Below are 115343 nucleotides of genomic sequence, written 5' to 3'. Positions count from 1 at the left end.
TACACGTCACATGTTTAGACAATTTCTAATAGGAAAGCAGGGATCATGATGGTAAAATTGGTGGCTGTTTATCGTAAACCGGAGGATGTCGAGGCATTTGACAAGCATTATTATGAAGTTCATGCCCCGCTGGCAGAAAAAATGCCAGGCCTGATCAAGATGGAAGTAAACAAAATTTACGGCACACCAATGGGCGAAAGCGACCTGCATCTGATCGCAAACATGTACTTTGAATCCAAAGAAGCTTTGTTGGAAGCGTTGTCATCTCCAGAAGGACGCGCTGCTGGTAAGGACCTGCGTGGCTTTGCAGGGTCAGTCGTAACGATGCACTTTGCAGAAGTGGTGTAAGCTATGCGCCAAACGATTGATGAAAGCAAGCTTCACCAAGAGAGATACAACGAGATATGTGAAAAGCTAACGCAAGATAAATATGCACAGTTCCTTGGAATTCGGTTGATCGAACTGGGAGAGGGAACGGCGACTGCCGAATTGACGGTGGAGGAGCATATGCTGAATGCCCATGGAACCGCCCATGGAGCAGTGATCTTCTCGCTGGCAGACTTCGTTTTTGCAGCTGCCTGTAATTCCTACGGAAAAACGTCCGTGGCCCTTTCGATGAACATCGGCTTTTTGGCAGCAGGCTTTAAAGGGAACCGCCTCGTTGCCACGGCCACCGAGGAAAAGAAAAACAACCGTACAGCGTGGTATCGCATTCGCGTAGAAAGCGACAGCGAGCTGATCGCGACATTGGATGCGCTAGCTTACCGCAAGAACGATTACTTCGTATCGATTGAGGATCACGAGGCAAAATAACCCCAGCAAAAGGATGCCCGAAGCTGATGCGAAAGGCTCCTTTCCCTGTTTTACGCGATACGAGGAAAAAAGGAGACGCAGCAATGTCAGAGCATATCCGCAATCGGTTTAATGACTATCTGGGGATCGAGGTTATTCATCGAGATGAAGAGGGCTGCAAGGTTGCTCTGAAAATACGCCCAGAGCTGTTCAATAGTATTGATGGAGTCGTTCATGGCGGTGTTACTTCCACACTGGCGGACGTTGCGATGGGGCATGGTGCCGCACCTCACGTCGATGGCGTTCAGCAATGCGTAACAGTAGAAAGCAAGATTCAGTATTTGTACCCTGCACGCGGAGAGCTTTTGGAAGCAGAGTCCCGTGTGCTGAAGAGCGGCAAGACCTTGATCATCATGGAAGCGCGCGTGACCTGTGACGGCAAGCTTGTCGCAGTGGCAACGGGTACCTACGCACGAGTTAAACAGGCATAATTTTTTGCAAATGGGCGAGGAGGACAATATGAATCAGGAAGCTGTGCGATTCGAACGAGACGGGCATATCGGCGTCATCACACTCAATCGTCCTGATGAGCTGAACGCACTCAATTATGATACGCTGGATCGCTTGGGTGAAATCATCGAAGAGATTCGGTTGGACTCCAAAGAAGTACGCGTCGTTTTGGTAAAAGCCGAGGGTCGCGCTTTTTGTGCAGGTGCAGACCTGAAAGAGCGTCGTACCTTGACAGAGCAGCAGGTTCGCCGCAACGTTCGCAAAATCAGAGATGTGTTTACAGCACTGGAAAGACTGCCGCAGCCGACCATAGCCCTGATCAACGGCTTTGCTTTTGGTGGAGGCTTTGAGCTGGCACTGGCCTGTGATTTCCGCTATGCAGTGGCTGAAGCCAAAATGGGTCTGACCGAAGTAAGCTTGGGAATCATCCCGGGAGCAGGAGGAACGCAGCGACTGTCTCGGCTGATTGGACCTTCCAAGGCGAAGGAGCTGATTTTGACGGCTCGCCGCATTACGGCTGCCGATGCCCTCGAACTTGGTTTTGTAAGCGGTCTCGCAAATGATACGACACAGCTGTACGAGCTGGGTGTAAGGCTGGCGCAAGAGATCCTGGCCAATGCACCACTCGCTGTCTATCAAGCCAAGCTGGCGATTGATCGCGGCTCCAGTGTCGATTTGCAGACGGGTCTGGATGTAGAAACGATGTGTTATGAAGGGATTATTCCGACGAAAGACCGGGTAGAAGCGCTTGAAGCGTTCCGCGAAAAACGCAAACCGGTGTTTAAAGGCGAATAACAACCAGAAAATAACAACAGGAATGTTGAGAAATGAGGGAGCGGTATGATTTTTAACGTGGAAATGGAAACGCTGCCAAGAGAGAAAATGGCAGAACTGCAATTGAAACGTCTGCAAGAAACCGTAAAACGTGTCTATGAACGAGTCCCTTTTCATCAAAATGCATTTGACGAAGCTGGTGTAAAACCAGAAGACATCCAGACCCTTGATGATATCCAGAAGCTTCCGTTTATGAAGAAAAAAGATTTGCGCGAGAATTATCCTTTCAATCTGTTTGCTGTCGATATGAAAGAAGTTTCTCGTATCCATGGCTCTTCCGGAACGAAAGGGAAGCCAACCGTTGTAGGCTACACCAAAAATGACATTGAAAACTGGTCAGAAATCGTGGCACGTGCGATCTGTAGCGCGGGCGGTGAGCCAGGCGATATCTTCCATAATGCGTACGGCTACGGCCTGTTCACTGGCGGTCTGGGGCTGCACTATGGCATCGAACGCATGGGCGCAGCCGTGGTTCCGATTTCTGGAGGGAACACCCCTCGTCAAATTACCTTGATCGAAGACTTCCAGCCGCGTGGACTTGCAGCTACTCCTTCGTACGTTCTCAACATCGTGGAAGAAATGAAAAAGCAAGGTATGAACCCACGCGAGACAAGTCTCAAATACGGCATTTTCGGTGCGGAGCCATGGTCCGAAGAAATGCGTGAACAGCTGGAAGAGGCACTCGACATTAAAGCGGTAGACATTTACGGATTGAGCGAAGTAATGGGGCCAGGCGTATCGATCGAGTGCCACGAAGCACAGGATGGCTTGCACATCGCAGAAGACCATTTCTTGGCGGAAATCGTAGATCCAAACACAGGAGAAGTGCTGCCATACGGACAAGAAGGTGAGCTCGTCTTTACCTCTTTGACAAAAGAAGCCTTCCCAGTGATTCGCTATCGTACAGGTGACATTGCTTCCCTGAATCCAGCTCCATGTAAATGCGGTCGTACTACGCTTCGCATGTCCCGCATCAAAGGACGCGTCGATGATATGCTCATCATCCGCGGTGTCAATGTATTCCCGACTGAGATTGAAGCGGTACTGCTGACTTTCAAACAACTGGCTCCTCATTATCAAGTCGTCATTGAGCGTGACGGAGCGCTTGATCGTTTTGAAGTTCACTGTGAATTGACACCTGAGTACATGAGCGAGATCGGCAGTATCGACAGCCCTGATCTTGTTCCCCTGAAGAAAGCAATTGGACATGATATCAAGTGTTCGCTGGGTGTAACGGTCGTGCTGCGTCTCTTGCCACCAAACTCTCTCGTGAGAAGCGAAAGCAAAGCGATGCGCATCGTAGACAACCGGAACAAAGCGTAAGTTTCCTTTGATCAACGGTTTGGCGAAGGAAAGGGAGGATGAGCCAAGTGTCTTATGAATACATCACCGTTGCTCGTGAGGATGGGGTTGGCATTGTTACGCTCAATCGACCGAAAATTCTCAATGCGTTGAACTTGAAGCTGATCGACGAGCTGGTCACAGAACTTACGAACCTAGACAAGGATTCTGAGATTCGGACGATTTTGCTCACGGGTAACGAAAAAGCCTTCGCAGCGGGTGCAGACATCAATGAAATGGCAGAGGCATCCGCCATTGAAATCATGAAACGGGACCAATTTGCCGTCTGGGACCGCATTTCGCTCATCTCCAAGCCGATTATCGGTGCAGTGAGTGGCTTTGCGCTCGGTGGTGGCTGCGAGCTCATGATGAACTGCGACATCGTGATTGCTTCGGAGACAGCGGTCATCGGTCAACCGGAAATCAAGCTTGGTGTCATGCCAGGTGCTGGTGGGACGCAGCGTCTAGTTCGGGCGGTTGGACTGCGAAAAGCCATGGAGATGCTGCTCACGGGAGATCCGATTACGGCGAAGGAGGCCTTGCAATACGGGCTGGTCAATCGCGTGGTTCCTGTCGAGGTCTACTACCAGGAAGCGCTCAAGCTGGCCAAGCAGATTGCTGGGCAGCCCCCACTCGCGGTGCAGGTCATCAAAAAAGCTGCGCACAAAGCCTCTGATTTGCCGCTTCAGGAAGGCATGGATTACGAAAGAAACGGCTTTTACCTGCTCCTCGCAAGTGAGGATCGGCAAGAAGGCATGCAGGCGTTTTTGGAAAAGCGCAAACCCCGTTTTACGGGAAACTAGGAGGCGGCCATGTACGAGACGATTCTATGCGAGGTATCGGAAGGCGTTGCAGTCGTTACTCTGAATCGACCGGATAAATTCAATGCTTTTACCGAGCGGATGAACAAGGAAATCACGGATGCGCTCAAGCAAGCGCAGAAGGATGAAAGCGTGCGCTGCATCCTTCTGACAGGCGCAGGTCGTGCTTTCAATGCAGGGCAGGATCTGGGCGATGTAGCCGGTGGCGGCGAAGTCGACTTCGGAGGATTTTTACGCGATCGCTACAACCCGATGATTCTCCAATTTCAAAAAACAGAGAAGCCGATTGTCGCAGCTGTCAACGGCGTGGCAGCAGGCGCGGGTATGAGTGTAGCGCTGGCGTGTGACATCCGCCTGGCTTCCGAGAAGGCTTCGTTCGTAAATGCCTTTGTCAATATCGGACTGGTACCGGATTCAGGAGGCTGCTACTTCCTGCCGCGTATCGTTGGACTCGGCAAAGCACTGGAGCTGGCGATGACAGGAGAAAAGGTTTCAGCAGCAGAAGCGCTGCGGATCGGAATGGTCAATCAGGTATATCCTGCAGATACGTTCCAAGAGGAAGCGCTGGCGTATGCTCGCAAGCTTGCAACTCTGCCCACCCGAGCGATCGGCCTGATCAAACGGACGATGAACAAAGGTCTGGATATGAGCTTGGAGGAGACACTCAATTACGAAGCGTATGCCCAAGGGATTGCAGGCAGCACAGAGGATCACAAAGAAGGGGTAACGGCCTTCATGGAAAAACGCGCACCGCGCTTTACAGGCAGATAGGTGCTAGGAGGTTGAGTAGAGTGGAGAGAAAGACAGTAGGCGTTATCGGGGCAGGGACGATGGGGGCAGGGATTGCTCTCGTTTGCGCCCGCCGGGAACATGGAGTGTTGCTACTGGACGCGAACCAGACTGTCTTGGAAAAAGCGAAGAGCTATCTCATTTCGATTTTGTCCAAGGATGTGGAAAAAGGAAAGATCAGCGAGCAGCAAAAACAAGAGACGTTGGAGCGTGTTCAATTCGTATCCGACATAGAAAAACTGGCGCCAGCTGATATCGTGATCGAGGCCGTACCAGAGAGACTCGATCTGAAAAAGAACATTTTTGGTGATCTTACCCGGATATGCAGAAGCGATGCCCTGCTTTTGACCAATACCTCTTCCATTTCCATCACGGAAATTGCAGGAGGACTGACTCATCCCGAACGAATTCTCGGATTCCACTTTTTCAATCCGGCGCCGGTGATGCCTCTGATCGAGGTGATCCGCGGGAAAAAGTCCAGCGAGGAAAATGTCCAGGCGGCTTATCAATTTGCCGTGGATTTGGGAAAAGTTCCTGTACTCGTGACGGACACCCCTGGATTTATCGTGAATCGCGTCGCGCGACCTTATTATAATGAAGCCCTGCGCATTCTCGGGGATAACGTAGCCAATGTGGAGCAAATTGACCGGATCATGAAGCAGGCAGGCGGTTTCAAAATGGGACCGTTCGAGCTGCAGGACATGATCGGAATCGATATCAATTTTGCGACGACCCAGTCCGTCTATACGGATTTCTTCCACGAAGGACGATTCAAGCCCAGCCGCATTCAGCAACGCATGGTTCAATCAGGCAGCTTGGGCAGAAAAACGGGGGATGGCTTCTATGACTACAGCAAATAAGACAGTTTTGCTCACGGGGGACAGCCCTCTTTATGCAGAGCTGCATCAAATAATGACAGACAGCGGCTATCGCGTTGTGACCCTTGCAGAAGGGGCAGCAGAGCCAGAATCCATTTTTCTGGCAGTAGAAGTAAACAATTTGGACCTGACAGCGAAACAGGAGCAGCTATGCGAGCTCGATCGCATGCTTTCGCCGTCCGTACCGATCCTTACGACTTCGCTGGCGATTACGGCCACAGAAGCAGCGTCCTGGACACAGTCTCCTGAGCGCATCTGCGGCTTTGGGACCTTGGTGCCTTTGGCAGAGCGCGCTTTGTTTGAAGTGGCTCCTGCGCTGCAAACAGAGTCAGATGTACTTGAGGTTGTCCAATCGTTCTTTCACTCGCTCGGCAAAGAGGTTGAGATCGTAGAAGATGAGGTCGGCCTGGTTTTCCCACGCATTTTGACACTGATTATAAATGAAGCAGCTTTCACAGTAATGGAGAAGGCTGCGACTCCAGAAGACATCGACACTGCGATGAAAAAGGGAACGAACTATCCGTACGGGCCGCTGGAATGGGCAGATCGCATCGGGCTGGATGAGATTTACGCTATCTCCCGTGGTTTGCATCGCGATTTGTCGGAGGAGCGCTATCGCACAGCTCCTTTGCTGCGCAAGCTGGTATTGGCAAAACGCTATGGTGTGCGCAGCGGTATCGGGTTTTACAGCTATCGAGAAGCCGGTGGAGGTGAAGGGTAATGCCAGCAAACAATGACGTATTTGTAGCGGCAGCAGTACGTACACCGATTGGCAAGCTGGGTGGCAGCTTGAAAAATACCCCGATCGACGATCTGACTGCACATGTCTTGAACGGGGCACTCAGCCAGGCTGGACAGTCAGGAGAAGCCGTCGATGGCGTAATTATGGGGAATGTCATCTCGGCAGGTCCCTTCATAAACATTGCCCGTGTCGGCTTGCTCAAGGCAGGATTGCCGGAGAGCGTACCAGGACTGACCGTAAACCGGGTATGTGCCTCTGGACTAGAAGCAGTCAATCTCGCAGCGCAGTCCATCCAGGCTGGACACAGCAGCGTCATGCTGGCTGGCGGCGTGGAGAACCTGACGCGCTCCCCGTACATCATGGAGAAATTTGAACAGCCATATCAACGCGGTGGCCAGACCCTGATCGAGTCCTTTGGCGGTCCGCGTTCAGCACCCATTTCTCTCTACGGCGAACTGACGATGGGGGATACTGCGGAAAACGTGGCCGAGCAATTCGGGATCAGCCGCGAGGATCAGGATCTTTTTGCCGCTGAGAGCCAGCGTCGTGCAATAGCGGCGATCGATGCCGGGCTGTTTCGCGAGGAAATTGTCCCTGTGACCCTGCGTGGCAAAAAAGGGGAAGAGACGATTTTTGACACGGACGAGTTCCCGCGCCGTGATTCCAGTGTGGAGTCACTCGCCAAGCTGAAACCGGCATTCCGTAAAAATGGCAGCGTCACCGCAGGAAATTCTTCCGGAATCAACGATGGTGCGGCTGCTTTGCTGCTCATGAACCAGGAAAAGCTGAAAGAGTCCGGTTTGGTACCATTGGGTCGAATCGTTCACTTTGTGAGTGCCGGTGTAGATCCGCGCATTATGGGCATCGGACCTGTCGCAGCCATCCGCAAGCTGCTGTCGGAAGTAAATATGACGGTTGATCAAATCGATCTGTTTGAGCTGAATGAAGCCTTTGCTTCCCAATCGCTGGCTTGCATGCGCGAGCTGGGTCTGCCTGCTGACCGAACCAACGTAAACGGGGGAGCCATTGCATTGGGACATCCACTAGGCTGCAGCGGCGCTCGTCTGGCGGGAACCATCCTGTATGAGCTGCGCCGTCGCAAAGGACGTTACGGGGTTGTTTCCCTGTGCATTGGCGGAGGTCAAGGACTGGCGACTTTGGTAGAAGCGCTATAGAGCTGTATAGGAGAAAACCTAGGACAGGATGGAGGAACCATAGATGAATACACCTGTAATTATCGATGCTGTACGGACACCGATTGGCCGCATTGGGGGAGCCCTCAAAGACGTGCGCCCGGACGATCTCGGAGCACATGTAATCAGCAAGCTATTGGAGCGTAACGCTATTGATTCTGCATCGATTGACGACGTCATTTTCGGCTGCGCCAATCAGGCGGGAGAGGACAACCGCAACGTAGCGCGTATGTCTCTGCTGCTGGCTGGCGTGCCAGTGGAAGTACCGGGTGTCACAGTAAACCGACTGTGCGGTTCCGGACTGGAAGCAGTCAACCAGAGTGCATTTGCGATCAAAGCAGGGGCAGGCAAGGTCTACATCGCGGGAGGCACAGAGAGCATGACTCGCTCCCCGCTGGTAATGATGAAGCCGAGCACTGCTTTTCAACGCGGCAATCAGCAATTGGTCGATACGACACTGGGCTGGCGTCTGGTAAACGATAAGATGAAAGAAATGTATCCGCCGATCAGCTTGGGTGAAACGGCTGAGAAGGTTGCTGAGCAATACGGAATCAGCCGTGAAGATCAGGATGCGTTTGCGCTGCGCAGCCAGCAAAACTATGCGAAAGCACTGGAGCAAGGCAAATGGGAAGCGGAGATCGTTCCCGTGGAAATCCGTGGACGCAAAGGCGATGTCACTGTGTTTGAGCGCGATGAGCATGCGCGTCCAGAGACGACCATCGAGCAGCTGCAAAAGCTGAAACCAGCTTTTCAGGCAGATGGTACCGTAACGGCTGGTAACTCCAGCGGACTTAATGACGGGGCCTGCGCGATGCTGATCATGGATCAGGAAGCTGCCCTGGAAGCTGGCTTGAAGCCGCGTGCACGTATCGTAGCTTCTGCCGTTGCAGGGGTTGATCCGTCCGTGATGGGAATCGGACCTGTGCCAGCTACTCGCAAGGCGCTGAAGCAGGCCGGGCTGACGATTGATCAGATCGATCTGTTTGAATTTAACGAAGCCTTTGCCGCTCAGGCAGTCGCTAGTGTACGTGAGCTTGGCGTGAATCCTGAGCTGGTAAACGTAAACGGCGGCGCGATTGCACTGGGGCACCCACTCGGCGCAAGCGGTGCGCGTATTCTTACCACCCTGCTGTATGAGATGGAGCGCCGCGATGCTCGCTACGGCTTAGCTGCGATGTGCATTGGTGTGGGCCAAGGGATCGCGACGATTATCGAGCGCGTGTAAGGATCGACCGGACAGGAGGTTGCTGCTTTGAAAAAGGAACTGCAGCCAGGGACGACAGCGGAATTCACTGTGACGGTCACAGAAGAAATGTTCCCTGTCTTTGACGGCGAAGTCATTCATCCCGTGTTGTCGACGGTCAGCATGATTTACTACATGGAGAAAGCGGGGCGCTACGTCCTGCTTCCCCATTTGGAAGAGCATGAGGAAGGCTCCGGCTTTGGCATCGAGGTCAAGCATGTCGGACCAGCTGTGGCAGGGCAAAAGGTTACCTTTCGCGCCGTTTGCGTGGAGGTGACGGAGAAGCGGGTTGTCTGCGAGGTAACGGCAGACACCTCCTGCAACTGCGTCGGAGTAGGACTGTTTACACAAGCGATTTTCAACAAGGAAGACATGCATCGTCGATTCCAGAAACTTCAAGCGGAAATCGACGAAAAAAATAACCAGAATTGATTGACTCTTCGTAAACGTTTTAATATAATGACGTGAGAAAAGCGTTATATAATTATTTCGTTATATAACCTGGATCGATTCACGCATATGCAAAGAATGTGATACAATTTCTCATCAGTGAGTGATGAATCGATCTGGGGGTAGAAGAAAAGTGAAGCCACAATCCATGCTGTTTACGATTTATGGGGAATACGTCCGCCATTACGGCAGTGAAATCTGGATCGGCAGTTTGACCAAACTCATGGGAGAGTTCGGTTTATCAGAGCCAGCTGTTCGCGCCGCGATATCTCGGATGCTTCGCCAGGGCTGGTTGGAGTCACGGAAGGTAGGAAATCGCAGCTTTTATTCCGTATCCGAACGCGGCAAGAAACGGCTGGAGGAGGCGGCAGCGAGGATCTACAAAGTAGAATCGAGCGCTTGGGACGGCAAGTGGTGCATGGTCAGCTACAACATTCCCGAAGAGCGCAGGGCACTGCGCGATCAACTGCGCAAGGAGCTTGGCTATATGGGCTTTGGCATGCTGACGACGAGCACATGGATCAGCCCGAACAATCTGCGCGAAGCGATTCAGGAGCTGACAGAGACCCAAGAGATTACCGAGTACGTGGAACTGTTTGCCGCTGAGCATGTTGGCTGGAGCGATCCCAAACAGCTGGTGCAGAAATGCTGGAATATCGATGAGATCAATGCGAAGTACAAAGAGTTCATCGACAGCTACCAAGCCGAATACGATGAGCTGGAAGAGAGAATTCGCCAAAAGAAGGAAGTTCCTGATAGCCTGTGCTTTGTGAACAAAACGAAGCTGGTCCATCAGTATCGCAAATTTTTGTTTATCGACCCTGATTTGCCACAGGAATTACTGCCAGAGCTATGGTTAGGCAAAGAAGCGGACAAGCTGTTCCAAAACTACTATCAGTTGTTAAATCCCGGGGCCGTTCGTTTCTTTGAGACCGTGTATGAAGCTGCGCCAGTATAAACAAGGCACAAGCTGTACACTAGAAACGCCCTAGTAGATGCTAGGGCGTTTCTAATTATTTGCTAGATTTCCATATTATAAAATGTAAGCGTTTCATATGGGTGATTGTAGAAAGTTTGAATTTTGAGGGGGTACATCACGACTATGACGGAGCTTTTGCAGTACGTCGCAAACGGTTTGGTTAGTGGCGGCATCTACGCCATCGTCGCTGTAGGTTTTATCACGATCTACAACGTCAGCAAAGTGATCAATCTGGCACAGGGAGAATTTTTGATGCTGGGAGGGATGGTCACCGTTGCTATGATCGGCATGAATGTCCCGTACGCTCTGGCGGCTTTTCTGGCGATCCTCATCGTCACATTGATCGGGGTGCTGATGCAGAAATATGTAATCGCTTACGTGAAAAAGGCAAGCCCGATCAGCTTGATCATTTTGACCATCGGGATATCCACCCTGATCCGCGGTTTGGCGAGCTTGATCTGGGGCAAGGATGCGTACTCTCTCGATCCGATTACCAGCAACCAGCCGCTTTCACTCGGGGGCGTCAATATCGCCCAGCAAAGCGTATGGATTCTCGCGGCTGTACTGATTGTGCTGTTCCTGCTGTGGTACTTGATGGACAAGACCATGCTCGGGAAAAAGATCAACGCCTGTTCGGTCAATCCGATGGCGGCTCGTCTGATGGGGATCAGCCCCGCGAAAATGAGCATGCTCGCCTTTGGGATCAGCGGGGCGACAGGAGCCATTGCCGGTATAGTAATTGCACCGCTCAGCGTAACCTCGTATGACATCGGCGTGCTGCTCGGAATCAAAGGCTTCTCTGCTGCTATTCTCGGAGGGCTGGGAAATCCACTCGGTGCAGCGGTAGCCGCTTTTATTCTCGGAATCGTCGAATCGCTCGGGGCAGGCTACATCAGCTCCGGTATGAAAGACGCCATAGCTTTTCTGGTGCTGATCGTGATGCTTTTGGTCAAGCCGTCCGGCATCTTTGGAGAACGTAGCGTAGGGAAAGGAGGGCTATGATGAAACAACTGACGAAGAAGTGGGGAAAAAGCTTAGGGATTTACTTGGCACTCATGATCATTTTTCCGTTTGTCATGCCGGATGAGTATTACCGCTCGGTTGGAATCATCATCGGTTTGCAAGCCATCGTCGCCATCGGACTTTGCCTGGTAATGGGACTTGCGGGCCAAATCTCGCTCGGACAAGCTTCCTTCTGGGGAATCGGTGCCTACACGTCGGCGGTTCTGACGACCAAGTTCGGGTTGACCCCGCTGGTAGGCTTGGTAGCCTCTGCGATTGTTCCAGCAGTGTTTGCCTTCATCCTGGGCAGGGCGATTGCCGGCTTGCAGGGGTACTACCTGGCGATGGCGACCCTCGCTTTCGGCTACATTGTCCAGATCGGTATACAAGAGTGGGAGCCGGTCACGGGCGGAGCAAGCGGCATGATCAGCATTCCGCAGGTTCCCTTTTTCGGAGGCAGCGAGCTTTCAATGTACTACCTGATCTGGGGAATCGTTACCTGCGTGCTGCTCTTCTCGCTGAATCTGATGCATTCCCGCATCGGACGGGCGTTCCGGGCGATTCATAAAAGCGAGGTTGCCGCTACTTCCATGGGTATCGATGTACGAAAATTCAAGCTGAATGCTTTCGTCGTCAGCGGTATGTTTGCCGGGATCTCCGGCGGTCTGTACGCGCACTACATGGGAATTCTCGATCCGCAGCCATTTGGCATGCATGAATCCATCAAGTTTTTGACGATGGTGGTCATCGGCGGTATGACGAGCATCTGGGGGGCGTTGATCGGAACCTTGGTCATCGGCTTCATCAGTGAAGGACTCGTGATGCTGAGCGAGGTAGTTCCAGGCTTGCAAGGGGACGTCGATACGATTGTGTTCGGGGGCATTTTGGTGCTGATCGTGATGTTCATGCCGGAGGGTCTGGTGCCGCGGATCCGCTCCCTGAATGAAAAAGCGCAGGCCAAAAAAGCCGCTGCCAATGCAGAACAGCGGGTGGAAAGGAAGGCTGCCATATGACGACACTGCTGACTGTACAAGACCTTTCTCGAGATTTCGGCGGAGTACGCGCTGTGAATCACGTCGATTTTGAGGTGAAGCAGGGAGAGATTCTGGCTCTGATTGGTCCAAACGGCGCAGGGAAGAGTACGGTTCTCAACATGGTGTCAGGTGTCATCCCACCGTCTGAGGGAGAAATTCGTTTTGCCAATCAGCTAATGACCCGCGTACCTGGATATGAATACGCCAAATTGGGAATTACGAGAACCTTCCAAAACCTGCAGACCTTTGACGATATGACGGTCCTGGAAAACGTGATGGTAGGAATGCACACCAAGACGCATTCGAGTTTGTTTTCTTGCGGAATGAGCTTGACGACTGCTAGACGGGAAGAGCGGACGATGCAGGAGCGGGCGCATACGTGGCTGGAAAAGGTAGGGCTCTCTTCGCTGGCCTCCTCGCATGCGGGCAGCTTGCCGTACGGGAAGCTTCGTCTGATGGAAATCGCCCGTGCGATGGTAGCGGAGCCGAAGCTGCTGCTGCTCGATGAACCGGCAGCCGGTCTCAATCATACCGAGACGGCAGAGATGAGCCGCATGTTCCAGGAGATTCGTGAAAATGGAACGGCAATTCTTCTCGTCGAGCACGACATGGACATGATTATGACCATCGCTGATCGCATCGTCGTTTTGGATCAGGGCAGCAAAATTGCGGAAGGAACCCCGCGTGAAATCCAGGAAAATCCGCGTGTGATTGCAGCATATCTCGGAACAGAAGAACAGGTAGAGAGTCGGGGGTGAAGAGATGGGAAAAGCGATACTGCAAGTGAGCAACATGAAGGCGCGATATGGACCCGTCGAAGTCCTGCACGGGATCGACCTGCAAGTAAACGAAGGTGAAATCGTATCGCTCCTCGGCTCAAATGGAGCGGGCAAAACGACACTGCTGAACTGTATCTGCGGACTGCACGATGCCAAAGAGGGAAGCGTACAATTCCGCGAGCAGGACATTACCCGCGTGCAGGCCGAGCTGGTTGTGGCGAGGGGAATGGCGCATGTGCCTGAGCGCAGACAGATATTCTCCACATTGACCGTCGAAGACAATCTGTGGCTGGGCGCCTCTCATCGAATGCCCAAGACAAGCAAGCGAGACATCGCCAAAGAAATGGAGACGGTGTACGAGCGTTTTCCGATCTTGGCGGAGCGCAAATGGCAGCTGGGAGGGACGTTGTCGGGAGGTCAGCAGCAAATGCTGGCAATTGGCAGAGCGCTGCTTTCCAGGCCGAAGCTGCTGCTGTTGGACGAGCCTTCCCTAGGTCTTGCACCGCTCATCGCCAAAGAAATTTTGACGATCGTGCAGGAGATTCGCTCCCAGTGGGGGACAACAGTTCTTTTGGTCGAGCAAAATGCCCGTGCTGCATTGGCGATTTCCGATCGAGCGTACGTGCTCTCTACGGGAGTCGTCATGCTGGAAGGCACAGCTGAGAAAATCAGCAACGATCCGCGTGTGCAATCAGCCTATCTGGGACATGCCCATGATGCGGTTGGACAATAGAAAAAGAAAAATGATAGGGGGATTATTCATGAAAAAAAATCAATCGAGGAAGTGGCTCTTTCCAATCGCACTCGCTTCCATGGTCTTGCTCAGCGCTTGTGGTGGCGGTGCAAAGCCGGCAGCAGAAGCAGGTGCAGCAGGCGGCAAAGAACCGATTAAGCTGGGTGCCGTGTTCTCATTGACGGGTCCAAACAGCCCGCTCGGTGTACCTGAGAAGCAGGCAGTAGAGATGCTGGTGAAAGAAATTAACGGCGCAGGCGGTGTAGATGGCCGTCCGGTCGAGGTCGTTTTTGAAGATGACAAATCCGACAATACAGAAGCGGTAAAAGCAGTCAAGAAGCTGGTTTCCAAGGAAAAAGTCGTGGCTTTGCTCGGTTCCTCGGGCAGCGGTCCTTCCCTGGGAATGGCGGAATTTTCCCAAGCGGAAAAAATTCCTCTGATCTCGATGGCAGCGGCTGATCAGATGACTAATCCGGTTCGTGCAGGCATCTTCAAAACCCCACACACGGACGTGCACGGAACGAAGCGCATCTATAAATACTTGAAAGAAAAAGGCATTACCAAAATCGCTTTGCTCAACGACAGCAACCCATACGGCAGCGGTTGGACTCAGCAGCTGCAAAAATACGCGCCTGAGTATGGAATCACGATCGTAGCCGAAGAAAAATACGGAACCAAAGATCCGTCCATGAGCTCCCAGCTGACGAAGATCAAAGGAACGGATGCACAAGCACTGATCGTGGCGGGAACGAATCCAGGACCTGCGACGATTGTAAAAGAAGCAAAGCAGCTGAACCTGAGCATTCCGATCATCAGCTCCCACGGTTCTGCTAACAGCAAATTCCTCGAGCTCGTCGGCGATGCTGGCGAAGGTGTCCTGATGGTAGCGGGCAAGCTGCTTGTTTCTGACCAAATCGCAGCGGACGATCCGCAGGCAGCCATCGTGAAAAAATTCGTAGACGGGTACAAGGCAGCTTACAATGTAGAGCCAGACGGTTTTGCAGGCTATGGCTACGACGGCTTGAACCTGATGGTCGAAGGACTGAAGCAGGCAGGCGGCGATGCGTCCAAGCTGAATGAGGTCCTGGAGAAAGTGAAGTACGTCGGGGTAACCGGTGAATTCGTGTTCTCTGCAGAAGATCACAACGGCCTCACGGAGGACAGCATGATCATGGTCGAAGTCAAGGATGGAAAATTTCAGATTCTGAAATAAAGAACGATAAGGCTGAAGGGTAAGACGGCTGTTCTTTCCGCAACGGACAGATGCGGGAAGAACGGCTGTTTTTGTCCACGCCTTCCTATCACATTCGCAGGAGGAATGAATATGTCCCTGTTAAATAGCATGCTGATGGCAGCTCCGATTTTGCAAAAAGCGTTCTTGTTCGATTGCATGGTAGGGGTAACGGACAGGGAGAAATTTTTGGCGTACTATCCCACATCAGATCTGAATCTAGGGATCAAGGTTGGAGATCAGCTCCGAGCGGGGAGTATCAATGCGACGGCGGTAGCAGAGAATCGCAGAGTCGTGCGTAAGATTGGAAAAGAGGTGTACGGGATTCCCTATATTGCGGTAGGGTATCCAATCGTTGAAAACGGCCAGGTGGTCGGTTGCTTGGCCACTGGCGTGACGACAGACCGAGAAGACCAGCTGCGCGCACTGGCTGAAAACTTGACGGGGGCGCTCGAAAATATTGCGGTGCACACAGAAAGTCTGGCAAAAGAGGCGAACGATTTGGCACAAGCAAGTCATATCTTGTCCGATACTGCCGTAACGATGGAAAAGAAGATTGCCGAAACCTCCCAAATCAATCAACTCATTCGCGACATCTCGACTCGCTCCAACGTGCTGGGGTTGAATGCGGTGCTGGAAGCAGCACGGGCAGGAGCAGCAGGAAGGGGTTTTTCCGTCGTGGCGGAAGAGATCCGTAGGCTTTCCCAGACGACTTCAACGTCGGCCAAGAGCATTTTTCGCATATTGGATGAAATGAACGAGCTTGTAGGTACCGTCACTGGTGAAATGGAGAAAACGATGAATCACAGCCTGCAGCAGTCCACTCGTATTCAAGAGCTGGATGCAGTCATGCAGCAGCTGCGGAAAATGGCGGAGCAACTGAGGGAAACCGCAATGTCTACAGGGAGAATGGAATAATTCGTCTGGCTTGAAAACGATTACACCTATTGCAGAATCGTATGACGTTATGTTATTATAACGTTATAAAAACGTATTATAAATTATATGCCATAGACAAGCGATGAACGTAAAGGAGGTCTTCACCATGAATACACAGTTGGAACATTCAGATCTGACAGAAGATGCCAAAATGGAAGCGTTTTTAGCGAAAATTGACCGCGGTGAAAAAATCGAAGCGGACGACTGGATGCCTGACGATTACCGTAACCAATTGATCAAACTGATTTCCATGCACGGCATCAGCGAGATCATGGGGGCATTGCCAGAAAAGGAATGGGTACCGAAAGCTCCCACCCTGCGCCGCAAGCTGGCGATCATGGCAAAGGTACAGGATGAGATGGGACACGGACAGCTGCTCTTGCGTGTCGCTGAGGACTTGATTGCTCCACTGGGTAAAACGCGTGAGGACATCATGCAAGATCTGTTCGCTGGCCGCTTGAAATTTCATAATGTGTTTCACATGGAAGCGCCTACATGGGCGGACGCGGGTGTAATCGGATGGCTCGTTGACGGAGCGGCGATCATTACGCAATCCATGTCGCTGGATACTTCCTACGCACCTTATGCACGTGCCCTGCACCGGATCTGTGCGGAGGAGAAATTCCATGCACAGCACGGGGAGAGTATCGTACTGGAGCTGGCGGAGGGTACAGAAGAGCAGCGCCAAATGCTGCAGGAATCGATCACTCGCTGGTGGCCATCCCTGTTGATGTTCTTCGGACCGCCTGAGAACGGCAACATCACCAGTAACCAAGCGTCGAACATGCGCTACAAAATCCGTTCGCAAACCAACGAGGAGCTGCGTCAAATCTTCCTGAAGAAGTATTTGCCACGCATCTTCCACCTTGGCTTTACCGTTCCGGATGAAACGATCTACTTTGATGAAGCAGAGGATAAATGGATTTACCAGCAGCCAGATTGGGAAGAATTCAAGCAGATTGTCAAAGGAAAAGGCCCACGTTCTGCCCACCGACTGCACTTGCGTGAAATGTCCTATGAAGAAACCAAATGGGTGCGCGATGCGATTCTGTCGTATGGCCGCCAGGTAGGGTAGGTGAGTGCGATGAGTAACCAAACCAACAACGAGAACTTTGTCATCTATGAAGTGTTTAGCCAAAAAACGGTAAGCGCCTCATTTGTACACCAATTTAGTCTCTTGGCACCAAATGCGGAAGTCGCGCTTTCCATGGCACGGGAAAACTTCTTGCGCCGCGAGCCTTGTTTTAACCTGTGGGTGGTCAAACGAGACGACATCCACGGACTGCCGCCAGAGGAGCGTCCTTTCCTGGAGCGTCTTGACAACAAGAGCTATCGGGAAACAAAAGGCTACGGCGATTTGCAAGGCAGATGGCGCCGTCATAAAGATGAGTACGAGGCACAGCACAACACCAAAAGTGGCAGCTAAGAAGGAGGAACATGATCATGGGCGAACTTCTACAGGTAGAAACTGCACAAGAAGCTTTGAAAAATCAGGAGTATACGCAAGCCTTGGTTGATCTTCTCTTCCAGCTTGCCGATGACGATTTTATTTTGGCTTACCGTGGGTCGGAATGGCTCGGCCTTGCACCGCATATTGAAGAAGATGTAGCGTTTTCCTCCATGGCTCAGGATATGATGGGACACGCGGTTATGTACTACGAAATGCTCGAGGAGCTCGGTGTAGGCAAAGCTGACGACCTGGCGCAGCTTCGCGAGGCATCTGCTTTCCGCAACGCCATTCTAGTCGAGCGCCAAAACGGTGCTGGCGGGTACAACGACGATCCGCATTACGACTGGGCTTACGCAATCGTGCGCAGCTATGTATACGGCTTGCACAAAAAGGTTCGCCTGGAATCGCTGCTCAAGTCCTCTTATGCTCCACTCACGCTGATCAGCCGCAAAATGCTGACGGAGCATCGCTACCACCTGATGCACTGGCAAGTATGGCTGAAGCAGCTGGCAAACAGCACACCGGATGCTCGCGCACGTCTGGAAGCAGCGATCGCAAAAGTATGGAGCGACGCAGGAGAGCTGAGCGATCTCGGTCCGAATGCAGCTTCGATCACGGGCTTTGGTCTGATTGAAGCGGAAGCAACTCTTCGCGAGGTTTGGCTCAAAGAAACCCAAGCTATTTTTGAAGCGGCGAATCTGAGCTGGCCGGGTGAGCCGGGAGCAGCTAAGGAGCGTGGCCGCGCCGGGGAGCACACCGCTGATCTGATACAAGCATTGGCTACTCTGTCCGAGGTATATCGCATCGATCCGGCAGCAAGCTGGTAAGAAAACGCGAGCGAGGACGATGGCAATAAAAAGGAGTGATCTGCATGGCGCAAGTAAATGAGCACGTTCATGAACATCAAGAGGCGACATGCTGGGAGCTGCTGCAGGAAGTGAAAGATCCAGAGATCCCAGTGATTAGCATGGTGGAAATGGGCATGATTCACAAGGTGAAGGTAGAATCCGGCGTCGCTTACGTAGAAGTTCTGCCTACCTTTGTCGGCTGTCCCGCTCTGGAAATTATGAAGAAGAACATCTCAGAGAAACTGGTGGAAGGGGAAGGGATTAACGAAGTACAGGTGCGTTTTGTCTACGACCCTGCCTGGACTTCCGATCGGATCGCCTTGGATGCCCGAGATAAATTGAAGAGCTTCGGCATCGCCCCGCCACCTGTTGGCTTTCAGCCCGGAGATACATGGGAAGTGACCTGTCCTTACTGTGATTCTCCGTATACAACGATTGAAAACTTGTTTGGACCCGCAGCCTGCCGCAGTATTTTGTATTGCAAGCACTGCAAAAATCCGTTTGAGGCTCTAAAACCAATCTATTAAGGGAATTGAGAGGAGCGAGTGTCATGGGAGAGAGCAAGCAAATGTATATCAATGGGGAATGGGTATCTGCTGAAAGCGGAGAATTCCTTCAGATCATCAACCCAGCAACAGGAGAATCCGTCGGGTCCGTTTCATTTGGGGACGGCCGCGAAGCCAAAAAGGCAATCGATGCAGCACATGAGGCATTTGGCACTTGGTCTCGCCTGACAGCACGTGAACGCTCCAAGTATCTGTACAACTTGTCTGAGCTCGTAAAAAGCCACCGCGATGAGCTGGCTGGTCTTATCTCCGCTGAGATGGGAAAACCGCTCGGTGAAGCCAAAGGGGAAGTGCTCGGCGCAGCTGACAACTTCGTCTGGTATGCTGAGGAAGCGAAGCGCGTATACGGCGAAACCATCCCATCTTCGGTAGCGAACAAACGCATCATGGTTCTGCGCCAGCCTGTCGGTGTGGTGGGTGCCATTACTCCTTGGAACTTCCCGGTGAACATGGTAGCGCGTAAAATCGCTCCAGCGCTTGCGGCAGGCTGCACAGTCGTACTGAAGCCAGCTGAAAGCACACCATTGTCTGCCATCCGCTTGTTTGAGCTGATCGAGCAAGCTGGCTTTCCAAAAGGTGTCGTAAACCTCGTCATCGGAAAACCGGAAGCAATCGGCGATGAGTTCATCAACAATCCGAAGCTCAGCAAAATCGGCTTCACTGGATCGACTCGCGTAGGGAAGCTCCTGATGGAAGGTGCAGCGAAGCAAGTGAAGCGCGTGAGCATGGAGCTTGGTGGTCATGCCCCGTTCATCGTATTTGCTGATGCGGATCTGGATGCAGCGGTAAAAGGTCTGTTTGAGAGCAAATTCCGCAACTCCGGTCAAATGTGCATTTGCACCAACCGTCTGTACGTGCATGCCGATGTAGCAGATGCCTTCACAGAGAAGCTGGTTGAGCGTCTGAAAAAGGCAAAGGTAGGCGACGGTCGTCAAAAAGAAACCGAAATCGGTCCACTCGTCAACGAACGTGCACTGAACAAGGTTCTGGAGCACATCGAAGACGCAAAAGGCAAAGGCGGTCAGATCGTATTCGGTGGAGCACGCATGACCGAGGGCGATTATGCAAAAGGCTTCTACTGCGAGCCAACTGTCATCACAGACGTAACCGATGAAATGAAAATCTCCTACGAAGAAACCTTTGGTCCGGTAGTGCCGATCGTTCGCTTTACCGATGAAGCAGAAGTGGTAAAACAGGCAAACGATACGCGCTATGGACTGGCAGCTTACGTGTACACGCGCGATAATTCCCGCTGCTTCCGTATGGCTGAGCTGCTGGAGTACGGCATCGTCGGCATCAACGACGGCTCGCCAACACAAACGCAAGCACCATTCGGCGGCTTTAAAGAGAGCGGAATCGGTCGTGAAGGCGGACACTTCGGAATGGATGAGTATTTGGAAACGAAGTTCGTATCTTTCGGAGTGTAATAAACGAAATACAAGAAAGGGGCAATCCCAGAGTAGCTGGTCTACTCGGGATTGCCCTTCTTTGTCGGTTATGAGAACTCTTTAACAAAAACACTCAGGCTCCGTGCTACCATTTCCCTCTATAGTTCGCAGGGGGTGAGGGCGGTTGAAGGCGATCAGGGCTTGTGTGGCATGACTGAGGACCGCGCCAGCTCTGGTAGTAGCTGCGACAAGCACGGCCTCCACGATTTCCTCTGGCGTACCTCCTAATTCCTTATACCTTTGAACATGCGTATCGATGCAATAGGGGCAACCCGTGACATGCGCAACGGCGACGGCTATAAGCTCCTTAGTCTTTAACGGAATCGCTCCCGTGGACGTATAGACCTCTTGTTCAAATGCCAAAAAGGATGAAGAAGCATGAGGGGCAAGCTGCACCAGCTCAGGAATCTTTTTCAGGTCATCTTGGTGGTAATAGTGACTCATTAGAAATACCTCCTTATCGAGTGTGAACTTCTAGCATGATCATTGTATCGATGTGAAAAGGAGGTTTCCGTGATAAAGTCACAGAGGCGATGTATAAGAAAGTAATTTGTTGGAGTCGGTTACAGCTATTCTTCCTCGCTGCACGATAATGGCGCCATCATGCACAAAATCTCTCAACAGTCGACTAACTACTTCACGGGCTGTGCCGAGTTCAATGGCCATTTGCTCGTGCGTAGTCTCAATCCATTCTGAGGGAGTTCGCAGCTCGTTTTGACGCAAGATGAGATAAGTCGCGATACGCTCACGGACGGAGCCAAAAGCAACCTGCTCAAGTAAGCTAGATACATGTGTAAACCTGTCCATGAACTGTCTGTAAACATACTGTCTAACCGGTTTGTAATCATTCATCCATTCTCTGAAAGACTCAACGGGAAAAAGCAGCACCTCGGTATCTGTCTCAATTTCTACGGAGGCTTCGTACTCCATTTCTCCCAAAATGCTTGCCATCATGAGCACACAGCATTCTCCCGACCGAACGCGATAGAGTGTCACTTCTCTTCCAGAAGAACCGATTTTATAGATTCGAATACAGCCTGACAGGATAAAGATTGCATGCGTCAAATAATGCCCTTTCGTTATGGGATGCAGGGTGGAGGGAGATACACGAACGGTTTCCGCCAGTGACCAATCCGTGGGAGAGAGTGACGAGAAGCAGGGGAAATAGCGAATGGCATCATTCACTTTCAGAGGATCCATCATAACCGCCCCTAAATGATCGTTTTGTCCAATTATAGTTTATCATAGGGAAGAGGTGTTCCTATCGGTCTTGAAGTTATTGCCACAGCTCGTCCTAGGTATTTGTCAACACTTTGTTCATTTTTAGTCGAGAAAGTACTTGGGTTCAACGGTATAATGGAGAATGTATAGAGGGACCCTTTCTAGTATGAAGGGAGGATATTCATGGATAATCAGCAGCACCTGCATGGTTTGCCATCAGGAGCAGGCGGCGCGACCTTTTCCGACTTATGGAGTCCGGATGTCATGTTGCTGACCTTGCTCTTTGCGGTTGCCTATTTTTTATTGACGGGTCCGTTTCGCCAAAAGTTTGCCCATGCCAAACCGGCATCAACGAGACAAAAAATCTTGTTTGTATTTGCGTTGATTCTGTTTTATGCGGCACAAGGGAGTCCCATCAGTTATTACGGCCATCATTACCTGTTTAGTCTTCACATGCTACAGCAATCGATTCTTTATTTTGCATTGCCACCGCTTGTTTTGTTGGCCATTCCAGAGTGGCTCCTGGCGAGGGTTTTTCAGCCGAAGGTCATGCGGACTATACTTAACCTCGTGACGCACCCGTTGGTGGCTGCCCTGTTGTTCAATACACTGTTCTCTTTCTACCATGTTCCATTCATTTTTGACGCTGCGTCCCAGAACCATGAATGGATGTCCGTCTACCATATTGTGCTGCTGCTAGCTGCCTTTGCGATGTGGTGGCCGATTGTCAGCCCGCTTTCCGATAGTAAAAAGCAACTGGCGGGATTGAAAAAGCTCACGTACATCTTCGCCAATGGCGTATTGATCACGCCAGCCTGTGCGCTGATTATTTTCGCAGAGAACCCGCTGTATACTACGTACATGCAGGCACCTCAACTGTTTGAAAGCCTGACGACCTTCAGTGATCAGCGACTGGGCGGAATCATCATGAAGCTTGTCCAAGAGCTTGTTTACGGATCTGTGCTTGCCTACGTCTTCTACAACTGGTATAAACAGGAGAAGCAGGACGATCTTCCTATGGAACAGCAGTCTGCCTCCCTTATAATGAAATCGCCTGCTGCAGAAGATGGCAGCGTTTGAAAAAGAGACGTAATTACGTGAATGAGGTGTAGAAATGTCCATCTTGTTGCCTACGATAAGTACATCGTTTATCGTCATTAGCGGCATCCTGGTTGCTTTTGGCTGGTACGCGGTTGCGAAGCGACAAATTGAGAAGCATATGAAAATCATGAAGTGGGCCGCCATCTGTGCGACGATCTTCTTCATTACTTACGTATCCCGTACAGCCTTTGTAGGGAACACGCATTTCGGTGGACCGGATAGTCTCAAGCCGATCTATCAAACCTTCCTGATCTTCCATATTACCCTGGCAACGGTAGGGGGAGTGATGGGATTGATTACGCTGCGATTCGCGTACAAAAATGAGATTGCAAAGCATAGAAAGATCGGTCCGTGGACGTCGATTATTTGGTTTGTTACAGCCATTACAGGTGCTACCGTCTACACACTGCTTTACTTGATTTACCCGGGTGGGGAGACGGCTGGCGTGCTTGACGTTATCTTTGGAAGGTAATGGAAGTACACCCGGCAAGTTGACTTGCTTTACGGGCATTGGCTACAATGAAAGTTAGTTTGTCTATTGCAAATTCGGATGTTCAGATAGATTCAGACAGGAGGTACAAACTGTGGATCAGCGAGTAACGATGCAAGATTCGCTTGAAGCTGATACTGTCTTGCAGGCGCAATCGGTACAACAGGCAACATGGCGCGACTACTTAGAACTGACAAAGCCTGGTATTACCATGTCCAACCTGATGACCACTTTTTCTGCTCTGTGGTTGGCATCATTCGGTTTTCCAGACTGGAAACTGGCGATCCTCACCATGCTTGGCACCGCTTTGGTGATCATGTCTGGTGCGGCGTTAAACAACTTTTATGATCGCGAACTCGATTTGAAAATGAAGCGTACCAAAACCCGGGCGGTTGCTACCGGGCGCATTTCCCCTCGGAATGCATTACTGGTAGGGATTGGCTTATTGCTCGCGGGTCTGGCTGTTCTCGCAGTCTTCGCGAACCCGTTGGCAGCGGTTTGGGGATTGATCGGACATATTTTTTACGTGCTGATCTATACACCGCTCAAACGTGTTACAACGTTGAATACGGTCATTGGCGGTATTTCCGGTGCAGCTCCGCCCGTTATCGGTTGGGTAGCGGTTACGAACAGTATGGATCCCGCTGCATGGCTGCTGTTCCTGATCATGTTCTTGTGGCAGCCGCCGCATTTCTTGGCGCTGGCTATGCTGAAAACCGAAGAGTATCGCGCAGGGAATTTGCCGATGCTGCCAGTAGTGAAAGGCTTTGCAGAAACCAAGCGTCAAATGGTGCTGTGGGGCTCTGTCCTGTTCCCAGCGTCTCTTCTGCTCTTCATTCACGGAAGCGTAGGCTACGTTTATTTGATCGTCATGGGAATTATGGGCATCGTGTACATGGTGCTTCTGTTCCAAGGCTTCCGTGCCAAGGATGATTTGGCGTGGGCACGCAAGCTTTTCGGCTACTCCATTCTGTATTTGACTGTCTTTTGTGCAGCCATCGTCATCAGCACCATGGTGCACTATTATTGACACATATCACTCACGAAATGTTCACGGAACATCCCTTGCTTAGCAGGGGATGTTTCATTAATGTAAGAGAGGACAAACGCAAGAGGTCTTACGCACGACAGACCTCCATCCTCACAGGAAACAGGGTGTATTCACTATGGAAAAATGGCTGAAGCCTCTCGCCGTTCTTGCTACTCTCGTCATGTTTATCGTCATGGTAGCCGGGTCGCTTGTAACCAAGACGGATTCCGGTCTGGGATGCGGAAATGACTGGCCACTTTGCAACGGCAAATGGGTCCCGGAGTATACGTTAGCTTCGATCATTGAATATACGCATCGCCTGATTACGGGTATTGCCGGCATCATCGTGCTGCTTTTCTCGGTCATGTGCTGGCGCTTTTATCGGGGCAATCAAGAGGTTCGCAATCTAGCCCTGTTCGGTATATTTTTTATTGTACTGGAGTCCATTCTCGGTGCTTCTGCCGTGATTTGGCCGCAGTCCTCAGCAGTTCTTGCACTCCATTTTGGTTTCTCTTTGCTGGCGTTTACCGGCGTGTTTCTGCTGACAGGCTTTGTCTTGCAGCGGGATCGGATGGAGGGCATGGTACAAGCCGAGGCTCCGAAAGGATTTCGCAATTGGATCTGGGGCGTAACGATTTACGCGTACGGGGTTGTCTATCTCGGCGCTTATGTACGGCATACGGGCTCCAGTATGGCATGTAGCGACTGGCCGTTGTGCCAGGGCAAGCTGATTCCAGAGCTGTCGGGACAGACGGGTATCCACTTTGCGCACAGGCTGGGAGCGATGCTGCTCTTGATCCTGATGCTGATCAACCTGATCTACGCAGTAAAGCACTTTAAAGAAACGCGCCGTGATTTGTACGGAGCTAGCGTTATCGCTTTCGTGCTTGTCGTCCTCCAGGTGTTCAGCGGTGGTTTCGTTGTCTTGTTCCAGCTGCATCTGTACGCGACGCTTCTGCACTCGATGATCATTACGATTTTGTTCGGCGTCATCTGCTACATGTGTCTGCAGTCGCTGAAATCACCGCGCTTGAAGATACCAAGAAAGAAACAGTAGGGAAAATAGAAGTCACGAAAGAAGCCGCTTGCCTCGTTAACAGGTAAGCGGCTTTGTATTTTCGTTCAGCGATTGTCTGTGTACTCAAGGCGGATGATGCGAACATTTTCCTGATGAGACTCCTGTGTGGTAGGAGAGAAGAAGGCGTGTTCTTTTTCCAGGGTGGAAAGCGCGGCTTCGTCATTTGCGATGACAGCCTGCGTCAATCTTTCCAAATGATCCGCTGACAGATGAACGCGGCGCTTCATCTCCGCCACGTCATCTGTCGCTTGCCCGTGACCGGGAATGAGAAGAGAAATGCAATGCTCGCCGATGATCCGCGAGGCGAGCTCTATTGTCCTTTTATAAGCTTTGGCACTGTCGTAAATAAACGGCAGCTCAAAATCGGAAAGATAGTCGCCAGCTACGAAGACACCGATCGAATCGATAACGGTGAATAGGCCATCTGCAGAATGACCGGGTGCCAGGTAGAAGTGCAAGGTCGTGGAACCGAGCGTGACCTGCTGGTATTCCTCCGTGATGACGATGTCCAGTGTGGGAAATTCGATCGGATAGTCGCGCTTCAAATAATAGGTCGCATCAAATTCGTGAATCAGCTGCAGCTTGTAATCCTTTTTGGGATGGTGCTGCAAACCGTAGCTGCCAATCGTTTTGGCATCAGGAAAAGCGCGGTAGCCAATGATGTGGTCGAAGTCTCCGTGAGTAAACAGCAGGTATAGCTCTTTGTCACCGCGAATCGATTGCACGAAGCTTTGTATTTCTTGGATTTCACCGGGGAGCCAGTTTGGGTCGATGACGATTATCCCCTCATCCAACGAGATGACGGTTGTTGTTGTCTGGAACAGGGCGCTTTGAAAAACAGTGACACGATCATTGGTGTATTGAATCATGGGAAAAGGAGCTCCTTTCCGGGATCAAAAAGATAAAGGCGATTGCTCTGGGGGTGTGGATGACGGAAAAATTCCATCACAAGGCGGAAGTTCTCTGCATTTGCGACAGGTTGTGCTTGAATGGGTTTCGCGGTCTTTGGGTCTAGTTCCTGCTTGGTTTTCCATGGGCTCGTTTCCCAAGTTACTTCGAAGTGGAGTAAATTTCAACCGCGCACCTCGCTGTCTTTTGTTACAATAAAAAAAGCAAACACATGATCGTGACGAGAGGATGAAGGGCATGCGCATTTTACATACAGCGGACTGGCATTTCGGGCGTCAGCTGGAAGGCAGGGACCGCCGGATCGAGCAAGCTGCATTTGTGGACGAGCTGTGCCAGATTGCGGATGACAAAAGCGTGGATCTAGTGCTGATCGCGGGAGATGTGTACGATTCCGTAAACCCTCCTGCCTGGGCGGAAGAGCTGTTTTACGAAGCGCTGGAACGTTTGTCTGCGGAAGGCACTAGGGGAGTGGTCGTCATCGCGGGCAATCACGATCAGCCTGAGCGAGTGAGAGCGGCTGCGCCATTGGCTACGAAGCACGGGATTGTCCTGCTGGGTCTGCCAAAGGAATCGCCGCTGACACCTGAGGAGACCGTAGAGGGGCGCGTGCGGATCGTCGATGGCGGTCCGTCTTGGCTGGAGCTTGCGGTGCCGGGATGCGAGCATCACGCAGTCGTGCTGGCTTTGCCATACCCATCGGAGTCCCGCTTGAAGGAGCTTTTGTCCGAGAGCTTCTCCCAAGAGCAGATGCAGCTCGCTTTTTCCGAGCGGATCGGGCAGCTACTTACGGAGCTTTCCCGCCATTTTCGTGACGATACGGTTAACCTGGTCACGAGCCATCTATTTGTCATGGGCGGACTGGAGACGGATTCGGAGCGACCTATTCAAATTGGGGGAGCGATGACCGTATCGCCGATGGCTTTCCCTGAGAAAGCAGATTACGTGGCGCTGGGACATTTGCACAGGCTGCAGAAGCTGCGGGAAAAACCACTCGTGCGTTACAGCGGGTCTCCTTTATCCTACAGCTTTTCTGAGGCAGGACAGAGCAAAGCTGTCGTCTTGGTCGAGGTAGTACCGGGCAGTGAGGTGCAGGAGGAAATTATTTATTTGACCAGCGGTCGTCCATTGGCACGCTGGAAAGCGACTGAAGGAATCTCTCAGGTAGAGCAGTGGCTCGCGGAGGGCAGAGATGCGGGGGCGTGGATCGATCTGGAGCTGCATGTATCTGACGTGATTGACCCGGCAGAATTTCAGCGTCTGCGCAAATTAAGCGATGATTTCCTCAAAATTCAGCGGGTCGTTGTGAGGGAAGACCGCCAGGATGAAGAGACTGAGAGGGTGGAGCTGGCTGAGCTGACGCCGGAGCAGCTTTTCCGCCGCTTTTATGAAAGAAAACGGGGAGCACAGCCAGATGAGCGTCTGGTGGCGATGTTTGAGCGGCTGCTTGCGGAAACCGGTGGAGAGGAGGAAGCGCAGTGAGGCCAATACGATTAAAGCTTTCTGGAATGCACAGTTATCGGGAATTGCAGGAGGTAGATTTCGAAATCCTGTGCCAGGCCGGACTGTTCGGGATATTCGGTCCGACGGGAAGCGGAAAGTCTACGATTCTGGACGCGATTACGCTCGCTTTATACGGACAGGTCGTGCGTCTGGGGGGAGGAAACCACCCGAAGGAAGTTCTCAATCAGCTGGAGCAGCGCGTCTTTGTCTCCTTTACCTTTGAGCTGGGAAAGGGTGAGGACCGCAAGCAGTACACGGTAGAGCGGGAATTTGGGCTGGACAAAAAGGGAAACAAGCGCCAACCGGAAGTGCGCTTGATCCAATCGAGAGCACTGACAGGTGAACCGGATGTCGTCCTCGAGTCCAAAGCGACAGCGGCTACAGCAGCGGTTGAGGAGCTGATCGGGCTGACACTGCAAGACTTTACGCGTGCGGTCGTCTTGCCGCAGGGGCAGTTTTCCCGCTTTTTGACGCTGAAAGGCAGCGAGCGCAACGAGATGCTCCAAAGGATGTTCCGCCTGCATATTTACGGTGAAAAACTGAGCGATCGCGTTCGTCATGCGCTGGAGCAGGCAAAGGAGCAGCTGCACCGTTTGCAGCTCGAGGTCGCAGCTCTGGGCGACGCAGGATATGACGCGCTGGAGGCAGCCAGACAGACATGGACGGATGCAGCAGAAAAAGAACAGGAATTCCATTCGCAAAAGCGGGAGATGGCCGAAAAGCTCAAGTCGCTGGAGCAGATTTACCGATGGCAGCAGGAGCTGGATACTGTACGCAAGCAGCTGGAGCAGTACACCGCGAGGCAGCCTGAAATCGACACGAAGAAAACGCAAATTCGCGGGTGGGAGTCCAGTATTCGGGTATGGCCGCATGTGCAGCAGTGGGAAAGATTGGATCAGGAGTGGCTCGCGACAGGACAAGCAGTCGAGCGAAGCCGCGAGGAGCAGGACAGCGTCCGCGTACTGGCGGAAGCAGCTGAGCTGGAGTACCAGAAGGCACAGGCATCTCTTTTGGCTCAGGAGCCTGACTTGACGCTGCAAAAGAGCAGACTAGCCCAAGCGGAAGAATGGGAGGCAGAGCTCGCGGCGATCCGGGCAGAATGGACAGGTCTGGAGCGGGAACGAGGCGAGATGATCGCTGCGCTAAACCAGACGGAGGAGCAGCTGGCTCGGGACGAGGAAGCGCTCCAAAATTGGGAGCAGGAGTGGAAGCGGCTGGACGAGCAGATGAAAGAGGCTGTAGTTACTCCAGAATGGCGCGATCAGGTGACAGCGGCGAGAGAAGCCAGACAGCAGTGGGAGCGAGAGACTTCCAAGCGCCAGGAGCTTCTGGACGAGGCGACTGCCGCCGAACGACAGCTTCAGGAAGCGATGCAAAAAGCACAGCACCATCGCACGGCATGGGAAGCAAGTGCACAAAAGCTCGAGCAGGCCAAGATGCGATGGAATTCGCCGGATTCCCAGCCGACGATGACTGATGGCGAATGGGAGCAGGCAAGAAGTATCCTGAACGAAATGAAGCAGGTTGGACGGCAGTGGCGTGAGCTAGTCCAGCAAAAAACAGACTGGAAGGATAAATGGGAGCGAATAAAGGCAGAGCAGCAGCTCGCTGAAGCCCGTTGGAGCGCCCTGCAAGCCGAGAGTGAGGCAAAAGAGGGGCAGGTGCTAAGGCAGCAGGAGAGCTTCCAGCGGCTGCGCGACTCGTTGGAGAGCTGGCAGCAGGAGAACATGGCTCGTTATTTGCGCGAGCGTCTGGCGGACGGCGATGAATGTCCGGTATGCGGATCCACACACCACAAGAGCGGGGAAACAGACCATACGGGGCAGGAAGATGCACGCTCGGAAGGCGATGAGCTGCGTGCTCGCGTGAAAGCAGCGGAAGAGGCGTGGCGCGAAGCAGAACGCTTGGCTCGGGCGGCCAAGGAAGCACTGCTTACAGCCCATGTAGAGCAGAAAGCGTTTGAAGAGCGGCTTACCACTTTGAAAAGCGAGTGGGATACGTTGGCTGCACGCGAGGAAGCACTGCAAAAAGAGTGCCGTGAAAACGGGGAAGCCTGGGCTGCGGTGGACTCTTTTGAAGATTTGCTGCGTGTGTACCAGTACGAGGAAAAAGAGCTTCTGGCAAAGCAGGCTGAGCGGGAACGATTGAAAGAAGAGCGGGAAAAGCTTGCCCTAGAGATCGAGGTACTGCGTGAGGAAGAGGCAGGACAAAAAGGCCTGCTTGCAAGAAGCGCGGTGATTGTAGAGCAACTGGAAAAATCGATCGCAGACGGAAAAAGCCGTCTGCAGGTCGCGGAAGAAAAGGTAAGGTATGCGGCGGAAGAGCTGGATGCCAAACGCAAAGACCTGCTGATCGAGGAAATCGAGCGCCACTTCGAGGAAATCGGCAGACGTGACCGGAAAATGGCAAGCCTGCAGAGTGTTCGCGCCGAAAAAGAGCAGCTGCGAGTGACGCTTGCAGCACAGTGCGATTCGGCGAAAGCGCGCCGCAGTGAATGCAAGGCGCGGGAGGCGGCAGCGGCAGAAAAGCTTGCCGACCGCAAAAAGCTGTGGGAGCAAAAGCATGTGCAGTGGCTGGAGCGAACTGGAGGACAGCCTGCACGCGAGCGTCTGCAAATGGTCGAAGAGACGCTCACAAAGCTGCGTCAGGCAGTTGCCACGGCAGAAGAGAAACGGAAAGAGACTGCTGCCGTTCGAGAAAATGTCCAAAACAATTTGTTGAAGCATACAGAGGCATATGCAGTCCTGACTCGACAAAGATCTGAAGCATACGAGGCGATGCAGCAGGCTCTCCGGGAAAACAGCATGGAATCCGCCGAGCAGGTGCGAAAGCTGTATGCGCAGCGCGATCAGCTGCAGGAGGCTGCTTCCGCAGTGGAAGCCTTTGAGCGGGCACGTGATCAGCAGCGCTATGACGAGGAGCGGCTCGTACAGTCTTTGGCTGGCCGCTCGGTATCCAGTGAGGAGTTTTTGCTCGCCAAACAGGAGTGGGAGGCATGGGAGCAGACCTTCCTCGAGGTTCAGAAGCAGGTTGCCGTAGCGAGGGAACAGGTAGACCGAATGGAGAGCAATCACGAAAAATGGTTGCTGCTGCAGGTACAGCTGGGAGAGCAGCAGGATGAGCAGAGCCGTCTGGAAGAGCTGAAAAAGCTGTTTGAAGCAAAAGCGTTTGTCCAGTTTATCGCTGAGGAGAAGCTGGCTTCGATCGCTCGGGATGCTTCTTATCACCTGAAGCGGATGACCGCCAATCGCTACGCGCTGGAAATCGGGGATGAAGGCGAGTTTGTGCTGCGAGATGAAGCAGCAGGAGGAATGCGCCGCCCTGTAAGCACGTTGTCAGGCGGAGAAACATTCCTGACCTCCCTATCACTGGCGCTGGCTCTCTCGATGGAAATTCAAATGCGGGGTGGACGTCTGGAGTTCTTCTTTCTGGACGAGGGCTTCGGTACTCTCGACCCTGAACTGCTGGAAGTAGTGATGGATGCATTGGAGCGTCTGCGCATGGACGACTTTACGATAGGGGTAATCAGTCACGTCCCGGAAATTCGCGTCCGGATGCCGCGTAGGCTGGTCGTCACTCCAGCGGAACCGATGGGAGCGGGAAGCAAGATTCATCTGGAAATGGAATAGCGAGGAGAGAGTGAAATGGCCGTTCAATTTGTGCTGGGGCGGGCAGGGACCGGGAAAACAACAGCGATTCACCAGCAGATCCGCGAGCATCTCTCAGCTAATCCGCTGGGAACGCCGATGATTTTGCTCGTTCCTGAGCAAGCCAGCTTTCAAGAAGAATACGCTTTGGCGACATTGCCCGGCTTAAATGGGGTTATGGGTACACAGGTACTCAGCTTTGGCAGGCTGGGGCATCGCTTGCTGCAGGAGCTGGGTGATTTGACGCTGGTTCCTGTAGACGATCTCGGCAAGCACATGGTATTGCGCATGCTGCTGGAGCGGTACAAGGATGAGCTGCAAATGTTCGCCCGGTCTGCTTTGCAGCCAGGCTTTGCCTCGCAGCTCGGCCGTCTGATCAGCGAGTTTAAATCGTATGGCGTGACACTTGCCCACTCGGAGAATTTGGAGTGGGGCAGTGCAAATTTAAATCAAAAGCTCCATGATCTTCGGCTGATCATGACAGCATACGAGGACTATTTGGCAGAGGGGTATTGCGATGCCGACGATATCCTGAATCGTGTAGCCACCATGATTCCCGACTCTGCCTACATCAAGAGCGCGGAGATATACATCGACGGATTTACGGGCTTCACGAACCAGGAGCTGCGCGTGATCGAACAGCTGATGCGCCATGCGAAAAAGGTAACGATCGCTCTCACCCTGGAGCCTTCAGAACGCCATTCCTCCGTGGATGAGCTGGGATTGTTTCATCCGACCTTGCGAACCTACCAAGCGCTTGAGCTGATCGCGCGGGAAGCAGGAGTCCGGATTGAGCAGCCGCTGCTGCAGAACGATTTGATTCGCTTTAAAAATAGCCCTTGGCTGCAGCATATCGAGCAGGTTTATTTTCAATGGGGAGATCCTGGAGCTGCTCCTGAGCCCAAGCGTGATAACGAGGTGGCGCTCCTGTCTGCCGCCAACAGGCGTTCTGAGGTGGAGGCTGTTGCGCTGCACATCTTGAAGCTTGCCCGGGAGGATGGGTACCGCTGGAAGGACATGGCCATTCTTTTGCGGGAGATCGGGACGTATGCGGATGAGATCAGCACGATCTTTACCGATTACGGCATTCCGCACTTTCTGGACCAAAAGAGAGGGGTGCTGCATCATCCTTTGGTGGAGCTTGTTCGTTCCGCACTCGAGGTCATCGTGACCAAATGGCGTTACGATGCAGTCTTCCGCTGTCTGAAGACTGATTTGTTTGCGCTGGATATTCTGGATGACAACGCGACACGAAAAGAAGTCGATCAATTGGAAAACTACGTGCTGGCACACGGGGTCTACGGCTCGCAGTGGGCGGACGATTCCGACTGGCACTTCCGCGGGGCAGCAGGGGCTCAGGAGGACGCAGCAGCAGATGCTTTGCGACGCAAGTACAGTGCACCGCTGCTTGCTTTTGAAAAAGAAATGAAGCAGGCGATGGGGATCAACGTACGGGCTATGACGACGGCCTTGTACAATCTGCTAGTTTCGCTCGATGTCCCTGGCAAGCTGGAGCGCTGGCAGAGAAATGCGGAAGAATCAGGAGATCTGGATACGGCACAGGTGCATGGTCAGCTGTGGACTGGCCTCATTGAGCTAATGGATCAGATCGTGGAGGTTATGGGCGAGGAAGTCATGGACGTCACGACGTACGCACGCGTGCTGGACACGGGGCTGGAGACAATAGAGCTTGGCTTGGTTCCACCTGCACTGGACCAGGTGCTGATAGGTTCGATGGAGCGCTCGAGACAGCCGGACGTCAAAGCGTTGTTTGTACTCGGGGTCAATGAGGGTGTCATACCGCTGCGACCAAAAGAAGAAGGCATTCTCGATGAAGCCGAGCGGGAAAGGCTGGCCGAGATGGGGATCGAGCTGGCTCCCAGTGCCAAGCAGCGCTTGATGGCAGAGCCTTATTTGCTCTATCAGGCGATGACGCGGCCTTCTGAGCGTCTGATGCTCAGCTGTGCTTTGGCAGATCATGAAGGAGCGGCTCTCCTGCCTTCCTCGGTCTTTTCACGGGTAAAGGAAGTGCTGCCAGCGGTCTCGCACCAATTTTTCCATAACGAGCCGACAGGAGAAGCAAAGACAGATGCCTTTTTGCTAGGAAGCCCGCGACGTGTGTTTCACCATCTATTGACGCTTTTGCGCGTCATGAAAAAGACTGGAGAGCTGCCGGTATTCTGGTGGGAGGTCTACGATTGGTTTCTGCACTCTTCCCGCGATGAGGCGAGAGAAAAATGGCTCCTGTCCGGTTTGCGTTACTCGAACCTGCCTGCCGAGCTGAAACAGGAGACAAGCTTTGGCTTGTACGGTACAGAACTGAAAATGAGCGTGTCACGTCTGGAGCGTTTCCAAGCCTGTCCTTTCTCGCATTTTTCCTCGCACGGCTTGCGGCTGTCCGAGCGTATGCTGTACAAGCTGGAGCGCTTCGATGTAGGGGAGCTTTTCCACGCCTCGATGAAACGGGCGGTGGAGAAGATGAACGAAGACAGTCTGGAATGGGGCAAGCTGACGGAATCAAACAGCATGCAGCTGGCGAGCGACGTCGTCGAAGAGCTGGTTCCCGCTACACGCAGCAGTATTTTGACGCGGACGGCGCGCTATCGCTACCTGTCAGGAAAATTAAAGCGAGCGGTAGGCAGGGCGATCTACGTCCTTGGCGAGCATGCCAAGCGCAGCCGATTTGCTCCCGTTGGGCTGGAGGTTGCTTTCGGACCGAATGGGGACCTGCCTGGTCTGAGACTCAAGCTGGATAACGGCGTGGACCTGCAATTGATTGGACGAATAGACCGGGTAGATCAATCGTTGGATGGGGACGTGCCGTATTTGCGGGTCATCGACTACAAATCCAGCCCCAAGCAGCTTCAGCTCTCGGATGTTTGGAACGGCCTCAACCTGCAGCTGTTGGTCTACCTCGATGTCGTGGTAGCGAATGCAGAGGAATGGCTGGGAAAACAGGCAGAAATGGGAGGGGTCTTCTACTATCAGGTAGCAGATCCGTTCGTGACAGCGAAACGGCTCCTGTCTTCCGATGAAGCGGCACGGGAGCGAGCCAAGCGCCTCCGCATGAAGGGCTTGATGCTGGCTGATCCCGAGCTGGCACGAATGATGGACGCTCATGTAGAGCAAGGGCCATCAGAGCTTTTGCCTTTTGAGATAAAAAAGGATGGGACGCTCTCTTCCCGCTCTTCCGTTGCGACAGCAGAACAATTTCAGTCGCTGACGACCTATGTGCGTGACACTGTGAAGGAAATCAGTACACGAATGACCAATGGGGCGATTCACATCGACCCATACTCCAACGGGACGATGACAGCTTGTGACTATTGTGCATACAAACCAGTCTGTCAGTTCGATGGAGAAACGGGCGGCAACTCTCATCGTCAATTGACGAAATGGAACAACAAGCAGGTGTGGAGCATGCTTGAACAACAACAGCTGTCAGGAGAGGACGGGATGAGCCTATGACGACACAACAGCCGGCACAGGCAAAGCCGGAGCAATGGACAGATGAGCAGTGGCAGGCGATCATCAAACGTGGGAACAACGTGCTGGTCGCCGCGGCTGCAGGCTCCGGTAAAACTTCCGTACTAGTGGAACGGATCATCCGCCGCATCATGGATGAGACAGAGCCGATTGGCGTCGACCAGCTGCTTGTCGTGACGTTTACGAACGCAGCTGCCGCTGAGATGCGTCATCGGATCGGCGACGCCTTGCGCAAGGCACTGAAGGAAGATCCTCATTCCGCTCATTTGCGTCGTCAGCTGGCTTTGCTTCAACGTGCGACGATCACCACCTTGCATTCTTTTTGTTTGGGGATTTTGCGGCAGTATTACTATTTGATCGATCTCGATCCGGATTTTCGCATTGCGGATCAGATGGAAGGGGAGCTTCTGCGGCAGGATGTCCTCGAAGAGCAGCTGGAGAGCTGGTATGAGGACGACGCCGACTTCCACGCACTGGCAGATGTCATGCTGGATGGGCAGGATGATCAGATTCTAGCAAACCTTCTTCTGCGTCTGTACGAGTTTTCGCGCAGTCATCCAGAGCCAGCGCAGTGGCTGCAGTCTGCGGCTGACATGTTCGCGGAGGCAGGACGGAAGGGAATTGACGGGCTGATGTGGGCGCGGAGTGTCTTGCGTTCGCTGGAGCTCGAGCTTGCAGGGCTAGCCGGCAAGCTGCAGCGTGCGGCTGCGCTCGCATCCTCGCCAGAAGGTCCTGTCGCTTACTTGCCGTTACTGGAGGCAGAAGCAGAGGCGCTCAAGCGCGCGCACGAAGCGTGCCGAGCTGGCTGGGAAGCAGCGCGGCAGGCAGTCAGCCTCGTCACCTTTGCCAAATTGCCGCCAGTGAAGGCCGCTGATACGAGCAAAGAAGTCAAAGAACAGGTGCAAGATCTGCGCAATAGTGTGAAGAAGTCTTTGGGCGATTTGGAGGAGCAGTACTTCTCCATGACAGCCGATCAGTATATAGCGGATTTGCATGTCATCGCACCCCATATGAATACGCTTGCCCGCCTGGTGACGGCATTTGCTGATGCATTCCAGCTGGAGAAGCGTTCACGGTCTATTGTGGACTTTGGCGATCTCGAGCATCTGGCCTTGCGCGTGCTCACGGAGAAGCAGGAGGACGGCACTATCGCACCGTCGCAGGTCTCCTTGCAGCTGCGCGAGCAATTTGCCGAGGTCCTCGTTGACGAATATCAGGATATTAACCTGGTGCAGGAGACCTTGCTGCAGATGGTATCCCGCGATGTGGAGACCAATGGTACTGCCAACCGTTTTATGGTAGGAGACGTGAAGCAGAGTATTTACCGATTCCGGCTGGCAGAGCCAAAGCTTTTCTTGGGAAAATATCTGACCTATCAAAAGGACGGCGAATCTTCCGAGCTGGCTGGTGATGAAGAGCTGATAGGTTTGCGAATCGACCTGGCTGCCAACTTCCGAAGCAGACGAGAAGTGGTGGATACCGTCAATTTCCTGTTCCGCCAGATCATGTCGCCGGGAGTCGGGGAGATTGATTACGATACGTCTGCAGAGCTGATCAATCGGGCGAGCTATCCAGATGTGGAGGAAGGGCGGCTGCAGGCAGAAGTTCTTCTCATCGACAGGAAAAGCGATCAGACAGAACCAGAGGCTGCATCTATATCAGAGGGAAGCGAGGAGTCTGAAGGAGCCAGCATCCCGGATAACGCCATAGAAAATGCAGAAGAGGCGAGTGTAGCCCAGCTGGAAGCACGCCTGATCGCAAAACGGATACGGAGTTGGATGGAGCCTGGAGAGGGTGAGGCGCCGCTGCTCGTTTTTGATAAGAAGGCAGGGGGGCTTCGGCCGCTTGCGTACCGGGATATTGTGATTCTCCTGCGTGCCACCTCCGGCTGGGGGGAAACGATGCAGGAGGAACTGCGTGAGGCGGGAATTCCCGTCTACGCCGAACAGACCGCGGGTTATTTTGCTGCAACAGAGGTCGAGACGATGCTCTCCTTGCTGCGAGTGATCGACAATCCCCTTCAGGATATTCCGTTGGCGGCGGTCCTTCGATCTCCCATTGTTGGCTTAAAAGAGGAAAATCTCGCGCAGATTCGGATTCGTTATACGACGGGTCCCTTCCATCAAGCTGTCGTCCAGTACGCAGATGAACAAGCGGCAGATGAGGGCTGGGAAAAAAGGCTGCGCTACTTCTTTACGCGACTGAAGCATTGGCGTACGCAGGCTCGGCGCGGTGCACTATCAGAGCTTCTGTCTGTCCTGTATCGGGAGACAGGCTATCTGGATTACGTGGCTGCCCTGGAAAATGGACAGCAGCGCGTAGCCAACCTGCGTGCCTTGTACGATCGTGCCCGTCAGTACGAAGCAGGCTCCTACAGAGGATTGTTCCGTTTCCTGCGCTTTGTCGATCGGATGCAGGAAGCGGGCAATGATCTGGGAGAAGCGCGGACGATCGGGGAAAACGAAGACGTCGTGCGCATCATGACGATCCATAAAAGTAAAGGGCTGGAGTTCCCTGTCGTATTCGTTGCAGGGATGGGCAAGCAGTTCAATACGATGGATCTCAAAAGCCAATTTTTGCTGCACAAGGATCTGGGCTTTGGACCGATGGCTTTCGAGCCACAGCTGCAGCTGCGTTATCCGAGCCTTGCAGCGCTAGGGATTCGCCAGCAGCTTCGACGTGACATGCTCGCAGAAGAAATGCGCGTCCTTTACGTGGCGTTGACCCGTGCCCGTGAAAAGCTGATCTTGCTAGGCTCTTCCAAGGATCTGGTGAAAAGTATAACGGAATGGGGAAGACAAGGGGACGAAGAGCGGCTTAGCGACGAGGATCTGATACAGGCAAAAGGCTACCTCGATTGGGTCGGCAGAGCCCTTTTGCGCCATCCGGCAGCTGACTCGCTTCGTTCGTATCCACAAGATCGGGGAACGGGAGAGAAGATTCAGGTACGATCGATCCCGGACGAATCGGAGTGGTCCTTTCACTTTTATTTGGCTGATGACTTAAGAGAGCAAGCACAGACAGCAGAAGACGAGGCTGCTCTGTGGGAGCGTATGAGCCGGCGAGAGGAGATTCATGATCGTCCGGTTGACGCCACGAAGCGAGAGCTGATCGAGCGCAGACTGAGCTGGAGCGATCCTCATCCGGTAGCTCCGCGTGTAGCAGCGAAATGGAGTGTCAGTGAGCTGAAGCGACACGCACGAACAGGAAAGAGCGGTACTCCGATCGTCTTGCCATCGATCACGGAAAAGCCGAAGTTTTTGTCGGAGCAAAAGTCGCATCGATTAAGTGGCGCTGAAAAAGGAACGATCACGCACTTGCTCATGCAGCATCTTGATCTGAGACGTCCACTCGATGAGGCAGATGTCAGGGAACAGCTGGCTGAACTGGCTGCAAGGCGTTTCTTGACCGAGGAACAGCTGGGAGCGGTGGATGTGGGCCAGATTGCACGCTTCTTTGCCGATCCGCTGGGACAGATGATGAAGCAGGCCAAAGTAGTCTATCGCGAGTTGCCGTTCACGATGACGATCCCGGCCAATGAAGTGGAGCCCGAGCTGGGAGAGCACACGCAGGAGCAGGTGATTGTCCAAGGCGTTATCGACTGCCTGCTGGAGGACCATGATGGTCGATTGATCCTCATCGACTTCAAGACAGACTGGATCGCCAAAGAACCGTCCCCTGCCGTTATCGAGGAGCTCACGAAAAGGTACGAGGGCCAGCTCAAGCTCTATGTCAGAGCGATTCGACAAATCACAAGGACAGAGCAGGAAATCGACAGCTATTTGTACCTGCTCGCCGGTGGTTTTGCGATTCGCGTGTAAGGATGCATAAATTCCCCTGATTCGGCTCACACTTCAACTGTTTTTCTTCTTGGAAAAATAGGCAAGCGCGGCCATTATTGGGGGTACTCTACGATGTCTTTGAGTCAGCAATTATTGAGGAAAAAAAAGGCCGAGACGCTGCTGGAACAGTCAGTGAGCAAAGAAGGCGCCTTGAAAAAATCGCTCAGCGCCTTTGATTTGACGATGCTGGGGATTGGAGCGATTGTCGGGACGGGCATTTTTGTTTTGACCGGTGTGGCTGCGGCCGAGCATGCAGGACCTGCTCTGGTGCTCTCTTTTGTCCTCTCTGCCCTCGCTTGTGTCTTTGCGGCCTTGTGCTATGCAGAGTTCGCCTCTACTGTACCTGTATCCGGCAGTGCGTACACATATAGCTACACGGCTTTTGGAGAGCTGGTAGCCTGGATGATTGGCTGGGACCTGATTTTGGAGTATGGCGTGGCGGCAGCGGCGGTAGCCAGCGGATGGTCCGGGTATGCACAAGGGCTTTTGACTGGTTTTGGCATTCATTTGCCGACCTCGATTACCAGCGCGTTTGATGCCTCCAAAGGAACCGTCATCGACTTGCCGGCGGTGGTCATCATTTTTGTCATAGCCATGCTGCTGATGAAAGGAACGCGGGAATCCGCCCGATTTAACTCCCTCATGGTCATCATCAAGGTGGTCGTCATCCTGCTGTTTCTGGCTGTCGGGATTGGCTATGTCAAACCTGAGAACTGGAGTCCGTTTATGCCGTTTGGCTTTTCCGGGGTAGCAACAGGAGCGGCTACCGTGTTTTTTGCCTTTATTGGTTTTGATGCTGTATCGACTGCGGCAGAAGAAGTCCGCAATCCCCAGCGAGATATGCCGATCGGGATTATTGCATCGCTATTGATTTGCACGGTTCTCTACATCGCGGTTTCCCTGACGCTGACAGGAATCGTCCCCTACGAGATGCTGAACGTCAAAAATCCGGTGGCATTTGCCCTGTCTTACGTTCAGCAGGATTGGGTGGCAGGCTTTATTTCGCTGGGAGCAATCGTCGGGATCACTACGGTGCTGCTCGTGATGATGTACGGACAAGCACGGCTGTTCTTTGCGATGAGCCGGGATGGCCTCTTGCCAGAGGTGTTCTCACAAGTGCATGAACAGACACAGGTTCCCCGCAAAAGCACCTTGATTGTCGGCATACTGGTCGCGATTTTCAGCGGCCTGCTCCCGCTAAATAAGCTGGCAGAGCTGACGAATATCGGGACGCTATTCGCCTTTATTCTCGTGTCCATCGGGGTGGTTGTCCTGCGCAGTACCAATCCGGATTTGCGGCGCTCTTTCCGTGTCCCGCTCGTCCCCGTGGTTCCGATTTTGGCCGTGATATTTTGCGGGTATTTGGTTTATAGCTTGCCGCTGATAACGAAGCTCGGATTTATCGGCTGGCTTGTTGTTGGCTTTTTCGTTTATTTTCTTTACGGACGCAGACACAGTCATTTGCATAAGGAAGCCACCAAAAATCGATGAAGATGTAAGGAAGGCATGTGTCTACAGGAGCATGCCTTCTTCGTATCTGCCAAAAAGATCCATTTCGTGGTAGAGTGAAGAGAAGGAAAATGATGAGGAGAACGGGCCATGAAGCGAAAACGAGCAGATCGTCCAGGCTGGAGACGAGTCAGACGTCTAGGTTACCAGGAGAAATGGGTAGAAGCGCTATCCTTTACCGGCTATGCCGTTCGCTTGACACTGGAGGAGGTCACTGATCCTGCCTATATGTGGGTCGGAGCAAAACGTCTATGTGTCGGGGATAGAGGCTATGTGTACCTGCAGTATTTTCCTCATGGAAAGGCGTATGCTGTGACCAAGATGCTGGACGAATTGGGAAACGTGGTGCAGTGGTACATAGATATTTGCAAGGCACATGGCAAGGATCAGAATGGTCATTTGTGGTACGACGATCTTTATTTGGATATTGTAGTGTTACCGGATGGCAGCGTGCACTTGCTCGATCAGGACGAACTGGATGAGGCGATGGAAAAAGGAATTATCAGCAAGTCGGAGCATCGCTTTGCTTGCGAGACAGCAGATGAGCTGTTGCAGAAAATTTTGGCTGGGGATCGGGATGTTTTTGACTTTCCGAATTTCTTTGCTTAAAATGATGAAGAGTTTGGGGATTCTTAAAAAAGGGAGGGGCAGGTTATGACAATGATCACATGGATTAGCCAGCCCGATACCTTTTGCTGAAAGAACGAGAGCGACATTTGCTTTCGTTCTTTTTTTCGTATAGCAAGAATAGACCATCACAGGAGGGGGAGCAGCATGCGTTACAAGCGAGTCTTGGTGAAATTGAGCGGAGGGGCTGTAGCGGGCGACAACGGCTTTGGCTTTGATCCTGAGCAGCTGGAGAACATTGCAGGGGAGATTTTGGCTCTTCTGGACATGGGAGTAGAGGTCGCCATTGTCATCGGAGGGGGCAACATTTTCCGTGGGAATATGGCGGATCAGTGGGGAATCGAGCGCGTTGAAGCAGATAACATCGGTACGCTCGCGACAGTCATCAATAGTTTGATGCTCCGCGGTGTGCTCAAGGCGAGAGTGAACCGGGAAGTCCGTGTCATGACGGCCGTTCCGATCAATGCCGTAGCCGAGCCGTACATTCGTCTGCGCGCAGTACACCATCTGGAAAAGGGCTACGTGGTGATCTTTGCGGGGGGCAATGGTCAGCCGTACGTGACCACAGATTATCCAGCTGTCCAACGAGCGCTGGAGGTCGAAGCAGATGCTATCTTAGTCGCCAAGCATGGCGTGGACGGTGTTTTTACGGCAGATCCGCGAAAGGATGCAGAAGCGAAGCAGTACCAGGCCCTCTCCTGTGACGAGGTTATTCGCAAGGACTTGAAGGTTATGGATCAGTCAGCCATGATTTTGGCACGCGATCACGGTTTGCCTTTGCATGTGTTCAATTTCGATCAGCCTGGTGCGATGGCAAGAATTTGCCAGGGAGAGCAGATTGGGACGTATATCGCGCGGGACGTGGAGGCTGTTTTGAAATAGGGGTTACGGAAAAGGCGAGGAGCTCTCTCATGGCGAGAGAGCTCTTCCTGTTTAGGACACATTTTCCTCCGTGGTCAGCGAACGCCTGGCGTAGGCAACCAGTATCATCGCTGCACCGAGGATCGCGCAAAGTGTATACATCGTGGAATAAGAGGAGAGATCTGCCACGGGGCCCATGACGATACCTCCTAGCGATATACCCAGATCAGCCATCGCAATGAACAAGCCGATCTGGGTAGGACGATCTTCCTTCGGCAACACAAAGCTTAAATAGGTTGTCAGCGTTGGATAGAGAAGAGCTTGAGCCACTCCCATTAAAACGGCGCCGGCATAAAGCAAAGCAGCTCCCGCCACTGCAGCCAGACTGACGCAAAGCGAAGCTATGGCTAGCAGCAGCATGGTGCTCATTGTAAAAAACGAATGCCATTTTCCATCTGAAGGAATTTTTTTCATCAGTCCAAAGCGTGTTGCCACAACAACCGCTGCCTGCAACATCAAATAGATAGCCGCGCTTCCACTGTTCAACTGTGCAGCATACAGCGGAATAAAGGCAGTTACGGCTCCGAAGATCACGGACGCGCTCAGCATGAGAACGCTGCATTTGAACAAATGCGGGTTTTTTACCAATTGGCTGACGGATTGCAGCATTGCAGTCCCTTGATTTGGCTGCTGGGACACGTCTTTTGCATCATCCGGGCGCCTGTCCATTTCTGCCGTATAGCCTACTACCCCCGTTAACACAGCAATCGCGATCATACATACAGCAAACATGTTCATCTGACTTGCCTGCAAAATGCCTATGGCGAGCAAAGGGCCGATCAAGCCCGGCAGGTAGGAGCACAAGGAATACATGGAAATGCCTTGCGAGCGATTCTTGTCGGGGAGGGCGTCAATAATGCCTAGCTGCAGCGCCATCGAAAAAAAGGCTGTGCAAACCCCCTGCAGCACGCGAGCGACGAAGTATCCGCCAAGATCCGTAAACGCATACATGACGAGTGCAGCCCCATTTACCACCAAGATCATGCGCAGCACCTTGATCGGCCCGTGACGCTGAATCAGCCCGCCTGCCCAGGGACGGAAAAGCATGGTGGTAAACAGGTAGGCGCCCATAATGATCCCTATCGTCGTATTGGACGCACCCAGCGCTTCGCCTTTCAAAGGAATCAAGACATGTAAAATCGAATTGCCGCTAAAATAAAGCAGCGTCAGCAAATACAGCCGCAGAAACGGCCAGGCGAAAGCTCCTTTCACAGCATGTACTCCTTCCTTGTCATTGGATCCAAACTCATACCATAATCTTCCTCAGCAATTCCTTTGCGTAGGGGGACTGAACATCACCCAAACGCTCGACATTTGATCCAGGTGTGCTTGCTTGCATTCCGCTGTACCGCTTCGATATTTTGCTTGACTGCGTCCGCGTTAAAAGGAGTTCCATCGTGGAAGGAGACGCCTTGCCGTAAATGGAAGGTGTACACCTTGCCGTCATCAGAGATGTCCCAGGATTCCGCCAATAGCGGCTTGATACCGTCTTTGGTGTTCTCGACTAACGATTCGTATACATTGCCTTGCGCAGGCATCGATCCCGGATACAAATGAGGATTCATGTCGTTTATATCCTTAGCTGTTGCATACACGAGCTCGTGAACTTGATCCGACGGGGTTGCGATATCACTCTCGCTGCACCCACTCAGTAAAACAAGGGCGAAAAAGGCTACAAACAGTCTGCGTACGGTTGAATTGCTCATAGTAAAATACCTCCACAAAAAAGAATCATTACGATTTACTTATTTCCAATTTATCGTAATGATTCCTATTATCATTGTCAATTAAAATTATAATTTCTAGCATCTCTCCAGCTAACGGTATCCAGATGTTTATCCACAAGTGGGGCAGACGCTGTGCGGAAAAGGGGAAGGGCTAGAAAGCATTTGCCACAAAAGAAAATAGTTTACGCAAGAGCGCCGTGAAGCATATAATCAAAACAAAAGTGAGTAATCACTCGCATGAAGTGAGCCTGCCTGTTCTTTCGTGAGACCAACTGGCCAGTTTGTCCAATCCAATAGGTGGCCGGTCAAAATTTACATGTAAAAATAGAGTGAGTACTCACATTCATAATGATGAGGTGGTTTTATGAGACGGATTCATCCTTACCTGCTAACGGCAGGGCTGGTATTCACACTTGCACTTTCAGGATGTACAGGATTTTCTCAGGAAAAGGCTGCTCTATCCGGCACGATCGAAGCAGATGAATGGCCGATCGTAGCGGAAGTAGGCGGGCTGGTAACAGAAGTTAAGGTAGAGGAGGGAACGCGTGTCAAAGCAGGACAGGAGCTGGCTGTAATCGACGAGCGAAGCTACCAGATCAGTGTCTCCGAGGCGAAGGCAGCGCTCGAACAAGCAACGGCACGTCTGGAGGAAGCAAAAGCGGGCAGCCGGGATTCGTCGATTCAAAAAGGAGTGGCAGCTGTTCAACAGGCGGATGCGAACATCAGGACTGCGCAGGCGCGCCAAAAACAGGCAGAAGCAGGGATACGCAGAGCAAAGGAGCAGCAGGCACAGGCACAGTCGCAGCTGGCAGGCGCCAAGCACACGCTTTCCTACCAACAGAATCGGCTAGCGGAGACCACGGCGCTCTTCAAGCAGGGTGCGGTTTCCCAAAAGGACTGGGAGGCCCAGCAGGAGGCCGTCAGTCAGGCGCAGACACAGGTAGACCAGTACGAGGCGCAGGTCGCAGCAGCACAGGCACAGTATGCGTCCGCCCAAGGAGAAGCTGCAGCCGCCAACGCGCAGACCGGAACAGCACAAGCACAGCAGGCAGGGGCTGTAGCGGATTTGGATCTGCTCAAAGAGGGCAGTACGGATTACACCATACGTGCGCTGTTGGCCGCCCAGCAGCAGGCGCAGGCCAAGCTGGACCAGGCGACTCTTCTGCTGGAAAAGACACGGATTACCGCTCCTGCAGATGGGATACTGCTGCGCTCCTCGATTGAGCAAGGCGAGGTTGCCAAAACGGGTGCAAACCTGTTCACACTGATGAAAGCCGACCAGCTCAAGCTCAAGGTATATATCCCGGAAGCGCAGCTCAACCTCGTGCAGCAAGGACAAAGCGTGGGGATTGGGGTCGATGCCTATCCCGGTGAGACCTTTGCGGGGAAGGTCTCACTGATATCCGAGAAGGCTGAGTTTACCCCCAAAAATGTGCAAACCCCTGATGAGCGTACAAAGCTCGTCTTTGCCGTCACGATTCAGATCACGGAAGGGCTGGACAAATTGAAGCCAGGCATGCCTGCCGATGTGATCTTGTCGGGAGCGTCGGAGGAGGGAAAATGATGAATGCCGCTATTTCCTGCAACGAGCTGACGAAGCGCTTTGGTGATCGCGTCGCTGTGAACAGTCTGACGTTGAGCGTGCCAAAAGGTTCCATCTACGGCTTCCTAGGTCCAAACGGCTCAGGCAAGTCGACGACGATTCGCATGCTGTGCGGGCTTTTGGTGCCTACCTCTGGAAGTGGCACGGTGCTTGGATTGGATGTCATGACGCAGAGTGAGGAGATCAAGCAGCGGATCGGCTACATGTCACAGAAGTTCAGCCTCTATGAGGATTTGACTGTCGAGGAAAATCTCGATTTTTACGCAGGTGTCTATCAGTTGAATGCAGCAGAGCGCAAGCAGCGCAAGGCAGAGCTCATCGAGATGGCCGGGCTGACTGGCCGGGAAAAGCAGATCGCAGGCTCCTTGTCTGGGGGCTGGAAGCAAAGGCTGGCTCTCTCCTGCGCTCTCTTGCACAAGCCTGAGCTATTGATTCTCGATGAGCCGACTGCGGGGGTTGATCCCGTATCCCGGCGAATCTTTTGGGACGTGATCCACGAGCTGGCTCGGCAAGGCATTACCGTGCTGGTCACCACGCACTACATGGACGAGGCGCAGACGTGCGACTGGATCGGCTTTATCTTTTTCGGCAACCTGCTGGCCCAAGGTACCCCACAGGAGCTGATTGAGAGGATGGATGCAAACAACCTGGAGGACGTCTTTATCGATTTGGTCAAGCAGGAGGAAGCCCGGCTTGCACAGGCTCGAGCAGGGGAGGGAGGCCGATGAAGCGCTTTGTCTTTGGACGCTACTGGTCGGTGGTGAAAAAGGAAGTCATCCAGATCAAGCGGGACCGCCCGAGCCTAGGGATCGCTTTGGTGATGCCGCTCATGATGCTGTTTTTGTTTGGCTATGCTGTCAATACGGACGTAAACGATATCAAGATGGTGGTGTGGGATCAAAACGCGACAGCCTACAGCCGCGAGCTGATCGATCAGTTCACGAATACACGCGTGTTTGAAGTATCTGCCCATGCGAGTGGCTACCGAGCGATCGAGTCGATGCTCGACGACGGCAGTGCCAGTGTCGCCCTGGTGATTCCTCCTGACTATGCACGTAAACGGGATCGAAACGAACCAGCCAACATCCAGATGCTCATCGATGGCTCCGATCCAAACATCGCTCGTACGGCTACCTCCAATGCCCAGCTGATCGTGCAAAATCGCTCGGTTACCATGCAGGAGTCACGTATGCAAAAGCAGGGCATGAGCGAGCTGGAGCCGCCGCTGACACTGGATTCACGGGTCTTGTTCAATCCGAATATGGAGAGCATCGTCTTTAACATCCCCGGACTGATTGGCCTCATCATGCAGAACGTGACGATGATCCTGACCGCCTTTTCCCTCGTGCGTGAAAAGGAACGCGGGACGATGGAGCAGCTGATCGTCACCCCGATCCGCCCGCTCGAGCTGATGCTTGGGAAAATTACGCCCTACGTCGGGATTGGTCTCTTTTCGTTTTGCCTCGTGCTTTTGGTAGGGACGTACTGGTTTGGCGTACCGGTCAAAGGCAGCATCTCCCTGTTGGTCAGCCTTTCGATATTGTTCCTGCTCACGACGCTGACACTCGGGATTTTTATTTCGACGATTGCCAAAACGCAGCTGCAAGCGATGCAGATCGCCTTTGCCTTCATCCTGCCGAGCGTGCTGTTGTCAGGCTTCATGTTCCCGCGCGAATCCATGCCGCTCGTGATACAATGGTTGGGTGGTCTTGTCCCGTTGACCTATTTTTTAGAGATTTTGCGGGGAATCTTTTTAAAAGCGGTGGATTTGACGGCGCTTTGGAAGGACGCGCTGGGGATGGGGATCTTTTTTCTCCTGATCTTGACGGTGTCCATGCTTCGTTTCCGCAAAAAGATTGAATAGAGGAGCGTATGGAAAAAGATGAACAAGCCATCCTTGGAAGAGGGCCTGTTGCAATTCGTAGAGGAATTAAAAGATGAGAGCGAGATGACGGAAAAGCAGAGAAGCATTCTGCGCGCGTCCATCAAGCTGTTTGCCGAAAAAGGATTCCATGCCAGCTCTACGGCGGAAATCGCGAAGGAAGCCGGAGTAGCAGAGGGCACGATATTTCGGCATTACAAATCCAAGAAGGATATTTTACTTGCAGTCGTGGCCCCCGTGCTGGTCAAATTCGCAGGGCCGTTTATTTTAAAGGACGTGCGGGAAATCTTTCGCGAGCAGGCGAAGAAGCCATTTGCGCAAATCGCCCAGGAGCTGTATCGCAACCGTCTGGATTTGATCGTGAGCAACGAAAGAACGATTCGCATCTTGCTGCAGGAAGCTTTTTTTCACGACGAGATCCGGGAAGCGTTGATCGCGACTGTATTTGCGGAAATAAAAGACACGGTGCAAAAGCTGATTGAAGCCAAAATCATAGCAAAGGAACTGCGCCCACTGCCATCTGAAGTCGTTTTTCGTGCGCTGTTGTCCTCGATGCTTGGGTTGATCCTGTTTCGCCAAGTGCTGGACAAAGACGATTTCCAGAAGCATAGCGACGAGGAGCAGATTGATTTCACCGTCGATATTTTGATGAACGGAATCGGTTATCGGGAACCATAGTTTTGCCGTGAATAAAAATTTTATTGATAAGTGAATCATGATGGGCCCATTTTGGCTATGGAAAAGCTGGCGGGGAATGGTATAATTGCAAACAACTTTTTGCTGTTCATCATGGAGGAGAGAGTAGATCATGCAACGTTTATCAGAGAGAGAATGGCAGGCGTATACGGAGAAATACAAGAATCGTGCACGCATGCTCATATCATGCCCGGACAGACCCGGAATCGTAGCGGCGATTTCCCATTTCCTGTTCCAGCAGGGGGCAAACATCGTACAGTCAGACCAATACACAACCGATCCGGAATCCGGCCGCTTTTTCATGCGGATTGAATTTGAGCTGAGCAACCTGGAAGAGCGCTGCGAGGTGATCAAGGCTGCGTTTAGTCCGATTGCAAAAAACTTCGAGATGGAATTTTCCTTGGTGCAGGCAAGCAAGCGCAAAAAGGTAGCGATCTTTGTCTCCAAGGAAGATCACTGCTTGCTTGAGCTTTTGTGGCGCTGGAATTCGGGCGAGCTGTACGCAGACATCTCGGTCGTGATCAGCAATCACCCGGACATGAGAGAAACCGTAGAGTCCTTTGGTATCCCTTACCACTGTATCCCTGTTACCAAAGAGAACAAGCCGGAAGCAGAAATAGCCCAAATCGCCGCAGCCGAAGGGGCAGACCTCATCGTGCTGGCTCGCTACATGCAGATCCTCTCGCCGCGTTTTTTGGAAGACTACGCGATGCGCATCATCAACATTCACCACTCGTTCCTGCCTGCCTTTGTGGGGGCAAAGCCTTATGAGCAGGCTTATCGCCGCGGTGTAAAGCTGATCGGAGCCACAGCTCATTACGTAACCGAAGAGCTGGATGCAGGTCCGATCATCGAGCAGGACGTACAGCGAGTCACTCATCAGGAAGATGTGGAAACCCTCAAGCAGCTGGGACGTCAGGTGGAGCGCACCGTGCTCGCTCGTGCAGTGGGCTGGCATCTGGAAGACCGCGTGCTGGTTTATGGCAACAAGACGATTGTGTTTCCGTAAAGAATCATGCTGGCAAAAACAAAGGCCCATCCGTTTCGGATTGGGCTCTTTTTCTTTTTGCCGCCGGCTTTACGACTCAGAGCTTTGAAAGAGGTTGGTAGCTTCTCAACGCTTATAAACCAGTTGCTTCTATAGCTGATAGAGGAGGGGCGGTGAAAAGTCCAGTACTGTCTCCACAAAACGAGCGACAACCGGGCGCTGCCTGCTCGCATCCATGCGCAGGCACAAATAGAGAGGGCGCTTGATATCGATCCCGGGAACGGTGACCTGTCCCACTTCGCCGCGGCTAATCAGCTCACGGACAGCTAGCTCGGGGGCGAGCATGGTACCGTAGCCAGCGCGAACGGATTGGATCGATTCAAACAGACCGTGGTATTGCAGACCGATTTGCGGTGGCTGGACTTGATGCTCGCGGCAGAGCGAAAACAGCTTTTCTCGAGTGGAGCTGCCCGGCTCACGCAGCAAAAAAGGCTCTTGAACGAGCTCCTCCAGTGAAATCTCTCGACCGGCAAATGGGTGGGTGGGAGGGACGATGAACCAGAATCGGACGTCCATCAGGTGGATGCGCTGGATGGGGAGATCATTCCACACTTCATTTGTAATGATGGCGAGATCGGCTTCGCAGCGCAGCAACCGTTCGATGGATTTCTGTGAGTTGCCGGTACGAATGTCCACTTCCACCTGGGGATGCTTCTGCTTGAAGCTCGCGAGCCACTGGGGAACCAAGTAGTGAGACGGAAGGAAAGTGGAGGTGAGGCGCAGCCGCCCTTTTGTGCCTTCCTTCATTTCTGCGAGATGCGACTCGATTTCCTTTTCCCAATCATAGAGGCGGCTCGCTTGCTCATAGAGAAAGCGGCCTTCCTCTGTCAAGGATATGCCTCGTCCATCAGGAGCGACCAAAGGAATATCCAGCTCGTTTTCCAGCTTGCGAATCTGTGCGCTCACGGCAGGCTGGCTGATGGAGAGAGCATCGGCAGCAGCTGTGACACTGCCTCTTCGCGCTACTTCTACGAAGATCCGAAGGGCATGCAGGTTCATAATCATTCTCCATTCATCACGTTTGCTTATGAATTCGTCAGTAAGATGTATTGGAAATGAGGAAGACTCCTCTGTACTGTATAGCATAGAAGCGTTATCGCGCAAAGGAGAAAAAACAGGAGTGAGATAGCGTTATCGCGCAAAGGAGAAAATCATGAGAGAGATAAAGGGGAAGACACAGGTCATCGCGGTTGCTTTGGTAACCGCCTTTTGCTTGTTGGGGGACTCCATGCTGTACATCGTCTTGCCGATCTATTGGCAGGAGGCCGGGCTATCCTCACTATGGGAGGTCGGGATTCTGCTCTCCGTCAATCGGCTGGTTCGCGTACCGCTGGGGCCATTGGTAGGGAAGTGGTACGAGCGCTCAGGGGGAAGAGTCGGGCTGATCGCAGCCGTCTTCCTTGCGTTCGTCACCACGATGTCGTATGGGCTGCATGGATTTTGGCTGTGGCTGGTGATGCGCAGTGTTTGGGGGATTGCGTGGACCTTTCTGCGGTTGGGAGCGTACTCCCTGATCGTATCTGTGTCGGAGGAAGACAATCGCGGACAGTTAATGGGCTTGTACAATGGCTTGTACAGATTGGGCAGTCTGGGCGGAATGATCGCAGGGGCGTTTCTGGCATCGATCTACGGCTTGGCGACGACAGCTGTGGTATTGGGATTCTTTTCATTGCCTGCACTGGTTCTGGTTTTTCGCTACATACGTCCCTCCTTTTCGAAGCGACACGTATATACAGACGCTGCTGCGATATCCGAGAGCTTTTGGAAGCAGCGAAGTGTCTGGTCAGTCATGGCGACAGCACTCGTCGTCGCGATGGTGTATCAGGGGATGTTCGCCTCCGCGCTGAGCCGGCTTATTGAGCTTCGGCAGTCTGTCTTTGAGTTCGGGGGACTGGTGCTGGGAGCCGCAGTCATGGCAAGTCTGGTTCAAGGAATGCGTTGGGGATGGGAGCCGTGGGCAGCTCCGTGGTCTGGCAAGCTATCTGATCGTTATGGGAGGAAGCGAATCTTTGCTTGTGCACTTCTCGCAGCAGCTCTGTTTTTCGGTTTGCTACAAACGCCAGTTGTCTTTCCATTCTGGGTCTGCTTTCTGCTGGGGATCCAATTGACGGCAACTGTATTGACTACGGTCATGGATGCGTTGGCAGCAGATGAGGCGGCCAGACAGGCAAACAGTACGGCACTGATGACCGTGTACTCGGTCGTGACGGATATAGGAGCTGCACTTGGGCCGCTGCTTGCCTTTTGGCTGGACGGTCGTCTGGGACTGGAGTCCATGTTCGGGGGGATCGCCCTTATCTTGCTGGCTCTGGCGATCTGGTGGGGGTATCAGCAGTCTCGTATTTGGAAGCGAAATGCGCTTTGATTTTTGTCAGAACATGTGCAATCGCCTCTTCTTTGTCAGGTCCGTGCAAAATCATGTGGTTGGAGTGTTCATACCAGCTGATTTCCGCAGAGGCGGCTTCGTTCACAGTGGAAGCCAGGATTTCTGCACTCACGGCGTGTACCGTATCGTCGTGGCGAGCTTGCAAAAGCACGTAGGGAGTGGTGATCTTCGGCAGCAGCGGCTTGGTCTCAGATAAAAGGCGACGGAACTGGACCATGCTGCTCAAGGGAATTCTGCCGATACCGTGTATGTAGCGGCGGGAATGTGTAGGGAAGTCCTCACGCAAGTAGTGGAGGGCTTCTTTTACGTCCCAGTATTTATATGGCGTATTGAGGGTGATGAGCAGCTCCACCGGATAGTTGGTGGTCAGGTGGAAAGCGAGCAGCCCTCCCATCGAAAAGCCGATAACGACAATCGAATCAGCACGCATGCGCAGCCGCTTGTAAGCTTCATCTGCAGAGCGCAGCCAGTCGTGACGAGTGCTTTTCGCCATTTGGCGACGTGTGGTTCCGTGTCCTTCTAGAGTGGGACATTCCACCTGGTAGCCTTCTTCGCGCAGTCGCATCGCCAGGGGGAGAATGTCGTTAATGTCTCCAGCAAAGCCATGAATGAGGAGACAACCGACCGTTTCGTTCATTTCGTATCGCCTCTCCAATCGCGTAAAAGTAGTGTGCCTCCGTATTATATACCGCGAGCAGTCCAGAAGCGACTTCACGGGTGTCTAAGCGCAAAAATTGTAAAAAAAGACCCCGCGCATCTGCGCCAAGGTCAAAGAATGAATGTGGTTATGATGCGGTTGCTGCTTACAGCCCGATCGTTTTCAGATCAGGGGAGACAATCAGCTGAGGCTGGGTGCACGCCTGAATGTCTTCAGCCGTGTAGCCTTCTGCCACTTCCACGAGGACGAGGCCCTCAGGTGTGACATCGAGTACAGCACGGTCGGTGATAATGCGGTTCACGACCTTTTTCCCTGTGAGAGGGAGTGCGCACTCATTCAAGATTTTGGTTTCACCATGCTTGTTCACGTGGTCCATGATGACGACGATTTTCTTCGCGCCGTGCACCAGATCCATCGCGCCGCCCATGCCTTTTACCATTTTGCCGGGAATCATCCAGTTCGCCAGGTCGCCCTGAGCAGATACTTCCATCGCGCCAAGGATAGCGAGATCGATGTGTCCACCGCGGATCATCGCAAACGATTCTGCACTAGAGAAGTAAGCGGCACCTGGAATGGCAGTAACGGTTTCTTTTCCGGCATTGATCAGATCTGGATCGAGTTCTGCTTCTGTCGGATACGGCCCGATTCCGAGCAGGCCATTTTCCGATTGCAGCACAACCGTTTTGCCTTCGGGGATGTAGTTGGCTACCAGTGTAGGCATCCCGATCCCCAGGTTTACGTAAAAGCCATCCTCGACTTCCTGAGCAGCACGAGTGGCGATTTGTTCACGAGTCAGCGACATATCAGTGTCCTCCTTATGAATGGCGTTCGTTTCCGCAAAAGTTAGGAGCGGACGGTACGGCGCTCAATTCGTTTTTCGAAAGATGGCGCCTGGATAATACGTTGCACATAGACGCTTGGTGTATGAACTTGGTTAGGGTCGAGCTCGCCTGTTTCCACGATTTCTTCTACTTCGACGATCGTGATTTTTCCGGCAGCCGCCATCATTGGGTTGAAGTTTTGAGCCGTTTTGCGGAACACGAGGTTGCCCATTTTGTCGGCCTTCCACGCTTTGATCAGCGCGAAATCTCCCGTGATGCCTTCCTCCAGCAAATACTCCTTGCCACCAAATACGCGTGTCTCACGGCCTTCTGCAATCGGGGTACCTACGCCTGCCGGAGTGTAGAAAGCAGGAATGCCAGCGCCGCCAGCACGTACACGCTCAGCCAGTGTACCTTGAGGAGTCAGTTCAACCTCCAGCTCGCCGGAGAGGAATTGACGCTCGAATTCCTTGTTTTCCCCAACGTAAGAGGAAATCATTTTTTTGATTTGCTTTTCGCGCAGCAGAAGCCCAAGTCCCCAGTCGTCGACTCCACAGTTGTTGGACACGACAGTGAGGTTGCCCACTCCCTTGTCACGCAAGGCGATGATCAGATTTTCAGGAATCCCTACGAGTCCGAATCCGCCTACCAAAAGAGTTGCTCCATCATGGATATCTGCCACGATGTCTGTGTAAGAGGTGAAAATTTTAGCCATGTCGATCACTCCTATCGTGAAAAAATGACGTTAATAATGGATAGGTAAGCGCTAACAATCCATAGCGCAACAATGTAAGTAGATTGCTCTTTTCTATCATACAGGATTCGAGTTACAAAAAAGTGACGAAACGAATAGATACGAAAAAAATTAGCATAAATGGGGAGTGGGGATGAGTTAATAAAAAAATATAAAAAATAACTGAAAAGTGATACAACTGCGAACTATTTCTGTAAAATATATTTTGCCAATTATGATTCTTATATGGTAGAAACGTGGCGAAATATGCGTGCTTTGCGGGAGTGTAAAGTATGAAAAAATGGATCTGCTTTTCATTAGTGGCGCTGCTTTTGACAGGCTGCGAAAAACTGGACAGCGAAATCGCTCAGTTGAAGAAAAACGAGGAAGAGACCGTGATCAAGGTGAAAACGGTCAACGCCTATACAGTGGAACCGAATCAGGATGCCCTCACGACGGAGGTATCGGGTGTCGTCTCTCCGCGGCAGGAGCTGACTCTGTCCTTTGGGACATCAGGCAGAATCGCACAAATCCTGGTTCAAAAAGGAGCTGTGGTCAAGGCAGGGCAGACATTGGCTACGTTGGACACAGCCGCATTGCAGCAAGGGATAAATGCGGCACAAGGACAGGTGGCGAGTGCCAACATCCGCCGCAGTAAAGCTGCGCAAGGCCCGGAAGCCCATGAGCTGCAGACGCAGAGGCTGCAGGTGGAAAAGGCAAAGCAAACGGCTGCAAAAGCAGAGCAGGAGCATGCGCAAGCCCAAGCGCTGTATGCGGGCGGAGCGATCTCCAAAGACGAGCTGGACAGGCTTGCTTTGGCGGATCGGCAGGCGAAGCTGGATCTGCAGGAAGAGGAGGTCGCGTACGGCAAGCTGCTCAAAGGGGCGGATCGACTCGATGTAGAGGAGGCCAATGCACAGGTGCAGCAGGCAAACGTCGAGCTTTCCCGCGCCAAGCAGGAAGCAGCCGATGCCGTACTGAAGGCCCCGTTCTCAGGGATCGTGGCTGCGATTCCCCAAGCGCAGTCGGAACAGACGGGTCCCGGAAGCGAGGTCATCCGATTGGTGGATACCTCTTCCTGGCTGATCAAACTGCAGGTGGAAAGTGAGCAAATCAGCAGCTGGCAGCCAGGCGCGGCAATCACTGTAAAAGCGCAGGATGGGACGGAAGCGGAAGGGAAGGTAACCTTCGTCTCGCCTGTGATGGATCAATCGCTGGGCTCCTATCCGGTAGAAGTAACCGTGGCAGGAAGCGAGGTCAACTGGAAGGGCGGCATGACGGTCACCTGTCAGTACGCGCGGGAAGGCAAAGAGGCGGCTCTCGTGCCTGTGAGCAGTGTCGGGATTAGTGAAGAGGAAAACTACGTGTTGAAAATCCAGGACAATACGGTTAAAAAGACACCAGTGAAGCTAGGGGCTATCCACGGAACGTTCTACGAAGTGCTGGAAGGTCTGGAAGCAGGAGACCAGGTCGTCGGATCCGGTCTGTCCTATTTAGTAGATGGCGAGGCGGTGAAGGTGGCTGATGAGTAACCGGTCGTTTGTCTCTATTGTTCCTGCCTTGGCACGTCTTCTCGCCGTCGCTTGCTGCCTGCTTGGGGTAGGAGCATTCCTGCGGATGGACGTAACCACTTTTCCCGAACGCCCTGTGCCGGTGTACACGATCCATTTGGCAGCACCCGGGCTGACATCCGAGAAAATCGATGAAAAGGTGACGCGTCCCATAGAAGAATCCGTTCGTGCAGTAGGGGATGCGCTTACGATCACAGCAGAGTCCCGTCCCGGCGCTTCATCGGTGACCGTAGAGACGTCGGAGAAGCTTGGATCGGATTACAAAGAACGCCTGGAAAAGAGGCTGGGAGAAGTAGCGAAGCAGCTTCCTGTCACGGAGTGGAGCATCAGTCAGGACAACCTGGCAGACAATCGCGTCGGGTTTTACGTGCTGCATGGCAACGATGTCCAAACCTTGTCTGATATTGCGCGCTATACCGTCTATGAAAATTTGATTCGGCTGCCCGGTGTTGCGCGGGTAGAGATCGATGACCGCTCGGCGAAGCAGCAGGTAGACTTGATTTTTCGTCCCTCCATGCTGCTAGCCTATGGGCTGACGCCAAAAGATGTGCTGGATCAGCTGCCCGGAGACGTAGTCAACGAGCAAGTGGGAAGCGTCGGTCAAAACAAGGACCAATCTGCCTTTTACTGGACAAGCATGTCGGAAGGTCCACAGGGGCTGGGTAAACAGCTGATCGCTACAGACCGGGGATACGTCACGTTGAAGACGCTGGCAGATATTCGCGATCTACGAGGCAGCAAAGGGGACGAGGTTAGTGTGTATCGCGGTTCGCCTGCGATCGGCATCACCTTGCTGGCTGCTGACGTGGGGCAGGTGCCCTCCATCCGGGAGCAGGCAGCGGATGTGATTGAGTCTCTCAACAAAGCGGCAGGTGACAAATACAGGATCGACCTATTTGACGATTATGCACAGCCCTTGTCAGGTGCGATTAATCAGCTGACATTACTCGCAGTGGCTGCGGCAATCGCATGCGCTCTGTTTCTCTATCTCGCTCACAAGCGAATGGCTGTGTCCCTCTTGTTGCTGTTCTCGGTTGTCATGGCAACCGGATTCACGCTTGGAGGGATGTGGCTTTCGGGAGTCCCACTGAGCTATTCCACCGTGGGGCCAGTCGCCATTTTTGCTCTTCTGTTCACGGGGGCGGGCTCGGCATTGCTTCACCGAATGCACTGCCAAAAAGCAGATTCCTTTCTCGGCGGCTTGCGGATCGCCGGGAAGCTGATGAAGCCGCTTCTGTTGGCGATTGTCGTATGGACGTCGTGCTGGATGGGCTTGATGATGACTGACATTCTCGAGGGAACGGACAGAATCGTGCTGGATAATGCCTGGCCAGTGCTTGTTCTCGGAACGGGTGGGTTGATTCTCGTCTACGGTTTTCTTACACCGGTTTTGGCAGGACTATGGCTGACTCATCCCGTGGCAAAGGAAAGCCCGCGCTCCCGTCTTCGTCTGTCAGGGAAAGCGGCAGGTTATGTACTCGCACGCTGGGAACGCTTGGTCAAGCAGGGGTTTCTCCCTTATGGACTCACACTCGTTGTATCCATTTTTGTGGTCGTGATGCTCCATTCCTTTGTGCTGGTGGACGATTACGGGGAGCTTGCGACCAACGGGAAGGACCTGTCCCTGGAAATGGTACAGGGCAGCAGTATCGATGAAGCCATGCGCGCATCCCAAATCGCCGAGGAGCGTCTCCGCAGCTTGGCAGAAGTCCGTGATCTTTATACAGTTGCCTCCAAAGAACGTTTGTCGATTCATCTAAAGCTGGCAGACAAGTACGACTGGACGATGGAGAGAACGGATTTGGAGAAAGAGCTGGATAAGCGGCTCCGGGATATTCCGGGAACGGACCCATTCGCGTTTGTGGCGAGCGAAGATGTGAAGACGCGTTTGGAGTTTACGGTAAAAGGTCCTTCCTTGCTGACTGCACAGGCGATCGCACAGGAGGTTCTGACGCAGCTGGAAAAATACACGGCTCGCGATGAGGATGGACAAGAGATCATTACCGACGAAAGAATCGGAACTGGCACGGCCAAAACAATTATTGAAATTCGTCCAAAACCAGACATGCTGGCACGCTATCAGGTGTCTGAGGCGGAAATCAAACACCAGCTGGAGAGCTATCTGGGCGAAAAATCGGCGGGCAGCGTGTTCTGGAATGAGCAAAGTGTACCCGTTGTCGTGCGCTTTCCGGACAACTGGATGGAATATCCGGAGCAGGTGAAGAATATTTTGATCCGCACTCCGGAAGGCAAGGTGCATTTGGGAGACCTCGTTTCGTGGAAGCTTGGGAAAGAGCCTCCTACTTATCAGCGAGAAGATGGCCTGTACGTGTTTACCGTTAGCAGTGCAGTTCGGGATGCAGGACGGATCGATTCGCTCGCGTATGTGCTTCCACTACGGATGCAAAAGACGATGATTATTCCCGAGGGGTATTCCGTTCTGAATGCGGATGAGCTGAAAAAGCTGAAAGAAGAGCAGTCGGACAAGGCCGACTGGGGTGGGCGTGTTCTTGCTGTAATCGCCGTGATTACCGCTGTGCTTTTGGCGAGTCTACTTTTGCAGAGAAGGACCCGTGACGGCATTTTCGCTTTGGCGCTGCTTCCGGTATTGGCGGGCGGTGTCATGCTGGGGCTCCTCGTAATGGATCGACCGATGAATGGTATGGCCTTCTACGGGATGACAGGAGCAATCGCTTTGCTCGTACAGCAAGCGCTAGTGCTGTTGGAGGATCTGTACGCGGCCCGGGCTGAGGAATCCACGATCAAGGATGCGGTTCAGGCCGGGACAGCACGTGTTTTTGCCAGCCAAGCAGCCGTGTTTGGCGCCGTCGCACTGGCATCGGTGCCATTGACTTTCGGGTGGGTGGGCGAGATCGATCCGTTTGCCTCTTTTGCCAGCACCTTGTTTTTTGGTACGCTGCTCGCGGCATTTGCTGTCATCGCTCTTTTGCCAGCCATGTACTATGCCGCCGAGTGGAAGCAAGCCACCAAGGTCGAAATCACACTCCCGATCGTACTGCAGCGCATTTACGTCTGGTGGGAAAATGATCGAATCCGCAAGCAAGACGCTAAGGAACGCAAGCAATGGCTCAAGCAAAGAAGGGAAGAGCAGCGTAAGCGCCGGATGGACAACGATGCTCCTGTGAAGAAGGATTTGACTCATCAGGACTTTTTGCCTTTGTCTGCGCCATCCAATGATTTGAACCGGTAGTGGATTAACAACAACCGCAGAGAACCTCTTAGGGCTGCCAGAACAAATGGCAGCCTTCTTTGTACAGATAGATAGCCCCCACATGGCCCAAACTCAGGTAAGATAGAGAGACCAGAAAAGAAACGGGGAGGGACATCCGTGCACAGATACAGGAAGCTCATTGACTTTACACTGTTGGCCGCGATCCTGATCGGGCTCTTCATATCCTCATCTACGCCCTACTACAAACAAGACATCCGTGGAACACTGTCGAAAGTGGTGGACAAGAATGGCTTGGCAGAGCAGATGGCAGACTGGTCGGTGGACTATGCAGGGAAGGAAATCAGCGTCGAGGAAAAAGGAGTGGCTGGATTTATCGAGTTCTTCTTGCGCAAAGCCACCCATTTCTCTGTCTTCGCGGTTCTTGCCCTCGTTTTTTACCGGGTGCTGCGCTACCGTCTCTCCTTTGCGGTTGCCTTGCCCTGGAGCGCTCTGCTGAGCCTTCTGGTGGCAGTCCTCGACGAGTGGCATCAAACGTTTACCCCAGATCGAACAGGGATGGTCGGAGATGTTTTGCTAGATGCTTCCGGATCAGCCAGTATGCTGCTAGTGGTAACTATTGTTCACTTGTATTCCAGAAAAACCATGTCATAATAGATATGGTGTCAGGACTCTCAAAGAGGCACACTCTCCTATGGGCAACGCAGAAAGAATAGGCTTTTCAGTATTTGAATTTCTCTGTTATACTAGGAGAATGAGGCTTCGGGTTGAGGTTCTCACCATTTTTCGGAAATGATAAAAGGAGTGCAAACTGGATGGCAGTACAAGTGGGAAGCATCATCGAGGGAAAAGTGACAGCGATTAAACCGTTTGGGATGTTCGTAGCAGTCAGCGAAACCGAGCAGGGGCTGGTCCACATTTCCCAAGTAGCAAACGGTTTTGTAAAGGATATCAATGATCACTTTACCGTTGGAGCACAAGTAAAGGTTAAAGTTCTCTCCATTGATGATGCAGGCAAAATCTCGCTTTCGGTTCGCGCCGCACTCCCAGCGCCTGAGCGTCCGGAACGTGAAGAGCGCCGTGGTGGTGGATATCGTGGGGGAGACCGCGGAGGAAATGCAAAACGCGATACGGGAGCATCCTTCGAGGACAAACTCAAAAAATGGATGAAGCATAGCGAAGAGAACCTTGCGACGATCAACAAAAAGAACGCAAAACGCGGCTACTAAGCCTTGCTATAACGGAACGCGAAAGGACGGGATCCACATCCCGTCCTTTTTCTTTTTCACCTACCCAATGGATGGGGCCTCGGCTCCCAACGTACCCTCCACCGGATTCCCCTCCCGTCTCCAGTATTCCATTCCCCCGATCATTTCCTTGACCCGAAATCCAAGAGCGGCGAGCTTGGCTGCTCCTTTGGTCGCGCCGTTGCAGGCCGGGCTCCAGCAGTAAACAACGAGGAGCTTATCGGGGTCGAGCGCGGCAGTGGACGCTTCGCAGATGGTCGGATGGGGAAGTGACAGAGCACCTGGGATATGCGCTTCCAGAAAAGCTTTTTCACTGCGTACATCGACGAGCAGAAAGTCGGTGACACCATTTTGCAGGTCGCTCCACACATCAGAGACATCCGTTTCCACGGACAGCTTGGAAAGAAAATGATGGGCGGCTTGCTGGGGCAGAGCAGCAGGACTTTGCAGAACGAGTGACATCAATGATTCCTCCTTGTGAATGGGATGCGTTTAGCGTAGCATGGGATGTATCATCACAGTTATCTATACTAATTGATTCATATCATTACTAATTTCTATGGGAGGTTGTCATATGGAGCTGGTTTATCTGCACACCTTTCGCGAAATAGCCAGATGGGGCAGCTTTACCCGGGCCGCGGAAGAGCTCGGCTATGCGCAGCCAACCGTGACCGCACAGATGCAAAAGCTGGAGCACTCCTATGGAGCGCCTTTATTTGAGCGATTTGGCCGCAAGCTGAGGTTGACACAGGCTGGAGAAGTTTTGCTGCCATACGCGCAAGAATTGATTCGTCTGTATGGGGAATCTAAGGAGGTCGTGAGTCGGCAGCTGAGTGGACCTGTCCGCATCGGAACCATTGATACGTTGGCGGCTTTTTTCCTACCGCCTCACCTGCAGCGTTTTCGGCAAGCAATCCCTGCGGTCGATCTCGTCCTGCAGACAGGGAGTGAAGCTGCCATTTTACAGCAAATCAAGGAAGGGCTCGTGGATATAGGCTTTATCTACGATCGGCTCTGTTCAGACGACGAGCTGGTGGTAAAAGTAATACGCCAGGAGGAGCTGGTGATGATCATGCCGCCCGATCATTTGCTGGCTACTCGTTCAGCGCTCACTGTGCAAGACTTGCAGGACATGTCTTTGATCGTGACCGAAGAAGGCTGTACATATCGGGGTATGCTGCTGTCTTTGCTGCAGGACGTTGGAGTAAGCTATCGCATCGCCTGTCAGTTCAGCAATCCGGAAGCGATCAAGCAGTGTGTGCAATGCGGTCTTGGGGTAGCCCTTCTGCCGCGGATGGCCGTGGAAAAGGAGATCAGGGAAGGGGGAGTTGTGGCTGTTCCGTTTCAAACGGGCAGGCAGCCCTTTTTCATTCAACTGGTCTATCACAAAAGGAAATGGCTTTCGCAGGCGATGGAGCAATGGATAAACAGCATCGCGGGCGAGGGAGGAGAAATCAGATGAAAATGACACAGGACAAGTCAGTTGTCGAAGGCGTTCGACTCTACACCGTAAGCTATTACAGCGAGGGGCTGCTCGTCAAGGCGGCATTGGCCGTGCCAGAAACGTATGCAGAGACTGGCCCTGCTCTGCCCGCTCTGCTTTACTGCCGTGGCGGAATACGGGGCGTCGGAAAGGTCAGACCGGAGAGAATCAGTCAAATGGCACAGTTTGGCTATGTCGTGCTCGCTCCTCATTATCGTGGCAATGAAGGCGGGGAGGGACGCGATGAATTCGGTGGGGCAGATCGTCACGATGTGTTTGCTGCCTACGAGCTTTTGCGCGAGATGCCGGGCGTAGACCCTGCGCGCATTAGCGTATACGGCTTTTCGCGCGGTGGCATCATGGCTCTGATGGCTGCAATGGAATGTAAGGAGATGCTCTCCTGCGTTGTGTGGGGCGGGGTCAGTGATCTCTTTTTAACCTATGAAGAGCGAGTAGACCTGCGCCGCATGCTCCGCCGCACAGTGGGACATCCACGTAAGCAGGAGGAAGCTTATCGGGACCGCACGCCGCTGTACCGCATCTCGGAGATTGCATGTCCGGTTTTGATTATTCATGGGGAAGACGACGAAAACGTAGGAGTCGAGCATGCGCACAGGCTAGCCCATGCCCTAGAGGAAGTGGGGAAGCCGTATGAAATGTGGCTGGAGGAAGGGGCCAGCCACTTGTTTCAAGGAGCGGTTCTCGAGTCGTATACGCGCCGCATGTTTGCCTGGCTGGATGAACAGGGAAAGCGGCGCGTAGAACCGTCACGGCTGCAAGAGAAGCATTAAGAGAAAGAAGGCGTGCGCGGCAAGGAAACGATGATTTCCGTGCCTGCACCAAGCTTGCTGTTTACCTGCATCTCGCCTCCATGGTTTTCAACCATGCGGCGAGAGATCGGCAGACCGAGTCCAGTTCCGTCCTCCTTCAAGGAAAAGAACGGGTCAAAAATGCGGACGAGGTATTCCGGAGAAATGCCATCACCGGTATCTCGAACGTGGATATGCACATATTTTTCGTCCAGGCGGCCTTCTACTGTGAGAATGCCGCCTTCTTTCATGGCTTCGATGCTGTTTTTCATCAGATTGAGGAAGATCTGCTTCAGCTGCTCGACATCGACGTGTAGCCTTGTTTCTGGATCGCAGACGCAGACGATTTCAATGCCGTGCAGGATCGCCTCCGCGTTCATCAGCGGCAAGATGGAGTGGAAGACCTCCGCAATCCTGACCTCACGATAATTCGGCAGAGAAGGCTTGGAGAGCATCAACAGCTCAGTGACAATCTGGTTGACCCTCTCAATTTCCTGCAAGATGAGAGGCAAGTAATACCTTTCTTTCTCCTCCTTGGACAGCTGCTGCTGCAATAGCTGGATAAAGCCGTAGATGACCGTCAAAGGATTGCGAATCTCGTGGGCTGCACCGGCTGCCAGCTGTCCGACCATCGCCAGCTTTTCCGATTGATTGAGATACTCCTGGACCTGCTCCTGCTCGGTGATGTCCAAAAGAGCGACCATCCAGCCGGTCTCCGTATCCTGCAGATGATTGTGCAAAGGAATATAGGAAACGAGGGCTGTGAAGGGGGTACCGTCTTTTTTCAGCAACGTCATTTTCCGGTTTACAAACCAAGGCGTATGCGAATCATTTTCCCACACAGCCTTTGCATCCTTGGTGAGCGGGAGCCCGGTTTCATCCAGCTTGACCAGTTCCCGTGCAAGCAGGTTCACGTGAATGTCAGCGGATATGGGGCGGGTAATGATACCGACAGGGAGCGAATTGAGGATTTGCTCCCGCAGATTTCGCTCCTCGATCAATACCTGTCTTTGCGCCTGGTCTTGGGCAAACAAGGTGGCGATATTGCTGGACATTTTATTGAATTCCTCAGCTAGCTCGAAAAATTCGTCCTGATGCTTGTAAATGATCTGTTGCCCGAACGTCCCTCTGGATACTTCGCGCACCTGCTGCATCAAGGACTGGATAGGACGCAGAAGCTGGTTTCGAAAGTAGAAGGTGCAGAACAGACCAAACAGCATCGAAGCGACAGATACGGAATAGGTCAGGATGAGGGAGACGCGGATGCTTTCATTTGTGCGTTGGAACTCTTTGTTAGTCGTGTATTCCAGCTGATTTAAGGAAAAAGAAAGGTCCCGCTCGAGCTTGTCGAGCAATGGCTGGACTTCGTTGGAAAGAACGTAGCTGACAGCAGGGACATTGTCGGCTTTCAGAAGTGGATTGATTTTGTTTAAGAACAGAAAATCCAGCTTCGAAATCGAATCGATAACGGAAAAGAACTCGACAGTTTCCTTCGTCTGCGGCACGGCGGCAAAGCGGGAGGTGTCAATGAGATGCGTGTAGTAGCTGTCCAGATAGGATTGATCCCGCGTGAGTGTATAGGTTTTCAGCGCGAAGGTCTTTGTGTAGATCTGGTTTTTGACTTCCAGCAGGGCGCTCGTTTGCGGCAGGAGATGCTGGGTTAAATACATCTCGTCTGAAGTGACCTTTGTCATTTGATAGCTGAACAGACTGGTTACACAGCCGATCAAAAGCATCATGACGAGGTAGCTGAGCATCATTTTCTTCTGGAAGCCCAGATTGGAAAATACAGACATAAGGGTTAACCTCCATACGAAACCGGGCGCTGAAGAAACTTCTCCAGCTCCCGATTGAATTCTTCACGAATCTTTTGTGGAACCATTGGCCCAAACGGACTGAATTGATTGACGCCCTCTCCCAAGCCGTACATCACAGTTCCCCTAGGCAGCTTGTTTTGCATAGCAGCCTCCATGATCATACGATAGCATTGGCGCACATCCTGCATCATTGCGATGAGTACGTAATCCGGGGCGATATAACGCTGGTCGGCAATATAGCCGATCGTGTAGACCTTGGCGCGCTGTGCTTCCGTGATGACATCGAGGTTGAAGCTGTCTCCCGTTGTGTAAATCACATCGACGCCCTGGGCAATCATTTTCTGCGTCATCTTGATTGCACTAGGAGAATCGTTGAAGTCAGGAACCTTCCCTACGAAGACCGAACTGTTCGCAGAGACCTTTTTCACGCCTTCGCGAAACCCCTGGACTTGCGCGTATTCAGGCGTCTTGTCCACCATGATGTAGCCGACCTTGCCTGTCTTGGACATCTTGGCTGCCAAGAATCCAACCATGTAACCGGCAGGCTTCATATCGTAGCGAATCGTTGTTTGATTCCGATTGGGTGCATCTCCATTAAAGGAAACAAAGTGCGTTTTCGGGTAGGATCGTGCGACTTGATTGAATGGCTCGGAAAAAATGACGCCATGCCCGAGAACGAACTGGTAGTCGTTGGATGCAAATTTGATGGCAGCTGACTTGATTTGCTCAGGCTTGAGATTATTGGCAACTTCCAGAGTGAAGCCGAACTTTTTCTGAAGCTCCGTCATGCTCTCCAGTGCGCTGCTGTTCCATCCTTGATCATAGGTAGGACCTTCGAGAAGCAAAGCGACCCGCAGCTTTTCTGCTGAGTAGCCACGCTCGTTGAGAACGCGCAGATGATTCATACTGATCAAAAACTGGCTCGTAATGAGCAAAAGCATCCCGATGACCAAGCCAGCAAACAAGGCAGGGAATGGCTGTATTTTGGGCATGAGAAGCGCCTCCAGATCATGGCAAAAGTAATTCTGTGTGTAAATGGCAAATAAACAATCTTCTCTTTATATCGGGGAAAATCCTTCTGGGAAAAAGAGTGAAGTGGAATCATGCAGCGTGGGAGAATGGAAAAGGGCAGGCGGGACAATGATAAAGGGGAATACCAACCTAGGCAGGGAAAGGAAGGGAGTTAACATGAACATGGAAAACGATCTGGTGGAAATGCCGCAAACGGAAATACCGGATGAAGTAAGACAGGTGGAACTTCCAGAGATTGGCGAAACGACTCCGCATCCCAAACCGGAAAGCCCGCTTGCTGGAAACGAATCGACTGGACATACCGAAAGCGGAAGTGCAGGAGAAAACGACCGCCCCATCGGTTTTGTATCTCCTTAGTTCGAGAAAAAAGGGGATTGAACAACTTAATTTTGAGATTTTTTTATGTGTTCGACAATTACAAGGTGAATTCGACAAAAGAAGTCATTATCTCTCGTGGACAACCGCTTCTAATTCTGCAAAATTATAAAGTAGACGTGAGTTAGTGAAGCGAGGGGATTGGGACATCATGGCCCGAGTACTGATTGTAGACGATGCTGCCTTTACGAGACGTATGCTGACCGATATGGTAGGTGCCAAGCACGAGATCTGCGGGGAAGCCTGCAACGGCTTGGAGGCAATCGAAAAATACAAGCTCCTGAAGCCGGACATTGTGACGATGGATATTACGATGCCGGAAATGCACGGGATCGACGCGATGGAAGAGATTCTGGATTACGATGGAAATGCCAAAGTGCTGATTTGTTCTGCGCTCGGTCACCGTCAAAAAGTGCTCGAAGCCATGAAAAAGGGCGCGAGAGATTTTGTCGTGAAGCCATTCCAGAAAGAACAGATTTTAGACGCGATCACACGGATCCTGCAATGATGAAAGAGAATGACCGCCCATCCTCCAGGGGACAGGCGGTCTTATTGCTCTGTTCGGAGCTAGAGGTTGATACTGACTCCGACGCCGGCAGCCAATGCTCGTTCGTATACCGATTTCGCAACGGCTGTATCGAGATAGGCAATACCGACTGATTTGTACAACGTGATCTCATCCGCATGATCGCGTCCAGCCTTTTTGCCGGCAACGATCTCCCCCAGCTCGGCGTGAAGCTGATCAAAGCTCCATTCCCCTCTGCTGACAGGGATGAGCAGATCACCTGCTTCGTGTAGGCAGCCTTCCTCGGTATCCACGACGACTTTGCTGCTTCGGGTCAGTGTGGTCAGATCGACCTCCTGCATATGCGGCAGGAAGGCACCGATCGCGTTGATGTGCGCGCCTGGCCGGAGGTTGTCACCGTCAAAGAGGGGAGCTGTCGCTTTCGTGCTGCAGATGATGATATCTGCTTGTGCGACGGCTTCGTTTGCATCCTCCACGATCTTGATCGTTCCGTTCCAATTCGGATCGTGGGCGAGGAGCGTCTCCTTCAATTCTTCCGCTTTCCCCTTTGTGCGATTGTACAGAAGAATTTCCGTTAACGCGCGCACATCCATGACAGCTTGGACCTGTCCCAGAGCTTGTGCGCCGCACCCAAGGACGGCACAGCTTGTGGCATCCTCTTTGGCGAGGTATTTGGTCGCTACACCACTGCTGGCACCCGTTCTCATTACCGTAAGCAGGCTGGCGTCCATCATCGCCACATGCTGTCCGGTTTTCGCCTCCGACAGGAGAATGACGCTTTGGAGAGCCTTGATTCCATGGACATGGTTCTCAGGAAAAATGCTGATGACCTTCACTGCGACATAATCGTCCGCCTCCAGGTAAGAGGGCATGTACAGGCTGGTTGCGCCGTATTTGGGGTGATCGATGGCTGTGCGGACAGGGGTTACCACACGTCCTTCTATATGATCACGAAATACCTTTTCCACGTCTTGCAGACAATCTTTCATAGTATAGATGCGTGAAATATCTTCCCGGGTCAAAACCAGCATGTGATCCTTCCTCTCTTTCATAAGGGGAATTTCCCCTGTTGATTCCAATCCATCCTAAAAAGCCCACATATGCCCTCGCAGGACTATTCGACAGAAAGACGTGCTGCGCCTCCCAAGCAATGGTCAAGTCCATACCAGATAACAAGCGAGCGCAGAGACAGCGGGTGTCAAAATTGAAGTGTCACTTCAATTACATGAGATAAAAAAAGTCTCCCGAAGAGCGCTGTTTAGGAAAATTATAAAGTGTAACAAGGATTGTAGCAACCGCAAAAACAGAGATGCGGCGTTCTGCCAATTCCGTTGCTGGGACGGGCGAATCCTTTGCACCTTTGACTGGCAAAAGGTATGATAGAGATATCCTGCCTATTACGAGGTAACGTAAATGGATACAAACATGGGAAAGCTCATCAAGTCTTTACGTGTCGGCAAAAGGAAAACACTCAAGCAAATATCTGAAAAAACAGAACTCTCCATAAGCTTTTTGTCACAGGTGGAGCGGGGGAAATCCTCGATCACGCTGGAATCACTAAAGAAAATTTCAGAAGCGCTGGATGTCAGTCCGAGCTATTTTTTCGCGGATGCACCTGCCCAATCGAAAACCAAGCTGAGAAGGGGAGGCCATACGTCTGTCCACAACCACCCCTCTCCTTTTATTTACGAGGATCTGTCCGGCGATCTCGAAAATCCTGCGATGGAGCCGATTCTGGTCACACTCAAGCCTCATGATGAGAAGGGGACCCCATTTGTGCACAAAGGTCAGGAGTTCGTGTACGTTCTCGAAGGGGTACTCACCTTGCTGCTAGGGGAAGAGGAGCACGATCTGTACCCGGGAGACAGCATTCACATGGATTCTTCTACCCCCCACAATTGGTTCAATCGCACTCGGGAGATCGTTCGCTTTCTCTGTGTGAATTCGATGCGCACGTCATGAGAGGCTCGTACGCCCCTTGCTATTATCTATCGTATCTGAGGTGGAATTCTTGTCTCTTCAACCGAATTATTTTCAACAGTATCAGAACGCTGATATCGATGAATTAGCCGATGTGATTGGAGAGCTGCTGCAAAATCCGATAACGATCGAGGACGCTGATCACAAACTCATTGCGTACAGCTCGCATGGAGAAAGCACGGATCAGGCGCGCTGGTCGACGATCATGGGGCGCAGGGTTCCGGAGAAAGTACTGACGCGTCTTTGGAAAGACGGTGTTTTCCAGGCGCTGCTGACGCAGGACGATCCGGTACATGTACCGGCAAAGGATGAAATCGGTCTGGGAAAGCGGGTGGCCATCGCAATCCGCCGCAGTAGTGATGTACTGGGCTACATTTGGGCGCAGGAAGTGAACCGGCCGATTACAGAAGGTGACGATGAAATCCTGCGTCAGGCTGCTCGCGCGGCTGTGTCGAGGCTGATGCAGCGGCAGGGGAAGCGCAAAGCGGAGGAACAGCGGAGAAAAGAGTTTTTGTGGGAGCTTCTGCTTGGCAATCATACGAGTGAAGTCGCGATCAGGCAAAAAGCAGACAGCTTGCAGATGCAGCTGCCTGCTTCTTACCTGATTTGTGTGGTCGAGGCAGCGGGTGCGTCGAGGCTCGATCAGTATTTGTACCCGCTGATGATGCGCGACAAGCTGTACTGGGTCGTTGACGGTTCACAAATCATCCTGCTGATCGGTCTCACGGAGGCTGGCGCCAAAAAGGATCAGAGCGACGTGCTGATCCGCAAAGTGAGGCAATTTTTATCCGACTCGCTGGAAAAGCTGGAGGCGCACGTCAGCGAGGGACAGGTCACGGCTGGATATGGTCTTTCGTACACGGCGTACACGGACATCGTGAAAAGCTATCGGGAAGCCCTGCATGCGGTAAAGGTGAAAAAGCTTTTTCCGCGTGAGACGGACAGCATTCACGGGTATCACGAGCTCGGAATCTATCGCTACCTGCTGCAGGTAAAGCAGTGGGAAGAGGAGCAGGGCTACCGCAACGAGCGTATCGAGCAGCTCAAGCTGTACGACAGGGACAACCAGACGGCCATGCTGGAGACACTGGAGACGTTTTTGGACGCAGCAGGCAAAGTCAATGTGACGGCGCAGCGCCTGCATGTGCATATCAACACATTGAGCTATCGACTTCGCCGGATCGAAGAGATCATCCGAGTGGATCTGGAGAACATGAATCAGCGTGCTGCGCTCTATCTGGAGCTGAAAATGGAGAAGTTAAATAGCGAACGGTAGTTCGTTTGTGAATTTTCACAAACAAGAGGACGACAAGATTAAAGGAATCCCCAAGGAAATGGACGCAAAAAACGCTGTACAATGATACCAATCTCACCAAATCGGCGTTTCCAAGGAGGACTACCTATCATGATCGTCGGAATTGCGAAGGAAATTAAAAACAACGAAAATCGCGTAGCCATCACCCCAGCTGGTGTAGCAGCGCTTGTACAAAACGGACACAGCGTACTCGTAGAAAACAACGCAGGTCTGGGCAGCGGCTTCACAAATGAAGACTATGCGGCACAAGGCGCCAAAATCGTTGACACGGCTGCAGAAGTTTGGGCTGCCGAGATGGTCATGAAAGTAAAAGAGCCACTACCATCTGAGTACGGTCATTTCCGCGAAGGCCAAATCCTGTTCACGTATCTGCACCTGGCTCCAGAGCCTGAGCTGACTCGTGCGCTGATGGAGAAAAAAGTGATTGCGATCGCTTACGAAACCATTCAGCTCGACAATGGTGCATTGCCGCTTCTGATGCCAATGTCTGAAGTAGCAGGCCGCATGTCCGTACAAATCGGTGCGCAATTCCTCGAAAAACAATACGGCGGTAAAGGCGTATTGCTCGGTGGCGTACCTGGCGTTCCAAAAGGCGAAGTAGTAGTAATCGGCGGCGGTATCGTAGGTACGAATGCAGCGAAAATGGCGCTCGGACTGGGTGCAAACGTGACGATCCTCGACGTAAACGCTGATCGCCTGCGTCAACTCGACGACCTGTTCCAAGGCCGCGTGCAAACACTGATCTCTAACTCCTTCAACATCGCAAACGCTGTGAAAAAAGCTGACCTTTTGGTAGGGGCGGTTCTGATCCCTGGTGCTCGTGCTCCTCGTCTCGTAACCGAAGAGATGGTAAAAGACATGACTCCAGGCTCCGTAATCGTAGACGTAGCGATCGACCAAGGTGGTTCCATCGAAACGATCGACCGCATCACGACTCATGACAACCCAACGTATGAAAAACACGGCGTGATTCACTACGCAGTAGCAAACATGCCAGGTGCGGTTGCTCGCACTTCCACACTGGCTCTGACCAACGTAACCGTACCTTATGCGGTTCAACTGGCAAACAAAGGCTACGCGCAAGCGATCCGCGACAACAAAGCACTGGCAAAGGGCGTAAACGTCATCGACGGAAAAGTAAGCTACAAAGCAGTAGCGGACGCTCATAACCTGCCGTATGCTTCTGTTGAAGAAGTACTGCTCGTGAAAAACTAAGCTGCCAATCTAAGTCATATAAGCCAACAGCCTGCCCTTGAAGAACGAGGGCGGGCTGTTTTTACGTGACTGGTCATTTGGGCAGAAGATCATCCGGGTAAAACCAATTTTGCTTCAACTTGCCTGAGTCACTCAGGTACAAGTGAACCGTTACTCCGTCGAGGGCTTCTGCTGATAGTTTGTTTTCGTGATTTTTGGCAAACTGCTTCCACGCTTCCACATCCTTTTTGTATAGAGCTTCTTCAAAGTTAAATAAGTCTGCCCCGCGTTCAATCCCTTTTAAAAACGTGCCTCTTACCTGTTCTATTACCTCTTTTTCTGCTACGCGCTTGATTTCCTCGTTAGAGATTTCCCCCATTACTTCCCGTACAAAAGCTTTCATGTAGATATGGACATGAAAAGTAGGCTTGACGCCTTTCTGAACAGGGTGAACATCGAGTCGCACATTTTTAATCCGGAGCGTTGCTTTAGGTTTCCCTTTATCCCGTATGATGACACCGGCAAATTCTGTGTGCGGATTCATCCAGCGCAGACCGAGCAAATCCGTATTGGGGAAGAAGCCCTCCCATTTCCCGCGATGAATGGCATGGATCCCGTCTACCGAGAGCCGGGAAACAAACTTGTTATTTTCCTTCCAGGATCGCTCGTATATCGTAATGTTCGGCAAGGCGATCGTACTGCTAGGGTTCCAGAAGCGCTCGATAAATTTGAAGTATTGGATGGGCTCTATAAAAGAGCGTTGCTTATAGACCTCCTCGGGCTGGTGCAGCAGGGAAATCAAAGGAGAAAAGCCTGTCAAGGCATGGTTGCTGAGGACATCCTGGAGAGGCTCCCGCGTCCCAAATACCCATTTCGTATAGCGCACCAGACCGTATCGATTCAAAATATCATAGGAAGGCAGGATGTTTCTTTTCAACAGCCGCTCGTGATAGATAATAGAGGAAATGAAGCCTGCAAACATCGGCACCTGGGAGTTCTTTTGCAGGTTGTCCAGTGCGTTTTGCAGCGTTTCCCCTCGGCCGATCGAGACTACGGCAGGAGGAGAGACTCCCGTCGCTGCCCCCTCTTGCTTGGCGACACTGGCCAGATCGGATGATTGGGCGTAGATGACGTATTCGTTGTCGACGAAATCGATCCCAAAGGCTGACAGGTAAATCATATCTTGAATGGACTTCTGATCCCAGCAGCCGCTAAGTAGGGTGAGCAAGCAGGTGAGAAGGACGCTGGTGATCCATTTGCTTCTCAATTGACATCCCTTCCTTTTTTGGAGCTTCGCTGAAAGATGCTGATGAGCGGTCGGAACAAAACGAGAAACAGGGTAGACAGAAAGTTGGAAGACTTCAGGAGCAAGTAGGGCCTGCCGATAGAGGTCAGCGTGGAAAGATAGTAAATGATCATGATTATGCTGACGACAAACCCGTATGTGCCAACGACTGCGGATAGCAAAAAGACAAAAAAACGGGCTACGGTCACAGCGCCGCTCAACGATTGGTTGATCAATGTAAAGGAGGCGACGACCGTAAGCGACCCGATGAAGAGCATCGAGGGCGACGTAAAGCCGGCTCGGATCGACGCATCCCCGATAATCAAGGCCCCAACGAGAGCCAAAGTCTGTCCGACAGTCTTCGGTAGTCTGGCTCCGGCTTCCCGTAAAAACTCAAAGATGAACAGTACGCCCAGCAATTCCATCGGCGCTGAAAAAGGCAGACCTTTTCGCCCTTGGGTAATCGTCGCCAGCAGCTGAAAAGGAAACTCCTCGATGTTGTAAGCGGACAAGGCAATCCAAAAGCCGGGCAGAAAAACAGAGATCCAAATGCCGCCGAGGCGCAGGATGCGTTCTAGCCATACATACCCGACCGGATATTGATCATCCTCAGGCGACTTGATGAGTTCAAGCAAAGTAACAGGGGCAATGATGGCAACGGGTGACCCATCGACCAAGACCACGGCTTTCCCCTCCATCAACATGAAGACTACAAAATCAGGGCGGCCGGAGTAGTCGACAAGAGGAAAGAGGGAGTAGGCCTGATCGCTGAGCTTTTGTTCCAAAATGGCACTGTTAATGACTTTTTTCGAACTGGAGCTAATCAGGCGGTCGCGGATTGTCTCTACGATGTCCGGTGGAGTTCCGTCCCTCATGTAGAGGAGTGCCACTTCCGATCGGGAACGAGTGCCGAGCGTCAAAAACTCACAGGCAAGAGAGAGTGTCCGCAGTCGTTTTCGGATGAGTGCGATGTTTGAGGAAAGGTCCTCGATAAAGCCATCGCGTGGTCCTTTGATAGACACCTCTGTATTTGCGTCTTCGGTCGAGCGTTGGGGACGGCTGGAGATATCCCAGGCAAAAGGAGGCAATTCACCTAGAAAAAGCAGCAGAACCCCGGCAAATAAACGATCTACCCATATATCCACATCACTGCTGAGAAAAGAAATGGGGAGCGCGCGCAGATCACCTTCCGACAAGCGGCTGTCGAGCTGCGGAATGACAACCTCCTGCATGTGATGAAGATCGACAAGTCCCTGGCAGTACACGAGGAGCATGGGTTGATTTTCTGCGGTTATGAAGCGAGTAATTATGACATCGCCACAGTGAGAAAACAGTCTCTCCAGGTGTTCCTCACGCGTCATGGTCAGCATTCCCCTCTCTTTTGCGATTCCACAAGGCAATGCCAGCGATTACGAGTGTAATAAGTACAGTGATGAGAAAGAAGAGAGGGTAGTACACTTTGGTTAAAAAAGTAACGAATTGCATGTCGCTAAAGGGGAGGCTGGTAAAGATAATCATGCTGATTCCTAATAGGACCAGCACGATGGCTCGAGCTTTAGGTGTATGTACCTCCAAAATCTCTGTCAGCAGCATCAGGCAGAGTGAAATGCGGACGAAGGAGCCCGACAGCCACTGAAAAATCGCAAAAAATTCCATGTTCTCGATGTCTTTGCCAATCGAGAGCAGACGCCATTGTTCAAAGGCAGGGAAGCGCTGCCGTGATGATTCGATTGGACCAAACTCAGCGATGGCTCCGGTAAGTGGGCTCAGCGTAAGGATAATGACGATGGTGATCATCGTGACGTAATGGCCGAGTCGCAGCGGATTCCTCACGTGGTGCTGCAGCAAAAGAAGAAGGATTAGCTCAGAGAATCCTCCACCCGCATAGAGCATCCCATGCAGAATCGGGATAAAGCCGTCTTGAAAGACAGGCAGCAGCAAAGTGTAATCTTTTTTTGCCACGTTGCCGAAAGCAACGAAAAAGCCCAGCATTGCCACGAAAGGCAGCAGGATGGATGCAGTAATGCCTAGCGGCGCGATTCCTCCAAAGGCAGCGAGGATACAGATGCCCATTAAGACGAGAGCGGTAAACCACTCTGGAGTCCGTGGCAAATAATTAACCGTTGTCCACGTTTGCGTATCGATAAGATGTACGAGTGCCATCCCGTAAAGACAAATCAATAGGGGAATGAGAATGAGGTAGCTGACGAACTTTCCACTCGTACGTCTAAGCCAATGATGCAAGGAGTGCTGGTGAAGACGTGTGTTTATGAAGGCGAGGATGCATGCCCACGCAGCAAAGGGAATGGAGGCGAGCAGGACACTCAGCCACGAATCACGTTTGGCAGCGCTGAGCATAAGCGGAATGACAGTGACGTGGTTGGTGATTCCAATCGTCAGCATCATCGTCATGATCGCCTGGTTGATTCCGATTTTCCCATCGACTCTCATATCGTTTCTTCTACACCTCCATAATGGGGGTACTGCTAGGATTTGCCTGCCCACTTGGAAATATGTATCACGGATAAAGGTTACCCCCCCTATGAAAATGTGGTATTCTACTATGAGGAAAAAACGGAGCGAGGAGTGCTACAACGATGTATCAGCTTATACGCCAGTATCTGTTTCAGCAGGACCCTGAAGAAATTCATGAAAAGACGATTCACGCCCTGAAGCTGGCAGAGGAATCCGCTCCAGGTAAAGCGCTCTTGAAAATGATCTATCAGCTGCGAGACAAACGACTGGAAACCAATCTGTGGGGACTGAAATTTCCCAACCCTGTTGGTCTGGCAGCAGGCTTTGACAAAAATGCAGAAGTCTATCACGCTCTCGGAGCACTTGGCTTCGGCTTTGTGGAGGTAGGAACCATTACCCCGCAGGGACAGCCGGGCAATCCAAGACCGAGGCTGTTCCGTCTGCCGGAGCATCAGGCTGTCATCAACCGAATGGGCTTTAACAATCATGGTGCCTACCATGCCTCTCAGCATTTGGTCGACTTCGCTTACTCAGATGTTCCGATCGGCATTAACATAGGGAAGAATAAGGTCACACCGAATGAAGAAGCTGCGAGTGACTACAGCAAATGCATGGACATGCTCTACGCGTACGGCCATTACTTCGTCATCAACATCAGCTCGCCGAATACACCGAATCTGCGCGACCTGCAGGAAACGGAAAGCTTGCGTGTGCTCGTGCGTGCCGTTCGGGAAAAGGCGGCGGAGCTGGAAGCGAGAGGCGTAAAGAAAAAGCCGGTGCTGTTGAAAGTGGCGCCCGATATGTCGGATGAGCAAATGCACGACGTCGTAAATGCCGCGGTCGAAGAGGGGATTTCCGGCATCATCGCGACGAATACGACGCTGTCTCGTGAAGCGGTTATCAACCATCCGAATGCGGAGGAAGCAGGCGGCTTGAGTGGAAGACCGTTGACCGAGCGTTCTACGGCCTGGGTGAAGCAGATCTATCAGGAAATCGGAGACAAAGTACCGATCATTGGCGTTGGCGGCATTTACAACGGGGAAGATGCCTACAACAAGATTCGCGCCGGCGCAAGCCTCGTGCAGGTGTATACCGGGATGATTTATCAAGGGCCTGGCATCGCCAAGCAAATCAATAAGCAGCTGCTGAAGCTGATGGCGCGAGATGGATTTACGCATATCAGTGAAGTGGTCGGGGTAGATGCTAAATAAATGTCTTTCTTTTACAAGGCAATCGGTGGTCCTCTCATAGGGGGCGCCGTTTTTTTTGTTCAGATACCTAACCAGTAGTCGTACAATATGGCAGGAGTCGACTCTGTGGGTGCGAGGGCTTTAGCCAGGTGATCGAATCCATTGCCAATAGTTCTCTTTTTCAGTCACTTGCAGTATAATGTTGGTGGACATCTTGGTCATGTCCAGGAATGGAATTTCATATTGTCGGCATGAGGTGCCTGTATGTGCAAACACACATACGGGGTAACAGGGAATCGGGTGAAAGTCCCGAGCGGTCCCGCCACTGTAACCAAGGAGTTCTCTTCGATTAGAATCCACTCATAGAATGATGGGGAAGGACGAAGAGAGCAAGGATCTGGAAGCCAGGAGACCTACCTTACAGCCACACCCAGAAACCTTCGCGGAAAGGAGAGGTGAATACGAGGCAATAGGACTGCCAGGTCAGTCTATTGTTTTGTGTACGCGGATCTCGTCCACTTTGGGGATGAGTTTTTTTTTGCCAAAAAAGGATTGGAAAAAGGAGGGAAGTGTCATCATGAAACGTTCCAGGTTGGTTTCAAGCTGCTTGCTGATTGCTGGATTTATTCTTTACTTCATGTTCAATGAACCGCAGACCGGACACGCGATGCACATTATGGAGGGGTATTTGCCACTGTCTTGGGCCTTATTCTGGTGGGTCGTATTCCTGCCGTTTTTCATTTTCGGTTTGCGTTCGATCAATCGAATTGTAAAAGAGCATCCACAGATGAAGCTTTTGCTGGGGGTATCCGGAGCGTTTGCGTTTGTGCTGTCCGCACTGAAAATCCCGTCGGTGACGGGAAGCAGCTCTCATCCGACAGGAACAGGGCTTGGCGCCATCTTGTTCGGACCTTTGGCAATGACTGTGCTGGGCAGTATGGTTTTGCTGTTCCAAGCTTTGCTGCTGGCTCATGGTGGCTTGACGACACTGGGAGCAAATGCAGTCTCGATGGCGGTTGTGGGACCGATGGTGGCCTACGGAATCTATCGGCTGATCGCACGCAGCGGCAAGCAGCGTCTTGCCGTATTTGCAGCGGCGGCTTTGGCTGATTTGTCTACCTATGTAGTGACTTCGATTCAGCTTGCACTGGCGTTTCCTGCTGAATCGGGCGGTGTACTCGCTTCGTTTGCCAAGTTCGCAGGCATTTTTGCTGTGACTCAGGTGCCGCTTGCGATTAGTGAAGGCTTGCTTACCGTGCTTGTATGGAACTGGCTGCAAGCGTACAACGCAAAAGAGCTCGTGCAATTACGCTTATTGAAACGGGAGGAATCACTGTGAAAAAAGGGATGAACTGGTTGCTGCTCCTCGGAGTAGTGGTATTGGCGGTGCTGCCGCTTCTGTTCATTAAAGATTCCGAGTTTGGGGGAGCGGACGGAGCAGCCGAAGAGGCGATCAAGGAAATCGCTCCAAACTATGAGCCGTGGTTCCAGCCGTTTATTGAACCGCCTGGAGGAGAAACGGAGAGCCTTTTGTTCGCGGTACAAGCTGCATTGGGGGCGGGGGTCGTTGGCTATGCAGTCGGTGTCTTTAAAGGGCGCACAGAAAAAGGAAAGAAATGAACTGGCAGCAGCTTGATACCTTGTCCTACCAAAACAGGCTGAGGGATCTATCGCCTGAGCATAAGCTCCTGTTCGGGGGCGTGCTGCTTCTCCTTGTATTGACGGGACATGCACTGGTTCAGCTACTGGTCTTTCTGTGGATGGGCGTGTGGGTCATCGGTTATGCCCGCATCCCCGTGAAGGCCCATCTCCTGTTTCTGATCCTTCCGCTCTCTTTTTTTATCGCGGGTCTGCCTGCCATCCTGTTCGATCTGACGCAAAACAGGACAGGGGCTCCACCGGCAGACGCCGTGCTATCGTGGGAGGTTGGCTCCTATGCAATCTATGTGGGGCAAGCGTCTGTCAGTCGGGCTTTGGAGCTGTTCTATCGGGTTTTGGGCAGTCTCGCCTGTTTTTCGTTTTTGCTTTTCACGGTTCCTTTCGCGGAAATTTTGCAGGTCTTCCGCCGAATCGGTATGCCGGAGCTGGTTACGGATCTGCTGATGATCATGTATCGGTTTATTTTTGCCCTGCTGGACGCTTCCTTTCAGCTGTGGGTAGCGCAGCGGTCCCGTGGTGGGCACAGAGGATTTCGGGCGCTGCTGCGTGATGTCGGGATGGTGGCTACTCAGCTTTTTGTGAGGGCGATGAGAAAATACCAGTCTCTGTCCATGGGAATGGTAGCGAGAGGCTATTCTGACAGCTTCCACGTACAAAGCCTGCGCATACACACACGCTCGCCGCGCTACGAATGGGAGTCTATTCTCGGGTGCATCGCATTGGTGCTGCTAGAGTGTCTGACGGGAGGTTGGCGGTTTTGACATCTTGGTTATTGGAGTTTTCCAATCTGCAATACACCTATCCAGGTGGCCAGAAGCCGGTGCTGAACGGGGTGAGCTTTGGGATTCCGGCCGGGAAAAAATGCGCGCTGCTCGGACGAAACGGCTGTGGGAAATCCACGTTGTTTCTGCACGCAAACGGCATTCTTCAGCCCCAGCAAGGGCAACTATTCTGGAAGGGCACTCCGTTTGTGTACAAACGGTCCTTTTTGCAGGAAATGACGCAAAAGGTAGGGCTGGTTTTTCAAGACCCAGAGCATCAGCTGATTGCGAGCACCGTCACAGAGGACATTTCCTACGGCTTGTTTAATCGGAAGCTGCCCCTTGAGGTGATTCGGGAAAAGGTCGCGGGGGTGCTCGAGTCATTCGGATTGACCGAGCTTGCCGATGTTCCCATTCATCACTTGAGTCTGGGGCAAAAACGCCGACTCGCTTTGGCGGGAGTGATGGTCCTGGAGCCGGAGCTGCTGCTGCTCGATGAACCGACAGCCTATCTCGACCGCTATCAAACGAAAAACCTCTTGCGCGAGCTGGATCAGATCCACAGAAGTGGTACGACGGTGTTGATGGCTACGCACGATATGGATATCGCTTTTGAATGGGCGGAATGGATTTGTGTGATGGATGGGGGCAGGCTCGTTTTTGCGGGAGAGCCGCAGGAGGTCTTGTCCCAAAAAGAGCTGCTGGAAAGCCTGAATCTCGGAATTCCCTTGGTCGCCGAAGTATGGGAGCTATTGCCCGCGTACTTGAAAAACGAGCTGGGAGCGGGAATCCCGCAATCCGTAGAGGAATTGAAAAGAAGACTGGAAGCCAAGCAGGAGGTCGCCTCAGTATAGAGGGCCTCCTGCTTTTTGATTGTCCGCGACCGTTTCAAAGCAGTGAACCAAAAAGATATGCTGCTTCCAGAAAGTTCAACCACATGACGGTGAGATCATATCGGCCGACTGTGGTGTGGGTTATGGTACTGTAATACCGAGAATCAAAAGCTATAAAGGCTTCTAACGATGAAAGCGGTTCTCCATTTTTTCTAGTAATGAAAATAGGAAAGCACGTAGAAATAGTAAAGGCTAGCTCAGGAAAAGGGAGAAAACAGCGAGGGCATTAGGGACACAGCCCAGGCGGAATGGAAAAAACGGAACCTGCTTTTAGCGTCCACTTCTGAACATGCCTCTCTGAAACGACCACTTTGGACGCGAGTTCCGTTTTTGGAATGGAGCCGAACAGGGATGACCCCCATGCAAGTGTCCCTACTAACGGAGCGTTTTCTCCCTTTTCCGCCACTCCACCACAGCTTCATAAAACAGAGTATCCGTTCTGGAGATTAATACGAGATCCCCAGCTCCTTCAGCTTCCGATAAAAAGTAGTTCGCCCCATCCCCAGCTTGGAAGCGAGCATGGTCTTATCCCCATAATATTTATCGATGTACTTGGTCATGATGACGCGTTCCGCCGCGATCAAGCTCTCCCGATAGCTTTCGTGCAGGTCAAACTCCAGCTTCTGGTCGCTCCCCCCAAGATCTGTAGAGCGGTCCTCCATGCACTCACAGATGATCTCTCGACAGGTCTCATAATCCTGTACCTTCTGTGGCTCGCACAGGATAGAGAAGCGCTCCAAAATATTGTAAAGCTCGCGAATGTTCCCCGGATAGGTATACTTCTGCAGCTCTGCACACAACTTCTCGATGCAGGGCTCGATGTGATGATAGAGCTCCATGTTTTGATAGCGCAAAAACTGCTTGGTCAAAAGCGGGATATCGTCCAATCGATCGCGCAGCGGGGGAATTCGGAGCTTCAAAACGTTCAGCCGATAGTAGAGATCCGCCCGAAATTTCCCAGCTTTTACGAGAGGGAGCAGGTCCTCATTGGTAGCAGCGACGACCCGGATGTTAATCGGGATGACCTTGTACCCACCGACACGGACCACTTCCTTTTCCTGCAGAACGCGCAGCAGCCGGGCTTGAAAATGCAAGGAAATCGAGTTGATTTCATCGAGGAATACAGTCCCATTATGCGCGATCTCAAAAAGTCCCTTTTTCCCGTTTTTAGAAGCACCCGTGAATGCTCCATCCTCGTAGCCAAACAGCTGACTTTCCAAGAGGGTCTCTGGCAGGGCCGCACAATTGATGGCGACGAAGGGCTGTGGTTTTCGGTCGCTGTGGTTGTGAATGCTCTGGGCAAGCAGCTCCTTTCCTGTTCCGGTTTCTCCGATGATCAGGATCGTAGAGTCGCTCAACGAGAACCTTTTTGCGCGCTCCAGGGTTTGTCTCATGATAGGTGTGGCACTGATGATATCGGCAAAATGCGCTCTGGCTACCTGGCCCTTGGCTTCATTCTCGAGCCGGTACTTTTGCTCGATATTTTGGATGTGTGTCATGTCTTGAAAGGTGAGGACGTTGCCGATTTTGACTTCCTTTTGATAGATACCGCTTTTCGTCGTATTCAGCCGGGTTTGCTTGAATTTGATGATCTTGTCCTGAAATTCTTCCTCAGAGGCAAGCTCCTGCAGGGAAAGGGGAGAGACAGCGTCGGTTAAATCCTTGCCTACTAGATTTTCAGCAGGGAGCTGGAGGAGCTGGCGGGCGGAGTCATTGACGATCGTGATCTCGTCGCGACTATCCGTTGCGATGATCCCGTCACGTACGGAATTGATGATGGCCAGGAAGGCTTGATTGCGTTTTTCCTCTTCCCGTTTGAAATGGATGATTTCCAAAGCGCGCTCGATGGACTCGACTATGCTGTTCTCGGTGTAGATCAGCGTTCCGTGCATGCCGTATTGTTTGGCGTATCGGACAGCCAGTCCTGTGCCAATCACGGAGCCTTCTTTTTCGGAAAAATCCCTTATTTTGAGCTGCAGCTCTGGCGGAGTGGTGTAGTTGATATATTCCAGCTTGATATTCAAAAGATCCTGCAGGGTAGAGAAGTCATAGCGCAAATCCGCAAGCTCTGCCATCGCGATCGCGATCCGGTGCGAATAAGGAATGGCTTGGTTGACGGCAGCCAGGATATCGGAGGGCGTCAAATGCAGGTGAATGATCGGGATGCTGGTTTTGCCTACGAGCAGGGCTTCGATAAAGCGGCCGGTGATGATGATGTCAGTGTCGATCTTTTCGATCAAAGACAGGATGGAAGGCACTAAGCCTGGGGTATCGGCCTGATTGATTTCCAACAACTGCAAATGAACATTCAATTTGTGGGCGAGCTTCGCAGTGACACGCTTGGCGAGGTTAATAAAGTCTCCTTGTCCCACTATGGCGATCTTGGTTGTCATGCTGTTCCCTCCTGGTAGGAGATATGGCATTTGCAAATGTCTAATTGTACCTATTTTAGTACGTTTGTATCAAATATGGAACGGATCTGTCGCACTTATAAGAGAGTAAATAATATTTTCTGAATATTTAGGCCGCTGGCATGTTAGTTGCATTCCTCGATTCTAGCAAACGAAAGGGGGAGCTTATCTTGTTTACGGTAAAACCAAGAGTACAAGGGGTAACGAAAGAGGTTCTCGATCTTTATGAAACGGTCAGTCCATCGACGATCGGACATTTCACCGATTTTGGATTTCTGAATGGACTTACTCCACTGTTTCGCCCTATCCATTTGGTGGGCAATGCCGTGACGGTGCGAATTCCGCATATGGATGCGACAGCCATTCGGCATGCGCTGGATCTGGTAGAGCCGGGAGATGTCCTCGTGATCGATATGTCCGGTGACGAGAAGCGCGCATGCTGGGGGGAGTTTATGACGTATGCCGCGATGACCAAAAAAGTGGCGGGAGCCATCATCGCAGGGTGCGTAACAGATGTCCGCCCGATTATGGAATTAGGCTTCCCGGTCTTTTCGCTCGGGGTAAGTGCACTCACGACCCGTTCATTGGGAATTGAGGGAGAGGTCAATACGACGGTAAGTATTTGCGGGGTGGCCGTTCATCCGGGTGATTTGATCGTTGCCGATGACGATGGGGTATTTGTCGTCGGTCCCGAAAAGGCAAAAGAGTACGGCGAGCGGGCATTGGAAAAGCAGCAGAAGGAAGTGCAGATGCGAACAGAGCGAGGGTACGACAATCTTTTTACCTCACGAACAGCACGGACGTAAGCGCCATTCAAGATAAAAGGGGGAGATCTGGAGATGAAACAAAAGCGGTTTGGAAAATGGGCTGCACCTCTCGTATTGGCTGTCTCGCTATTGGTATCCGCCTGCGGCACGAGCGAAACATCCTCAGTCGGAGCGGAGGTAGAAGCGAAGGATTTGGTAGTAGGGCTGACGGGAGATCCGGTGAGTCTGGATCCGCATAATGCGACCGACACGATTTCCAGTCTGATTAACTATCAAATTCTGGATACGTTAGTGGCCTTCAACGACAAGATGGAGATCGTGCCCCGCCTGGCTGAGAGCTGGACGGTGTCAGAGGACGGGAAAACCTGGACGTTCAAGCTCAGACAGGGTGTTACCTTCCAGGACGGGACTCCTTTCAATGCCGAAGCGGTAAAAACGAACTTCGAACGACTAGCGGATAAAAGCAAGAAGCTGAGTCGGCGGGTTCTGATCGGCCAATTCATCGACAAAATCACGACCAATGGTGATTACGAGGTCGTCTTTCAGCTGAATACCCCGCAAGGACCTTTCTTAAATAACTTGGCAGTGACAGCAAGCGGAATCCTCAGTCCGAAATCGATCAAAGAAAACGAACAAGGAATCGCGAAAAACCCGGTAGGAACCGGCCCGTTCACTTTCAAGGAGTGGACGCCAGGAAACCAGGTGGTGCTGGAAGCAAACCAGCAGTATTGGGGCGGAAAGCCAGGAGTGAAATCCGTCACCTTTAAACCGGTTCCGGAAAATGCGGCACGCGTCATTATGCTGGAAACCGGCGAAGCTGACGTGATTGAGAAAGTGCCCGCTTCGGAATTCGAGCGGCTGAAGTCCAATGACGAGGTACAGGTCATATCCAGACCGACCAACCGGGTGCTGTACATCGGGATCAATACGACCGTGGCTCCTTTTGACCAGGTAAAGGTACGTCAGGCTCTGAACTACGCGATTGACCGCGAGACATTGGTCAACAAGCTCTACGAAGGCCGAGTGAAGCTGGCAACAGCGTCCGTGGCTGCCCAAACGTTTGGCTACAGTGATGTCGGTGCCTATGCGTATGACGTGGAGAAGGCCAAGCAGCTGCTGCAGGAAGCGGGCGTCAAGGAAGGGACCAAGCTCCGATTAATTCTGGCTGCAAACGTGATTCAGGACCGTCCGGCTGCCGAGTTCGTTCAAAACAGCTTGCAAAAAGTAGGCTTTGACGCAGAGCTGAAGATTCTCGAGTTGGGGTCCTATCTGGAAACGCTGAAGGATCCATCGACATATGAACTGTTTGTCCGCGGTGCGGCTGCTTCGACTGGAGATGCGGATTCCGTGCTGAGCGACGGTCTGTTGTCCACGAGTGCCACCAACTACTCGCATTACGCCAATCCAAAGGTCGATGAATGGATCAAAGCGGGTTCGGCCCAGACAAAGCCGGAGGAACGCCAAAAATCGTACGCTGAAGCGCTCAAGCTGATCAAGGAAGAAGCGCCGTGGATTTCCCTTCACGAGGATGTGGGGTATGTCGGCATACGGAAAAACGTAGAGGGCGTCGAGGTTCAGCCTACGTACATCTGGGACTTGCGCAAAGTGGTGAAAAAATAAGAGGAGAGTGAGCATTCATGTCCTTTCAAATCGTGATGGCCCAGCTGGGCTCGACGGATGACAAGCAGGTCAATCTGGAGAAGGCAGAAAAGGCGTTGAAAGAAGCGAAAGAGGTATACGGGGCAGATATGGTGGTCTTCCCCGAGGCGTATATGAGCTACTTCATCGTGGGTACGCCGCGAGAGGTGAAGCTAAACGACGCCGAGGCGATTGACGGACCTTTTGTAAACGCGATGTGCGAGCTGGCGCACAAGTACAGCGTGTGGATCGTCTTTGGCATGAGAGAGCGATCAGAAGACCCGGAGGATGACAGGGTGTATAACTCTGTCGTCCTGGCTGATTCGACGGGGAAGGTGGTCAGTACGTATCGGAAAACGCATTTGTACGATGCCTTCGGAGCAAAGGAGTCGTCCTCAATCAAGCCGGGGGACGCCTTGTTTCAGCCAGTGGAAACGCCTTTTGGCAAACTCGGCCTCTTGGTCTGCTACGAGCTGCGCTTTCCGGAAATTTCCCGCTATCAAGCCTTGCATGGCGCAGATATCCTGATCGTTCCTTCGGGTTGGGTGAAGGGACCAGTCAAGGAAAGGCATTGGGAGAGCCTGGTCACTGTGCGGGCATTGGAAAATACGGCGTATGTCGTCGCGTGCAATCAGGTAAACGAGCATTATATCGGGCAAAGTCTCGTCGTTGATCCGATGGGCGTAGTGCTGGCTCGCGGAGTGGAAACGGAAGGGCTGATCCCTTGTCGCGTCGATCTGGAAAGGGTGCAGGAGGTACGTGCGAAGCTGCCTTCCCATTTGCACCGTCAGCCGGAATTGTACGTCTGACGCACGGCTTGCTGTAAGAAGACCGAATCGAGAGAAAAGGAGGCGTCGAGTTGCTGGGCTATATCGCAAAACGTCTGCTGCAAATGATTCCAACCTTGATCGGTGTATCGATCCTCTGTTTTATCATCATTCATTCGGTGCCTGGTGATCCAGCCAATTTGATTGCAGGGGTGGATGCGACAGCGGAAGAGATCCAGATCGTAAAGGAACGCCTGGGGCTCGACCGCCCTTTGTATGAACAGTACGGAAGCTACGTGATGGGGCTGCTCCAAGGGGATATGGGCAAATCGCTGCGCTCGGATCGACCTGTAGCAGAAGAACTATTGACTCGTTTTCCCAGCACGATCATGCTGACGATGCTTTCTGTCGTCGTCATGGTCCTCGTCGGCCTTTTCGCAGGAATCATGTCTGCGATCAGGCCGAACAGCATGCGGGATAATGCGACGATGATGGTTTCTTTGTTCGGGATATCGATGCCGGTATTCTGGTCAGGAATCATGCTGATTCTGGTGTTTTCCTATTACCTGCAATGGTTGCCCTCGGGCGGCAGCACGCAGTTCAAGCATTACATCCTTCCGGCAATCGCGCTGGGCTTGTCTTCCTCCGCCGTTTTAGCGCGTTTGACTCGCTCCAGTATTCTGGAGGTCATTCATCAGGACTTTATTCGAACGGCACGTGCCAAAGGCGTCAGGGAAAAGCTGATCATCTACAAGCACACCTTGAAAAATGCGCTGATTCCCATCATCACGATTGTGGGTCTGGAGTTCGGACACCTGTTGGGTGGAGCTGTTTTGACAGAGACGGTATTTTCGATGAACGGAATCGGCCGCTACATCATCCAATCGATTCAGTTTCGGGATTATCCAGCCATACAAGGAAGCATTTTGTTCGTCGCTGCGATCTTCGTCATCGTGAACCTCGTAGTCGACTTATGCTATGGCGCGGTAGATCCACGGATTCGATACGATTAGAAGGAGGCAAAAGCGATGAGCGATACGGATGTCAGTGTACAGGTAGCTACCCAAGCAGCAGAAGTGTCCTATCAGCGGCGTTCGCCATGGGCCTCCATGCTGCGCCGATTTCGAAAAAACAAACGAGCACTCGTCGGTTTTTGGATGGTCGTGGTCTTTGTCGGGATTGCCGTTTTTGCACAAGCGATTGCCCCTTACGACCCGATCGAGCAAAACATGGACGTGATCCTGCAGCCTCCTTCCGCCGACCATCTTTTTGGGACGGATGAATACGGTCGTGACATTTTGTCGCGGATTATTTATGGCTCGCAAATCTCGTTGATGATCGGGATTGTCGGCGTGTTGATTTCCGTCGTCATTGGCGTAGGGCTGGGAACGGTCTCCGGCTATTTTGGCGGTCGGACAGATATGTTCATCATGCGAATCATGGATATTTTCATGGCGTTCCCCAGCTTTCTTCTGGCGCTGGCTATCGTAAGCGTACTCGGACCGGGCATGGTGAATGTCATGATCGCCATCGGGATATTCTCGGTACCGACCTTCGCGCGGATTTCCCGCAGTGCGGTCATCTCGGTAAAGAACAAGGAGTTCATCGAAGCGGCCAAATCCATGGGAGCGAGCCATGCGAGAGTGATCTTTAAGCACGTGCTGCCAAATAGCGTGGCACCGATCATCGTCTTGTCTACCATGCGGATTGCAACCGCGATTCTTACAGCCTCGGGTCTCAGCTTTCTCGGAATGGGGGCACAGCCGCCGACACCCGAATGGGGAGCCATGCTCAGCACAGGTCGAGAGTATTTGCGAACAGCACCTCACGTGAGCACGATACCTGGATTGGCGATTATGTTCATGGTGCTCGCTTTCAATATGCTGGGAGACGGTCTGCGCGATGCGCTGGATCCGAAGATGAAGCTGTGAGGAGGGGGGATCAGCATTGGAGCGCAAACTGCTAGAGATCAAAGGTCTGAAGACGTACTTTTATACGGATGAAGGGGTAGTGGCTGCAGTCGATGGCGTGGACATCAGTATTCGCGCGGGAGAGACGGTAGGGATCGTGGGCGAGTCTGGCTCCGGTAAAAGCGTAACCTCCTTAACAGCGATGCGATTGACGCCGGGTAAGGTAGTGGAAGGTTCGATTACGTTTGACGGGAAAGAAATCCTGGGCTTGTCGGAAGAAGAGATGAGAGAGATTCGGGGAAACGAGATGGCCATGATTTTTCAAGAGCCGATGACTTCTCTGAACCCCGTATTTACGATAGGAGATCAGATCGGGGAAGCGGTCCGTATCCACCGGAACTACAGCAAAGCACAGGCACGAGCGCGGGCTGTGGAAATGCTCAAGCTGGTAGGGATTCCGCGGGCGGAGCAAATCGTCGACGAATACCCGCATCGTTTGTCAGGCGGGATGAGGCAGCGGGTAATGATTGCCATGGCGATGGCATGCGATCCCAAGCTGTTGATCGCAGATGAGCCTACAACGGCTTTGGATGTAACGATCCAGGCGCAAATCCTCGATTTGATGAGTGAACTGAAAGCCTCGAAGGGAACCGCGATTCTGCTCATTACACACGATCTGGGTGTCGTCGCGGAGATGTGTGACCGGGTGGTGGTCATGTACGACGGGAGAGTGGTGGAGGAGAGCGATGTCGTCACGCTGTTCACCCATCCGCGTCATCCGTACACGCAAGGTCTGATGAAGTCCATGCCTACGCTCGACTCAGAGGAGAAGCGGCTTTACTCCATCAAAGGAAGTGTCCCTGCCCAAGGAAGCCTGCGAATCGGGTGCAGCTTTGCTCCCCGTTGCGAGCACGCGATGGCCATTTGTCGGGAGCAGTCTCCTCCTCTGCAAGAGATCGAGCTGGGCCATTTTAGCCGTTGCTTTCTGCATACATCAGCGGAGGGGAGGACAGGGCATGAACCAGCCGTTCATTGAAGTGAAGAATCTAAAAAAGTACTTCCCGATTAAAAAGGGCGTTTTCAGCCGTACTGCCGGGCATGTAAAGGCGGTAGACGGTGTCGATTTTTCTATTTACAAAGGGGAGACCCTCGGGTTGGTCGGAGAAAGCGGCTGCGGCAAATCAACGACGGGGAGATTGCTTCTGCAGCTTCTAGCGCCGACAGAAGGCGAGGTCAGATACGAGGGGAAAAACCTGGTAGGGATGAATGCTTCTGAGCTGCGGAAAATGCGCAGGGATATGCAGATGGTTTTTCAGGACCCGTACGCCTCCCTCGATCCTCGGCTGACCGTAGGCGATATTATTGCCGAGCCGTTGGAGATTCATCAGATGGCGAGGGGAAAGGAAAAGGACCGCCGGATCGACGAGCTGTTGAATGTCGTAGGCCTTAGCAGCTACCATGCGAAGCGGTACAGCCACGAATTCAGCGGAGGCCAACGCCAAAGGATCGGGATCGCCCGTGCGCTGGCACTCAACCCCAAGCTGATTGTGGCAGATGAACCGGTCTCTGCATTGGACGTATCCATCCAGTCGCAGGTCATCAATCTGATGCAGGATCTACAGGAGCAGTTTGACTTGACCTATTTGTTCATCGCGCACGATCTCAGCGTCGTGAAGCACATCAGCAACCGGATCGGTGTGATGTATCTGGGGAGGATTGTGGAGCTGGCAGACAAACGCGAGCTGTTTGATTCCCCGCAGCATCCCTATACGCAGGCATTGCTATCGGCAGTGCCCACTCCCAATCCGTTAGCCAAGAAAGAGCGGATCGTTCTTCGCGGAGATGTGCCAAGCCCGGCTAATCCACCTGAGGGGTGCACGTTTCATCCGCGCTGCCCGGCAGTCATGGATAGATGCAAAACCGTGAAGCCAGTGTTTCAAAATCGGGACGGCCGCTTTGTCGCCTGTCACTTGTATGAATAGCAATAGGGGGGAGATCTATCATGGCTGTGGCAACGAATCGAATGAAAGAAATGAGCTGGACGACGTTTCTGGAGCGTAAAAAGCAAACAGACTTGGTCATCATCCCAACAGGAGCTTGTGAGGTGTACGGCCCGCATTTGCCGATGGGCTCGGATATGCTTGTCGCCACGAAGCTTGCAGAGCTCGTCGCTGAGCGCGTGCACGCAATCATCGGACCCTCTTTGGAGGTAGGAGATTCTTCTGCGCTCGATGACTTTCCAGGGACGATTACGATTACACCAGATAGCTTCAAAGGCTATCTGAAAGATGTGGTAGACAGCCTGGTCAAATGGGGCTTTACTAACTTCCTGTTTATCAACGGGCATGCAGGGAATGTGGCGATGGTGAATCACGTCTCCCAAACGCTGAGGGAACGCCCACAGCTGCGATGCGCGCAGATTGACTGCTGGCGATTTATCAAGGCACAGGATCAAGGGATCGTAGAGTCGGGAGAAGTCGCGCACGGCCACGCCGGGGAAGCGGGAACGTCCGTCCTGCTTTACCTGTATCCGGAGCTAGTCGATCTGGTGCAGGCGGTAGATGAAGTGCCGAAGCAGAAGGATTCGTTCCCCGATGTGATCAAATACGCCCGGTACGGTACAAAGACAGAATTAGGGACGATTGGCTATCCCAGTCTGGCGAGTCGTGAAAAGGGAGAGGCGCTGATTCAGAGGTCAGTCGATCGCATTTCTCTTTTCTTGCATGAAACGTGGAATGTCTCTTACAAATGATGAGTGGAAAACAGAGAGCAGCCGTTTCTCGGGAACGAAACCGAGAGACGGCTACTCTATTTAATAAACGGATTATCCGCATATGGCCCCAGAATAGCCACCCGCAAGAGCTGCGTAGCCATGTATTTGGACGTGTACGGCATGTTCTTTTCAGACAGAAAGACCTTGTACAGCTTGGCATTCTGCGAAATATGCTCAAACAGGTAGACAAATTTGTCATGCGGCTGTTCGCTGTGAATGTCAAACGTCTCTTGCTTGGAATAGGAGAGGTTCATACTCTCCACGAGATCCAGCAGGATTTCCTGTGAGCTTTGCTCCAGCAGATCGAGTTTGTCGCGATAGTGCAGGTAAAAGGTGGCGCGATTTTGCGTCGCTCTTTTTGCAATGTCCTGAACGGTAATCTTTTCATAGCCTTGCTCATGAATCAATTCCACCAGCGCATCTCGGAGCATTTGCCGAGTACGCATCACGCATTTCGTCGACACAAACCTGCGATGTGACGATAAAACAACGGAATGCAGAGACGTGTTGGTTGCCCGAAAGTAGCCGATTGCTTTAATTATATGAACAAATGCAGGTATTTCTAGTCCGAACACCATTGCCAACATGGAGATGTCCGAGTGGAATAAAGTCACGGATATCAACCTCAACGGCTGCGTGATCGGGATGATGTACGTGTTTTCGGAAATGCAAAAAGCGGGCGGCGGCTCTATCATGGCCGGGACCAGTCCGTATACGGCAGCCAAAGGTGCCCTGCGCGTCCTGTCCAAATCGGCTGCCGTCGATGGAGGAAGGAGGCGCGATTCCGTATTATCAAGCGCACACCCAGCTCCCTTATTTCGGTGAGCCGGAAGATATTGCGTATGGAGCCCTCTATTTGGCGTCCGACGAATCTCGCTTTATGACGGGTGCAGAGCTGGTGATCGATGGCGGCTGGACTGCCCTGTAAATAAAACGGATAGAACCGTTCCAGTTGAAAAAAGCCAATCCTTCCGATGTGGAAAGGATTGGCTATCTGTATACGTTCGAGTAAAGCAGTGTTTTTCTTCATGAGAAACCTCCCTTCCCTATATCTTCCAATATGGACAGTATAGGAGGAAGTGGAATCGAAGGGCAACCAATGCTTACGTATTTCATGTTGCTACAGGGAGATATTTTTGTGGATGAATTTCTTTTCATTTCTACTTAAAGAGGCTTCCCAGAAAATAAACCGGTACGTTTTTCTTGAGTACGTGGATGCTCCGCATATTTGATCCCATTGTTTCGTACCGCAATTCGCACAGCGATATCTTCGGCGGTGTACCTGAACCATCAAGGTGTTGTTGTTTATGTAGTCTTGATAGGTATACACTCTCCTCTCATCCTTATGAAACTTTTGACACCCGCATGAATAGCATTGCGAGGGAGGGATAATACGTGGAACGGAGTGCTCCATGACAAGTCATCTCCTCAGAATGGTACATATGATTTGTGAAATAAGTGCAATTGTTATATTAATATCGTTAGTATAGCGCGGTAAAGTGTTAAATGTTTGAAAAGGTAAGCACTTTTGAAATATCCCCACTTGATACAAAAAAAGAAGCCAACTCTTCCATGGGAGAAGAGATTGGCTTTTTCCAATTGGAAAATTCTATATAGATGGAGGATATAACGGTGGATTATCATGAAACGAATTGTATAAAAAACAAGAGATCCTAGTGCAGGATCCCGTTGGTTGAAAATTGGTAATTTGCTTGCCATTAATCTAAACTTTAATAGCTAATGCGACCCATTTTACTTCCAGATGAATCGCATTTCGGGCATTTTGTACTGAAGATTCCTTGGTCAGCGCATGTGCCGCAGAAGAATGTTTTACATTCAGAGCATTTGTATATTGAAATCTCTTCTTCATTGCAACCACAATTCATGCAAATGGAAAATTTTTTACATTATCTTACCTCCCCAAGGGAATAAATGAAAAGTACATGCTTGCTTCAATATCATTATTCGAGTTGATGTAAAATATCCCCGAGAAAGAGGTGTAAGAGTCGTCATCATCGAGGATGGAAATGTCGTGGAGAGCTGCAAGCTTGAAGCTCATCACAGATTCACAATCATTACCCAGGATGATAAGCTACTCGAGACCGAAGAGACCAAACGTAAACGATACCGCAAAGCCTAATAAAGAGCCTGACTGAAAAGCAAAGGGCGTCAGAATGTTCACCCAATACGGGTGTGTTCTGGCGCTCTTTTTATTTTGCCTGAGAGGTGGAAAAGCCATGGCGAAGATCCGGGACATGCTGAAGTTCAAGAAAAAGAAAAAGAACGATCCAATCAGCTTTGAGGAGCATCTGGAGCGTGCCAAAGAGCGTCAACGCAAGCAGCCACCTGACAAGCCGGCCGAAGTGCTGTCAATCGAGCAGCTGCGCAGACTGATGGGCGATACAGGGTCAAGGCAGTTTTGAAGGACAAGGGTAACAGACGTAAATAAACGCGCTGGGGAGGGGTTCTCATGCACGATCTGTTGAAGAGCTACAAAGAGATCAAAAAGGCACTGAAACGCATGCAAAGCGAACTGAAGGATTCTGTCGATGCTATCCGAGTGGTTCGTCTGGAAGAGGCAAAAAGGATAACAGGAAGAGAAAAGGCTGTCTGTAACGGGGATGAAAATAAAACCGAGCGCCAGATCATAGGTGAAATGGTTGGTGACACGGAATTCGTAATAGAATGGCTGGAGACAGGGCGTTGTCCAGGGAATAAAAGGGGGATCGAACGGCGAGCTGCATATGAAAGGAAGAAATTGATGGACCCAGTGCGCATGCAAGGATTCGTCTCGCGGAGCACCGCAGGGAGCCCTTGTAACCTGACTGATTGGCAGAGGTTTCAACTGGCAGACGCTTTGTCCTGCCTCACGGATCGCGAGCGGGAATGCTACGTGCTTACGCATGGCGAGGGATTCTCCTTCGAGGATACAGCTCGCCTGCTGCAGATCACGAAGAGCAGCGTGCAGACTTTAGTCACCCGCGCGCAGTCAAAAATTTCAGAGCGAGTTACAAACAGCCTATTCTTCGTTGGATAGGTTGTTTTCTTTTTACAATTAAAGGGAATGGGACAAGGTGAGATTGAACTGTAAAAGGAGTGGGAAAATGGAGCCGATTCTTGACCTCATGGTGGGAGGCATTTTTAAATTTATATTATGGGTGCTAGTGCCGTTGCTTTTAATGACTGTAATTTTCGGTAAAGTTCTATTCCGGCTACCCAAGCCGATTAGAGCAATCATTTATCTTGGTGCGGGATATGGTTGCTGGTTTCTTTATGCTCAATATGCAATATAACGGAGGACTTTATGGGATTAGATCTACGAGTAAATGAGCCTTGGTCTACAACAGGGGCTTGGCAATTGGCTGTCTTTGCAATATTACTCTGTGCGGTCTTTACAATCATTTATACGGTCGTGCCAAGATTTCTAAGAGGAATTTGTAACGCAGCTGCCATGTTAGGTGGAATATACCTTTTCGCGAAATGGATTAGCTGAGACACCTTGAATTTGTCATACGAAAGCCCACTATATGTGAAAGGACTTTTTCTTTCGCGAACCCCTCCATTATCGCCTCGGAAACGGGGCGAGAATAATTTTAGGCAGGAATATACAGACAAACGTCAAAGTATACTAATGCCAAGAAACTAAGGAACGGGATGTAAGTAATGGAAAAGTTAAAGGACGCTGATGTACGAGAGGTCCTTCTCGAAAAATTACAAGTGAAACATGGGGAAGAACCAGACACACTTATAATTAACGAGATGGGAGTCTGCCTTGGGCAATCACGAGTTGATATTGCGGTGGTTAATGGAGTAATTCATGGATATGAAATAAAGAGTGAGAGTGATACCTTAAGTAGACTGCCGACCCAGATGCTTGATTACAACAAGGTCTTTGATAAAGTCACAATTGTCACTGCCGATGATTACTTGGAAAAGGTAAAAGAGATGATTCCTGACTGGTGGGGTATCATCGTCGTTACGAACAAAAAAGGGCAGGCAAGAATGAAGTATGCCAAAAGGGGAAGGAAAAATCCTTCGCAAGACCCTTATTCTCTTGTGCAATTACTCTGGCGTGATGAAGTATTGACTCTCTTAAAAGAAAAGGGCCTGCATCAAGGAATATTGAGCAAGCCCAAAAATGTGTTATATGAGAGACTAGTGGAGAAAATCCCTATGGTTGAATTGAAGCAACTGGTGAACCAGACGTTGAAGAGCCGTGAAGGTTGGCGAGTTCGTGAATAACAAAAGTAAGGTGATGATTAACTGTTGCACGACGCCAAGTTTCATGACTGCCTGTACCTACACCGTTTTGTTGATGCGCACAATCAAAAATATACTGATCCCCATAAGAGTATCCTGCACCGCTATAGCCGGGATGTGCGACAACATCCTGTGCTAATGAAATATATTGCTGGAATCCACCAGGACCTCTAGTTGTAGCCCCTCTAAAAATTAGATACTTGTCACGGACGGTGTAGCGAATAGTGGCAGCTACTTGCATGATTGAAGGGTCGAATTCTCCATATGTGGGATTGCTAATTGTATAATCACCAAATGTGGGAATCCTGCCCAAACCATTTTTGAATTTAATAATTAGTTCGTATACGTTCCATTCAACTCGTTCAATTCCCATTAAGGTATTCGGCTTCATCCGTAGAATTGCTGGCATCGAAGTGCCGATGATACTAAAGGTGCGCCATTGGGTTAAATGCGGAAATTGAATGATGTTTAGTATCAACTGAGAATAAGCTGTTGAGGAAGTATCTCCCCCCATAAAGTCGTGATCAAGTACTATATCAACGTCTTTAGGGGTTAAGTCCATGAACGTTAATAATCCGTCAATATGGGAAGTGAGGGTATTTAAATCGTTCAAGTCACTTCGCTTTACGCGCAGGCAAAAGCCCCGACCATAATGATTAGTAACGTTTTTTAACGCGTCAAAAAAAGGGTCGTAGTGTTCAAGGTTAGCGACGGGAATTGCTTTTGTTCCATAGCTTTCAATGTCATCAATGACGTATTCCAAAAAGTGTTGACCATTACTCATTGAAAGTTGTTCATCAACCTCTAATTGTATACAATCGATAAAAACTGGAGTGGGGAAATTCCAAGCCTGAGTTACGTCCTTTCCAATTCCATTTAATTGTGCTCCTAGTTTTGAAGTCCGATCTTCATCCTCGCCATAGGATATTGGTGGGATTTCTAATAAAGGTGTCATGTTTTGTTTAAGTGGTTGGGCAAGAAATTCCAGAGCCTTTTGCTCACCTCTCTTCCACTTCAGAACAGGTACATAGTGTTTGTAGTCAAACATGGCAATTTCAACCTCCTACGAATAATGTGAATCATACTATTCGTTCTCTTATTTGGTATATTTATCCTGTTGGTTGTCGGAAAATGTCGGTCGAAAGTTGTAGGAAAGAAGTCCTTTCTGCCGGAATTACTGGCAGGAGGAGATCATATGCTTGAAATTAATCAATGGGATTTAGTGGCCGGAATCTTTAATGGCATGTTCCTATTTGGAAAAGCTTTTGTTTCAGCGATGCCTTGGTATGGTTGGGTGATTTTTGGCGTAGGTGCATTAGCGAAATATGTCGACAAAAAGCTTAAGATTTTAGATAGGGTTCTTACAAAAGCATTCTCATTGTGAACTGACCCCTGTCAAGTAGACAGGAAATAAAAAAGAAACTCTAAGCAACCTGAGTTCGGAATTCATACGGACTCAGGTTGTTTAATTTTTGCTGAAAACGCTCACGGTTGTAGAAATGGATGTAACGTTTGGCTTCACGTTTCACTTCGTCAACTGTACGGAACGTACAGCGGTTAAAGCACTCGGATTTAAAATGACTAAAGAAGTTCTCCATACTCGCATTATCCCAGCAGTTTCCCTTTCGGGACATACTGACTGTTTATGGCAGACTAAAAATGTAGGTTATGGCAGTTAATTTATGCAGACCCGTAGGGGCTGCATAAATTAAAAAAACCACTTGCCAACGTCCCCTTCTCAAAATACACTCCCAGTTGGGCAAACTGACGACGGGAGGTATAAAGTTAGGAGATGTTAGCAGTGGCAGAAATTAATTATATCAGGCATGAGGCAAACAAAAAAGGACGAGCTTATAGCAAGATTGCAAAACAAATGAATCGGGATTCGAGGACGGTTCAGAAGTATGCAGAAATGGATGATTTCAATCTTCAAGAAAAGCCCAAGCAAATTCGAAAAGCAAGGGTCATGGAACCAGTAAAACCGATTCTTGATCAGTGGATCAAAGAGGACTTGAAAAAGAAAAAGAAGTTCCGAAGAACAGCACAACGCTTGTATACACAATTAGTGGAAGAACACCAATTTACAGGATCATCTCGCTCTGTCAGACAATATGTTTCTCAACGAAAACACCAGTTAGTAGAGACAAGTGATGCTGCGGCATTGCCATTGGAGACGAAACCTGGATCAGCACAGGTTGATTTCGGAGAAGCACCATTTAAATATCTGGGGGAAAGTGTTACCTTGCCATTTCTCGTTCTCTCATTTCCTCATAGCAATACGTTTTACTTCCAAGTTTTTCAGTCTCAGAACCGAGAATGTTTTCTGGAGGGGCTAAAACGTATCTTTCACTACATAGGTGGCGTACCTAAGGTGATTCGTTTTGATAACTTATCACCAGCGGTGAAAAGAATCATGCCGAACGGTCAGCGGGAGTTGACAGAGGAATTCCAAAACTTCGTTTTTCACTATGATTTTGAATACGAGTTTTGTAATCCCGGTAGTGGTAATGAAAAAGGTCATGTGGAGGCGATGGTAAAGTACATTCGCAACAACTTTCTTCTGCCAGAGCTACAGATACACAGTCTTGATCAGCTAAACGAAACCCTGTGGAAAAAAGCCGAGAAAGATCGGGAGCGACCTCATTATGTAAAAGAAACGATGCTTTCCGAATTATATTTGGCAGACAAGGAACACCTTCTTCAATTACCTGCCAAAGAATTTGATTGTATCCGATATGAACGAGTAAAAGCTGATAAATACGGATATATCCGAGTCGAAAATAAACTCTACTCAACGTCTCCTCGTTTTGCCAAATGTACGGTTTTGGCAAAGATCTTATTTGATCGAGTGGATATTTTAACGGAAGAATATGAGCTGATTGTGCAGCATGCTAGGCTGTATGGCAAAGAGCCAAAATCAGTGATTTGGCAGCCATATTTGACATTGATGGCAAAACGGCCAACTGCCATTAAATACACAAGTTTTTATGAACAATTGCCCATCGAATGGCAAACCTATCTCTCGAATTGTACAGTCCCAGAGAAGCAAGAAGCTCTCCAGCTGCTATCCGTCATTCTAAAGGACGATGATATGAAAATACCTACGCAAGCTTTGCAGCTTGCCTCCGAGAATGGCCACCCATCCGTTGATTCTATTAAGCAGATCTATTATCAACTCATCAATGGTCGTGGACAAAGGGATACCATTCAACCGAAAGGTTTTGTTCCTGCCGTTCCAACTGCCACTAGAGGATTAGCCCATTATAATGAATTTTTTAAAGGAACGGGAGGTCATCACTAGTGGAAGCATTGATAAAGGAATATGCAAAGCGTCTCAAGTTGAGTTGGGTTCGGCAACATTACCTGGAGATAGAAGCGAAAACAAATGAAGAGTACTTACTCAGAATCTTAGAAAGAGAGCTACAACAACGAGAAGAACGAAAAATCAATCTGCTTTTCAAGCAGTCTTCCCTGCCAAGAATAACAGGAAAGCCATTTGAATGGGGCCATATTCAGATGGGACAAGGTCTCACGCAGGACCATATTCTTCATGGTGGATTCATAGAGGAGAAAGAAAATTTGATCTTTTATGGCGGTGTGGGAACGGGAAAAACGTACTTATCAACTCTCATTGGCTTACATGCCATTCAGAAGCAGGGAAAAAAGATTAAGTTCTTCACTGTCGCTGGATTAGTCAATCGGCTGTTAGACGCTCACGAGACCGGCTCGTTGAGCCGATTCTTCAACCAGATTGAGAAGTTAGATCTGTTAATACTCGACGAGCTGGGGTATATTCCCTTACACAAACAGGGAGCAGAATTGCTTTTCCAGATTATCTCCATGTGCTACGAAAGAAAGAGCATTATTATCACGACCAATCTACAGTTTGGCCAATGGAATCATATATTTGGAGATCCTATTTTGACAGAGGCAGTAATCGATCGCTTGATTCATCACTCTCATTTGATCGTCTTTAATGGAGAAAGCCATCGGTATAAAGAATCGCTACTACACGGCAAATAATTTAGGGGTTGGCAAGTGGTGCATTTTTAATTGCCATTTGCTACATTTCTTACTTGCCAAAAACAACATACTGACTACCATCTTGTATTTCTTAATCAGGTTGTTATATGGACGGGATGTGTATTGGAATCCTTGATCACTATGAAGGGGGAATGTAAATTTTTTTGTGTAAATGGGTTTTTAACAGGCGGATGGTTACGACAACGGCTTTACATGGAGAGGCAGGCATGATAGGCTCGTTTGCCATGCGATGCATAGGCAAGTTAACGACATACCTTCATTGCACGTACCAAGTGAAGGTATCAGCGCGTGACAGGTTTCTTTTGATATTTAGTGCCACTCGAGACTACGAATCTCATCACAGGGTTGTTGGGAATAAACGACCCACCTTGTAGGGTTGCTACGAAGGTGGGTGTGGGGTTCGTTACTCCGTCTACGGCTCACTCTTCAGGGATTCAATCCAATCCGCATGACAGGAATCACACAAAAGTTCGTCGCGATCCTGTTTACCTTGGAAAAACGTGATTTGGCGGACGCTGTCTGTTTCTTGTTCACAGTAAAAACAGCGATATTTCACCAATTCAATCCCTCCTCGAATCGTTTCAAGAGTAACGATAGATATCTTCTCCATCTATATTGTTGCGTAATACATAAGGGTAATATTTGGTGGGTAACGCTTCCATTGCTCAACTACGAAGAAGTTCCTAAGCGCTATGAGGATGGAACGTGTAGAGCTACAGCAAAAGCATCATATGAATTATTATAAAAAACTTGGCCAGGCCCAGGTTTGATTTGTTGCTAACTTCCTTTCCTTTCGTGGAAATTCAAACCCCCCTCTAAGGAAGTGGGTCTTAGAGGGGGGAAGCCCTTAACTCAAGCGTGAACGAGCTCGGGGGTTTGTAAATGAAGTGGCGGTGGCACTAACCATCCTTTTTCCTTATTGATTCTTAGAAGTCTACCACCAAACTGAGCTTTTGCCGTGTGGAATTGACCAAACATCATCCCGATATCTTCTCGGATGGCTTGCCCCATGATTTGGCTACACGTTATCAAGCCAGCTGCAATATCTCTGGAAACACCGGCTGCAATTTCTGGGTCATTGAACCGGGCGCCAACCGGTATGCTCTCTAGGTTCGCGACAGGGCGTTCAGGTGGGGATGGAGGTAATCCAACGCTGTTAACCTTCAGAAGATCCTCTACCTGACGGATTTCCTGCCTCATACTTTGGGTAAGGTCTTCCAAAAAGTTTTTCAAGTCCTTATCACCAGTATGGTTGATGAACGTCTGATAACCCACAAGCAGTCCTTTTGTGGTAGTGAGATAACTCCATATACCAAAGACTTCGCCATAGTGCATGGGTTCATTTTGAGGATTGCCACTTAAAATTCCCATTAACGACCTCCCAGAAATCATTAGTGTTGTAAGGTCCATAAGTTCTCCTTGCTTTTCATTTTGACCTATCTATCATTGTTCGTCGGGAGAAGAGAATTTAGTAAGGGAATTTCAAGCAACGTTTTCGTAAAAAAGTCAAGCGAGGGGCAAAAAAAGAAGCCAACTCTTCCATGGGAGAAGAGATTGGCTTTTTCCAATTGGAAAATTCTATATAGATGGAGGATGGAAACTTACTTCAGAACTGCCGCCGGCTAGAAGAAACCGGATGATACTGCTTGCTTCTTACAGGTCGTAGTACAGCTCGTATTCTTTCGGATTCACGGTGCGCTCCACTTGTTGGATTTCTCCGCGCTTCAGAGAGATCCAGCCTTCGATCAGTTCTTTCGTGAATACGCCGCCTTCCAAGAGGAACTCGTGGTCAGCTTCCAGAGCGAGCAATGCTTCTTCCAGAGAGCCTGGGGCGCTCTTGATTTCGTGCTTCTCAGCATCGGACAGGTCGTAGATGTTTTTATCCATAGGACCAAAGCCCATTTCGCGTGGGTCGAGCTTGCGCTTGATTCCGTCCAGACCAGCCATCAGCATGGCAGCGAATGCCAGGTAAGGGTTAGCAGTAGAGTCAGGCGTACGGAACTCGATACGGGATGCTTTTGGTGTAACAGCAGCTACCGGGATGCGGACTGCAGCAGAACGGTTACCTTTGGAGAAGACCAGATTTACTGGAGCTTCATAGCCAGGAACCAGACGTTTGAAAGAGTTGGTGCTTGGGTTGGTCAAAGCGATCAGGGCAGGTGCGTGGTGCAGAATGCCTCCGATGTAGTGCAGAGCAGTTTCGCTCAGGTTTGCGTAACCACCTTGCTCGTAGAAGAGAGGGGTGTCGCCGTTAAACAAGCTTTGGTGAACGTGCATGCCGGAACCGTTGTCGCCAACGATTGGCTTTGGCATGAAAGTAGCCGTTTTGCCATGTTTGGCAGCTACGTTGCGCACGATGTATTTGAACAGCAAGAGATTGTCAGCAGTACGAGTCAAAGTGTCGAAGCGGAAGTTGATCTCGCCTTGACCAGCAGTAGCTACTTCATGGTGATGACGCTCAACATACATACCCGCTTGGGTCATCAGGGTGCACATTTCGTTGCGGATGTCTGCTTGCGTATCTGTAGGCTGTACAGGGAAGTAACCGCCTTTGTTGCGCACTTTGTAGCCGAGGTTTTGTCCTTCTTTCCCTGTGTTCCAGAAGGCTTCCTCCGAATCGATATGGAAGAAGGAGCCGGATGGACCGGAATCATAGCGTACGGAGTCAAACAGGAAGAACTCGGACTCAGGACCAAAGTAAGCCGCTGTAGCTACACCCAGTTGTTGCAGATAAGCTTCTGCTTTCAGCGCGATGCCGCGTGGGTCGCGATCGTATGGAGTATAGTCAGGGTTTACGATGTTACATACGATGTTCAGCGTTTTCGCTTCTACGAAAGGATCGATGAAGGCAGTTGCCGGATCAGGCATCGCCACCATGTCGCTCTCTTCGATGGATTTGTAGCCAGTCAAGCTGGAGCCGTCGAAAGCAACACCGTTGCGGAAAGTTCCTTCGTCAACTGCGTAGGCAGGGACGGTGACGTGATGCTGGCGGCCGAGCATGTCGACGATGCGGAAGTCAACGTATTCGACTTTTTCAGTGTCAATGGTGGACAAGACAGATTTCATATCCAAGAGAAAACACTCCATTCACGAATTATTTTTATTTGAAGAAAAGTAAAGTTCGTTTTTTAATGTTATTTTATATTTGGAATTATACCGACTACCGACATCGTTCGTCAAGAGGTTTTCTAACGTTTTGTGTTAGAATTTCTAACATTATATTGCGGGGTTCAGAAAAGAGTTCCGTTTTTGTAGAATATAGACGAACTGTTTGATTAATAGTGGAGGGGATAGCGAATGAAAGTACTGGTCTTGGGCGCAGGTGGAATCGGGGGCTATTTCGGAGGAAGACTGGCAGAAAAAGGAGTAGATGTAACCTTTCTCGTTCGGGAGCGTAGATACAAGCAACTTGCGGAAAACGGACTTCGCCTCCAGAGCATCCATGGAGATTTCCATCTGGAGCGGCCGCAGTTAATGAAGTCCGGTGAGGAAGGTGGACCGTTTGATGTAGTCTTGTTATCCAACAAAGCCTATCACCTCGAAGAAAGCATCAACGACATCGCTCCTTACATCGGAGAGAAGACCGTAGTGATCCCGCTCCTGAACGGAATAGCCCACATGGAACTGTTGTGGGAGCGCTTTGGCCGCGAGCGTGTACTGGGTGGCTTGTGCTTTATTGAAACGACTTTGAATGCGGATGGCGATGTCGTGCAGACGAGCGCAACCCACGAAACCGTCTTTGGGGAGTGGGAGGGTGGACTGAGCGAGCGTGTGGAGCAAATCGCGGAGGCGTTCAGTGGCATCAACGGTTCCATGCGGGCCAGTACCAACATCCAGCGCGACGCCTGGCAGAAATATTTGTTCATTACGACGATGTCCGGCATCACGACCTTGATGAATTCCGCTGTCGGTCCGATCCGCGATTCCTTATATGGAATGGAATTGACGCGCCAGCTGGCAGAGGAATGTGCCGCGGTCATTCGTGCGCTGGAAGCTCCGATCCGTCCAGACATCGTCGACAAGCAGATGGAGACGTTCCAAAAGCAGGGAGCTGCCATGAAGTCATCTATGCTCCGGGATATGGAGAAAGGCTTGGCGGTCGAAGGGGATCATTTGCAAGGCTATCTTTTGGAGCATGCAGAAAAACGGGGCTTGTCCACACCTCTGCTGAAGGTTGTTTACAATAATTTGAAGGTATATGAACAGAAGCGGAGTGCAGGCAAATAAGGTATAATAAGTGGGCATGACGTCATTTGAAAAATTAGGAGGGGTATAGATGGAAGTCATCAAGATTTCCCCCCGCGGATATTGCTACGGTGTCGTAGATGCCATGGTCTTGGCACTTCGGACAGCGCAAAACTTTGACCTTCCACGCCCGATTCACATTCTGGGTATGATCGTTCACAATGCTCATGTTGTGGAGGCGTTTGAAAAACAAGGAATCAAGACCTTGGATGGAGAGGACCGGCTCGCTCTGCTCGATCAGGTGAACGAGGGTACTATCATTTTTACGGCACACGGTGTTTCACCGGAGGTACGCAAAAAAGCGCGCGACAAGGGACTGACTGTCGTGGACGCGACTTGCCCGGACGTGACGAAAACACATGATCTGATACGTGAGAAAGTGGCAGACGGCTATCATGTCCTATACATTGGGAAAAAAGGACATCCCGAGCCAGAGGGAGCGATCGGCATCGCACCGGAAAAGGTTCACTTGGTGCAAAAGCTGGAGGATCTGGACGCCTTGGAGGTACCCACTGACAAGGTCATCGTGACCAACCAGACGACGATGAGTCAATGGGACGTGAAGCATCTCATGGATGCGATCGTCAAACGTTTTCCTCGCGTAGAGGTGCACAACGAAATTTGCCTGGCCACGCAGGTGCGCCAAGAAGCTGTCGCGGAGCAGGTAGGAGAAGCGCAGCTGTGCATCGTGGTCGGGGATCCGCGAAGCAACAACTCGAACCGCCTCGCGCAAGTGTCCGAGGAAATTGCCAGCGTGCCTTCCTATCGCATTGCGGATCTTTCGGAGCTGGATGTCGAGTGGTTGAAAGGCAAGCAGCGCGTAGCCGTTACTTCGGGAGCTTCCACACCTACGCCATTGACCAAGGAAGTCATTGCGTATTTAGAGCAGTTTGATGAAAGCAATCCGGAAACATGGGAGAAGAAACGTACCGTTAACATGGCGAAAATATTGCCGGCGGTGAAATAGGGGAGCGAAATGTCAGAATCTCTTTCTGGAAGATTTCTGGGTGGCGCTGGAGGCAGATACGTCAGCTTCTGCGCCCTCTACCTCTTTATTTACTACGGGTTCGGGGCGTTTTCTCCGCTCATTACCCAGTATTACAAATCCATTCATCTAACGGGTACCCAAATCGGCATGATTAGCGCGGTTGCACCTGTCGTTTCTATTGTTGCCCAGCCGATGTGGGGGATGATTTGTGACCGCTTCCAAATACGGAAGGCGGTTCTTTTGGGTACTCTCCTTGCTTCTGGCTTGGTGGGGCTTTTATTCACCGCTGTATCCACTTATGCTTTTGTCTTTCTTTTGTACATCCTGCTTTCCTTTTTTCAAAGTGCTATTATTCCGGTCTCGGACAGCTTGACCTTAAATTATACGAAAAAGCATCAGCTTCAATTTGGTGACATTCGGATGTGGGGAGCTGTTGGCTTCGCTCTTGCAGCTTTTGTTACCGGCCTTTTCGTGGAGCGGTGGGGGCCCTCTGTTCTGTTTATCTCGTATTGTCTGGCGCTGATCACGGCGTTTTTGTTTTTGATGCGTTTGCCGGGAGAAGTGACCGAATCTTCCCGCTTTACAGTCAGCATTTTTAAAGGCATGAAGCAGCTGCTGCGCATTCCACGGTTTTCGCTCTTCCTGCTGGCGTCTTTTTGCATGTTTGGTGCGGTCAATGCGAATAACATCTGGTTTTCTCTGTACTACCAGGAGATCGGTGGGACGGTGGCGGGTGTAGGCCTGGCTTTCCTGCTGTTTGCGGGGAGTGAAGCTCCGTTCATGAAGCTGGCGGGCTACTTTGTCCGAAGGTGGGGGATTGAAACGACCCTGCTGGGGGCTGCGATCTTTTCCGCCATTCGCTGGTTCTGGTACAGCTCGGCTCCCAGTACGACGGCTGTTCTGTTGATCTTTTTTATTCAAGGTGTTTCGGTGGGCTTCTACCTGGCGACAGCGGCGCAATTCGTGAGAGAAAACACGCCCGCTTCCCTACAGGTAACAGCACTCGCCGTTTTTTTCTCTGTGGGAAGCGGTTTGGGAACGATGCTCTGTAATCTCTTGGCGGGGTGGATCAAGGACGAGTTTTCCACGCTGGCCATCTACCTGTTTTTCGGAGTGGTGACCACGCTTGGCATCCTTCCGCTCCTCGTGATTCGCTTTGGTCCATGGAAACGGGTAGAGCAAGACGAAGGCGTGAGTGCTACTCAATGATCAGCTTGCCTTGATAGCCGGTCTCTGGATAGCCGGGGGAGTCGGACACAAAGGAATACTCCCCTTTTTTCTCCGCAGAAAATTGAAGCATGGTAGACTGAGTGGGCTTAAGCTCGGTCGAGGTGACATTGAGATCGCGGATCGCGAGGTTATGCGGGCGTGTGTCGGTGTTGACGATCATCAAAGAGACATGCTCTCCCTCTCGCACGGCGATCTGATTGGGTAAGAAGCCGGCACTGGAGATCGTCACGGTTTGTGTACGCTGTGCTGCTGCATAGGAAGTATGTAGTCGATATTCATGGTGTGTCCCGAGTAGCAAGATCGTCACCGCCAAAGCGATGAGGGGGTAACGCAACTGCCGGAACCGCAGACGAGACATAGTACTTCAGCTCCTTTTGCGGGCTATATTCCAGGGTGAATTATCTATTATCCTGTCCTCGTAAGGTTTTGGATAAACAGGAAAAAAGCGCCGGTGCACTTTTGCCTTGTCAGAGGGAACGGGAAATAAAGAATAGAAAGTATAAAGAGAGTATATTGAAGTAATCCGCTTTTTATAGTAGGATTACTTTACTTTCTTTTTTACACAATATTCTCTGTTTTTACCCCGACGACAAAGGAGAAGAGGGCTATGAAGTACGGCTTTTGGTTACCGATTTTTGGTGGATGGCTCCGAAATGTAGAAGATGAAAAAATGCCGCCGACGTTTGAATACGCCAAGACGGTCATTCAAGCGGCAGAGCGATGGGGATACGATACGACTCTGATTGCGGAACTATACTTGAACGATATAAAAGGACCCGAGGCGGACTCGCTGGAAGCCTGGTCGACTGCTGCGGCATTGGCTGCAGTTACGGAAAAAATCGAAATCATGACAGCGGTACGCCCTGGATTTCACAATCCGGCAGTCGCTGCAAAAATGGCAGCAAACATCGATCGCATCAGCAATGGACGCTTCACTTTGAACGTCGTATCTGCATGGTGGGAAGAGGAAGCCCGTCAATACGGTGGCATTTTCACCGAGCACGATGAGCGCTATGAACGCACCATGGAATTCCTCGATGTGCTAAAAGGGCTGTGGACGGAGGAAACCTTCAGCTACCACGGCAAGTTCTACGATATTCAGGATGCCAAACTGGCGCCGAAGCCGGTTCAGCGCCCAAATCCGATCCTGTACGCAGGTGGAGAAAGCGAGCGCGGCAAGCAGGTCATTTCCGCTACATGCGACGCGTATGTGATGCATGGCGGGACTACGGAAGAAGTCGAACGCAAGATTCAAGACATGAAAGCGCGCCGCGAGCAGACGGACAAAGCGCCGTTCTCTTCTTTTGGGATGGCCGCCTACGTCATTTGCCGTCCGACCGAGGAAGAAGCGATGGAAGAGCTGGCACGTATCACGGATGTTAAAGAAAACAGCGGCTATGCAGGCTACCAGGACTTCATCAACAAGTCGCAGCTTGAGCAGCAGATTCAATTGCGTGATTATTCGGTATCGAACCGCGGCTTGCGTCCAAACCTGGTTGGTACACCACAGCAAATCGCTGAACGCATTTTGGCGTATGAAAAAGCGGGTGTAGACCTGCTGCTGCTCCAGTTCTCTCCACAGCTGGAAGAGATGGAGCGCTTCTCCAAAGAAGTCATGCCAGTAGTTGAAAGCTTGCGTGCCGAGGCAGCAGCTACTTTATCCTAGTCCATCCCGCCAGACGGGCAGTGAAACAGAAAAGAGGAGAAACGAACGATGAAAAAGATCTACGTCATCCATGAAAACAGCGAATGGACCGTTCATTTGACCAAGCGTCTGCAAGAGCTGGGATTGCCTTATGAGGAATGGCATCTGGACGAAGGCTCCGTTGATTTGACGGCAGAACCGCCAACTGGTGTGTTTTACAGCCGGATGAGTGCTTCGTCACATACACGCGACCACCGCTATGCACCTGAGTTGACCTCTGCTGTTTTGAACTGGCTGGAAAGCAATGGCCGCAAAGTGTTTAATGGGACGAGCGCTCTTCGTCTGGAAGTGAGCAAAGTTGCCCAATACCTCGCTTTGACAGGTCATGGAATCCGCACCCCTCGCACAATCGCGACGGTAGGCAAAGAGCAGCTGCTGAAAGCGGCAAAAGCATTTGAAGGACAATCCTTCATTACAAAGCACAATCGCGCCGGAAAAGGACTTGGCGTGCAGCTGTTCCACTCCCTGCAAGGGCTGGAGTCTTACGTGAACGGGCCGACCTTTGATGAGCCGGTGGATGGTATCACCCTCATTCAGGAATACATTTCTGCACCGCAGCCATTTATTACTCGCTGTGAGTTTGTAGGCGGGAAGTTCGTGTACGCTGTGCAAGTCGATACCTCCGAAGGCTTCGAGCTTTGCCCGGCGGACGCTTGCCAGATCGGGGACCTGTTCTGCCCAGTAGGAGAAGAGGTGCCGACCAAGCCGAAATTCCAGATCGTGAAAGACTTCCAGGATCCGATCATCGAGAAATATGAGAGCTTCCTGGCTGCGAATGGCATTCAGGTAGCAGGGATCGAGTTCATCCGCAACCAATCAGGCGAGATCTTTACGTATGACATCAACACCAACACCAACTACAATTCGGACGCAGAGGCTGCTGCTGGAATCTACGGCATGCTAGAGGTAGCCAAATTCCTGGGGCGCGAGCTGGCGAGTGTAGAGGAAGCGGAAAAGGTCGAGGCGTAAAAAATTAGCGATACAACCAAAGTCCCCTGAAAAACAGGGGGCTTTCTTTATGGCGTGAACCTAGATCACAAATAGTACATTGTCACACATAGTAATATGTGATAAATTGAACCCAGAGGTGAACATGATGGGGGAAAGCAGTATCAGCAGTGACATGATACGCGGACATCTCGATGCGATCATTTTACGCGTGTTGTCCGAAGGGGATAATTACGGCTACGAAATCATCAAGGCGATCGCCAAAAACAGCGATGGTCAGTACGAGCTGAAGGAGCCGTCGCTCTATACCAGCTTGAAGCGGCTGGAAGCCCAAAAGCTGATCTCCTCCTACTGGGGGGACGAGACGCAGGGAGGCAGGCGCAAATACTACAGGCTCACTGGGGAGGGCGCAGAGGCCTATGAAAAAGCCCTGGCTGCCTGGAAAGTAGCCAGGGCGTTGATCGATCAACTCATGGAAAGGCAGGAGTGAGTACATATGGACAAAATACAGCAGCATGTGGACCGCCTGTTTCGTACCTATAAAGGAAGCAAGCAAGCTCAAGAGCTCAAGCAGGAGATTTTGAGCAATCTCCAGGCGCGGGTCGCTGATATGACGATGAGTGGAGTGAGCAGGGAAGCGGCGATAAGCAGCGCCATTGCCAATATCCCTTCTATTGCTCATCTGCTAGATGAAAAGCCGCGTGTTTTTCTGTATCGATTTTGGGTGGAGTGGGTTCAGCGAGTGCTCCTGTTTACTCTAATTGCATGGATCGTGACCATGCCGTTTCGGTTTGTAGGCAATGGGACGGGCAGCAACACGCTGCTTATGTTCATCGCCCTTGGAATCGGGATCGTATATGGGGGACTCCTGCTGCTCAAACGATACGATAGGAAAACAGGAGGGATGAACGTACAGGCGGCTTTGCGACTAAGAAAAATCGGTTGGCTGCTCTGGGTGCTTTTGATGGGGGTATCGCTGTTTTACACGACAGCTCTGCACTTTGGCAGCAATCTGTGGTTTTCTCGACCCATCCACATTTCGGGACCGTATCAATTTGCCAATGTCGCAATCGATTACTTGAAGCCTTTCGTCACCCTCTTGATTCCGCTTGCTCTTCACATGGTGCCAAAGCTGTTGATGAAATACGAAGTGGGGGAAGCGGATGGCTGCACGGAATAAAGTCATTGTGGCACTCGCGATGGTAGGCGTTCTGCTGCTCGTCTACATCCAAGGCGTGCTCATACCAAACAAGCTGGAAAGAGAGCGCCGCTACGAGCTAGAACAGCAAAGCCCGCTGACTCATGATGTCAGCACCATTCTGCCCTACAAGAGCCAGTACATGGGGGACGCGTCCAATCTGACGAACCTCTATGCACACCTTCCGCTCAACGGGGTAAAAAGAACGTTTCAGCTGTATCCAGATGATTTGACGCTGGAGATCAACTATTTGGAGAAGGCCGCTGATGTCGGGGAGGAGCAGGTGAGCTCTGCGTTGCTCTACAACTCGATCGCTGCCTTTGCGTTGATCGATAATCTGCAGACGATTCGCTACCGTTTTCCTGATGCGATCTATCAGTTAACACGCGGGGATGTGAATCAGCTCCTTCACGTAGATCTTGCAGCAGACCTCTTGGAACAGCAAACGTGGAAAAAAGAAGTGCAGGGACGAATTAAAGAATGGACGAAGGAGAGCTCTCGCTTTTGGCAGTGAGGGCTCTTATTGCTTTCATTCACGACAGGGATTTACTTTTATCGATAAAAATATTTTGAAAAAGGAATCCTAGACAGTGTATAATGAATTTAGAAAATTCTAACCAATCTATGTGCAGGTAAGAAAGGGAGGATTTATTTGGATCAGCAGACCGCAATGATGAAGAAGCTGTCGGAGGTAGATGGGGTTGCAGGCGATGAATACGCCGTACGCGAGGTCATGAATCAATATTTGGAGGGAATCTCGGAGGAAATCGTGACCGATCATTTAGGCAGCGTGCTCGGGGTAAAAAAAGGGGTGGAAAACGGGCCGAAAATTCTCCTTGCCGGTCACATGGACGAAGTAGGCTTTATGGTTTCCAGGATTACCAAGCAGGGCTTCCTCAAATTTCAACAGCTGGGGGGCTGGTGGCCGCATACACTGCTTTCCCAACGCGTAAAGATTCGGACGAAAAATGGCGATGTCGTGGGTATTATCGGTTCAAAGCCACCTCATATTCTCACACCGGAGGAAAGGGAAAAAGTAGTACCGCTCAAGGACTTGTATATCGATATTGGCGCGAAAGACAAGGAAGAAGCGGAGGAAATGGGTGTTCTGCCGGGTGATAGCATCGTGCCTTGCTCGGAATTTTTCACCATGGGAAAAGGAGATTTGTGGGTAGGAAAAGCCATCGACAACCGCATCGGGTGCGCGTTGGCCATTGAAGTGCTGGCTGATTTGCAGGACAAAGCGCATCCGAATGTGATCTATGCCGGGGCAACCGTCCAGGAAGAAGTCGGCTTGCGGGGAGCAGCGACGATGGCGAATCTGGTGGAGCCCGACATTGCCTTTGCCTTGGATGTAGGAGTCGCTTACGATACACCGGGGCTGGAGAGCCATGAAGGCCCGAGGGTGGGAGAAGGTCCGACTGTGGTGCTGCTCGACTCCTCCATGGTATCCCATGTCGGCTTGAGACGCTTAGTTGTAGAAACTGCCAAAGAAATCGGCGTTCCGCTGCAATTTGAAATATCGATGGGCGGAGGTACGGACGCAGGAAAATTTCATGTAAACGGGAAGGGGTGCCCATCCCTAGCGATTGGGTTTGCTACCCGTTACATTCACTCGCATCAGGCTGTCGCTTCCCGTTCCGATTTTATGGCTGCGAAAAAACTGCTGCTGGCGGTTATTGAAAAGCTGGACTGGGAAACCGTACGGAAGCTGCAAACGAAGGGGTAATTTCTGATGAATCGGAAGGTTATTCCAGTACCCGAAGCCGACTTTGACTCTCTTGTCACCCTGATTGGAAATGCCTACCCTGGTCTGAAGCTAAATACGGCGGACAGCATCCGGAGCTTTAAAGAAAGAATGCTAAAAACGTTGGCAGACGACTCTGGCTCGCGTATTTACGGCGTGTATGAAGAAGAGCAATTGTTGGGCACCATGCGCCTTTATGATTTTCAAATGAATCTGTTTGGGGTGTCGCTGCTCGCCGGAGGAGTCGGCATGGTGGCAGTAGACATGCTGCATAAAAAAGAAAAGGTAGCAAAGGACCTCGTCGAATCCTATCTCCGCCATTATTTGGACAAGGGGGCAGCGATGGCGCTCCTGTATCCGTTTCGCACCGACTTTTACAAAAAGATGGGCTTTGGCATGGGGACAAAAATGAGCAAGTATCGTATTCCCCCGGGTAATTTCCCGAAAGGCGCGGGGAAGGCCCATTTGTTCTTTGCCAAACCGGACGATAGTGGGGAGATCGCGGCTTGCTATCAGCGCTTTATGCGCACGGTAAACGGTCTTATAGAAAGATCGCGGGAGGAGCTCTCCCGGCTGGTGGAGCATCCAGATCACAGGACCGTCTGCTTTCGGAAGGACGGCAAGGTTCTGGGGTATATGGTGTACACATTCAAAAACATCAACGTAGAAAACATCATGCAAAACGATTTGATCATCAAGGAATGGGTATACGAGACACCAGAAGCGCTGCAGGAAATGTGCAGCTTTCTGCACTCGCAATCCGATCAAATCAATCGCGTCGTCTTTTACACGCAGGACGAATACTTTCACTTTTTGTTTGATGATCCCCGCAATGAGACTTATCGAGTCCTGCCTCATGTTTATTTGGAAAGCAATACGCAAGGTGTCGGGGTCATGTATCGGATCTTATCCGTCAAGCGATTCTTTCAACAGGTTGCCCATCACTGCTTCGGGGGCCAGACACTGACGCTTGCGCTTACGGTCAGGGATACGTTTTTGCGGGAGAATGACGGCAGTCTGACGATTCGCTTTGAGGAGGGCTATCCGGTTATCACGGATGACGCTGCAGGCGATGTTGTGATGGAGGTGGATATCGCCGAGCTGTCGTCCCTGGTTATGGGAGCCGTTACTTTGAAAGGACTGCTCAAGCATGGTCTGGTGACGCTCTCGGACATGGCTTATGCGGATCAGCTGCATCAGCTGTTCCTCACCTCGGAAAAACCGATGTGCATGACGGCGTTTTAGAAGCGGGCAGGAGAAGAAAAAAGCACCGGATTCTTCATGAATCTGGTGCTTTTCTATGACGCTGCGTGTTAAAAGAACAGCTGCAAAATACTGTAGATGATCGCTGAGATCACAGCAGAGATCGGGAGGGTGATGAACCAGGTAATGACAATCCGTTTGGCGATTCCCCAGTTGACTCCCTTTAATCGCTTGGCTGCACCGACTCCCATGATCGCGGATGATATGACATGCGTGGAGCTTACCGGCAGGCCCAGCTGCGTAAACGTAAAGATGATGGAAGAAGAGGTAATGTCGGCTGTTGCTCCGTTAATGGGCTCGATTTTGGTGATTTTGCCGCCTACCGTTTTAATAATCCTCCAGCCGCCTACGGAGGTGCCCAGCCCCATGGAGATGGCACAGATGAGCTGAACCCAAAAGGGGATCGTATTCGCATCCGATTGAATATCGGCGGCTACCAGTGCAAAGACGATGATGCCCATCGCCTTTTGTGCGTCGTTTGTTCCGTGTGTGAAAGATTGGAGGGCAGCTGTGAGGATCTGAAAGTAACGGAAGCGTCGGTTGACCTTGGATGGAGGCGTCGGAATTTTACGGAACAGGAAGTAAAAGATATTCATAAGCAAGTAGCCACCAAGTAATGCGATGACCGGGGATAGAATGAGTGCCTCGAAGATTTCTCGAAAACCGCTCCAATTGATCGTGCTTCCACCCGCCGATATGAAAACGGCTCCGACAACAGAACCGATGAGCGCATGAGAGGAGCTGCTGGGAATCCCGTACCACCAGGTGACGAGATTCCAAAAGATCGAGGCCAGCAAAGCAGCGATTACGATCAGTACGCCGTATTCCAGCTTGGCTGGATCAGCGATTTTGCCCCCGATCGTCTTAGCGACACCTGTGAAGGCTAGCGCACCGATGAAGTTCATGACAGCTGCCATGACGATGGCGATGCGGGGTGGCAGCGCCTTGGTAGATACGGTCGTCGCAATCGCATTCGCCGTGTCATGAAAGCCGTTGATAAAGTCAAAGGAAACGGCTAACACAACGACGGCGACGATGAAGGGAAGGCTCGTGTGCATGGGCAGTGTCTCCTTGGATTTATGTATTGCTCATGATGACTGTCTCCATCGCGTCAGCGACGTCTTCACAGTGGTCCATGACTCCTTCCAGCACCTCGTAGATCTCTTTGAGCTGGATGATGTGAATGGGATCTGTAGAGGAATGGAAAAGCTCGCGAATGCTCCGGCGTACCAGCTCGTCTCCCGTACTTTCCAGATCGTTGATGCGGATGATGTACTCCCGCATCTCCGACAGCTTCTGATGACGCAGCAGATCCATGGCAAGCAAAATTTGCTGGGAAGAGTCTTCAATGATTTGTCCGAATTTCACCATCGTTTCGTCCGGCTCCATGATGTCGTACATGTACAGGCGGGACGAGCAGGTCTCCAATCCGTCCAGCACATCGTCGAGACGAACGGCCAGCTCCATGACATCTTCGCGTTCAATTGCGGTAATAAACGTTTTGTTGATTCGGATGATGATCTCGTGAATCAGCTTGTCTCCTTTGGATTCGTAATCCTTCATGGTCTCGGAAAAGGTCTTCAGCGTCTCCATGGACGAGATCTTATATTCATTGAAATAAACGGCTGATTCATGTACATTCTTGGCGATTTCATATAGGTCTTCCAGCAAGGCATCTGTCTTGGTAAAAAGCATGGCAAACCTCCGCTTATAAATCCAACTAGGAGTATTTTGTTTGGAGGAGGTGCGGATTATTCACCAGACAGACGTTTAGAAGAAAAAGATCGACCATGCCATGTAGAGGGCAACCGCCCACATGATGATGGCAGACACCTTGTTCAGGACACCCAGCAGCCTTCCGGAAGGATCCAAACGACCTGCCATGCGCCCGGCAAGACACAGGCTGCAGAACCAGAGGCACGAAACCATTATGCACGCGAGCGTAAATCCCCATTTATCCGCTCCGCTGTAAGAAAGAGAGCTGGTACCGATGACGCCGATTGTATCGAGGATCGCATGAGGGTTGAGCAGCGATACGGATGCGGCGAACATCACCTGGCGTTTGGGAGAAAAGCGCTTAGCCTCCCTGGAATCCACAGCGGGGCGAGTGCGCCATGTCAAATAGCCCATGTACAGCAAAAAGCATACCCCGACGATATAAAGAACCATTTTCAGCCATGCCACGCCCAGCACAACGAGCGAGACGCCAAATACGGCGAGTAAAATCAAAAGGGAATCACAGACAGCGGCAGTGACCACGACAGGCAGGGCGCGCCACAGCGAGGGCTGCATCGCTCCTTGATTGAACACAAATACATTTTGAGCGCCAAGCGGCAAAATAAGTCCGAACGAAAGGACCAGTCCATGCAAAATCGCTTCCAACACGTGATGTTCCTCCTTGATTCAATTCGCTTCGTTCATTATGAAGGGGTCAAAGGAAAATGTCTTCAGCCAATTGGTTTACTCTTAGGCCAACCAATTTTGTACAATGGGGAAAAGGAAGGGGAGGAACAGCGTGCTGACGATGGATTGGAAGCCGGACAAAGCCGTAGACATCCCGATCTATTTGCAGATTGTGGCTTATATGAAAGGGAAAATCGCTTCAGGCGACTGGCCTGTTCACAGTAAATTACCGACGCAAAGAGCGCTCGCTTTGGCATTTGAAGTCAATCGCAGTACCGTTGTGACCGCGCTGGAGGAGCTGAAGGCAGAGGGATTGATTGAGTCGACTGTGGGCAGCGGGACGAGGGTGAGCAACAATACATGGTCGCTCCTAAAGCCTACGCCTCCTCCTGACTGGCTAGGCTACGTCAAGGCCAGCAGCCACCCGTCCAATACTCCGACGATTCAGGACATCAATCGATATGAGCCAGATCCAAGCTACATCCGCCTGGGTACAGGGGAGCTTTCCCCTCAGCTGCTGCCAATGGCGCAAATGGAAGAGATCCTGGCGGGGATGCGAGGGGAAATGGCACAGCTCGGCTATGCAGAGCCAAAAGGGCTTTTGCCGCTGCGTCAGGAAATCAGCAAGTATTTGCGAACGCGGGGGATAGAGGCATCGCCAGCGTCGATCCTCGTGGTCTCAGGTGCGCTGCAGGCCCTGCAATTACTCTCGCAAGGAATCCTGCAGCAAGGCTCCACGATTCTGGTGGAACAGCCATCGTATTTGTACTCGCTTCCGCTGTTTCAGTCTTCCGGCATGCGACTGGTGGGGGTACAGATGGACCAAGAGGGGATTCGAGGGGACGCATTGGCCAAACAAAAGCATAACCACCATGCGGCGCTGCTTTACACGATTCCGACTTATCACAATCCTACGGGGATACTCATGACACAGCGCAGGAGAGAGGAAGTTCTGGCTGCCTGTATTCGGGAGCGCTTGCCGATTTTGGAGGACGATGTGTACGGGGAGCTGTGGTTCGATGAGCCGGGTCCGCTCCCGCTGAAATCGATGGATTCCAACGGTCAGGTGCTTTATTTGGGCAGCTTGTCCAAAACGCTCAGTCCGGGGCTTCGGATCGGCTGGATCGTCGGGCCAGAACCTGTCATTGAGCGCTTGGCAGATGTAAAAATGCAAACCGATTACGGGGCGAGCAGCCTGTCCGCTTGGGTAGCAGCCAAATGGCTATCTTCAGGGAAATACGCAGCGCATATGACGGCTATACGCCAAGCCCTGCGAGGCAGGAGAGATCATGTTCTCGAACTTTTGAATCGGTGGTTCTCCGAGCTGGCTGACTGGCAAGTTCCGACAGGGGGATTTTATATTTGGCTGCGCCTGCGCCGTCCCGGTTCGATGCGCGCGCTGTTCAACAAAGCACTCGCAGCAGGGCTACTGCTCAACCCAGGCTATGTATACGATCAGTCCGACAGCCACCATTTGCGCCTATCTTACGCGTATGCAGATGAGGATCAGCTGGAACGGGCCTTGTTAATATTGGCGCGTTTGCTGCAAGAGTAAGCAAGGGGCATCCAGCTTCGGATGCCCCTTGACTTACCATGCCTCTGCTTTTGATCAATGATACGGAAACTGTGTAGAGTAACCGCTAAACTGCTGATAAGCCTGCTGCAGCTTTTGCTGCTCGGCTGCTTCCAGCTTGTACCAGCCCTTGCGGAACATAAGCTCGTAGGTTTCCCGCGCACTCTGATGCGTTTCATTCAAGATCTGCAGGAAATCCTGGTGCAGCTGCTGGTGACTCGCTTCCCACGCGGCAATATTTAGGCCGTCCGCCAAATATTTGCACGTAGCAAGACAATCGTTGAGATAGTCCCGGTCATTCATCTGCGGACCTTTTACCTGTGGCAGCTGCCCTGACTGCGGATTGGCGATCTGGTTTTGATTTGGCATCCGGATTCCTCCCTTATTGCATTTGGGGTTGCTGCTGCTGGGATTGGGTCTGTGGGATGGTCGACATGATCGTGGCGTTGTTGTTTTGCAAATGGGTCAGCAATTTTTGGTAGTGCATCTGGTGCATGCGTCCCACTTTGTCCAGGCATTGCTTGGCTTCTGGGTCCGTTGCCATCTGGGCAAAGGCATGCAGCTTTTTAAAGGCATCCAGCTCCCATGACAAGGCGTCCTTTATATAGCTCATGTCCTTTGTCGTAATGACTTGTGGCGGCTCGGGAATCGGAACTTGCTTCAAAGGCGCGGAAGACATGATGGTTTGCATCAGACTTCTCCTTTCATGTGGGGGATACACGTTTAGGATGATCAAGAGTCGCGGAAGTAACCGCTGTGGATTACAGGCAAAAAAAGACCCGGCATTTTTCAGGCCGGATCGAAAGGATTCCTTTTATACACTGGCAAATTCCAGACCCGCAATCTTCAGGTCAATGCTTGCTGGTGCGATGTTGAGGCAGTAGCTGGCTTCATTGTACAAGGCTTGCTGGATGTCTTTGGCTAAAGCGGGGATGTCTGTTCCATAAGAGAGCTTTAGTGAAAGAGTCACTTGCAGGCGAGGCAAATCCTCAAAGGTGTACTCTGTCTTTTGAATGTGGTGGACTTCCTTAAAATACGTGCAGGTGCCTTCGACAATCTTGCGCAGAACCTGTGGGTGAATGACGATGCGACCACCTGTAAAAGGGGGATGCACCACGGTCGTTTCCCCGATGACTTCTTTTTTGGAAGAAAAA

113 protein-coding genes, 1 pseudogene and 1 riboswitch (1 of these 115 running past the window's edge) are annotated in these 115343 nt (G+C 51.5%); of the genes and pseudogenes, 85 read left to right on the top strand and 29 right to left on the bottom strand.

All coding sequences use genetic code 11. The annotated features are described in order from the left end of the window. Positions 1–48: 48 nt before the first annotated feature. The 24 genes from ACLIN2_RS26040 to ACLIN2_RS25925 all read left to right on the top strand — a co-directional run bounded on the left by ACLIN2_RS26040 (position 49) and on the right by ACLIN2_RS25925 (position 20581). On the top strand, positions 49–348 hold the full coding sequence (locus ACLIN2_RS26040) for an EthD family reductase (protein ID WP_092273916.1): 300 nt from the start codon (positions 49–51) through the stop codon (positions 346–348). Between the two features lie 3 nt (positions 349–351). After that, a complete protein-coding gene (paaI, locus tag ACLIN2_RS26035; protein WP_092273712.1) occupies positions 352–813 on the top strand; it encodes a hydroxyphenylacetyl-CoA thioesterase PaaI in 462 nt (153 codons plus the stop codon). Positions 814–896: 83 nt separating this feature from the next. Beyond that, on the top strand, positions 897–1283 hold the full coding sequence (locus tag ACLIN2_RS26030; protein WP_092273709.1) for a PaaI family thioesterase: 387 nt from the start codon (positions 897–899) through the stop codon (positions 1281–1283). Between the two features lie 28 nt (positions 1284–1311). Further along, a complete protein-coding gene (locus tag ACLIN2_RS26025) occupies positions 1312–2097 on the top strand; it encodes an enoyl-CoA hydratase-related protein (RefSeq protein ID WP_411502557.1) in 786 nt (261 codons plus the stop codon). Between the two features lie 45 nt (positions 2098–2142). Beyond that, a complete protein-coding gene (gene paaK, locus ACLIN2_RS26020) occupies positions 2143–3459 on the top strand; it encodes a phenylacetate--CoA ligase PaaK (RefSeq protein WP_411502556.1) in 1317 nt (438 codons plus the stop codon). A 47-nt stretch (positions 3460–3506) separates the two neighbouring features. Beyond that, positions 3507–4280, top strand: coding sequence for an enoyl-CoA hydratase-related protein (locus tag ACLIN2_RS26015; protein ID WP_092273700.1), 774 nt, complete (start codon positions 3507–3509; stop codon positions 4278–4280). 9 nt (positions 4281–4289) lie between these two features. Beyond that, complete coding sequence (locus tag ACLIN2_RS26010) at positions 4290–5069, top strand: enoyl-CoA hydratase-related protein (protein WP_092273697.1); 780 nt, start codon at positions 4290–4292, stop codon at positions 5067–5069. A 20-nt stretch (positions 5070–5089) separates the two neighbouring features. Further along, a complete protein-coding gene (locus ACLIN2_RS26005; protein ID WP_310229923.1) occupies positions 5090–5947 on the top strand; it encodes a 3-hydroxyacyl-CoA dehydrogenase NAD-binding domain-containing protein in 858 nt (285 codons plus the stop codon). Continuing rightward, on the top strand, positions 5931–6686 hold the full coding sequence (locus ACLIN2_RS26000) for a 3-hydroxyacyl-CoA dehydrogenase family protein (RefSeq protein WP_411502555.1): 756 nt from the start codon (positions 5931–5933) through the stop codon (positions 6684–6686). The genes ACLIN2_RS26005 and ACLIN2_RS26000 overlap by 17 nt, the downstream gene beginning before the upstream one ends. Continuing rightward, the gene (locus ACLIN2_RS25995; protein WP_122961130.1) at positions 6686–7882 is read left to right on the top strand and encodes a thiolase family protein; all 1197 of its coding nucleotides are present in this window, start codon (positions 6686–6688) and stop codon (positions 7880–7882) included. Before ACLIN2_RS26000 ends, ACLIN2_RS25995 begins: the two co-directional genes overlap by 1 nt. A gap of 43 nt (positions 7883–7925) precedes the next feature. Then, positions 7926–9125, top strand: coding sequence for a thiolase family protein (locus ACLIN2_RS25990; protein WP_411502554.1), 1200 nt, complete (start codon positions 7926–7928; stop codon positions 9123–9125). 27 nt (positions 9126–9152) lie between these two features. Beyond that, a complete protein-coding gene (locus tag ACLIN2_RS25985) occupies positions 9153–9575 on the top strand; it encodes a thioesterase family protein (protein ID WP_122961128.1) in 423 nt (140 codons plus the stop codon). Between the two features lie 151 nt (positions 9576–9726). Further along, positions 9727–10551 carry a phenylacetic acid degradation operon negative regulatory protein PaaX gene (paaX, locus tag ACLIN2_RS25980; RefSeq protein ID WP_122961127.1) on the top strand — a complete coding sequence of 275 codons (825 nt, stop codon included), beginning with the start codon at positions 9727–9729 and terminating at the stop codon, positions 10549–10551. 144 nt (positions 10552–10695) lie between these two features. Continuing rightward, entirely contained in the window at positions 10696–11574 is an 879-nt protein-coding gene (locus ACLIN2_RS25975; protein ID WP_327932165.1) for a branched-chain amino acid ABC transporter permease, read from the top strand. Beyond that, the gene (locus ACLIN2_RS25970) at positions 11574–12587 is read left to right on the top strand and encodes a branched-chain amino acid ABC transporter permease (RefSeq protein ID WP_411502553.1); all 1014 of its coding nucleotides are present in this window, start codon (positions 11574–11576) and stop codon (positions 12585–12587) included. Before ACLIN2_RS25975 ends, ACLIN2_RS25970 begins: the two co-directional genes overlap by 1 nt. Beyond that, on the top strand, positions 12584–13366 hold the full coding sequence (locus tag ACLIN2_RS25965; protein ID WP_092273669.1) for an ABC transporter ATP-binding protein: 783 nt from the start codon (positions 12584–12586) through the stop codon (positions 13364–13366). Before ACLIN2_RS25970 ends, ACLIN2_RS25965 begins: the two co-directional genes overlap by 4 nt. 4 nt (positions 13367–13370) lie before the next feature. Continuing rightward, positions 13371–14120 (top strand): ABC transporter ATP-binding protein, encoded by a 750-nt coding sequence (locus ACLIN2_RS25960; RefSeq protein WP_092273666.1) that lies wholly within the window; start codon positions 13371–13373, stop codon positions 14118–14120. A 28-nt stretch (positions 14121–14148) separates the two neighbouring features. Beyond that, entirely contained in the window at positions 14149–15333 is a 1185-nt protein-coding gene (locus tag ACLIN2_RS25955; protein WP_092273663.1) for an ABC transporter substrate-binding protein, read from the top strand. Between the two features lie 111 nt (positions 15334–15444). Continuing rightward, positions 15445–16269, top strand: coding sequence for a methyl-accepting chemotaxis protein (locus ACLIN2_RS25950; RefSeq protein ID WP_400584940.1), 825 nt, complete (start codon positions 15445–15447; stop codon positions 16267–16269). Positions 16270–16396: 127 nt separating this feature from the next. Continuing rightward, positions 16397–17365 carry a 1,2-phenylacetyl-CoA epoxidase subunit PaaA gene (gene paaA / locus ACLIN2_RS25945; RefSeq protein WP_092273657.1) on the top strand — a complete coding sequence of 323 codons (969 nt, stop codon included), beginning with the start codon at positions 16397–16399 and terminating at the stop codon, positions 17363–17365. A 9-nt stretch (positions 17366–17374) separates the two neighbouring features. Next, the gene (gene paaB, locus ACLIN2_RS25940; RefSeq protein WP_092273654.1) at positions 17375–17716 is read left to right on the top strand and encodes a 1,2-phenylacetyl-CoA epoxidase subunit PaaB; all 342 of its coding nucleotides are present in this window, start codon (positions 17375–17377) and stop codon (positions 17714–17716) included. A gap of 17 nt (positions 17717–17733) precedes the next feature. Then, positions 17734–18567, top strand: a complete 834-nt coding sequence (gene paaC / locus ACLIN2_RS25935) for a 1,2-phenylacetyl-CoA epoxidase subunit PaaC (protein WP_411502552.1) — start codon at positions 17734–17736, stop codon at positions 18565–18567. 44 nt (positions 18568–18611) lie between these two features. Then, a complete protein-coding gene (paaD, locus tag ACLIN2_RS25930) occupies positions 18612–19115 on the top strand; it encodes a 1,2-phenylacetyl-CoA epoxidase subunit PaaD (RefSeq protein WP_122961122.1) in 504 nt (167 codons plus the stop codon). A gap of 23 nt (positions 19116–19138) precedes the next feature. After that, entirely contained in the window at positions 19139–20581 is a 1443-nt protein-coding gene (locus ACLIN2_RS25925) for an NAD-dependent succinate-semialdehyde dehydrogenase (RefSeq protein ID WP_411502551.1), read from the top strand. An 81-nt stretch (positions 20582–20662) separates the two neighbouring features. Here the strand turns inward: ACLIN2_RS25925 and ACLIN2_RS25920 are convergent, their stop codons facing one another. Together ACLIN2_RS25920 and ACLIN2_RS25915 are read right to left on the bottom strand one after the other, a co-directional pair. Then, positions 20663–21046, bottom strand: coding sequence for a carboxymuconolactone decarboxylase family protein (locus tag ACLIN2_RS25920; protein ID WP_411502550.1), 384 nt, complete (start codon positions 21044–21046; stop codon positions 20663–20665). Between the two features lie 78 nt (positions 21047–21124). Then, a complete protein-coding gene (locus ACLIN2_RS25915; RefSeq protein WP_411502549.1) occupies positions 21125–21802 on the bottom strand; it encodes a Crp/Fnr family transcriptional regulator in 678 nt (225 codons plus the stop codon). A gap of 204 nt (positions 21803–22006) precedes the next feature. Here ACLIN2_RS25915 and ACLIN2_RS25910 point away from each other — a divergent pair, with 204 nt between their 5' ends. From ACLIN2_RS25910 to ACLIN2_RS25895, 4 genes are all read left to right on the top strand, one after another. Then, positions 22007–22903 (top strand): cytochrome c oxidase assembly protein, encoded by an 897-nt coding sequence (locus ACLIN2_RS25910; RefSeq protein WP_328211464.1) that lies wholly within the window; start codon positions 22007–22009, stop codon positions 22901–22903. 34 nt (positions 22904–22937) lie between these two features. Continuing rightward, positions 22938–23396: a DUF420 domain-containing protein gene (locus ACLIN2_RS25905; protein ID WP_092273633.1), complete on the top strand. Its 459-nt coding sequence runs from the start codon at positions 22938–22940 to the stop codon at positions 23394–23396. 112 nt (positions 23397–23508) lie between these two features. Next, positions 23509–24444, top strand: coding sequence for a heme o synthase (cyoE, locus tag ACLIN2_RS25900; RefSeq protein WP_092273630.1), 936 nt, complete (start codon positions 23509–23511; stop codon positions 24442–24444). A gap of 136 nt (positions 24445–24580) precedes the next feature. Next, positions 24581–25501 carry a COX15/CtaA family protein gene (locus tag ACLIN2_RS25895; protein WP_092273627.1) on the top strand — a complete coding sequence of 307 codons (921 nt, stop codon included), beginning with the start codon at positions 24581–24583 and terminating at the stop codon, positions 25499–25501. Between the two features lie 65 nt (positions 25502–25566). On the opposite strand, the gene ACLIN2_RS25890 is transcribed toward ACLIN2_RS25895, so the two are convergent. Further along, a complete protein-coding gene (locus tag ACLIN2_RS25890; RefSeq protein ID WP_411502548.1) occupies positions 25567–26391 on the bottom strand; it encodes an MBL fold metallo-hydrolase in 825 nt (274 codons plus the stop codon). A gap of 277 nt (positions 26392–26668) precedes the next feature. Here ACLIN2_RS25890 and ACLIN2_RS25885 point away from each other — a divergent pair, with 277 nt between their 5' ends. From ACLIN2_RS25885 to pyrH, 7 genes are all read left to right on the top strand, one after another. Beyond that, positions 26669–27910, top strand: coding sequence for an exonuclease SbcCD subunit D (locus ACLIN2_RS25885; RefSeq protein WP_092273619.1), 1242 nt, complete (start codon positions 26669–26671; stop codon positions 27908–27910). Continuing rightward, positions 27907–31560, top strand: coding sequence for an AAA family ATPase (locus ACLIN2_RS25880; protein WP_411502547.1), 3654 nt, complete (start codon positions 27907–27909; stop codon positions 31558–31560). The genes ACLIN2_RS25885 and ACLIN2_RS25880 overlap by 4 nt, the downstream gene beginning before the upstream one ends. Positions 31561–31575: 15 nt before the next feature. Beyond that, positions 31576–35046, top strand: a complete 3471-nt coding sequence (gene addB / locus ACLIN2_RS25875) for a helicase-exonuclease AddAB subunit AddB (RefSeq protein WP_411502546.1) — start codon at positions 31576–31578, stop codon at positions 35044–35046. Beyond that, complete coding sequence (gene addA / locus ACLIN2_RS25870) at positions 35043–38885, top strand: helicase-exonuclease AddAB subunit AddA (protein ID WP_411502545.1); 3843 nt, start codon at positions 35043–35045, stop codon at positions 38883–38885. The genes addB and addA overlap by 4 nt, the downstream gene beginning before the upstream one ends. Positions 38886–38978: 93 nt before the next feature. Beyond that, positions 38979–40397: an amino acid permease gene (locus tag ACLIN2_RS25865; protein ID WP_411502544.1), complete on the top strand. Its 1419-nt coding sequence runs from the start codon at positions 38979–38981 to the stop codon at positions 40395–40397. 108 nt (positions 40398–40505) lie between these two features. Continuing rightward, positions 40506–41024, top strand: coding sequence for a DUF402 domain-containing protein (locus ACLIN2_RS25860; protein WP_411502543.1), 519 nt, complete (start codon positions 40506–40508; stop codon positions 41022–41024). 165 nt (positions 41025–41189) lie between these two features. Beyond that, positions 41190–41924 carry a UMP kinase gene (gene pyrH, locus ACLIN2_RS25855; protein ID WP_122923694.1) on the top strand — a complete coding sequence of 245 codons (735 nt, stop codon included), beginning with the start codon at positions 41190–41192 and terminating at the stop codon, positions 41922–41924. Between the two features lie 51 nt (positions 41925–41975). On the opposite strand, the gene cntE is transcribed toward pyrH, so the two are convergent. Next, positions 41976–43175, bottom strand: coding sequence for a staphylopine family metallophore export MFS transporter CntE (gene cntE / locus ACLIN2_RS25850; RefSeq protein WP_411502542.1), 1200 nt, complete (start codon positions 43173–43175; stop codon positions 41976–41978). Between the two features lie 101 nt (positions 43176–43276). Continuing rightward, positions 43277–43669: pseudogene (locus tag ACLIN2_RS25845) on the bottom strand (ABC transporter substrate-binding protein); the annotation flags it as partial. Between the two features lie 385 nt (positions 43670–44054). Here ACLIN2_RS25845 and ACLIN2_RS25840 point away from each other — a divergent pair. The 5 genes from ACLIN2_RS25840 to purU all read left to right on the top strand — a co-directional run bounded on the left by ACLIN2_RS25840 (position 44055) and on the right by purU (position 48880). Beyond that, on the top strand, positions 44055–45254 hold the full coding sequence (locus tag ACLIN2_RS25840) for an HlyD family secretion protein (protein ID WP_411502541.1): 1200 nt from the start codon (positions 44055–44057) through the stop codon (positions 45252–45254). Next, a complete protein-coding gene (locus ACLIN2_RS25835; RefSeq protein ID WP_411502540.1) occupies positions 45254–46021 on the top strand; it encodes an ABC transporter ATP-binding protein in 768 nt (255 codons plus the stop codon). The genes ACLIN2_RS25840 and ACLIN2_RS25835 overlap by 1 nt, the downstream gene beginning before the upstream one ends. Continuing rightward, the gene (locus ACLIN2_RS25830; protein ID WP_411502539.1) at positions 46018–47157 is read left to right on the top strand and encodes an ABC transporter permease; all 1140 of its coding nucleotides are present in this window, start codon (positions 46018–46020) and stop codon (positions 47155–47157) included. The genes ACLIN2_RS25835 and ACLIN2_RS25830 overlap by 4 nt, the downstream gene beginning before the upstream one ends. Positions 47158–47175: 18 nt before the next feature. After that, positions 47176–47853: a TetR/AcrR family transcriptional regulator gene (locus ACLIN2_RS25825; RefSeq protein WP_411502538.1), complete on the top strand. Its 678-nt coding sequence runs from the start codon at positions 47176–47178 to the stop codon at positions 47851–47853. 130 nt (positions 47854–47983) lie between these two features. Then, on the top strand, positions 47984–48880 hold the full coding sequence (gene purU / locus ACLIN2_RS25820) for a formyltetrahydrofolate deformylase (protein ID WP_092273584.1): 897 nt from the start codon (positions 47984–47986) through the stop codon (positions 48878–48880). 129 nt (positions 48881–49009) lie between these two features. Here purU and ACLIN2_RS25815 read toward each other — a convergent pair whose 3' ends face one another. Beyond that, positions 49010–49918: a LysR family transcriptional regulator gene (locus ACLIN2_RS25815; protein WP_411502537.1), complete on the bottom strand. Its 909-nt coding sequence runs from the start codon at positions 49916–49918 to the stop codon at positions 49010–49012. Positions 49919–50072: 154 nt separating this feature from the next. Between ACLIN2_RS25815 and ACLIN2_RS25810 the strand changes: the two genes are divergently transcribed. After that, on the top strand, positions 50073–51284 hold the full coding sequence (locus tag ACLIN2_RS25810) for an MFS transporter (protein ID WP_411502536.1): 1212 nt from the start codon (positions 50073–50075) through the stop codon (positions 51282–51284). Here ACLIN2_RS25810 and ACLIN2_RS25805 read toward each other — a convergent pair. The 3 genes from ACLIN2_RS25805 to ACLIN2_RS25795 all read right to left on the bottom strand — a co-directional run bounded on the left by ACLIN2_RS25805 (position 51214) and on the right by ACLIN2_RS25795 (position 53499). Further along, positions 51214–51942, bottom strand: coding sequence for an alpha/beta hydrolase (locus ACLIN2_RS25805; protein WP_092273574.1), 729 nt, complete (start codon positions 51940–51942; stop codon positions 51214–51216). The two genes, ACLIN2_RS25810 and ACLIN2_RS25805, sit on opposite strands and share 71 nt — an antisense overlap. A gap of 166 nt (positions 51943–52108) precedes the next feature. Then, a complete protein-coding gene (locus ACLIN2_RS25800) occupies positions 52109–52765 on the bottom strand; it encodes a CoA transferase subunit B (RefSeq protein ID WP_092273571.1) in 657 nt (218 codons plus the stop codon). A 41-nt stretch (positions 52766–52806) separates the two neighbouring features. Continuing rightward, positions 52807–53499, bottom strand: a complete 693-nt coding sequence (locus ACLIN2_RS25795) for a CoA transferase subunit A (protein WP_092273568.1) — start codon at positions 53497–53499, stop codon at positions 52807–52809. Positions 53500–53810: 311 nt separating this feature from the next. Here ACLIN2_RS25795 and ACLIN2_RS25790 point away from each other — a divergent pair, with 311 nt between their 5' ends. The 4 genes from ACLIN2_RS25790 to ACLIN2_RS25775 all read left to right on the top strand — a co-directional run bounded on the left by ACLIN2_RS25790 (position 53811) and on the right by ACLIN2_RS25775 (position 59507). Beyond that, complete coding sequence (locus tag ACLIN2_RS25790; protein WP_411502535.1) at positions 53811–55049, top strand: efflux RND transporter periplasmic adaptor subunit; 1239 nt, start codon at positions 53811–53813, stop codon at positions 55047–55049. Next, a complete protein-coding gene (locus ACLIN2_RS25785) occupies positions 55042–58299 on the top strand; it encodes an efflux RND transporter permease subunit (protein WP_411502534.1) in 3258 nt (1085 codons plus the stop codon). The genes ACLIN2_RS25790 and ACLIN2_RS25785 overlap by 8 nt, the downstream gene beginning before the upstream one ends. Before the next feature lie 138 nt (positions 58300–58437). Further along, positions 58438–58932, top strand: a complete 495-nt coding sequence (locus tag ACLIN2_RS25780) for a VanZ family protein (protein ID WP_092273559.1) — start codon at positions 58438–58440, stop codon at positions 58930–58932. Between the two features lie 161 nt (positions 58933–59093). Continuing rightward, entirely contained in the window at positions 59094–59507 is a 414-nt protein-coding gene (locus tag ACLIN2_RS25775) for a S1 RNA-binding domain-containing protein (RefSeq protein ID WP_092273556.1), read from the top strand. A gap of 60 nt (positions 59508–59567) precedes the next feature. On the opposite strand, the gene ACLIN2_RS25770 is transcribed toward ACLIN2_RS25775, so the two are convergent. Beyond that, positions 59568–59987, bottom strand: coding sequence for a rhodanese-like domain-containing protein (locus ACLIN2_RS25770; protein ID WP_411502533.1), 420 nt, complete (start codon positions 59985–59987; stop codon positions 59568–59570). A 112-nt stretch (positions 59988–60099) separates the two neighbouring features. Between ACLIN2_RS25770 and ACLIN2_RS25765 the strand changes: the two genes are divergently transcribed. Both ACLIN2_RS25765 and ACLIN2_RS25760 read left to right on the top strand, forming a co-directional pair. After that, positions 60100–60987 carry a LysR family transcriptional regulator gene (locus ACLIN2_RS25765; RefSeq protein WP_092273549.1) on the top strand — a complete coding sequence of 296 codons (888 nt, stop codon included), beginning with the start codon at positions 60100–60102 and terminating at the stop codon, positions 60985–60987. After that, on the top strand, positions 60984–61799 hold the full coding sequence (locus tag ACLIN2_RS25760; protein WP_092273546.1) for an alpha/beta hydrolase family protein: 816 nt from the start codon (positions 60984–60986) through the stop codon (positions 61797–61799). The genes ACLIN2_RS25765 and ACLIN2_RS25760 overlap by 4 nt, the downstream gene beginning before the upstream one ends. Here ACLIN2_RS25760 and ACLIN2_RS25755 read toward each other — a convergent pair. Further along, positions 61796–63613: a sensor histidine kinase gene (locus tag ACLIN2_RS25755; RefSeq protein WP_411502532.1), complete on the bottom strand. Its 1818-nt coding sequence runs from the start codon at positions 63611–63613 to the stop codon at positions 61796–61798. The two genes, ACLIN2_RS25760 and ACLIN2_RS25755, sit on opposite strands and share 4 nt — an antisense overlap. A gap of 5 nt (positions 63614–63618) precedes the next feature. Beyond that, positions 63619–64626, bottom strand: a complete 1008-nt coding sequence (locus ACLIN2_RS25750; protein WP_092273540.1) for a BMP family ABC transporter substrate-binding protein — start codon at positions 64624–64626, stop codon at positions 63619–63621. Positions 64627–64822: 196 nt separating this feature from the next. On the opposite strand from ACLIN2_RS25750, the gene ACLIN2_RS25745 reads away from it, so the two are divergent. Continuing rightward, the gene (locus ACLIN2_RS25745) at positions 64823–65023 is read left to right on the top strand and encodes a hypothetical protein (protein ID WP_246071149.1); all 201 of its coding nucleotides are present in this window, start codon (positions 64823–64825) and stop codon (positions 65021–65023) included. Between the two features lie 169 nt (positions 65024–65192). Next, the gene (locus ACLIN2_RS25740; protein ID WP_092273537.1) at positions 65193–65549 is read left to right on the top strand and encodes a response regulator; all 357 of its coding nucleotides are present in this window, start codon (positions 65193–65195) and stop codon (positions 65547–65549) included. 59 nt (positions 65550–65608) lie between these two features. On the opposite strand, the gene ACLIN2_RS25735 is transcribed toward ACLIN2_RS25740, so the two are convergent. Further along, positions 65609–66598 carry an ornithine cyclodeaminase family protein gene (locus ACLIN2_RS25735; protein WP_411504599.1) on the bottom strand — a complete coding sequence of 330 codons (990 nt, stop codon included), beginning with the start codon at positions 66596–66598 and terminating at the stop codon, positions 65609–65611. A gap of 382 nt (positions 66599–66980) precedes the next feature. Between ACLIN2_RS25735 and ACLIN2_RS25730 the strand changes: the two genes are divergently transcribed. The 3 genes from ACLIN2_RS25730 to ald all read left to right on the top strand — a co-directional run bounded on the left by ACLIN2_RS25730 (position 66981) and on the right by ald (position 70077). Next, positions 66981–67529: a helix-turn-helix domain-containing protein gene (locus ACLIN2_RS25730; RefSeq protein ID WP_092273531.1), complete on the top strand. Its 549-nt coding sequence runs from the start codon at positions 66981–66983 to the stop codon at positions 67527–67529. 49 nt (positions 67530–67578) lie between these two features. Beyond that, positions 67579–68823, top strand: a complete 1245-nt coding sequence (locus tag ACLIN2_RS25725) for a PucR family transcriptional regulator (RefSeq protein WP_411502531.1) — start codon at positions 67579–67581, stop codon at positions 68821–68823. 129 nt (positions 68824–68952) lie between these two features. Beyond that, entirely contained in the window at positions 68953–70077 is a 1125-nt protein-coding gene (ald, locus tag ACLIN2_RS25720; RefSeq protein WP_310230004.1) for an alanine dehydrogenase, read from the top strand. A gap of 73 nt (positions 70078–70150) precedes the next feature. Here the strand turns inward: ald and ACLIN2_RS25715 are convergent, their stop codons facing one another. Genes ACLIN2_RS25715 through ACLIN2_RS25705 form a run of 3 tightly spaced genes read right to left on the bottom strand, consistent with a single transcriptional unit; the run spans position 70151 to position 73792 of the window. Beyond that, positions 70151–71323, bottom strand: coding sequence for a Ger(x)C family spore germination protein (locus ACLIN2_RS25715; RefSeq protein WP_411502530.1), 1173 nt, complete (start codon positions 71321–71323; stop codon positions 70151–70153). Further along, on the bottom strand, positions 71320–72702 hold the full coding sequence (locus tag ACLIN2_RS25710) for a spore germination protein (protein WP_400584864.1): 1383 nt from the start codon (positions 72700–72702) through the stop codon (positions 71320–71322). Before ACLIN2_RS25710 ends, ACLIN2_RS25715 begins: the two co-directional genes overlap by 4 nt. Then, a complete protein-coding gene (locus ACLIN2_RS25705; RefSeq protein ID WP_411502529.1) occupies positions 72692–73792 on the bottom strand; it encodes a GerAB/ArcD/ProY family transporter in 1101 nt (366 codons plus the stop codon). Before ACLIN2_RS25705 ends, ACLIN2_RS25710 begins: the two co-directional genes overlap by 11 nt. A gap of 146 nt (positions 73793–73938) precedes the next feature. Here ACLIN2_RS25705 and ACLIN2_RS25700 point away from each other — a divergent pair, with 146 nt between their 5' ends. From ACLIN2_RS25700 to ACLIN2_RS25680, 5 genes are all read left to right on the top strand, one after another. Then, a complete protein-coding gene (locus tag ACLIN2_RS25700) occupies positions 73939–75027 on the top strand; it encodes a quinone-dependent dihydroorotate dehydrogenase (protein WP_411502528.1) in 1089 nt (362 codons plus the stop codon). Positions 75028–75243: 216 nt separating this feature from the next. Next, positions 75244–75442: riboswitch (cobalamin riboswitch) on the top strand. 141 nt (positions 75443–75583) lie between these two features. After that, complete coding sequence (locus ACLIN2_RS25695; protein ID WP_411502527.1) at positions 75584–76345, top strand: energy-coupling factor ABC transporter permease; 762 nt, start codon at positions 75584–75586, stop codon at positions 76343–76345. After that, positions 76342–76626, top strand: coding sequence for an energy-coupling factor ABC transporter substrate-binding protein (locus ACLIN2_RS25690; RefSeq protein WP_092273071.1), 285 nt, complete (start codon positions 76342–76344; stop codon positions 76624–76626). Before ACLIN2_RS25695 ends, ACLIN2_RS25690 begins: the two co-directional genes overlap by 4 nt. After that, complete coding sequence (gene cbiQ / locus ACLIN2_RS25685; RefSeq protein ID WP_411502526.1) at positions 76623–77426, top strand: cobalt ECF transporter T component CbiQ; 804 nt, start codon at positions 76623–76625, stop codon at positions 77424–77426. Before ACLIN2_RS25690 ends, cbiQ begins: the two co-directional genes overlap by 4 nt. Further along, complete coding sequence (locus ACLIN2_RS25680) at positions 77423–78280, top strand: energy-coupling factor ABC transporter ATP-binding protein (RefSeq protein ID WP_411502525.1); 858 nt, start codon at positions 77423–77425, stop codon at positions 78278–78280. Before cbiQ ends, ACLIN2_RS25680 begins: the two co-directional genes overlap by 4 nt. A gap of 485 nt (positions 78281–78765) precedes the next feature. Here the strand turns inward: ACLIN2_RS25680 and ACLIN2_RS25675 are convergent, their stop codons facing one another. Beyond that, positions 78766–80712, bottom strand: a complete 1947-nt coding sequence (locus tag ACLIN2_RS25675; RefSeq protein ID WP_411502524.1) for a sigma 54-interacting transcriptional regulator — start codon at positions 80710–80712, stop codon at positions 78766–78768. Between the two features lie 188 nt (positions 80713–80900). On the opposite strand from ACLIN2_RS25675, the gene ACLIN2_RS25670 reads away from it, so the two are divergent. The 8 genes from ACLIN2_RS25670 to ACLIN2_RS25635 are packed head-to-tail and all read left to right on the top strand — an operon-like array spanning position 80901 to position 88564. After that, the gene (locus ACLIN2_RS25670) at positions 80901–81536 is read left to right on the top strand and encodes an RraA family protein (RefSeq protein WP_092273083.1); all 636 of its coding nucleotides are present in this window, start codon (positions 80901–80903) and stop codon (positions 81534–81536) included. 33 nt (positions 81537–81569) lie between these two features. Beyond that, entirely contained in the window at positions 81570–83117 is a 1548-nt protein-coding gene (locus tag ACLIN2_RS25665) for a glutathione ABC transporter substrate-binding protein (RefSeq protein WP_092273087.1), read from the top strand. Between the two features lie 17 nt (positions 83118–83134). Further along, complete coding sequence (locus tag ACLIN2_RS25660) at positions 83135–83944, top strand: carbon-nitrogen hydrolase family protein (RefSeq protein ID WP_092273090.1); 810 nt, start codon at positions 83135–83137, stop codon at positions 83942–83944. A 50-nt stretch (positions 83945–83994) separates the two neighbouring features. Then, positions 83995–84915, top strand: coding sequence for a nickel ABC transporter permease (nikB, locus tag ACLIN2_RS25655; protein WP_411502523.1), 921 nt, complete (start codon positions 83995–83997; stop codon positions 84913–84915). 15 nt (positions 84916–84930) lie between these two features. Further along, positions 84931–85833, top strand: a complete 903-nt coding sequence (gene nikC / locus ACLIN2_RS25650) for a nickel transporter permease (protein ID WP_092273096.1) — start codon at positions 84931–84933, stop codon at positions 85831–85833. A gap of 16 nt (positions 85834–85849) precedes the next feature. Beyond that, positions 85850–86848, top strand: a complete 999-nt coding sequence (locus tag ACLIN2_RS25645; RefSeq protein ID WP_411502522.1) for an ABC transporter ATP-binding protein — start codon at positions 85850–85852, stop codon at positions 86846–86848. Next, a complete protein-coding gene (locus tag ACLIN2_RS25640; protein WP_411502521.1) occupies positions 86829–87794 on the top strand; it encodes an ABC transporter ATP-binding protein in 966 nt (321 codons plus the stop codon). The genes ACLIN2_RS25645 and ACLIN2_RS25640 overlap by 20 nt, the downstream gene beginning before the upstream one ends. Before the next feature lie 20 nt (positions 87795–87814). Further along, positions 87815–88564, top strand: coding sequence for a creatininase family protein (locus ACLIN2_RS25635; RefSeq protein WP_411502520.1), 750 nt, complete (start codon positions 87815–87817; stop codon positions 88562–88564). A gap of 56 nt (positions 88565–88620) precedes the next feature. Here ACLIN2_RS25635 and ACLIN2_RS25630 read toward each other — a convergent pair whose 3' ends face one another. Next, positions 88621–89016, bottom strand: coding sequence for a TetR/AcrR family transcriptional regulator (locus ACLIN2_RS25630; protein ID WP_411504598.1), 396 nt, complete (start codon positions 89014–89016; stop codon positions 88621–88623). Between the two features lie 154 nt (positions 89017–89170). Between ACLIN2_RS25630 and ACLIN2_RS25625 the strand changes: the two genes are divergently transcribed. From ACLIN2_RS25625 to ACLIN2_RS25600, 6 genes are all read left to right on the top strand, one after another. After that, positions 89171–89410 carry an SDR family NAD(P)-dependent oxidoreductase gene (locus ACLIN2_RS25625; RefSeq protein ID WP_411502519.1) on the top strand — a complete coding sequence of 80 codons (240 nt, stop codon included), beginning with the start codon at positions 89171–89173 and terminating at the stop codon, positions 89408–89410. Then, positions 89349–89513 (top strand): SDR family oxidoreductase, encoded by a 165-nt coding sequence (locus ACLIN2_RS25620; RefSeq protein WP_258957810.1) that lies wholly within the window; start codon positions 89349–89351, stop codon positions 89511–89513. The genes ACLIN2_RS25625 and ACLIN2_RS25620 overlap by 62 nt, the downstream gene beginning before the upstream one ends. 1309 nt (positions 89514–90822) lie before the next feature. Continuing rightward, on the top strand, positions 90823–91008 hold the full coding sequence (locus ACLIN2_RS25615; protein WP_092273111.1) for a hypothetical protein: 186 nt from the start codon (positions 90823–90825) through the stop codon (positions 91006–91008). A gap of 47 nt (positions 91009–91055) precedes the next feature. After that, entirely contained in the window at positions 91056–91622 is a 567-nt protein-coding gene (locus ACLIN2_RS25610; RefSeq protein ID WP_411502518.1) for a sigma factor-like helix-turn-helix DNA-binding protein, read from the top strand. Positions 91623–91689: 67 nt separating this feature from the next. Then, positions 91690–91878, top strand: coding sequence for a hypothetical protein (locus ACLIN2_RS25605; RefSeq protein ID WP_092273117.1), 189 nt, complete (start codon positions 91690–91692; stop codon positions 91876–91878). Positions 91879–92248: 370 nt separating this feature from the next. Next, the gene (locus ACLIN2_RS25600) at positions 92249–92827 is read left to right on the top strand and encodes a sce7726 family protein (protein ID WP_092273122.1); all 579 of its coding nucleotides are present in this window, start codon (positions 92249–92251) and stop codon (positions 92825–92827) included. Here the strand turns inward: ACLIN2_RS25600 and ACLIN2_RS25595 are convergent. Beyond that, positions 92757–93893, bottom strand: a complete 1137-nt coding sequence (locus tag ACLIN2_RS25595) for a beta family protein (RefSeq protein ID WP_411502517.1) — start codon at positions 93891–93893, stop codon at positions 92757–92759. The genes ACLIN2_RS25600 and ACLIN2_RS25595 overlap by 71 nt on opposite strands. Before the next feature lie 147 nt (positions 93894–94040). Between ACLIN2_RS25595 and ACLIN2_RS25590 the strand changes: the two genes are divergently transcribed. After that, complete coding sequence (locus ACLIN2_RS25590; protein WP_092273128.1) at positions 94041–94229, top strand: hypothetical protein; 189 nt, start codon at positions 94041–94043, stop codon at positions 94227–94229. Between the two features lie 40 nt (positions 94230–94269). Here ACLIN2_RS25590 and ACLIN2_RS25585 read toward each other — a convergent pair whose 3' ends face one another. Then, positions 94270–94479 (bottom strand): IS3 family transposase, encoded by a 210-nt coding sequence (locus ACLIN2_RS25585; RefSeq protein WP_175530572.1) that lies wholly within the window; start codon positions 94477–94479, stop codon positions 94270–94272. 158 nt (positions 94480–94637) lie between these two features. Here ACLIN2_RS25585 and istA point away from each other — a divergent pair, with 158 nt between their 5' ends. Both istA and istB read left to right on the top strand, forming a co-directional pair. After that, positions 94638–96146: an IS21 family transposase gene (gene istA / locus ACLIN2_RS25580; protein ID WP_411502516.1), complete on the top strand. Its 1509-nt coding sequence runs from the start codon at positions 94638–94640 to the stop codon at positions 96144–96146. Then, entirely contained in the window at positions 96146–96868 is a 723-nt protein-coding gene (gene istB, locus ACLIN2_RS25575) for an IS21-like element helper ATPase IstB (protein WP_411502515.1), read from the top strand. Before istA ends, istB begins: the two co-directional genes overlap by 1 nt. An 873-nt stretch (positions 96869–97741) precedes the next feature. Here istB and ACLIN2_RS25570 read toward each other — a convergent pair. After that, positions 97742–98260 (bottom strand): DUF3231 family protein, encoded by a 519-nt coding sequence (locus ACLIN2_RS25570; RefSeq protein ID WP_411502514.1) that lies wholly within the window; start codon positions 98258–98260, stop codon positions 97742–97744. Positions 98261–98542: 282 nt separating this feature from the next. Beyond that, the gene (gene glnA, locus ACLIN2_RS25565; RefSeq protein ID WP_092273134.1) at positions 98543–99961 is read right to left on the bottom strand and encodes a type I glutamate--ammonia ligase; all 1419 of its coding nucleotides are present in this window, start codon (positions 99959–99961) and stop codon (positions 98543–98545) included. Between the two features lie 225 nt (positions 99962–100186). Between glnA and panE the strand changes: the two genes are divergently transcribed. Genes panE through ACLIN2_RS25550 form a run of 3 tightly spaced genes read left to right on the top strand, consistent with a single transcriptional unit; the run spans position 100187 to position 103331 of the window. Beyond that, positions 100187–101116 (top strand): 2-dehydropantoate 2-reductase, encoded by a 930-nt coding sequence (gene panE, locus ACLIN2_RS25560; protein ID WP_411502513.1) that lies wholly within the window; start codon positions 100187–100189, stop codon positions 101114–101116. Positions 101117–101165: 49 nt separating this feature from the next. Continuing rightward, a complete protein-coding gene (locus tag ACLIN2_RS25555; protein WP_092273140.1) occupies positions 101166–102101 on the top strand; it encodes a 4-hydroxy-3-methylbut-2-enyl diphosphate reductase in 936 nt (311 codons plus the stop codon). Positions 102102–102110: 9 nt separating this feature from the next. After that, entirely contained in the window at positions 102111–103331 is a 1221-nt protein-coding gene (locus tag ACLIN2_RS25550; protein WP_411502512.1) for an MFS transporter, read from the top strand. Here the strand turns inward: ACLIN2_RS25550 and ACLIN2_RS25545 are convergent. Further along, positions 103321–103710: a cupredoxin domain-containing protein gene (locus tag ACLIN2_RS25545; RefSeq protein ID WP_092273146.1), complete on the bottom strand. Its 390-nt coding sequence runs from the start codon at positions 103708–103710 to the stop codon at positions 103321–103323. The genes ACLIN2_RS25550 and ACLIN2_RS25545 overlap by 11 nt on opposite strands. 249 nt (positions 103711–103959) lie before the next feature. On the opposite strand from ACLIN2_RS25545, the gene ACLIN2_RS25540 reads away from it, so the two are divergent. From ACLIN2_RS25540 to eis, 7 genes are all read left to right on the top strand, one after another. Beyond that, positions 103960–105018: an LLM class flavin-dependent oxidoreductase gene (locus tag ACLIN2_RS25540; RefSeq protein ID WP_092273149.1), complete on the top strand. Its 1059-nt coding sequence runs from the start codon at positions 103960–103962 to the stop codon at positions 105016–105018. Positions 105019–105066: 48 nt separating this feature from the next. After that, complete coding sequence (locus ACLIN2_RS25535; protein WP_411502511.1) at positions 105067–106026, top strand: ATP-grasp domain-containing protein; 960 nt, start codon at positions 105067–105069, stop codon at positions 106024–106026. 127 nt (positions 106027–106153) lie between these two features. Continuing rightward, positions 106154–106495, top strand: coding sequence for a PadR family transcriptional regulator (locus ACLIN2_RS25530; RefSeq protein WP_092273165.1), 342 nt, complete (start codon positions 106154–106156; stop codon positions 106493–106495). Between the two features lie 6 nt (positions 106496–106501). After that, a complete protein-coding gene (locus ACLIN2_RS25525) occupies positions 106502–107185 on the top strand; it encodes a permease prefix domain 1-containing protein (RefSeq protein WP_411502510.1) in 684 nt (227 codons plus the stop codon). After that, positions 107169–107717, top strand: a complete 549-nt coding sequence (locus tag ACLIN2_RS25520; RefSeq protein WP_092273171.1) for a DUF4825 domain-containing protein — start codon at positions 107169–107171, stop codon at positions 107715–107717. Before ACLIN2_RS25525 ends, ACLIN2_RS25520 begins: the two co-directional genes overlap by 17 nt. A gap of 156 nt (positions 107718–107873) precedes the next feature. Then, the gene (locus ACLIN2_RS25515; protein ID WP_411504597.1) at positions 107874–108932 is read left to right on the top strand and encodes a M42 family metallopeptidase; all 1059 of its coding nucleotides are present in this window, start codon (positions 107874–107876) and stop codon (positions 108930–108932) included. A 6-nt stretch (positions 108933–108938) separates the two neighbouring features. Then, a complete protein-coding gene (gene eis, locus ACLIN2_RS25510; RefSeq protein ID WP_411502509.1) occupies positions 108939–110195 on the top strand; it encodes a GNAT family N-acetyltransferase in 1257 nt (418 codons plus the stop codon). Positions 110196–110263: 68 nt separating this feature from the next. On the opposite strand, the gene ACLIN2_RS25505 is transcribed toward eis, so the two are convergent. The 3 genes from ACLIN2_RS25505 to ACLIN2_RS25495 form a co-directional block, all read right to left on the bottom strand. After that, the gene (locus ACLIN2_RS25505; protein WP_092273180.1) at positions 110264–111271 is read right to left on the bottom strand and encodes an inorganic phosphate transporter; all 1008 of its coding nucleotides are present in this window, start codon (positions 111269–111271) and stop codon (positions 110264–110266) included. A 19-nt stretch (positions 111272–111290) separates the two neighbouring features. Continuing rightward, complete coding sequence (locus tag ACLIN2_RS25500) at positions 111291–111908, bottom strand: DUF47 domain-containing protein (protein ID WP_092273183.1); 618 nt, start codon at positions 111906–111908, stop codon at positions 111291–111293. Positions 111909–111983: 75 nt separating this feature from the next. Continuing rightward, entirely contained in the window at positions 111984–112598 is a 615-nt protein-coding gene (locus ACLIN2_RS25495) for a LysE/ArgO family amino acid transporter (protein WP_092273186.1), read from the bottom strand. A 130-nt stretch (positions 112599–112728) separates the two neighbouring features. On the opposite strand from ACLIN2_RS25495, the gene ACLIN2_RS25490 reads away from it, so the two are divergent. Further along, positions 112729–114171 carry a PLP-dependent aminotransferase family protein gene (locus tag ACLIN2_RS25490; RefSeq protein WP_411502508.1) on the top strand — a complete coding sequence of 481 codons (1443 nt, stop codon included), beginning with the start codon at positions 112729–112731 and terminating at the stop codon, positions 114169–114171. Between the two features lie 54 nt (positions 114172–114225). On the opposite strand, the gene ACLIN2_RS25485 is transcribed toward ACLIN2_RS25490, so the two are convergent. From ACLIN2_RS25485 to ACLIN2_RS25475, 3 genes are all read right to left on the bottom strand, one after another. Continuing rightward, positions 114226–114558: a spore coat protein gene (locus tag ACLIN2_RS25485; RefSeq protein ID WP_122923637.1), complete on the bottom strand. Its 333-nt coding sequence runs from the start codon at positions 114556–114558 to the stop codon at positions 114226–114228. Positions 114559–114571: 13 nt separating this feature from the next. Further along, positions 114572–114880, bottom strand: a complete 309-nt coding sequence (locus ACLIN2_RS25480) for a ferritin-like domain-containing protein (RefSeq protein WP_411502507.1) — start codon at positions 114878–114880, stop codon at positions 114572–114574. A 123-nt stretch (positions 114881–115003) separates the two neighbouring features. Continuing rightward, positions 115004–115343, bottom strand: partial view of a hypothetical protein gene (locus tag ACLIN2_RS25475; RefSeq protein WP_092273199.1) — the final stretch only. Its footprint extends 473 nt past the window's final position; only the last 340 of its 813 coding nucleotides appear in the window; its start codon lies off the right edge, out of view; it ends in the stop codon at positions 115004–115006.

Origin of the sequence: Brevibacillus centrosporus (assembly GCF_046622605.1) — a bacterium.
Taxonomy (GTDB): Bacteria; Bacillota; Bacilli; order Brevibacillales; family Brevibacillaceae; genus Brevibacillus; species Brevibacillus centrosporus.
The sequence above is the reverse complement of the archived record's forward strand: the minus strand, read 5'-3'. Positions and strand labels throughout refer to the sequence as shown.

Coding starts and splice junctions, on each gene's coding strand:
- ACLIN2_RS25630 (WP_411504598.1), bottom strand. CDS start 89,016: ATGCTCCGAGATGCGCTGGTGGAATTGATTCATGAGCAAGGCTATGAA.
- ACLIN2_RS25665 (WP_092273087.1), top strand. CDS start 81,570: ATGAAACAAAAGCGGTTTGGAAAATGGGCTGCACCTCTCGTATTGGCT.
- ACLIN2_RS25745 (WP_246071149.1), top strand. CDS start 64,823: ATGAACATGGAAAACGATCTGGTGGAAATGCCGCAAACGGAAATACCG.
- ACLIN2_RS25735 (WP_411504599.1), bottom strand. CDS start 66,598: ATGCTGGTTTTGACCCGGGAAGATATTTCACGCATCTATACTATGAAA.
- addB (WP_411502546.1), top strand. CDS start 31,576: ATGGCCGTTCAATTTGTGCTGGGGCGGGCAGGGACCGGGAAAACAACA.
- ACLIN2_RS26025 (WP_411502557.1), top strand. CDS start 1,312: ATGAATCAGGAAGCTGTGCGATTCGAACGAGACGGGCATATCGGCGTC.
- ACLIN2_RS25775 (WP_092273556.1), top strand. CDS start 59,094: ATGGCAGTACAAGTGGGAAGCATCATCGAGGGAAAAGTGACAGCGATT.
- cbiQ (WP_411502526.1), top strand. CDS start 76,623: ATGAACTGGCAGCAGCTTGATACCTTGTCCTACCAAAACAGGCTGAGG.
- ACLIN2_RS25770 (WP_411502533.1), bottom strand. CDS start 59,987: ATGTCACTCGTTCTGCAAAGTCCTGCTGCTCTGCCCCAGCAAGCCGCC.
- ACLIN2_RS25815 (WP_411502537.1), bottom strand. CDS start 49,918: ATGAACCTGCATGCCCTTCGGATCTTCGTAGAAGTAGCGCGAAGAGGC.
- ACLIN2_RS25710 (WP_400584864.1), bottom strand. CDS start 72,702: ATGACGCGTGAGGAACACCTGGAGAGACTGTTTTCTCACTGTGGCGAT.
- ACLIN2_RS25595 (WP_411502517.1), bottom strand. CDS start 93,893: ATGTTTGACTACAAACACTATGTACCTGTTCTGAAGTGGAAGAGAGGT.
- ACLIN2_RS25910 (WP_328211464.1), top strand. CDS start 22,007: ATGGATAATCAGCAGCACCTGCATGGTTTGCCATCAGGAGCAGGCGGC.
- ACLIN2_RS25590 (WP_092273128.1), top strand. CDS start 94,041: ATGCTTGAAATTAATCAATGGGATTTAGTGGCCGGAATCTTTAATGGC.
- ACLIN2_RS25620 (WP_258957810.1), top strand. CDS start 89,349: ATGGAGGAAGGAGGCGCGATTCCGTATTATCAAGCGCACACCCAGCTC.
- paaI (WP_092273712.1), top strand. CDS start 352: ATGCGCCAAACGATTGATGAAAGCAAGCTTCACCAAGAGAGATACAAC.
- ACLIN2_RS25530 (WP_092273165.1), top strand. CDS start 106,154: ATGGGGGAAAGCAGTATCAGCAGTGACATGATACGCGGACATCTCGAT.
- ACLIN2_RS25830 (WP_411502539.1), top strand. CDS start 46,018: ATGAAGCGCTTTGTCTTTGGACGCTACTGGTCGGTGGTGAAAAAGGAA.
- ACLIN2_RS25785 (WP_411502534.1), top strand. CDS start 55,042: ATGAGTAACCGGTCGTTTGTCTCTATTGTTCCTGCCTTGGCACGTCTT.
- ACLIN2_RS25895 (WP_092273627.1), top strand. CDS start 24,581: ATGGAAAAATGGCTGAAGCCTCTCGCCGTTCTTGCTACTCTCGTCATG.
- ACLIN2_RS25740 (WP_092273537.1), top strand. CDS start 65,193: ATGGCCCGAGTACTGATTGTAGACGATGCTGCCTTTACGAGACGTATG.
- ACLIN2_RS25790 (WP_411502535.1), top strand. CDS start 53,811: ATGAAAAAATGGATCTGCTTTTCATTAGTGGCGCTGCTTTTGACAGGC.
- ACLIN2_RS25995 (WP_122961130.1), top strand. CDS start 6,686: ATGCCAGCAAACAATGACGTATTTGTAGCGGCAGCAGTACGTACACCG.
- ACLIN2_RS26000 (WP_411502555.1), top strand. CDS start 5,931: ATGACTACAGCAAATAAGACAGTTTTGCTCACGGGGGACAGCCCTCTT.
- ACLIN2_RS25500 (WP_092273183.1), bottom strand. CDS start 111,908: ATGCTTTTTACCAAGACAGATGCCTTGCTGGAAGACCTATATGAAATC.
- ACLIN2_RS25965 (WP_092273669.1), top strand. CDS start 12,584: ATGACGACACTGCTGACTGTACAAGACCTTTCTCGAGATTTCGGCGGA.
- addA (WP_411502545.1), top strand. CDS start 35,043: ATGACGACACAACAGCCGGCACAGGCAAAGCCGGAGCAATGGACAGAT.
- ACLIN2_RS25585 (WP_175530572.1), bottom strand. CDS start 94,479: ATGTCCCGAAAGGGAAACTGCTGGGATAATGCGAGTATGGAGAACTTC.
- ACLIN2_RS25765 (WP_092273549.1), top strand. CDS start 60,100: ATGGAGCTGGTTTATCTGCACACCTTTCGCGAAATAGCCAGATGGGGC.
- ACLIN2_RS25535 (WP_411502511.1), top strand. CDS start 105,067: ATGAAAAAGATCTACGTCATCCATGAAAACAGCGAATGGACCGTTCAT.
- ACLIN2_RS25840 (WP_411502541.1), top strand. CDS start 44,055: ATGAGACGGATTCATCCTTACCTGCTAACGGCAGGGCTGGTATTCACA.
- ACLIN2_RS26010 (WP_092273697.1), top strand. CDS start 4,290: ATGTACGAGACGATTCTATGCGAGGTATCGGAAGGCGTTGCAGTCGTT.
- nikC (WP_092273096.1), top strand. CDS start 84,931: ATGAGCGATACGGATGTCAGTGTACAGGTAGCTACCCAAGCAGCAGAA.
- ACLIN2_RS25915 (WP_411502549.1), bottom strand. CDS start 21,802: ATGGATCCTCTGAAAGTGAATGATGCCATTCGCTATTTCCCCTGCTTC.
- ACLIN2_RS25730 (WP_092273531.1), top strand. CDS start 66,981: ATGGATACAAACATGGGAAAGCTCATCAAGTCTTTACGTGTCGGCAAA.
- ACLIN2_RS25520 (WP_092273171.1), top strand. CDS start 107,169: ATGGCTGCACGGAATAAAGTCATTGTGGCACTCGCGATGGTAGGCGTT.
- panE (WP_411502513.1), top strand. CDS start 100,187: ATGAAAGTACTGGTCTTGGGCGCAGGTGGAATCGGGGGCTATTTCGGA.
- ACLIN2_RS25640 (WP_411502521.1), top strand. CDS start 86,829: ATGAACCAGCCGTTCATTGAAGTGAAGAATCTAAAAAAGTACTTCCCG.
- ACLIN2_RS25540 (WP_092273149.1), top strand. CDS start 103,960: ATGAAGTACGGCTTTTGGTTACCGATTTTTGGTGGATGGCTCCGAAAT.
- ACLIN2_RS25705 (WP_411502529.1), bottom strand. CDS start 73,792: ATGAGAGTCGATGGGAAAATCGGAATCAACCAGGCGATCATGACGATG.
- ACLIN2_RS25675 (WP_411502524.1), bottom strand. CDS start 80,712: ATGACAACCAAGATCGCCATAGTGGGACAAGGAGACTTTATTAACCTC.
- ACLIN2_RS25610 (WP_411502518.1), top strand. CDS start 91,056: ATGCACGATCTGTTGAAGAGCTACAAAGAGATCAAAAAGGCACTGAAA.
- ACLIN2_RS25550 (WP_411502512.1), top strand. CDS start 102,111: ATGTCAGAATCTCTTTCTGGAAGATTTCTGGGTGGCGCTGGAGGCAGA.
- ACLIN2_RS25515 (WP_411504597.1), top strand. CDS start 107,874: ATGATGAAGAAGCTGTCGGAGGTAGATGGGGTTGCAGGCGATGAATAC.
- ACLIN2_RS25525 (WP_411502510.1), top strand. CDS start 106,502: ATGGACAAAATACAGCAGCATGTGGACCGCCTGTTTCGTACCTATAAA.
- ACLIN2_RS25600 (WP_092273122.1), top strand. CDS start 92,249: ATGGAAAAGTTAAAGGACGCTGATGTACGAGAGGTCCTTCTCGAAAAA.
- ACLIN2_RS25920 (WP_411502550.1), bottom strand. CDS start 21,046: ATGAGTCACTATTACCACCAAGATGACCTGAAAAAGATTCCTGAGCTG.
- ald (WP_310230004.1), top strand. CDS start 68,953: ATGATCGTCGGAATTGCGAAGGAAATTAAAAACAACGAAAATCGCGTA.
- ACLIN2_RS26030 (WP_092273709.1), top strand. CDS start 897: ATGTCAGAGCATATCCGCAATCGGTTTAATGACTATCTGGGGATCGAG.
- ACLIN2_RS25905 (WP_092273633.1), top strand. CDS start 22,938: ATGTCCATCTTGTTGCCTACGATAAGTACATCGTTTATCGTCATTAGC.
- paaK (WP_411502556.1), top strand. CDS start 2,143: ATGATTTTTAACGTGGAAATGGAAACGCTGCCAAGAGAGAAAATGGCA.
- ACLIN2_RS25485 (WP_122923637.1), bottom strand. CDS start 114,558: ATGCCAAATCAAAACCAGATCGCCAATCCGCAGTCAGGGCAGCTGCCA.
- ACLIN2_RS25625 (WP_411502519.1), top strand. CDS start 89,171: ATGGAGATGTCCGAGTGGAATAAAGTCACGGATATCAACCTCAACGGC.
- ACLIN2_RS25615 (WP_092273111.1), top strand. CDS start 90,823: ATGGCGAAGATCCGGGACATGCTGAAGTTCAAGAAAAAGAAAAAGAAC.
- ACLIN2_RS25545 (WP_092273146.1), bottom strand. CDS start 103,710: ATGTCTCGTCTGCGGTTCCGGCAGTTGCGTTACCCCCTCATCGCTTTG.
- ACLIN2_RS25955 (WP_092273663.1), top strand. CDS start 14,149: ATGAAAAAAAATCAATCGAGGAAGTGGCTCTTTCCAATCGCACTCGCT.
- ACLIN2_RS25970 (WP_411502553.1), top strand. CDS start 11,574: ATGAAACAACTGACGAAGAAGTGGGGAAAAAGCTTAGGGATTTACTTG.
- ACLIN2_RS25990 (WP_411502554.1), top strand. CDS start 7,926: ATGAATACACCTGTAATTATCGATGCTGTACGGACACCGATTGGCCGC.
- ACLIN2_RS25750 (WP_092273540.1), bottom strand. CDS start 64,626: ATGCCCAAAATACAGCCATTCCCTGCCTTGTTTGCTGGCTTGGTCATC.
- ACLIN2_RS25660 (WP_092273090.1), top strand. CDS start 83,135: ATGTCCTTTCAAATCGTGATGGCCCAGCTGGGCTCGACGGATGACAAG.
- ACLIN2_RS25755 (WP_411502532.1), bottom strand. CDS start 63,613: ATGTCTGTATTTTCCAATCTGGGCTTCCAGAAGAAAATGATGCTCAGC.
- paaB (WP_092273654.1), top strand. CDS start 17,375: ATGAGTAACCAAACCAACAACGAGAACTTTGTCATCTATGAAGTGTTT.
- ACLIN2_RS25925 (WP_411502551.1), top strand. CDS start 19,139: ATGGGAGAGAGCAAGCAAATGTATATCAATGGGGAATGGGTATCTGCT.
- ACLIN2_RS25975 (WP_327932165.1), top strand. CDS start 10,696: ATGACGGAGCTTTTGCAGTACGTCGCAAACGGTTTGGTTAGTGGCGGC.
- ACLIN2_RS25605 (WP_092273117.1), top strand. CDS start 91,690: ATGGAGCCGATTCTTGACCTCATGGTGGGAGGCATTTTTAAATTTATA.
- ACLIN2_RS25760 (WP_092273546.1), top strand. CDS start 60,984: ATGAAAATGACACAGGACAAGTCAGTTGTCGAAGGCGTTCGACTCTAC.
- ACLIN2_RS25795 (WP_092273568.1), bottom strand. CDS start 53,499: ATGGCTAAAATTTTCACCTCTTACACAGACATCGTGGCAGATATCCAT.
- ACLIN2_RS25695 (WP_411502527.1), top strand. CDS start 75,584: ATGAAACGTTCCAGGTTGGTTTCAAGCTGCTTGCTGATTGCTGGATTT.
- paaD (WP_122961122.1), top strand. CDS start 18,612: ATGGCGCAAGTAAATGAGCACGTTCATGAACATCAAGAGGCGACATGC.
- paaC (WP_411502552.1), top strand. CDS start 17,734: ATGGGCGAACTTCTACAGGTAGAAACTGCACAAGAAGCTTTGAAAAAT.
- eis (WP_411502509.1), top strand. CDS start 108,939: ATGAATCGGAAGGTTATTCCAGTACCCGAAGCCGACTTTGACTCTCTT.
- ACLIN2_RS25885 (WP_092273619.1), top strand. CDS start 26,669: ATGCGCATTTTACATACAGCGGACTGGCATTTCGGGCGTCAGCTGGAA.
- paaA (WP_092273657.1), top strand. CDS start 16,397: ATGAATACACAGTTGGAACATTCAGATCTGACAGAAGATGCCAAAATG.
- ACLIN2_RS25805 (WP_092273574.1), bottom strand. CDS start 51,942: ATGAACGAAACGGTCGGTTGTCTCCTCATTCATGGCTTTGCTGGAGAC.
- pyrH (WP_122923694.1), top strand. CDS start 41,190: ATGCGTTACAAGCGAGTCTTGGTGAAATTGAGCGGAGGGGCTGTAGCG.
- ACLIN2_RS25835 (WP_411502540.1), top strand. CDS start 45,254: ATGAATGCCGCTATTTCCTGCAACGAGCTGACGAAGCGCTTTGGTGAT.
- ACLIN2_RS25480 (WP_411502507.1), bottom strand. CDS start 114,880: ATGCAAACCATCATGTCTTCCGCGCCTTTGAAGCAAGTTCCGATTCCC.
- ACLIN2_RS25950 (WP_400584940.1), top strand. CDS start 15,445: ATGTCCCTGTTAAATAGCATGCTGATGGCAGCTCCGATTTTGCAAAAA.
- ACLIN2_RS25570 (WP_411502514.1), bottom strand. CDS start 98,260: ATGGGAATTTTAAGTGGCAATCCTCAAAATGAACCCATGCACTATGGC.
- ACLIN2_RS25635 (WP_411502520.1), top strand. CDS start 87,815: ATGGCTGTGGCAACGAATCGAATGAAAGAAATGAGCTGGACGACGTTT.
- ACLIN2_RS26040 (WP_092273916.1), top strand. CDS start 49: ATGGTAAAATTGGTGGCTGTTTATCGTAAACCGGAGGATGTCGAGGCA.
- ACLIN2_RS25555 (WP_092273140.1), top strand. CDS start 101,166: ATGGAAGTCATCAAGATTTCCCCCCGCGGATATTGCTACGGTGTCGTA.
- ACLIN2_RS25505 (WP_092273180.1), bottom strand. CDS start 111,271: ATGCACACGAGCCTTCCCTTCATCGTCGCCGTCGTTGTGTTAGCCGTT.
- ACLIN2_RS25865 (WP_411502544.1), top strand. CDS start 38,979: ATGTCTTTGAGTCAGCAATTATTGAGGAAAAAAAAGGCCGAGACGCTG.
- ACLIN2_RS25960 (WP_092273666.1), top strand. CDS start 13,371: ATGGGAAAAGCGATACTGCAAGTGAGCAACATGAAGGCGCGATATGGA.
- ACLIN2_RS25700 (WP_411502528.1), top strand. CDS start 73,939: ATGTATCAGCTTATACGCCAGTATCTGTTTCAGCAGGACCCTGAAGAA.
- ACLIN2_RS25800 (WP_092273571.1), bottom strand. CDS start 52,765: ATGTCGCTGACTCGTGAACAAATCGCCACTCGTGCTGCTCAGGAAGTC.
- istA (WP_411502516.1), top strand. CDS start 94,638: ATGTTAGCAGTGGCAGAAATTAATTATATCAGGCATGAGGCAAACAAA.
- purU (WP_092273584.1), top strand. CDS start 47,984: ATGCAACGTTTATCAGAGAGAGAATGGCAGGCGTATACGGAGAAATAC.
- ACLIN2_RS25825 (WP_411502538.1), top strand. CDS start 47,176: ATGAACAAGCCATCCTTGGAAGAGGGCCTGTTGCAATTCGTAGAGGAA.
- ACLIN2_RS25810 (WP_411502536.1), top strand. CDS start 50,073: ATGAGAGAGATAAAGGGGAAGACACAGGTCATCGCGGTTGCTTTGGTA.
- ACLIN2_RS25890 (WP_411502548.1), bottom strand. CDS start 26,391: ATGATTCAATACACCAATGATCGTGTCACTGTTTTTCAAAGCGCCCTG.
- ACLIN2_RS25860 (WP_411502543.1), top strand. CDS start 40,506: ATGAAGCGAAAACGAGCAGATCGTCCAGGCTGGAGACGAGTCAGACGT.